Genomic DNA, 111,628 nt, shown 5'->3' on the forward strand with positions numbered 1-111,628 from the left:
CCCTTGTAGCCGTACATGTTCGCCCCGTGCGAGCCGTCGTCCGCGACGAGCGGTGCGGCGCAGTACAGGGCGCGGATCTTGTTCGCGCAGGTGCGTTCGGCGGCCCAGAACGCGGAGACGGCGGCGTTGACGTCGTGGATCAGATCGTTGTTCTCGTCGATCTTGTCCCCGTCGTCCTTCCAGTGCTTGTCTCCGCTGATCTTGTTGGAGAACGTGGTGGCTTTCGCCTGGAGTTCTTTCAGGCGTGCCACGATCGGGCGGGCTTCGGTGATGTACTCGCCGAGGGCTTTGGCGGCGGTTTCCAGCTGGTCGGCGAAGAAGTCGCTGTCGGTCTTGACGGGTTTGGTCGTCGCGAACAGTTTCTCGGCCTCGGGGGCGGAGTAGAACGCGGCCAGGCCCTGGAACTCGGAGTCCACGTTCGAACCCGCGTCACGGAACGTTCCCGCCGCCGTGTCGATCGCCGTCTTGTTCTTCTCCAGCGCGTCCAGGTCGCCCGTGAACTGCGGGATGGTGCACGGATTGATCGGAACGTGATCGGTCATGTCGTCCCCTCCCCCAGGGGTTTCGTCTGCCCGACCCAGCCTAAACGTTGGGCGGTGGGTTCCGCTGGACGCGGGTTCGAAATGAGGGTGTCAGCGGCGCCAGAAGAGGTGGTGGGTCACGCCTCCGCTCGGGCTGGGGACGACGTCCATGTGGAAGCGGTCGAGGAGTTCGTCGGGGGAGTGCCAGAGGCGGGTTCCGGAGCCGAGTTTCACAGGAGAGACGGCGACGTGGAGGGTGTCGACCAGGTCGGCGTCGAGGAACTCGCGGACTGTCGCCGCTCCGCCGCCGAGGCGGACGTCCTTGCCCTGGGCCGCCTCGCGCGCCTGGGCCAGGACGGTGGCGGGGTCGGCGGTGACGAAGTGGAAGGTGGTGTCGGAAAGGGTGAGGGAGGGGCGGGGGTGGTGGGTCATGACGAACACCGGGGTTCGGAAGGGGGGTTCGTCGCCCCACCAGCCCTGCCAGTCGGCGTGGTCCTCCCAGGGGCCCCGGTAGGGGGTGAACTTGTTGCGGCCCATGATCTCGGCGCCGATGTTGCGGCCCCAGTCGCGGGTGAAGTAGTCGTCCAGTCCGCGGCTGCCGCCGGGTTCGGTGCGGCCGGGCCAGCTCGCGGTGGCGCCGGCCCAGGAGAAGAGGACAGCGGGGTTGATGGCGCTGCCGAAGGGGTTGTCGAGGCTCTGGTCGTCGCCGGCTCCGTAGCCGTCCTGGGTGACCATGAAGTTGTGGACCCGGAGAAGCTGGGCGGGGGGCGGTGTGGGCATCGGGGCTCCTGTCGTCGGGGTTGCTGGAGGTGAGACTGCCGGGGAGGGCGGAACTCATCGGCGGGGGCGCGGGGCGTCGCGCGGAGTCGCCGCCTTCGGAGTAATGGCCGTGCCTGGTGCAGTCCCGCCGTGAGGGGTGGATGGCGGCTGGGGGCTGCTGTCAGAGGGGTCTGGCATCGTGCGGCTCATGGGCGAACCGGTGGAGCGCGTCGACGAGCGGGACCGGGTGCTGGGAGTGGTCGACCGGGACGAAGCGATCCGGCGGCGCTGGCTGCACCGCATCGCCACGGTCGTGTGCCGGGACGCGGAGGGCCGGTTCCTCGTGCATCGCCGCCCGGACGACGACTCCCGCTTCCCCGGCCAGTACAACTGGCTCCTCGGCGGGGCGGCTGATGTCGGCGAATCGTACGAGGAGGCGGCGGCGCGGGAGTTGTACGAGGAAGTGGGCGTCCGTGCCACCCCTCGGTTCGTGTTCAAGTACCTGTGCGAGGGGGTCATCAGCCCCTACTGGCTCGGACTGCACGAGGCCGTCGTGACGGATCCTGTGCGGCCGAGTGCCCGGGAAGTCGCCTGGCACGAGTGGGTCACCGGGGCGGAGCTGGAGTCCCTGGTGCGGGGGGATGGGTTCGTACCGGACGGGCGTGAGGCGTTCGCCCGGTACCGCGAGCGTGGGGCTCTCTAGCATCGCCCTATGGGTGTGGACATCACGGTTCTCGTCGTCGACTGGGTGCATTTCATGGGCATCGCTCCGGACGAGCGGTTGCGGGTGGTGCAGGAGGCGGCGTACGGGGACGACGACGCCGACGGGGACGGTGACGTCGTCGCCGGGTGGGTGTGGCCGGCGGCCTCTGAGCGGAGCTGGCTGGGCCGGTACGAGTTCCGGGGCACGCTGGGCTCGTACAAGCCGCACTTCTGGGCCGCGGAGGGCTGGGAGAGGGTCCGGGGAGCGGTGGAGGAGCCGGTGCGGGCGGCGCTGGACGAGTTCCTGGAGGGGCTGATCTGGTGGGGGCCGGTGGCCGATGTTGATGCGGAGCAGGTCGACGCCGGGGTGTTCCCGTCCCTGGACGGGCTGTGGAGGTCGGGCCCGCTGATCGTGCGGGGGCCGCAGACGGTGGCGCGGCTGCGGCGGAGGTGGGGTGAGGCCGCCGCTGGGCTGGAGGGGCTGCGTGTCCCCTACGGGGTGCTGGCGGCGCGGGAGCCGGGGCAGTGGACTGCCGGGTTCGGGGAGTTCGCCGAGCTGGTGGGCGGCTGGGCCGTGGTGGTGGGGGAGGCCGAGCGGCGGGGGTGGGGCGTGGTCGGCTTGCCGATCTGAGGGCCCCGGGTGTCAGGGGATGAGGTGGTCGAACTCGCCGGCCTTGACGCCGTGGATGAAGGCGGCGAGCTTGGCGGGGGTGGTGGTGACGATGGTGTCCGGCTCGTCGCTTTCCCGGATGAGGATGGCGCCGAGGTGTGCGGAGAGTTCTAGACAGTTGCCCTCAGCGTCTGTCGACTTCGAGGACTTCTGCCAGGCGATGGGCGTGTCCATATCGCTGTCTCCCGTCGACGGGTGGCCGGATCCGGCACGGATCCGCCCGTAAGCGTGCCACGGGTTCACCTTGGCGGCGAGGGGCTGGTCGGCCACCCCGTGGGCGGGGCGTCGCGAGGCCGTGCAGGTGCGGGTGAGGGAGAGGTAGTTCACCGGGCGGACGCGCCATTCAGGGCGGAGGCCGTTGCGCAGGACGATGCTGAAGCCGGCCGTTTCGCCGCGGTGGAGGGCGGCGAGGGCGTGGATACGGCCGCCGCCGTCGGCCCAGGCGAGGGCCCGGTCCACCTCGGTGGGGGCGAGGGCGAAGGGGTGGGCGGTTCTGATCTGGAGGCGGATGAGGCGGATGGCTGCCTCGGGGGTGTCCAGCATGGTGCGGTCGAGGAGTTCGGGGGGCTCGTCGTAGGCGTCGGGGTAGCAGAGGGCCTCGAACCAGTAGCCGGTGAGGATGGACACCGTGTGGTCCTGGGGTGTGGCCGTGGTCATCTGCCGGTCTCCTGCCGTTGCGGAGAGTCGCCCCCTCCACGGCTGTGACGAGCAGCGGGGGAGGGGGCGACCGGTGATCTCTCCCCGACTGGCGCAGGGCAGGGGAGAGTTACGCCGCCGCGGGCCGAGCCGGGCGGCGTGATGTGACGTTAGCGTCGGCCGCCGACCCGTATCAACCGTTTGACGTCTTACGGGTGATACGGCATATGCCAACCTGTGGTACCCGATGCAGTAGGACCGGCCCCTTGCCCGAGGGGGCAGGGGGCCGGGGGTGTGCCGGGGAGTCTCAGGCGAGGTCGTCAAACTCGCCTGCGGCGGCCCCGTCGATGAACGCCCTGAGCTTGGCTCGGGAGGTTCGGATGATCACGCCAGGGTCGTCGCTCTCGCGGATGAGGACCTCGCCGTCCTGCACCGCTACTTCCAAACAGTCACCCGTGTCTGCCGACCGGGAGGACTTGCGCCAGTTGATTTCCATTGTTCTCACGCTCTCATGCTCGTTGCGCCATCTCGCGGATGAAATCGCGAGATTGTTCGGGGTCCAGTGCCCGCTCCTCCGTGCGGTCCAGCACCGCACGGTAGTTGGCGAGACGCGTTTCTGCGTCGAGCAGTACGGTGCCGGTCGGGACGTCGGTATGGACGGTGTCCAGCTGTGGCACCGGGCCGTACGCGTAGAGGGTCGGCCCGCCGGCGTTGGGGAACCCGCCCGCTTCGAAGGTGATCACGCGCACTGTCACGTTGTCCCGCTCGGACTGCTTCAGCAGGTTTTCGAGCTGGTTGGCCCTGACCTTCCGGGTGCCGAACCTCATTCGCAACGCAGCCTCGTGAATCAGGAAGGTGCAGGTGAGCGTCTCTTTGCGGTCGAGGACATCCCGGCGTCGCATTCGAAGTGAGAGATAGCGTCGCTGGTCCACCGGTCGCATGGGTGGCACGGCCTCCTCGAACACGGCGCGGGCGTAGTCCTCGGTCTGGAGCAGCCCGGGCATGTGCATGATCTGCACACTGCGGAGTGCCGCGGCGTGGTGCTCCAGTTCGCACAGGTCGAGCAGGCTGGCCGGAAGCTCGTCACGGTAGTCGTCCCACCAGCCTCTTCCGCGTTCGTCGGCCATGGCCGCGAGGGCGTCGACATAGGCCGGGTCGGGGCAGCCGTAGTGACTCGCCCAGGTGCGTACGCGTTCGCTGCTGACGCCGAAGCGGCCGCTCTCGACGTTGCTCATGTTGGTTCGGTCAGTGCTCAGTTGGGCTGCGGCATCGGTCATCGAGATGCCGGCACTTTCCCGGATCTTGCGGAGCTCGCTACCCAGCCGTCGCTGCCGGGCGGTCGGAGCTTTCCTTGGCGGCATCGACGCCCCCTCCTGTCGGCTCTCATCTTGGACCGTGGTCGGTCGCAGGGTCCAGCCGTCGCTTCAGTATGACGGAAGCGTAGAAACAGTGTGACGGAGCCGCTACAGTCGGTACTCGCACCGCGTCGTAGGCGATAAGCCCGAAGTGCAGCCGCTGGCGCGCGCCTTGGCGCGCGCCACCTGGGGGCGGCCATGGCCACGGCAGCCGGCGAAGGGCGCGGCGCGTGAACTCGTACCGCGTTGGGAGATGACAGCGATGAACACGAGCGCCTTACCGCACGCCGAGCCCGTCCCCGGGCAAGGGCTCACCTACCGCATGGTGGCGCCGAGTCGGGCCGATACGCCGCGCATCGTGCGGGACTGGGTGGTGTCCGTCCTGCGTGGTGTCGGATGGCCGGAGCTGGAGGAGCGGGCGCGGTTGTGTGCGTCCGAGGTGGTGACGAACGCGTACCGGCATACGGATACGCCCGAGATCGCGGTCGAGGTCGCGCTCGCGGGCGACCGGGTGACCGTCTACGTCTCCGACTGCGCCCCCGAGCGGTGGCCGCAGGCCGACGGGGGCGGGCTCGGGGCGTACGCCACCGGCGGGCGGGGGCTCGCGCTCGTGGCGGCCTGTGCCGACGACTGGGCCGCCGTGGCGCAGGGGGAGTGCGTGAAGGTGGTGTGGTTCAGCCTGGTGGCGCCGCCGGGTCAGAGCACCGCCACCGGGGCCACGGGAGTGCCCGTACCCCCGACGAAGGGTTCCGGCATGGCGGCCAGGAGGAAGGTGTAGCGGCCCGCTTCCGCACAGGCTGTGGACAGGGCTTCGAGGTTCCAGTTCTGGCCCTGGTGCATGCCCATCTCGACCAGGTGCAGCGCGTGCACTGGCAGCCAGAGGTTGTCGATCTCGGGCGGGAAGACCTCGAAGGTGAGGGTGTCGTTCGCGACGGCCGCCACGTCGCGGGCGTGGAACCACTCCGGGGTGCGGACCGAGAGGCCCGGGGACGGATAGCCGTAGGCGTGTTTGTCGGCCGCCAGGTAGAGCTGGATCTGCCCGGTGCGGACCAGGACGACGTCACCCGCCCGGACCGCCGCCCCGGCGAACTCCTCCGCCTCCGCCAGGTCCTCCGGGGTGACCGCATGGCCGCCCGGGAGGCGGTCCACGCCCTTGGCCCGGGCCAAGTCCAGCAGGATCCCGCGCGAGACGATCGGGGTGGCCTTCTCGATGCCGCTGAACTGGGACCGGCCGTGCGCGGTGATCGTGGAGGCCGGGCGGCCGTTGTAGATGCGGCCCGAGTGCGAGACGTGGGTCAGGGCGTCCCAGTGGGTGCCCGCCTGGAGCCCCATCGTCACGGCGTCGTCGCTGCAGGCCACCGTGCCCGGGCCGAAGAGCTCCTGGTTGATCTGGACCATGGTGTGGAGCGGGTTGATCCGCCCGGGGATCAGGCCGGCCTGGACCCCGTCCTCCTTCAGCGGGAGCGCCAGGGGGATGCGTGCGCCGGTACGGACCTCGGTGGCGGCCGCCCGGACGACCTCCCCGGTGATCAGGTTCAGGGTGCCGATCTCGTCGTCGGCCCCCCAGCGTCCCCAGTTGTTGACGCGCTTGGCGATCTCGTGGAACTCGGGCGGCATGGTCATGGGTGCCATCCACTCCTTGAACGAACAGGGGGTTGTGGGAAGGGATCTGACGGGACATAGAATCTAACGGACCGTCAGAAAATGCGGGAAGGGGCCGGACGTGGGGAACTTCTTGGCAGGCAAGGCCATCGCCGTCACCGGCGCCGGCCGGGGCATCGGCCGGGCCGTGGCGCTCGCCGCCGCGGCCGAGGGCGCCAAGGTCGTCGTCAACGACTACGGGGTCGGCATCGAGGGGAACGAGCCCACCAGCGAGGTGGCCGACGAGGTGGTCAAGGAGATCCTCGCGGCAGGCGGGGAAGCCGTCGCCGTCGCCGACGACGTCTCGACCATGGCGGGCGGCCAGCGCATCGTCGACACCGCCCTCGCCCAGTACGGGCGCCTCGACGGGGTGGTGTGCGTCGCGGGGATCCTGCGGGAGCGGATGCTCTTCAACATGTCCGAGGAGGAATGGGACCCCGTCGTCGCCACCCACCTCAAGGGCACCTTCACCGTCTTCCGGGCCGCCGCCGCCGTCATGCGCCGCCAGGGCTCCGGGACCCTCATCGGCTTCACCAGCGGCAACCACCAGGGCTCCGTCGCCCAGGCCAACTACAGCGCCGCCAAGGGCGGGATCATCTCCCTCGTCCGCAGCGCGGCCCTCGGGCTCCACAAGTACGGGGTCACCGCCAACGCCGTCGCCCCCGTCGCCCGGACCCGGATGTCCGCCAACGTGCCGTTGGAGCTCAAGGAGATCGGGGAACCGGAGGACGTCGCCGCCCTCGTGACGTACCTGCTCAGCGACCGCGCCAAGGCCGAGGGAATCACCGGCCAGGTCTACACCGTCGCCGGACCGAAGATCGCCGTCTGGGCCCAGCCGCGCGAACTGCGCGCCGGATACGCCGAAGGCGGCGCCTGGACCCCCGAGAAGATCGCCGACTTCCTCCCCGGCACCGTCGGCACCGACCCGATGCCGATGCTCGCCCAGCTGGAGGCCATGGCCAAGGCCGCCGCTGCCAAGGAACGCCCGAACGCCTGAAGGGGGACAGGGGGGAGACCACCGTGGACTTCAGCTTCGGCCCCGAGGCCGACGGACTGCGCGCCCGCGCCCGCGCCTGGCTCACCGAGCACCTCACCGGCCCGTACGAGGAGGCCATCGGCCTCGGCGGCCCCGGCAGCGAGCACGAGGGCGTCGAGGCCCGCCGCGCCTGGGAGCGGGAGCTCGGCCGCGGCGGCTGGATCGGCACCGGTTGGGACGCCCCGGCCGGCGCCTACGGCCAGCAGCGGCTCTCCCTCACCGGGCAGGTGGTGTGGGCGGAGGAGTACGCCGCGCTGCGCGCCCCCGGCCGGGTCGGCCACATCGGCGAGAACCTCCTGGCGCCCACCCTGCTCGCCTACGGCACCCCCGAGCAGCAGGCCCGCTTCCTGCCCGGCATCGCCCGAGGCGAGGAGCTGTGGTGCCAGGGCTACAGCGAGCCCGACGCCGGATCCGACCTCGCCGGGCTGCGCACCGCCGCCGTACGGGACCCGGCGGACGGGCAGCTGCGCGTCACCGGCCAGAAGGTGTGGACCTCCCTGGCCCGCGAGGCCGACTGGTGCTTCGTCCTCGCCCGCACCGGCGCCGGCTCCCGCCGCCACCACGGCCTGTCCTTCGTCCTCGTGCGGATGGACCAGCCGGGGCGGGTGGAGGTCCGGCCGATCCGGCAGATGTCGGGGACGGCCGAGTTCAACGAGGTCTTCTTCGACGGGGCCCTCGCGGACGAGGTGGTCGGCGGCGAGGGCAACGGCTGGACGGTGGCCATGGGGCTGCTCGCCCTGGAGCGCGGGGTCTCCACTCTCGTCCAGCAGATCGGCTTCGCGGCCGAACTGGAACGCGTGATCCGGGCGTACGGAGCCCCGGGCGCGCCGGAGGATCCCGTCCTGCGCGAACGCCTCGTACGGCAGTGGGCCGAGCTGCGCACCATGCGGTGGAACGCCCTGCGGACCCTCGGGGAGGCCGGGGACGCCGGTGCGCCGAGCGTGGCGAAGCTGCTGTGGGGCGGCTGGCACCGGCGGCTCGGGGAGCTGGCGGTGGCCGTCCGCGGCGCGCGGGCCACGGCCGGAGCGAGGCCCTGGGCGCGCGGGACCCCGTACGAGCGCGGCCTGGACGAGGCGCAGCGCCTGTTCCTGTTCACCCGGGCCGACACGATCTACGGCGGTTCGGACGAGATCCAGCGGAACATCATCGCCGAGCGGGTGCTCGGCCTGCCTAAGGAGCCCGGATGAGGGGCGTCGTGTTCGACGGCAAGCAGGCCCAGGTGGTCGGGGACCTGGAGATACGGGATCCGGGGCCGGGGGAGGTGCTGGTCGCGATCGGGGCGGCCGGACTGTGCCACAGCGACCTCTCGGTGATCGACGGGACGATTCCGTTCCCGCCGCCGGTGGTGCTCGGGCACGAGGGGGCCGGGGTGGTCGAGGCGGTCGGGGCCGGGGTGACGCATGTGGCGCCCGGGGATCACGTCTCCCTGTCCACCCTCGCCAACTGCGGGGCCTGCGCCGACTGCGACCGCGGCCGGCCGACGATGTGCCGCCGGGCGATCGGGATGCCGGACCGGCCGTTCTCGCGGGGCGGGCAGCCGCTGTTCCAGTTCGCGTCGAACTCGGCGTTCGCGGAGCGGACCCTGGTCAAGGCGGTGCAGGCGGTGAAGATCCCCGAGGACATCCCGATGACCTCGGCGGCGCTGATCGGCTGCGGGGTGCTCACCGGGGTGGGGGCGGTGCTGAACCGGGCGAAGGTGGGGCTCGGGGAGACGGTCGTGGTCATCGGGACGGGCGGGATCGGCCTGAACGTCCTCCAGGGCGCCCGGATCGCGGGGGCCTCGGTGATCGTGGCGGTGGACGCGAACCCGGCGAAGGAGGCGGTGGCGCGGCGGTTCGGCGCGACGCACTTCGTGGACGCGTCGGCGGTGGCGGACACCTCGGCGGCGGTGCGCGAGGTCCTGCCGACGGGGGCGGACCACGCCTTCGAGTGCGTGGGCAGCGTGAAGCTGATCCGGCAGGCGGTGGACCTGCTGGACCGGCACGGCCAGGCGGTGCTGCTGGGAGTGCCGGGCTTCAAGGAGGAGGCGTCGTTCCTCGTCTCCTCGATGTACCTGGACAAGACGATCATGGGCTGCCGGTACGGGTCCTCGCGCCCCCAGCGCGACATCGCCCTGTACGCGGAGCTGTACCGGCAGGGGAAGTTGCTGCTGGACGAGCTGGTGACGGAGGTCTACCCGGTGGAGGACTTCGCGAAGGCGGCGGACGACGCGCACCACGGGCGGGTGGCGCGGGGGGTGCTCACCTTCTGAGGGGCGGGCCCGGCGGTGCGGGTGCCGCCGGGCCTTTCCGTCCGGGGGCCGTGCGGGGGCCGTCCGTGGGCCGCCCGGGGTCGGTCCGGGGTCCGGCTGTGTCAGTCCGCCAGGCGGCCGAAGCGGCCCTTGTGGAAGAGGAGGGGGTCGCCCTCGCCCTCCGCGCCCACGGCCTCGACGCGTCCGACGACGATGAGGTGGTCCCCTCCGGTGTGGACGGCGTGGATCCGGCAGTCGATCCAGGCGGGGACGCCGTCCAGCTGCGGGGATCCGGTGGCCGGGGCGGGCCGGTGGGAGACCCCGGCGAACTTGTCGGCGCCGCTGACGGCGAAGGCCCGGCAGAGCTCGGCCTGTCCGGCGCCGAGGATGTTGACGCAGAACACCCCGGCCCGGGCGATGCGCGGCCAGGTGGACGAGGTGCGGGCCACCATGAAGGTGACCAGGGGCGGGTCCAGGGAGAGCGAGGCGAAGGACTGGCAGGCGAACCCGGCCGGCCCCGCCTCGCCGTCGGCGGCCGGGGCGGTGATGACCGTGACCCCGCTGGCGAAGTTGCCCAGTACGGCCCGGAACTCGGCCGGGCTGACGGGCGCGCGCTCGTCCGCGCCGACGGCCCTGAGGTCGGGGCGGGGGAGGGCGTCGACGGGTGCGGCGCCGGCGGAGCCGGTTGACCTGAGGTATCGGATGACGGTGGCCGCCATCCCTGCGTGTCCCATCACCCTTCGATTGAACCTGACGGGGCGTCAGGTGGGAAGGGGTGCGGGGGCGCGGTTGCGGGGGGCGGGGGTGGGTGCGGGCGCGGGCGTGGGCGCGAGGGGCGGGTGCACGCCTGAACGGGTGAATCCGCCGGTCCGTGGGGGGCCGTACGCCCTGCGGGGGATGGGGGGTGGGCATGGTGGCGAGCGACTGCGTGGCGTCTACTCGTGGAGGAACTGATGCTCGGCACCGACTTCCGTACCGGATCCCCGAACTGGCTCGACCTCGGCAGCCCCGACACCGGTACGGCCGCCGCGTTCTACCGGGCGGTCTTCGGCTGGGACTTCGTCTCCGCCGGTCCCGAGGGGGGCGGGTACGGGTTCTTCCAGCTGGGCGGGAAGACCGTGGCCGCGCTCGGGCCGCTGACGGAGGAGGGCGTCGACTCGTCGTGGACGGTGTACTTCCAGAGCCCGGACATCCGGGTCACCGCCGACGCCGTGCTGCGCGCGGGCGGGGAGATCCGGGTGGCTCCGATGGACGTCATGGGCGAGGGCTGGCTGGCCCAGTTCAGCGACCCGCAGGGCGCGCGGTTCGCCTGCTGGCAGCCCGGGAAGACGGGCGGGCTGGAGCTCGCCTCGACGGAGAACAGCCTGCTGTGGGTGGAGCTGCACGCACCCGACCCGGAGGCCGCCCTGCGGTTCTACGGCGGGCTGTTCGGGTGGCGGTCGGCGGAGATGGAGGCGCCGGGGATGACGTACCGGGTGCTGAGCCTCGCCGAGGGGGACCAGCAGGCGACCAGCTTCGGCGGGGTGGCGACGCAGGGGGAGGGGGCGGGCGGGGCCTCGGCGATCCTGCCGCGGTGGGTGCCGTACTTCCATGTGGCGGACGCGGACGCGACCGTCGCGGCGGTCGAGGGGGCCGGGGGGACGGTGCTGATGCCGGCGGCGAACGTGCCGGACGTGGGGCGGATCGCCTGGGGGGCGGACCCGGCGGGGGCGGTGTTCGCGGTGCTGCGGCCGGATCCGCGGATGTAGGGGCTTCAGGGGCTTCAGCGGCCGAGGTACTTCGGGGTGCGGCGTTCGATGAAGCTGGCGACGCCTTCGGTGGCGTCGGCGGTGGTCATGTTGAGCTCCTGGGCGGTGGCCTCGGCGGCCAGCGCCGTCGCGCGGTCACTGTCCAGGGAGGCGTTGACCAGCTGCTTCGTGAGGGCGAGGGCGCGGGTGGGGCCCTGGGCGAGGCGCTCGGCCCACGCGCGGGCGGTGTCCTCCAGCTGGTCGGCGGGGACCACCTTGTTGACGAGGCCGAGGCGGGCGGCCTCCTCGGCGGGGACGGCGTCGCCGAAGAACATGAGCTCCTTGGCCTTCTGCGGGCCGAGGAGACGGGGCAGGAGGTAGGCGCCGGCGCCGTCGGGGACGAGGCCGCGGCGGACGAACACCTCGATGAAGCGGGCCGGTTCGGCGGCGATGACGAGGTCGCAGGCGAGGGCGAGGTGGGCGCCGATGCCGGCGGCCGTGCCGTTGACCGCGGCGATGACGGGTTTCTCGCAGTCGAGGACCGCGGTGATGAGGCGTTGCGCCCCTTGGCGGATCAGGCGGGCCACGTCGCCGGCGACGCGGTCGGTGGCGGCGGGGGCGCCGCGGAGGTCGGCGCCGGCGCAGAACCCCTTGCCGGTGGCGGTGAGGACGACGGCCCGCGTGGCGGGGTCGGCGGAGGCGTCACCGAGCAGGGCGATGACGCGCTCGCGCTGTTCCCAGGTGAGGGCGTTCAGGGCGTCGGGGCGGTTGAGGATGATCCAGCCGACCCCGCCCTCGAAGCGGTACCGGATCTCGTCGGAGGGGGCGTCCATGGGACTCCGTTCGGGGGCGTTGCCCTTGCGGGGCGGGGTTTCGGGGTGCGGGGTCGGGGTCTGGGCCGGTGCCCCTGTGGGGCGGGGTTTTGGGGTGCGGGGGTGGTGGCTGGGGCGTTGGCCCTGTGGGGCGGGGTGCGCGGTGCGGGGTCGGGGGTGGCCGGGGTCGGTGCCGGGGTGGGGTGCCGCCCGGGGCGGGCTTCGATGTTCGGCGCTCCGTTCCGGGTCAGAGTTGTGGGTCGGGGCATGGCGCCGAAGTCATCTCGTTTTAGCCCCGGACGACACCCCACCCCGTCCCCGCCCCCGGCCGCCGCGTTCGCAGCCGGGCTGGGCCAAAACGGCAGCCGGGCTGGGCCACATCCAGCCTCGCCGGCGTTTGAGGCGCGGGGTCTGGGGCGGAGCCCCAGGACACGGTCCGCGGGCCGGCGACCGGCTCGGGCACCCCCAGCCCCGCCGGCGTTAGAGGCGCAGGGGGGCCTAACGGCAGAGCGTAAGGGCGTCCAGGGCTACCGCCCCCTGGCCTCGGGGGAGGACCATCAGGGGGTTGATGTCCAGCTCCGAGAGGTCGTCGCTCAGTTCCAGGGCCATCCGCTGGACCCGCAGGACCACCTCCACCAGCGCGTCCACGTCCGCCGGCGGAGCCCCCCGTACGCCCTCCAGCAGCGCGTGCCCGCGCAGTTCGCGGAGCATCGTGCGGGCCTGGTCCTCCCCGAACGGGGGTACGCGGACCGCCGTGTCGTGGAGGACCTCCACCAGGACGCCGCCCAGGCCCACGGTGACGGTGGGGCCGAAGAGGGGGTCCTGGGTGACGCCGACGACCATCTCCACCCCGCGTTCGACCATCTGGCAGACCAGGATCCCGTCCAGCGGGATGTTCTCGTAACGGGCGATGTCCGTCAGCTCCCGGTACGCGTCGCGGATCTGGCTCGCCGAGGTGAGGCCGATCTTGACCAGCCCGAGTTCCGTCTTGTGGGCCAGCTGCGGGCCCGACGCCTTCATCACGACCGGGTAGCCGACGAGCCCCGCCGCGCGGACGGCGGCGGCCGCGCTGGTGACGAGCTGCTCGCGCGGGACGCGGATCCCGTAGGCGCGCAGGAGTTGCTTGGCCGCGTGTTCGCTGAGCTGCTGGCCGGGCCGCATCAGGGCCTTGGCCTTGCGGTAGGAGGGGGACGGGGTGCGGGGGGCCTCGTCGAAGGGGGAGCGGTAGGAGGCCGTGAAGCGGTGGTGGCCGAGGTAGGCGCGGACGGCGGTGATGCAGTTGCCGAAGGTGCGGAACGTGGCCACGCGGGAGGAGCCGAGGAGGGTCGAGCGGTACGCCTCCTCCGTGCCGACGGGGGAGCCCCAGATGACGCAGATCAGCTTGTCGGTGGCTTCGGCCGCGTCGACCAGGTCCTGGGCGAGCTTGTCGCTCATCGGGGGGAAGGGGCCGGTGATCGGGCAGATCAGGACGCCGACGGAGGGGTCCGCGAGGATCGCGTCGATGATTTTCCGGCCGCGCCAGTCGCCCACCGGGTGGCCGCCGTTGTCCACCGGGTTGGCCACGTTCAGGTAGGACGGGATCCACTGGTGGAGCTCGGCCTGCTTGGCGTCGGAGAGGGTGGGCAGGGTGAGGCCGGCTTCGGTGGCCAGGTCGGAGAAGTGGGCGCCGGTGCCGCCGGAGATGGAGTAGACGACGACCCCCTCCGCCTGCGGGGGCCGGGCCCGGGCGAGGAGGGCGGCGGTGTCCTGGAGCTCGTCCAGACCGTCGACGCGGATCACCCCGAACTGGCGCATGGCGGCGTCCACGACGGTGTCGGCGCCGGTCAGCTTGCCGGTGTGGGAGGCGGCCATGCGGGCGCCGGTCTCGGTGCGGCCCACCTTGACGGCGACGACGGGGACCCCGTTGCGGGCGGCCCGGTCGGCGGCGAGGAGGAAGGAGCGGCCGTCCTTGAGGCCCTCGACGTAGCAGGCGATGGCGCCGACCTCGGGCCGCTCGGCGAAGTAGGAGATGAAGTCGGAGGTCTCCAGGTCGGCCTCGTTGCCGGTGGGGGCCCAGTGGGAGAGGCGGACGCCGAGCTCCTGGAGGGTGTAGACGGGCCGTCCCTGGTGGCCGGACTGGGTGATCAGGGCGATGGCCGGGCCGTCGAGGTCCTCGCGGAACCGCTCGAAGGCGTTGAGGTTGGTGTTCGGGCCGAGCAGGCGCAGCCCCGAGCGCCGGACGGCGGCGGCCAGCCGGGCCTGGGCGGCGGCGCCGCTCTCGCCGGTCTCGGCGAAGCCGGAGGCGAAGGCGACCGCGAACGTGACCTTGGTGTCGGCGAGTTCCTCGATGACGGGGAGCGGGTCGGCGACGAGGAGGACGGCGAGGTCGACCTGTTCGGGCAGCTCGGCGACGGAGGCGTGGCAGGGCAGTCCGAAGACGGAGGTCCGGGTGGGGTGCACGGGGTGGACACGGGCTCCGACGCGTTCGGCCCAGGCGATCAGCTGCCGGGTGATCCCGGTGTTGGGCCGGCCCTCGGTGTCCGAGGCGCCGACGACGGCCACCGACTCCGGCCGGAAGAACCGGTCCAGGTCGGGGACGTCGGAGTGCAGGGGCCGGCCGCTGACGTCCCGTTCGGCCGCGTCCCTGGCGGCGGGCGCCGCCGTGGAGTGGACGGCGGTCCTCGGGGTCTCGCCGCAGGCTTCGACCCGTGCGCGGAAGTCGGTGGTGAGGGTGCCGTGAGTAGATCCAAGCATCGCTTCGCCCGCCCTGCCCTCGGTGGAGTCGTCGGTAGCTGACGTAATGTCAGATTACTGAACTGACGCGCCGTCAGGAACAGGGCTGCGCAGGAAAGGTGGTGGAGGTGGTGTGCCTGAACCGTGGCAGAGGTGTCGGGCCACCGTCCAGTCCGGATCCGGCCTAGGGCGCGACGGGTGCCGCGTAGCTGCGGAGGGTGACGGTCTGCCGCGGGGTCCAGCGCTGTTCGGTGGTGCCGAGCAGGGTCCAGCCCAGGCGCTCGTAGAGGGCGGTCGCCGCGGTGTCGGACGTGAGGACGTCGAGGACGGCGTGCAGCCCGCGGCCCTTCGCGTCCTGGACGGCCCGGGCCAGCAGCAGGGCGCCGAGCCCGTGGCCGCGTGCGGCCGGGGCGACGAAGAGCCGGCTGATCACCGCGGTCGCGGCGCGGCCGGCACCCGCGCGGGCGCTCCACAGGCCCGGTGCGATATCGCCGTCCTCGCCGCGGGACAGACGGACATGGCCGGCGACCCGGCCGCCCAGTTCCGCCACCCAGGCGGAGAGCGGCGCCGGCTGCGTCAGCCAGTCGCCGGGGCGGTCGGGCCAGTTCACCGGGTAGCCGTCGCGCTCGTGGACGGCGGCGAGCACCTGGACGCACGCGTCGAGGTCGCGCTCGGTCCTCCGCCGGACGTGAGGGGCCGGATGGTTCTCGGGTGCCATCGCGGTAGCGAAGCACGGTCCCGGGAGGGGACGCCAGCCGGTTTCCCGGTTAGCGGGAGAGGGCCTTCGCGATGCGGCGCGCGTCGCGGGCCAGTTCGCGGAACATGCCGCTGATGGGGTTCGTGTAGCCGGTGAAGTACAGGCCGGGGGCCTGCGGGCTGGTGCGGGGGCCGTGCACGCGCGGGCGGCCGCGGGCGTCCAGGACGTCGAGGTGGCCGACGAGGGACTCCAGGCCGCGGCGGTAGCCCGTCGCGGCGATCACCGCGTCCGGGGTGAGGGAGGTGCCGTCGGCGAGGTGGACGCGGTCGCCGTCGAGGGAGACCACGGCGGCCACCGGTTCGACCCGGCCCGCGCGCACGGCGTCGATCAGGCCCACGTCCTGCACCGGGACGGCCCCCTGCCGTGCCCTGCTGTACAGGTCGGGCGCGGGCCGCGGGAGCCCGTACGCCGTCAGGTCCGGTACGGACGCCTTCGCCACCAGGGCCCCGAGCCGGTCCACGAGCCGCACCGGCAGCCTGCGTACGAGGATCCCCGTGCGCTGCGCCGGCCAGCCCAGCGTCGAGCGGCGCACGATGTGCGGGGCGGTGCGCACCGCGAGCCGCACCCGGGCCGCCCCGCCCTCGGCGAGGTCCACGGCTATCTCCGCGCCGGTGTTGCCGACGCCGACCACCAGCACGTCCAGCCCCGCGTACGCCGCGGGTTCGCGGTAGCCGGAGGCGTGCAGCAGCCGCCCGGTGTAGGTGTCCGCGCCGGGCCAGTCCGGCAGGTGGGGGGTGTGGTTGAACCCGGTGGCCACGACCACCGCCCCGGCGGCGAGGAGGCGGCCGCCGGAGGCGTGCAGGGTCCAGCCCTCCCCGTCGGCGGCGCGCTCGATCCGGGTCACCTCGACGCCGGTGACCAGCTCCAGCCCGTGGTGCTCGGCGTACGTCTCCAGGTACCGGACCACGTCGGCCCGGGCCACCCAGCGGCCGAAGCGGCGCGGGATCGACAGCCCCGGCAGGGCCGACAGCCGCCGGGTGGTGTGCAGCCGCAGCCGCTCGTAGTGGGACCGCCAGGAGGCGCCGACCTCCCCCGACCGCTCGACGACCACCGCGCGCACCCCCCGGGCGCGCAGCGCGGCGGCGACGGCGAGGCCGCCGGGTCCCGCGCCGATCACGTACACGGGGCGGGGCTGGGTGCTGGTCAGGCCGGGTGAGGGTGCGGGCGCGGGCATGAGGAGTGAGCGTATCGACACACAGGGTTGATGGGTCTCGGACGAGGAGGGAATCGATTGCGGATCGGTCACGGACCCGGCGGCCGGGGGCGGCGGCCCCGGCGCGGCTCGGCCGCGCGGGTGGGCAAACCCTGACAAAGTGGTACCTCCCGGTGTGGAGAGGAGTGCGCGATGTGGCAGCCCGACGGGTGGGACGTACGCGTCCGGCTCGGTGTCCTCACCCCGCACGCCGACATCGGTCCCGAGTCGGAGCTGCGCGCCATGGCCCCCGCGGACGTCGGGCTGCACTACGCGCGGGTGCCGTTCGGTGCGATGGGGCGGGGCGGTGCGATGGACGCGACGATCCCGCTGGCCCCCGTACGGGCCTTCGCGGAGCCCCCGGGGGTGGACCAGGCCGCCGAACTGCTGGCGCAGGCGCCGGTGGCGGCGCTCGCGTACGCCTTCACCGCCTCCTCGTACGTGATCGGGGCGCGCGGCGAGGCGTACATGCTGGCCCGGCTGCGCGAGTGCGCCCAGGGGCTGCCGGTCGTCGCGACCTGCGCCGCCGCCGTCGAGGCGCTGCGGGCGCTGGGGGCCGGGCGGATCGCGCTCGTGGACCCGCCCTGGTTCGACGCGACGCTGAACGAGCTGGGCCGCGGCTACTACGAGGAGGCCGGCTTCGAGGTCCCGTACGCGGCCCCCTGCGGGCTGCCCGGCGGGCAGGCGCAGGTCACCCCGCAGGGCCTGCACGACTGGGTGGCGGGGCAGGTCGGGGACGCGGCGGAGGCGGTCGTGATCGGCGGGAACGGCTTCCGCTCGGTCGGTGCGATCGAGGCCCTGGAGGCCACCCTGGGGCGTCCGGTGCTGACCGCGAACCAGGTCCTGCTGTGGTCGGCGCTGAGGACGGCGGGGGTGGGCGCGGAGGGGATCGAGGGGTACGGGCGGCTGTTCACCGAGGTGGTCTGAGCCCTTGCGGGATCGGCGCCGATCCGCTGAACTGACGTACCGTCAGGTCGATTGGAGGGGGCGGCTGGTCCATGCAGACCATGCAGACCGTCTGGCTGAGTGGGGCCGAGTGGCTCGCCGTGCTGCGGATCGGGCTGGGCCTGTGGTGGCTGGAGAGCTGGCGGCACAAGGACAAGAAGGGCTGGTTCGAGCGCGGTACCGGTATCGCCTGGGCCGCCGAGGTCGCCGGCCGGCACCGGTGGGGCTTCGTCCGCAGCGGCTTCGCCTCCGTCGTCCAGCCACGGCCCCGGCTGATGGCGTACGTCGTCGTCTACGCGGAACTGGCCCTGGGACTGGGCCTGGTGGCCGGCTTTCTGACCCCCGTCGCCCTGGCCGGCGGGCTGCTGCTCAACCTGCTCTACCTGGTGCTGATGATCCACGACTGGGCCGAGCAGGGGCAGAACGCCATGATGGCGCTCATCTCGGGCGTCGCCCTCCTCGCCATGGCCTGGCAGACCTGGTCCCTCGACGCCGCGATCGGACTCTTCCTGTGAGCGCTGCACGGTACGACCTCCCCGAGGCCGACGAGTTCACCCGCCCCTACTGGGACGCCGCCGCCGAGGGGCGGCTGCTGCTGCGGCGCTGCGCCGACTGCGGGCGCGCCCACCACTACCCGCGCGAGTTCTGCCCCTTCTGCTGGGCCGGTGAGGACCGGGTGGCCTGGGAGACGGCGAGCGGCCGCGCGACCCTCTACACCTGGTCGGTGATCCACCGCAACGACCTGCCGCCCTTCGGTGAACGCGTCCCGTACACGGCCGCCGTGGTGGACCTGGAGGAGGGGCCCCGGATGATGACCGAGGTCGTGGACTGCCCGCCGGGGGAGCTCCGGGCCGGCATGCCGCTGCGGGTCGCCTTCCGGGAGGCGGCCGACGGGGTGTGGGTGGCCGTGTTCCGCCCCGGACGGGTGGTTCGTCCGGCCGTGGAGCTCTGAAAACCCTCAACTCTCTTGTCCTCGCGCTCGGCGGGCCGACAGGATCGAGCCAGGCAAGCGCCACCGCGCATCCCCTGACCAGGGATGTTCCACTCCGTAGTCCGAAAACGGGCGGGTGTGGTGCGGGGCGCGGGAATCGCCTTCGTGCTCAATGAGGGGAAATTCAGTGATGATGAGCATTTCGCGCAAGCTGAGGACCGGCGCCGTCGCCGCCGCCACGATGATCGCTCTCCCGGTCCTCGGCCTGGCCGCGGCCGGCCCGGCCGCCGCCGGCAGCTGCGACTTCGGCGGTGGCGCCGGTGACAGCTGCACCTCGCGGTTCGTCCCGACGGCGTCCAACTGCGCCGGCATCTTCGACTACCTGCGCTCGCACGGCGGGAACATCGGCGCGATGAGCAACACCTTCCAGAACGAGTGGCGCCAGTGCGCGGCCGGCCCCATCGCGGGTGGCTTCGGCAAGGGCTGACCAGTACCCCGGTGCTGGTGACGGCGCTCCGTGCGGGTTCCCGCGCGGGGCGCCGTCCCGCGTCCCGCCACCGGAGCGGCGCACGCGGCTGTCACGGCCCTCGGGGCTGTCACGGCCCTTGGGGCCTCACGCCCTCACGGCCCTCACGGCCCTTATGGCCCTTATAGCCTCACGGCTTCACGGCTTCACGGCCACAGCAGCTCGCGGGTCCAGCCGGACTGGGCCGTGCGGCGGTAGCGCAGGCGGACGTGTCGGCGGGCCGCGTCGCCCTGGAAGAACTCCGCCTCCGCCGGCTCCAGTACGTACCGGGTCCAGGTCGGTGCCGGGGCGTCCGGCTCCGTGCCCGCCCGCTCCCAGGCCGCCGCCGAAGCCCCGGCCAGCTCCTCCAGGGAGCCCAGCACCTCGCTCTGCCGGCCGGTCAGCGCCGCCGCCAGCGCGCCGCGCGAGCGCACCGCCAGGTCCTCCCGGCTCTCCCGCTCCCCGCAGGCGGTGACCCGTCCCCGGACGCGGACCTGCCGGCCCACCGCCGGCCAGTAGAACACCAGCGCCGCCTCCGGACGCCCGGCCAGCTGGCGTCCCTTGGCGCTGGTGGCGTGCGAGGCGAAGTGCCAGCCCCGCCCGTCCGCCTCGTGCAGCATCAGGATCCGTACGTCGGGCCGCCCGTCCGCGTCCGCGGTCGCCAGGCCCATGGTGTGCGGCTCCGGCTGCCCCGCCCGGGCGGCGTGCACGAACCACTCCCGGAACAGCTCCACGGGTTCGGCGGGCGCCGCGGCCGGATCGAAGGCGGGCAGCGCGGTGTCCCACACGCGCAGGGAGTGCAGGACCTCATGGAACTCCGAGTCACCGATCATGGCGCCCAGGCTAACGGCGGCCCCACTCGCCCCGGCGGCCTGAGCGTCCTCAGGGCTCTGGCGTCCCAGGTCGCCACGCGTAGCGGATGTCCGGCTCGCGTTCCTCGTTGCGGTGCCCGTCGGTGCGCTCGGCGGCTACGAAGCCGTGCCGCTCATAGAAGCGTCGTGCGGACTCGTTGACCTGGAACGTCCACAGCGTCAGTCCGGCCGGACGGTGCTGCTTCGCCAGGTCCACCAGGCGGCTGCCGATGCCCTGCCCCTGCCAGGCCGGATCGAGGTAGAGCTGGTCCAGCTCCTCCGCTTCCAGCACCATCATCCCGACCGCAGAGCCCGCCACCGTCGCCACCCACACCTCCCGGCCGGGCACGACCACCTCCCGGAACCAGGACCGGACCTGGTCGTCCGTATGCGCCCGGCGCACGCCCGGAAGCGCCGCCGCGAAGGAACGCAGCCAGACGTCGGCCACCGCAGCGGCGTCGGAGTCGGCCGCACGGCGTATGACGCAGCTGTTGATCTCCACAGCGACGCATGCTCGCAGACCCGCGATGCGGCCGCACCCGACTTCGCCGGTGATGCACCCGTCAAAGGCCGTATCGGCGGCGGACGTTGCCTGCCCGGGGCCGCCTCCCGCTCGCCCTCACCCCCGGCCCAGCAGGACCGTGCCCGAGGAGCAGAACCAGCCTCCCGTGCCCGAGGCCAGGGCGACCTCTGGCAGGCCGGTGCCGCCCCGGCGGGTGACCTGGCGGTCCGGGCCCGCCTCGCCGCGCAGCTGGCGGACGGCCTCCACCAGCAGGAACAGCCCGCGCATGCCCGGGTGGCAGGCCGAGAGGCCGCCGCCGTCCGTGTTGACCGGGAGTTCGCCGCCGAGCAGCAGCCGGCCCTTCTCCACGAAGGCGCCGCCCTCGCCCTTGGCGCAGAAGCCGAGGTCCTCCAGCGTCACCAGGGTCATGTACGTGAAGGCGTCGTAGATCTCCGCGAGGTCCACGTCCGCCGGGGTGAGGCCCGCGCGGGCGAAGGCGCGGCGGCCCGAGACGGCCGCGGGGGAGACGGTGAAGTCCTCCCACTCCGACATCGTCGTGTGCGAGACGGACGTACCCGTGCCCAGGACCCAGACGGGCGCCTTCGCCGTGTCCGGGACGTATTCCTCCGCCGCCAGGAGCACCGCGCAGCCGCCGTCGGAGCGGATGCAGCAGTGCAGCTTGGTGAAGGGGTCGGCGATCGGCTCCGAGGCGAGGACGTCCTCGACGGTGATCGGGTCGCGGAACATCGCCTCCGGGTTGGCCGCGGCGTTCGCCCGGGCCTGGACGGCCACCGAGGCGAGCTGTTCCAGCGTCGTCCCGTACTCGTGCATGTGCCGGCGCGCCGCCATCGCGTACTTGGCGACCAGCGTGTGCCCGTACGGCACCTCGAACTGGAGCGGTCCGCGCGAGCCGAACGACAGGTTCGACGTGCGCCGGCGGGCCTTGATGTCGGCGCGGGCCGTGGACCCGTAGACCAGCAGGACGGCGTTGGCGTGCCCGGCGGCGATGGCGTCGGCGGCGTGGGCCGCCATCACCTCCCACGTCGAGCCGCCGACGGACGTCGAGTCCACCCAGGTGGGCCGCAGTCCGAGGTACTCGGCGACCTCCACGGGGGCCAGCACACCGAGGCCGGCCGAGGCGAAGCCGTCGATGACGGAGCGGTCCAGGCCGGAGTCGGCCAGCGCCCGGCGGGCAGCCTGCGCGTGCAGGGCGTAGGGGGTCGGGCCGTCCACCCGGCCGCAGTCCGACAGGGCGACGCCGACCACCGCGACCCGGCGGCGGGGTGCGGGCAGGGACGGGGGCTCGGGCGGTGCAGACAGGGGTCCAGGCATGGGACGACGGTACATCTGACGTCGTGTCAGATGTAACCCCGCGCCGGCCCCTTCGAAGCCCGCCTCCGCACCCTGGGCTTCTCGCCCCCGCCGCCCTAACATGACGCCCCGTCAGTTACGGGAGGAGCCCCGACGATGGATGCCGCCTTCACCGCGGAACAGGACGAGATGCGCCGTACCCTGCGCGAGATCCTGGCCAGACACTGCGGCCCGGACGAGGTCAGAAGCGCCGTCCGGACCGACGCCGGCTACGACCCCGGGCTGTGGCAGCGGCTCTCCCGGCAGCTCGGCCTGCCCGGCATCGCCATCGCCGAGGAGTACGGGGGCGTCGGCTGCGCCCCCGCCGACCTGGCCCTGGCCTGCGAGGAGACCGGGCGCGTGCTGCTGCCCTCCCCGCTGCTGGCCACCGCCGCCCTCGCCGCCCCGCTGGTCGCCGCCCTCGGCACCGCCGCGCAGCGCTCGGCCCTGCTGCCCGCGCTCGCCGCCGGTGAGCTGACCGCCGCGCTGGCCGTCCCCGGCCCGGCTCTGGCCACCGCCCTGGCCCTGACCGGCGACAACGCCCCCGGCGACTGGGCCGGCGGGGGCCGCGCGGGCGGGGTGCAGGCCCGGGCCGGCGACGGCGGCTGGCGGCTCTACGGGGAGGTGGCCCAGGTACTCGACGGGCACAGCGCCGGCCTGCTCCTGGTCGCCGCGCACACCGGCGGCTTCGCCCGGGCCCGGACCCTGCTGTTCCTCGTACGGGGGGACGCGCCCGGCCTCGTACGGGCCCGGCAGGCCACCTTGGACGAGACCCGCCCGCAGGGCCGGATCCAGCTGCGGGAGGTGCCGGCCGAACCGCTGGGCCCCGCCCCGGGCGCGGCCCCCCTCGCCGCCCTCGCCGCGGCCGGCCGGTACGCCGCCGCCGTCCTCGCCGCGGAGGCGGCCGGCGCGGCCGGGCAGGCGCTGGACCGCACCGTGGACCACGTACGGCGGCGCGAGCAGTTCGGCCGGCCCATCGGCTCCTTCCAGGCGGTCAGGCACCGTCTCGCCGACCTCTACGTCCAGGTCCAGGCGGCCCGCTCCGCCGCCTACTACGCCGCCTGGGACCCCGAGCAGGGCGGCCTGGCCCTCGCCCAGGCCCTGGAAGCCCTGCGGACCACCGCCGGCGAGGCCATCCAGCTGCACGGGGGCATCGGCTTCACCTGGGAGCACGACGCCCACCTCTACTTCAAGCGGGCCGCCGCCGACGAGCTGCTCTTCGGCCCGGTCCACCGGCTCCGCGCCCACGCCGCGGACCGCGCCGGCCTCTTCGCGGCGCCCTCCGCCCCCTCGGTGACCTCGGAAAGGGCGGCCGTCTGATGGCTCCGCGCGCGAACCTCCCCGTCAAGCTCGTCCAGAAGGTCTCCTCGACCCTCCTCTTCGCGAAGGTCGCCCCGCACGTCATTCCCGCCCTGGACAAGGCGGTGCACCGCCTCACCGGAGGAAAGGTGCTGCTCAGCGCCCGGATGCTGCCGGGGGTGATCCTCACCGCCCGGGGTGCGAAGAGCGGTGAGCCGCGCACCACGCCGCTCGCCTGCATGCCGGAGGACGGAGGCACGAGCTGGCTGCTGATCGGGTCCAACTTCGGCCGCCCCGGCCACCCCGCCTGGACCGGGAACCTGCTCAGGAACCCGGACGCGGAGGTGAACTGGCAGGGGCGGGACATCGCGGTACGGGCCCGCCTGCTGGAGGGGGCCGAACGGGCACAGGCGTGGCGGGAGGTACTGAGGTTCTGGCCGCCGTACGCGACGTACCAGGCGCGCATCGAGAGGGAGATCAGGCTGTTCCGCCTGGAGCGGCGCTGACCCCGGCCGCGGGGGGAACGAGGCCGGCGAGTGAGCCGGCGGACCCCGCGAGGGGGTCCGCCGTCACCTCGTCGGCTTCTTGCCGGTCATGCCCAGGTGGACGAGGAGCGCCAGGTTCGGCTTGAGCTCGGCCTGCTTGACGCCCCAGGTCTGGAAGCCCTTCTGGTGCGAGGCGACCGCGGCCAGCATCGCCACCAGCGAACCGGCCATCGCCGCCGGGCTGAGGTCCTTGTCGACCCTGCCCTTGGCCTGGAGCTCCTTCATGGACTCCGTCAGGGAGTTGGTGACGGAGTTCAGGATCTTCATGCGGATCTTGTAGAACCGCTTGTCGCCCTCCGCCGCGCCGAGGTCGACCACGCGCAGGATCGCGTCGTTGCGCCGCCAGAAGTCCAGGAATCCCTCGACCAGTTCCTCGGCCGCGGCCCAGCCGGCCTTGCCGACCCAGTTGCGGCCTTCGACGAGGGCCGTCAACTGGGCTCCCTCCGCGGCCATGTGTTCGGCGATCTCCAGGACGGCACCTTCGACGTCCGGAAAGTACTGGTAGAAGGTGGCGGGGCTGGTACCGGCCTTGCGCGCGACGTCGATCACCTTGACGTCGCGGTACGGCGAGGAGCTGAGCATCTCGCTGAGGCAGTCGAGCAGCTTCTGCCGTGTCGCCTGGCCGCGCCGGCCGGCGACACGCCCGTCGACGGTGCGTACTTGTCCTGTCATGCCGTCAGCTTACCGAGGGGGATCGGGCGCGCTATTCGGCCGCCTGCAAATGGGGTTAAGACCCCGGCGACCAGCGCGGGAGCGGTCGTGGACCCTTCCGGGGCGACGGAATCCGGCCGAATCGGGAGGGGCTGCGTGAGGGGCCGCACCCCGTCCCGTACCGCGCGTATCCCCCGAATAGTCTTATCAACAGGGTGTGGACAACGTGCGGGGCTGACCATGTCCAACAGGGACGACCCGGAGCAAACGGAAGGAACCTCCCCATGGTGGCATTCGCGGAAGGATCCCCCTGCTGGGTCGACGCCTCGCTGCCCGACGTCGAGGCGGGCAAGCGGTTCTACGGCGAGCTCTTCGGATGGACCTTCGGCGACAGCGCCGGCCCCGAGTACGGCGGCTACACCCAGGCGTACAGCCGCGGCCGCAACGTCGCCGCCCTCGCCCCCAAGCCCGACGGCCGGATGCCCACCGTCTGGGGCGTCTACCTGTACACCGCCGACGCCTACGCCTGCGCGGCCCGTATCCGCGCCGCCGGCGGCCAGATGGTGATGGACCCCCAGCCCGTCGGCCCCTACGGCACCGCCGCCCTCGCCGCCGACCCGGGCGGGGCCGTCTTCGGGCTCTGGCAGCCCGGCACCCACCACGGCTTCGACGCCCAGGGCGAGCCGAACACCTACTGCTGGGCCGAGCTCTACACCCGCGCCCGCGACGCGGTGGACGTGTTCTACGCCACCGTCTTCGGCTACGTCCCCGAGGACCAGGACGACCCCGACGCCCCCGAGGGCTCCGGCGCCGAGTACCGCCTGTGGTCCCCGCCCGGCAGCGCGCCCGGCGCCGAGACCGCCGTCCTGGGCCGCAGCCTGATCACCGACGCCTTCCCGGAGATCATGCCGGCCCACTTCCTGGCCTACTTCGCCGTCCCCGACTGCGACAGGGCCGTGGCCACCGTGCAGCGCCTCGGCGGGCGGGTGACCGCCGATCCGTTCGACACCCCGTACGGCCGGATCGCCGTCGTCGCCGACAATCAGGGGGCCGTCTTCGCCCTCCTGTCGGAGCCGCGCGGCGACGGTGACCCGGAGCAGGGGCCGGACCAGGCGCGGGCCTGACAGAATCAGGATCGCGCGACTCCTGGCCACGGGCCCGGAGTCGGACGCCGCACGCGGCGGGACGGGGCGCCGTTCCGCCGGTGGCGCGCCGTACGGGACACCGGGCGGGCGCCCGCGTGCAGGTGCGCGCGCCGGTGGACGCGCCGGTGGGAAGAGCGGGCCCGGGCAGAGGGCCCGTACGGGGAGGTGTGGAGGCGAGTGGTGGAGCAGCTGACGCAGCACGACCCGAGACGGATCGGCCCCTTCGAGGTGCTGGGACGGCTCGGCGCCGGCGGCATGGGGCTGGTCTATCTCGCGCGGTCGGCGTCCGGTCGGCGGGTCGCGATCAAGACGGTGCGCACCGAGCTCGCCGAGGACCAGCTCTTCCGCGTGCGGTTCACGCGCGAGGTCGAGGCGGCGCGCGCGGTGTCCGGTTTCTACACCGCGGCCGTGGTCGACGCCGACCCGCGGGCGGCCGTGCCGTGGCTGGCGACCGCGTACGTGCCGGCGCCCTCGCTGGAGGAGATCGTCAACGAGTGCGGGCCGATGCCCGTCCAGGCCGTACGGTGGCTCGCGGCCGGCATCGCCGAGGCGCTCCAGTCCATCCACGGGGCGGGGCTGGTCCACCGCGACCTGAAGCCGTCGAACGTGCTGGTGGTCGAGGACGGACCGCGGGTGATCGACTTCGGTATCGCGAGCGGTGTGTCCAACACGCGGCTGACGATGACGAACGTGGCCGTCGGCACCCCCGCCTACATGTCGCCCGAGCAGGCGAAGGACTCCCGCAGCGTCAAGGGCGCCAGCGACGTGTTCTCCCTCGGCTCCACCCTCGTCTTCGCCGCGACCGGGCACCCGCCGTACCACGGGGCGAACCCGGTCGAGACGGTGTTCATGCTGCTGCGCGAGGGCCCCAACCTCGACGGGCTCCCCGACGAGCTGCGGCCGCTGATCGACTCCTGCATGCAGATGGAGGCCACCCAGCGCCCGACCCCCGCCGACCTCCAGGCGCAGCTGGCCCCGCACCTCTTCGACGGCGGTGACGACAGCGGGACCGCCTCGGCGTGGCTCCCGGCGCGGGCCGTCGCGATGATCGAGGCCCGGCGCGCGGGGCACCGTACGCCCGTCCCCGGCGTCCCGTCCCCGGCCGGCCCTTCGCGTGCGCCGCAGGGCGGCCCCGCGGGGCCGGGGCGCGCGCCCGGCCCGGATCACGGACCCGGCCCGGGGCACGCGCCCGGCTCCGGCCATGCCCCCGCCGCAGGGCACGGCCCCGCCGCAGGGCCCGTCTCCGCGCCGCCCGTCCCCGGGCCCGCGACGCACCGCCGGTCGCCGCGAGGCACCGCCGACCCGTTCACCGACCCGCGCACCGGGCAGGCCCTGCCGCCGCGTCCCGACCGGCCGCCGCTGGCGCCGGCCTCCTCGGTGCCGGGTGCGCCCGTGCGGCTCGGGGCCTCGCCGGTGTCGATCGGTCCCGGCCCGCGTGCCGCCGCCGCGGCCCCCGACGGGCTCTCCGCCGCCGACTCGGCGACCGGATGGGTGCGCCCGCCTGCCGGTGTCCCGGCGTCCGCCGCGGCGCCGGCGGCGACCCCGTCCGTCCCGGGTCCCGGGCCCTCGCCGGACAGCGGCCGCTGGCGGCCGTGGCGGTTCCGCATGTCGAACGACGTGTGGGGCACCCCGACCGTCGCGGGCGACCTGCTGTACGTGACCTCCTTCGAGGTGCACGCCCTGGACGTCGGCAGCGGCCGGCGCCAGTTCAAGACCCGCGACGTCGCCTGGTCCATGGCGGTCGCCGACGGCCGGATCCACGCCTCCGACGGCCCCTCCCTCTTCGCCCTCGACGCCACCGACGGCTCCGAGCGGTGGCGCCGGGACGCCGACGCCTGGGTGTACGCCCTGCGCGCCGAGCGGGGCACCGTCATCACCGCCACGCGCGGCGGCGGGGTCCAGGGCTGGGAGGCGTCGGGCGGCCAGAAGCTGTGGGAGCTGAGCGGCGCCCAGTGCGACTTCGAGACCCCCGAGGCGGCCCCCGTCCTCCACGACGGCACCGTCTACGTCTGGCAGGACGCCCGGCTGCGCGCCCTCGACGCCCGCTCCGGGCTGGAGGCGTGGTCCTACCCGGTCGGGGACGCGGCCTCCTGCGGCAACGTCCCGGTCCGCGTCACCCCGGCCCCCGACGGCAACGTGTACGTGGCCGCCGGCACCCGGGTGCTGTCCGTCGACCGGGCCTCGGGCCGGGTCCGCTGGCACTTCGAGGCGCCCGCCGTCTTCCTGGCCCCGCCCGCGTTCGCGCCGGGCCCGGCCGTCACGGGCGGCGGGGTCTACCTCGCCGACTACCTGGGCACCGTCTACGCCCTGGACGCCGCCACCGGCAAGGACCGCTGGCGCATCGCCACCGAACCGCGCCCGGCCGCGGACCCGGTGCTGGTGGCGGGCGGCAACGTCCACCTCGGCGCCGGCAGCGCCCTGTACACCCTCGACGCGGTCACCGGCACCCCGAAGTGGCGGTTCGCGGCGGGCGGGGAGATCACCGGCCCGCCGGTGGTCGCGGACGGCCGGGTCCACTTCGGTTCGGCCGACCACTGCCTGTACACCCTCGACGCGGCGGGCGGACAGCTGCGCTGGAAGCTGGCCACCGGCGGGGAGATCACCGGAGCGCCGGTGGCGGAGGCGGGGGTGGTGTACGCGTGCAGCAAGGACCGCTGCGTGTACGCCCTGGACGCCGCCAAGGGCACGGGCACCCGCACGGGAGGCTGACCGGCCGGGGGCCGGCGCGGGGCCGGCGCGAGGGTCGGAGCGAGGGCCGGGGCGCCAGGCGCCCCGGCCTGCCCATATCGGGACGGACCACCCCGTATGGGGGCTGTGTCACGCTGCTTCAGGGCCCCGCCGGGTCGCGTTCCGCACCGGGAGTGACAGGATGGGACCCATGAGCAACGTCTACTTCGACATCAACATCAACGGCGCCCCCGCCGGCCGCATCGTCTTCAACCTCTTCGACGACGTCGTCCCGAAGACCGCGCGCAACTTCCGCGAGCTGGCCACCGGCCAGAACGGCTTCGGCTACGCCGGCTCGGGCTTCCACCGCATCATCCCCCAGTTCATGCTCCAGGGCGGTGACTTCACCAACCACAACGGCACCGGTGGCAAGAGCATCTACGGCGAGAAGTTCGCGGACGAGAACTTCGACCTGAAGCACGACCGCAAGTACCTGCTGTCGATGGCGAACGCCGGCCGCAACACCAACGGCTCGCAGTTCTTCATCACCACCGTCGTCACCCCGTGGCTCGACGGCAAGCACGTCGTCTTCGGCGAGGTCGTCTCGGGCCAGGAGCTCGTCGACCAGATCGAGGCCCTGGGCTCGCCGTCCGGCACCCCCAAGGGCAAGGTCGAGATCGCGGCCTCCGGCGTCGTCGACGCCGCCTGATCCACCCCACGGACGCCGACGGCCCCGCCCCCTCAGGGGGAGCGGGGCCGCCGCCTTTCGCGCGGGAGCCTCGGTGTCGGCGGCCGCTGGTAGCGTGATCCGCCGTTGTCCTCGGGGGAAGGAATCGCGCCATGGTGGCCGGTCGTCATATGAAGTTCACCGCTGTACTCGTCGGTGTGGTGCTCTCGCTCACCGGCTTCTCCGCACACGGCAGGCACGGCGGCGGCAGCGGCGGCCACGGCTGCTCGTCCGGCAAGAGCAGCCACAGCAGCACCTACGACAGCAACAACAGCAGCAACAGCAGCACCGGCAGTGGCAGCGGCACCGGCAAGAGCACGAAGAGCGATCCGCCCGCGCACGCCACGGTCGTCTCCTGCGCCGCTCCGGGCCGGGCGAAGGCCGTCCTCCAGGTCACCTCCGACCTGGACACCCAGCGCACCGTCGACGTGCCGCTCACCTTCGAGGGCAATGCCGGTACCGTCGACCGGACCTCCGTCCGCGTCACGCTCAAGCCGCGCGAGACCCAGACGGTCACCGTCCCGATGCCCGACGCCGCCAAGGCCAACGCCGTCCAGCGCTGCCAGGTCGGCCGCATCAGCTGACCGGTCCGACCGCTGACCGGTCCGACCGCTGACCGGTCCGACCGCTGACCGGTCCGACCGGCTGACCGGCCGGGCCGCTGACCGGCCGGGCCGCTACGGCCGGTCAGCCGGTTCCCAGGGCTCGGGTTCCCCGGCGGGCACCCCCGGCAGCGGTTCGAGGGCCACATCCCGGCGTCGGAGCCGTCGTCGGCGCCCGCGCATCACCGCCGCCGCCAGAAGCAGCAGCGCACCCGCGCCGAAGGCACTGGCGAGCCCGTCGCCGAGGCCCTTCCCGTCGGCGCCGACCGACAGGCCGCCGCCCCCCTGCCCCTGGCGGACCAGCCACAGCACCGCCACGCCCAGCACCACCACGCCCGCCAGGGCCGTCAGCAGCCGCGAGCGCCGCAGGACCGCGGCCAGCGTGACGAGCGCGGCGAAGAGCATCGGCAGCAGCAGCGAGCCCAGCAGCGCGGGCCGGTCGGCGGTGAGGCCGGAACCGGAGAACAGTTCCTCGACGCGGTAGTCACGGCCGTGCCGGCCGTCGTACCAGACGCGGAAGGGGCTCCAGACGGCGACGGCCGCCGCGATCAGCCCCAAGAGCGAACCGATGGCGTTGCGGATCATGCCCGGTCCTCCGGGGTAGGGGTCATGATCCCGACGCTAGCCGGGGCCCCTGGGGCCCGCACCCCGGCCGTGGCGTCCGGTGCGTCAGGAGGCGGCCCGGGCCGCTTCGACGCGGGTGCGCAGGGCCTCGTTCATGGCGGCGAAGCTACGGGCCGTGCCCGGCAGCAGCCCGCCGGCGAAGGGCACCAGCAGCCCCCGGAACCGCTCGCCGTGCACCAGCCGGGTGGTGCGGCGCGGGCCTTCGGAGAGCCGGAGGAAGCGTTCGCCGTCGAAGAGGCCGCGGACCAGGAAGTGCCCGGTCCAGCGCAGCTCCGCCGCCGGTACGCAGACCCCGACCCGGGGGCGGAAGACGGTCCGCTTCCCCGACGGCGTGTACATCGTCAGCCGCAGCTGCTCGCCCGGGGCGATCACGCCCTCGGCCTGCTGGATGAACGGGTTCCAGACGCAGTAGCGGGGCAGGTCCGCCAGGACCTTCCAGACCTCTTCGGGGGTCGCGTCGATGATGATCTCGGTGGTGATGTTGCGTCGCATTTCGCCCGGTTCCTCGTGGTGACATGGTGCTCACCGAAGGGACGCGGGAGTGCGGCGGCCGCCGGGTTCGGTGCAGGGATGCAACCACGGATCCGCCGCGCGGAGGCCGGATGGGGGCCCGGCTTCGCTGGCGGCGCAGAGAGTGGAGGGATTCCTTCCGGCTGCGCGCGGCGAGGGGCCGCCGATCAGCGCAGCCGGAACTCCGTCCCCGGGCGGCGCGCGGCGAACAGGTCCGCCTGGCGGTCCGGCGGGAGGTTGCCCAGGGCGATCAGGGCCGGGGCCTGGGCGAGGGACTGGTGCAGTGCGGCCTGCTTCGCCGACCACAGCGCCCGTACGGTGCCCTGGACGGCTTCCGTCGGGAACGAGGCCAGCGTCCGCGCCGACCGCAGGGCCGCCGCGAGCAGTTCCCCGGGCTCGGCCAGCTCCGAGACCAGGCCGATCTCGTACGCCCGGCGCGCGGAGAGCCGTTCCGCCGTGCCCATCAGGGACATCCGGGCGACCTCCCCGAAGGGCATCCGCTGGGCCATGTACACCGCCTCGTACGCGCTGACCATCCCGTACGAGGTGTGCGGGTCGAAGTAGGTGGCGGTGGTGGCCGACACGATGAACTCCGCCTCGCCCAGCAGGTAGAACGCCCCGCCGCAGGCCATGCCGTTGACGGCGGCCACCACCGGTTTCCACAGGTCGTTCGCCTTGGGGCCGATGCCGGTCAGCGGGTCGTCGACGCAGTACGGGGAGGCCGGCTGCGGCACCCGCGCCGAGCGGTCGATACCGGTACAGAAGGCGGCCGTGCCCGCGCCCGTCAGCACCACCGCCCGCACCCCCTCGTCGAAGCGGAACTCCCGCCATACGGCCGCCAGTTCGGCCGCCGTGTCGAGGTCGACCGCGTTGTGCCGGTGCTCCCGGTCAAGGGTGACGACGGCGACCCCGCTCTCCTCGTCCCGCTCCACCCGCAGGGTCACGGCCGCTCCAGGATCCAGCGCGGGACGGCCATCCCGCCCGTCTCGGTGAACACCACCTGCACTCGCGCCCCGATCCGCAGCCGGGAGGGGTCGACGGAGTCGAGCCGGGCGTCGGCGGAGGCGACCAGGTTCCCGGCCAGCCGGATGTGCGGGGCGTCGGCGAGCTCGACCAGGACGACGTTGTACGGGGCCTGCGCCGCGTACGCGGGCAGCAGCGGGGGGTGCGGCAGGACGTAGGACCAGATCCGGCCCCGCCCGCTCATCAGCCGCCACTCGGAGTCGAAGGACTGGCAGTGCGGGCAGCAGGGCCGGGGCGGGAACCGGAGCCGCCCGCAGGCGGCGCAGCCCTGGACGCGGAGCTCGCCCCGGGCGGCGTACTCCCAGAACGGGGCGCCGTCCTCGTCGGGGACGGGGAGCAGGAGCTGGGGTGCGGTGGTCATCGTGAGGCTCCTCGGGGGTGCGGGGCGGGGGCTCAGGCGCGCAGCAGGATCGCGGAGGTGGGCACGCCCTCGCCCGCCGTCACCAGACAGGTGGCGGCGTCCGGGACCTGGGCGGTGGAGGTGCCGCGCAGTTGCTTGACGCCCTCGTTGATCAGGTTGAAGCCGTGCACGTACGCCTCGCTCAGCCCGCCGCCGCCGGTGTTGAGCGGGAGCCGGCCGCCGATCTCCAGCGCCCCGCCCTCGGTGAAGGCGGCGCCCTCGCCGCGCCCGCAGAAGCCGTAGCCCTCCAGGGAGAGGGGGATCAGGGGAGTGAAGGCGTCGTAGATCTGCGCGACGTCCACGTCGGCGGGCCCGAAGTCGGCGTGCTTCCACAGATGGCGGGCGGCGGTCCAGGCGGGGCCGGCCAGCGGGTCGTCGTTCCAGTAGTTGACCATCCCGTGGTGCTGGGCGGGCAGCCCCTGGGCGGCGGAGTGCACGTAGACGGGCTTGTGCCGGCAGTCGCGGGCCCGCTCGGCGGAGACGATCACGCAGGCCAGCGCCCCGTCGGTCTCCAGGCAGTTGTCGAAGAGGCAGAGCGGGTCGCTGATCATGCGGGAGGACATGTACATCTCGCGGGTCAGCGGGCGGTCGTACATCATCGCGGCGGGGTTCTCGTTGGCCCGGTTGCGGCAGGCCATCGCCACGTTGAAGAGGTGGTCGCGGGTGGCCCCGTACTCGTGCATGTAGCGACGGGCCAGCATGCCGATCTCGTCGGCGGGCCGCAGCAGCCCGAAGGGGCGGGTCCACTGGCCGGGGGTGGGCAGCTGGACGGCCGTGTTCTTCCAGGGCCGCGGTCCGGAACCGCGCTTGCGGGAGCGCCAGGCGACGCCGACGGTGGCCTGGCCGGTGGCTATGGCGGCGGCGAGGTGGCCGACGGTGGCGCAGGAACCGCCGCCGCCGTAGCCGACCTTGGAGAAGAAGGTGACGTCGCCCGCCCCGATGGCCTTGGCGACCTCGACCTCGTCGGTCTCCTCCATGGTGTAGGAGGCGAAGGCGTCGACCTCGCCGGGCGCGATCCCGGCGTCGGCGAGCGCGGCGAGGATCGCCCGGCAGGCCAGCTCCTTCTCCGGAGCGGGTAGCCGCTTGGCAAAGGGGGTCTGGCCGATACCCACAATTGCCGTAGCGTCCTTGAGCGTTGCCGCCATCGCCACCTCCGGGGTGCGCCGGTACTGCTGACAGCCGCGAAGGCTACAGCTAATCTGACGGATAGTCAGCTACCGGGTCCCTGGACACCGCCCAGCGGTAGCCGGGGGAGGGAGGACCGCACGATGAACCAAGCGAAGCCGGACCCGCGGGGGCAGGACGGTCTGGAGCCGGGTGCGGTGGAGCCGGGCTCGGCGGAGGCGGTCGAGGCGACGCCGGGCGCGCGGGGGCCGGCCGGCGCGCGGCCCGGTGCGGTGGGGCCGGAGCCGGCGGAGAGGGATGCCGTAGCTGCGCCGGCGGTGGAGCCACCCCTCGCGGTGGACGCGGCGGGGGCTGAGGCTGCGCTGGAGAAGGCGGCGGCGGGCACGGTGGAGCCGGGTGCGGTGGATTCGGGCGCCGTGGAGGCCGGGGATCCGCGGGGGGATCTGCGCTGGGGGAACGTCGCCGCGCTCGTACGGGACGCCGCCCGGCGCTGGGCCGGCCGTGAGGCCGTGGTCGACGGCCGGACCCGCCTGGACTACGCCCAGCTCGGCGACCGCGTCGAACGGGCCGCCGCGGCCTGCCTCGCCGCCGGGGTCGAACCCGGCGACCGGGTCGCCGTCTGGGCGCCCAACACCGCCGACTGGATCGTCTCCGCCCTCGGCGCCGTCACCGCCGGCGCGGTCCTCGTCCCCCTCAACACCCGCTTCAAGGGCGCCGAGGCCGCCTACGTCCTCCAGCGCAGCCGCGCCCGCCTGCTGTTCGTCACGGGCACCTTCCTGGGCACCTCGTACGTGGCCTCCCTGCGCCGAGCCACCACCGAAGCCCCCGCCCCAGGCACCCCCGGAACCGCCACCGGCCCCGGCTCTGCCCGCGCCTCCGGAACGCACTCCGGGCCCGGCACCCCCGCCACCGGCCCGGCCGGCCCGACCCGCCCCGCCGCAGGCGCTGCCACCGGAACCGGCACCGTCGGCACCCGCCCCCGCCGCGGCCCGCTGCCGGGGCTGCCGGATCTGGAGCAGGTCGTCGTGCTCGCCGACGACGCCCCCGCCGACTTCCGCACCTGGAAGGACTTCCTCGCCGGCGGAGACGCGGTTCCCGCCTCCGCCGTGCGCACCCGGGCCGACGCGATACCCCCGGACGCCCCGTCCGACATCATCTTCACCTCCGGCACCACCGGCAGCCCCAAGGGCGCCGTCATCACCCACGCCCAGACCCTCCGCTGCTACGCCGTCTGGAGCGAGCTCGCCGGGCTGCGCGAGGGCGACCGCTACCTCATCGTCAACCCCTTCTTCCACACCTTCGGCTACAAGGCCGGCATCATCGCCTGCCTGATGCGCGGGGCCACGATGGTCCCCCAGCCCGTCTTCGACGTGGACACCGTCCTCGCCAACATCGCCGCCGAGCGGATCTCCGTACTCCCCGGGCCGCCCACCCTCCACCAGTCGCTGCTCGACCACCCCCAGCGCGAGCACCACGACCTCTCCGCGCTGCGTCTGGTCGTCACCGGAGCCGCCGTCGTCCCCCTCCAGCTCGTCGAACGGCTCCGCGCCGAACTGCGGATCGCCACCGTCCTCACCGCCTACGGGCTCTCCGAGGCCGGCGGCATCGTCACCATGTGCCGCCGTGGCGACCCCGCCGAGGTCATCGCCGCCACCTCCGGCCGCGCCATCCCCGGCACGGAGCTGCGTATCACCGGCCCCGACGGATCCGCGTGCGCACCCGGCACCCCCGGCGAGGTCCGGGTCCGCGGCTACCACGTGATGCGCGGCTACTTCGAGGACCCCGAAGGCACCGCCCGCACCCTCACCCCGGACGGCTGGCTGCGCACCGGCGACGTCGGCGTCCTCGACGCCGCCGGCAACCTGCGCATCACCGACCGGATCAAGGACATGTTCATCGTCGGCGGCTTCAACGCGTACCCGGCCGAGATCGAGCAACTCCTCGGGCTGCACCCGGACGTGGCGGACGTCGCCGTCGTCGGCATCCCCGACCCCCGCCTCGGCGAGGTCGGCAAGGCGTACGCCGTCCGCCGCCCCGGCTCCACCCTCACCGCCGACGACCTGATCGCCTGGTCCCGCCGCGAGATGGCCAACTACAAGGTCCCGCGCGAGGTGGAGTTCGTCCCGTCCCTCCCGCGCAACGCGAGCGGCAAGATCCTGAAGACCCGGCTCCGCGAAAGCCGCCACTGACCCCCGCGCGGCCCCGGCGCACCGGGCTCAGGCCGGCTTGCGCCACACGGAGACGTGCTTCGCGGAGTCCTGGGTGAACGGAGAGCCGTCCCAGTCCCCGACGCGGCGTTCCAGCTCCAGCCCGGCGATCCGCGCCATCAGGTCCAGCTCCGCCGGCCAGGCGTACCGGTGCCGGGAGTTCTCGCGGCGGTAGCGGCCGTCGTCGCCGTCGCGGGTGAAGTGGTGCGAGACGAGGATCTGCTCGACCAGGTCGAAGGTGTCGAAGCCGAGATGCCGCGGCGAGACGTCGAACGGCACCGCGACCTGGCCGGGCGGCAGGAACCGCAGCGGCGGCACGCCCAGCTCGATGACGAACCGGCCGCCGGGCTCCAGGTGCCGTGCGGCGTTGCGGAAGCACTCGACCTGTTCGTCCTGGGTGAGCAGGTTCGAGATGGTGTTGTAGACGAGGTAGACCAGGGTGAAGCGGCCCGGAACCACGGTGGTGGCCATGTCCCCGATGACCACCGGGAGGGTGTCCTCGTCGGTCTTGCGCCGCAGCACCGCCGCCATGTGCTCGGACAGTTCGATGCCCACCACCGGCACGCCGCGTTCCCGGAGCGGGACCCCCACCCGTCCGGTTCCGATGGCGAACTCCAGCGCCCGGCCGTCTCCGGCGAGCTCGGCGAGGAAGGTGAGGGCCGGTCCGAGAACGGCAGCCGAGGAGGCTTCGGCTTCCTCGGCGTCGTAGCGGTCGGCGGTCGCGCGGGTCCACAGTTCACTGCTCGTCACGGGCGGCCACTGTGCCCGGTGCCGGGGGCGCTGTCGACGCATTAAATCCTCCGCGCCGCGGCGTGCACCCCGTCTGCAACCGGCCGCCGGCCTGGTCCAGGGCTGTGCCCGTCACGCACCGACCGCCGCCCGGGCCCCCGCGTTGCCGGGCGTCCTGGGCCGCGCGGCCGTCAGGCCCCCGCGTACGCCAGGTCCGCGCGGGCCGCGCACTCGCGGGCGGCCAGGTCGCGGCCCAGCGGGGACAGGGCCGCGTAGAAGAGGAGCGCGCCGAGCGGGATCAGGTCGAGGCTGGCGGCCATCACGCCCGTGCCGGCCGGCACCGCCGCCGCCCGCCACACCGCGATCCGGCGCCGCACCGCCAGCTGTCCCACGATCCACAGCAGGCCCACGTAGAAGAGCATCGGACCGACCGAGTACACGACGGGCTCCACCCCGGGCCGGCTCTGGATCCGCTCGAAGAGCCGGTTCATCCCCGCCCGGTCGGCGGACGCGAACCCCACCGCCAGGTCGATGCCCGCCTGGACGACGACCGCGGCCGCCCCGGCCAGCCCCAGCCCGGTCGCCGCCCCGGCGCTCCACCGGCCCGCGCGCCCGGCGGGTTCCGTCAGCCGACGCAGGCCGGGGAACACCGCGCCGAACAGCGCCACCCCGAGGGCGAGCGCCAGATGGCCGGCCGTCCAGGCGACCCCGGGCCCGTGGCCCGGGTCGGAGAGCCGCACCAGCCCGTACGCCAGCAGACACAGCGGCGCCCCCGCGAACGCCCCCCGCACGAACCCGGCCCTCCGCGGCCCCCACGGCCGCGCCCCCACGCCACCCCCCGGCACCCTCCGCAACCCTCCAGCCTCCGGCCCCCCGCCCGCCGAACCCGAAATCCCCCGCACAAGCGCCTCGTTGCTCATGGCCCCGATCCTGCGTCCGCCGCCCCCCGCCCCGGATCCGGCATCACCCCGACGCCTACCCCCACCCCACCCCGAGCCGCCCCCGAGACTCCCCACGGCCCCCCGCCGTCCCCCGCGTTAGCCTGCACCGGTGAGCGCGTATCAGACAGTCGTCCGAATCTGGCGGTCCGCCCGGGGACGGGCCTGGGCCGTCGGCGGGGCCGTGGCCGTGCTGGCCGTCGTCGGGAGCGGGCTGCTGCCCGGCCCGGACGGGCCCTCCGACGGCGACGAGGACTCCCCGGCCGGAGCGGGCCAGAGGAAGCCCGGGCTCACCGCGGCCGTGTCCGCGCCCTTCAGCGCCTTCACCGAGGGCTACGACTGCTACCGCATCCCCACCCTCACCACCACCCAGGACGGCACCCTCCTCGCCATCGCCGAAGCCCGTACCTCCGGTTGCGACGACATCGGCGACATCGACCTCGTCCTGAAGCGGTCCACCGACGAAGGCCGCACCTGGGGCCCCCTCCAGGTCATCCGCGGCGCCGGTGACCCCGGCGCCTACGGCAACCCCGCGCCCGTCGTGGACTCCGCCTCCGGCCGCATCACCCTCCTCCACGCCTACAGCACCTGGACCCCGGCCCCCGACGGCAGCCGCGTCCGGGGCCCCCGCGAACTGCGCGTGGCGCACAGCACCGACGACGGCGCCAGCTGGACCACCGACCCCGCACCGCAGCCCCAGCTCAAGGGCGCCGACTGGGCCTGGGTCTCCGTCGGTCCCGGCCACGGCGTCCAGCTCACCCCCACCCGCCCCGACCGCCCCGGCCGCCTCGTCGTCAGCGCCGACTACCGCACCGAGTCCGGCGAGTCCGGCGCCCAGCTCCTCTACAGCGACGACGGCGGCCTCACCTGGAAGCCCGGCGCCCGCTGGGGCGCCCCCGAAGGCACCCCCGCCCCCAACGAACCCGCCCTCACCCAGCTCCCCGACGGCCGGATCTACGTCAACGCCCGCTCCACCGCCACCTGCGGCACCTCCGACCACCGCGTCTCGGCGATCATCGACGACGCCGCCGTGCCCGAGGTCCCCGCCCCCGGCTTCGTCCCCGTCAGCGGCCTGCCCGCCCCGCCCGCCTCCGGATCCGTACTCCAGCTCCCCGGCGGCCCCCTGCTGCTGTCCGCGCCCAGCCGCCCCGGCGCCGAGTTCTCCGACCGCTGGACCCTGGCCGTACGCACCTCACAGGACGAGGGCCGCACCTGGTCCAAGGACGGCGCCGTCGTGCTGCGCGAACGCGCCGGCTACTCCGACATGGCGGCCCTCCCCGGCGGCCGCGTCGGCCTGCTCTACGAGACCGCCAACGGCACCCCCCACGGCTACATCAGGTTCACCGCCTTCGGCCCCCACGAACTGCGCGCCGCCGCCGAGGACCTCACCCCGCGCCGCACCGATGACGCCACCGGCCACCACAACGACGCCGTCGTCCACGGCTCCCCCCGCCTGGGCAACCGCCCCGGCGGCGGCAGGGCCCTGCGCTTCGACGGCAAGGACGACTTCCTCCGCCTCATCGACTGCCCCGACGAACTCCGCGTCGGGGAAAGGGACTTCGCGCTCGCCGTCTGGGTGCAGTACAAGACCCGCGGGCAGGACCGGGACAGCGGCCGGCGCCAGCCCCTCGTCTGGGCCTACGGGCAGGGCCCCACCGCCCGGCAGATCCGCATCGAGGCCGACCCCGCCACCGGCCGCCTCGAAGCCACCGTCAACGCCGGAACGGGGCCCGTCTCGGTGACGGCCCGCACCCGCACCGACGACGACACCTGGCACCACGTCGTCCTCCAGCGCATCGGCGGCCGCCTCGAACTCTCCGTGGACGGCGCCTCGCCGGCCACCGCCACCGGGGCGGCCGGCGACCTGCGTCCCGCCGGCGCCTTCACCATCCACCTCGGCACCCAGCCCGACTACCGGGCCTACTACGCGGGCGCCCTGGACGACGTACGCCTCTACGGCCGCTCCCTGTCCCGCAACGACATGGCCCGCCTGCGCGACGGCCACGACGTCACCGACCAGGAACGCGTCCACCTCCCCTTCGACGGCATCCGCTGAGCCGGCACTTCGAAAGGCCCCGAAGAACCCTAGAGCCCCGGCTTGCGGGCCAGCAGCAGCCGCCAGTGCGGGGTGCCGTCCTCGCGCAGGCCGAAGGGGGCCAGCGGGACCGTCTCCACGGTGAAGCCCGCCGCCCTCAGGTCCGCCCGGACCGGGCCGAAGGGGAAGGTGCGGTAGTACATGACGAAGGGCGGCCGCCACACCGCGTTGCGCACCCGCATCGCCGCGTCGAAGCCCGCCGCCGCCCACCACACGGGCGAGGTCGGCGCCACCGGGGCGCCGACCGGGAAGGCGAACACCCCGCCGGGGCGCAGCGCACGGTAGACCCCGCCGAAGAGGGCGGGCCGCTCGGCGGGGAGGAAGTGGCCGAAGGCGCCGAAGCTGACCGCGAGGTCGTACGCGTTCCAGAGCCGCTCGGGCAGCGCCAGCGCGTCGGCCCGCACGAGGTCCACGCCCTCGGGGTGCGCCCGCGCGGCCTCCGCGAGCATCCCGGCGCTGACGTCGACCCCGGTGACCCGGTCCCGGCACAGGCGGCGCAGCATCCCCAGACCGGCGCCGGTACCGCAGCAGACGTCCAGGCCGCTGCCGAAGGAGCCCTCCCCCTGGGCGAGGGCCTCCTCGACGGCGTCGAGCATGCGGTCCGGGGTGCGGAAGGGCGTCCGGTCGAACTTGGGGGCGAGCAGGTCGTAGCCCCGCTCGACCGAGGAGAGGGCCTGGACGGCCAGTTCGCGCAGGCTCGGGCCCTGGGAGGTGAACACGGCCTCAGCCTAGCCACCGGGTGGCGCCGCCGGGGCGGGTCCGGCGCACCCGTCCGGGCGGTGACCGGGCGGGGGAGCGCCTGCGGACGTACGGGTGCGCGGCGGCCGCGGTGGTCCCCCTCCGGCCACCGCGACCGCCGCTCCCGGGGCGTACGTTCCCCCGTACCTTCCCCCGTACGTTCCCCGTGCGGGCGCACCCGGATTCCCCCGAATCCCCCGTGAGCCCACCCGCACGTCCCCCGTACTTCCCCTGTTCCCCCCCGTTGCCCCCGTTGCCCCCGTGCTCCCCCGTACGTCCTCGGGCGGTCCCCCGTACGTCCCCCGTACGACCGCTCAAGGCCCCCCGTACGTCTCCCCCGTGGGCCCCCGTGGGTCCTGCCGTCCGCCTCCGCGTCAGCGGTCGCCCCCGCGACCGCTGACGCGGCAGCGCCCGTTACGGGAGCGGGCCGGACGCGTGGTTGTCCATCGCCACGATGTCGAGGTCCGAGGCGTGGTTGTCCAGCGGCTTGTCACCGGGCGCGGCCTGGGCCGGCGGCTGGGCCGGCGGGTCGTCCAGCGGGTTCAGACCGGCACCGGAAGCATGGTTGTCGAGCGGTCTGATGTCGCCGTCGAGCGGCAGGATGTTCTCGTTCGTCGCCATCGACTCTCCTCATCTCGTACTCGTATGTGACCTGGTGGTGGGCGGTGACCCGTTCGGCGATTCCCCCGTGGACCGCCGAACGGGTGGTCCACCAGCCGGCCCGGGTGCCCCCCGACGCCCCGGGTCGATGCACTCATCCTGCCGTTCGGCGATAAACGAACGATGAACGCGTCCGTCCATCGTCCGTCCACCGGACCTCCGCCGACCGCCCACCGGCCAGGACCCCGGGTCAGAAGGGTCAGAGAGGGCCGGAGAGGGTCAGGCGGCCAGTTCCGACGCCAGCAGGGCCCGCACCTCGGCCAGCTCCGCCGAGCCCAGCTGGAGGAACACGGCCTCGGCGTCCCGCCAGCACGCCCGCGCCCGGTCCGCCTGGCCGAGCTGGCGCAGCGCCTTGCCCAGGACGGTCAGCACCGTCGCCCGGCGCCACTCCCCGCCGATCCCGCGCAGGGCGATGGCCTGCTCGGCGTGCTTGGCGGCCAGGGCGGGACGCAGGGCCGCCAGGTGCGCCTCGGCGAGCCGGAAGTGCGTCACGCCCTCCCACAGGGGCTGCCGGTTGTCGTGGAACAGCGACAGCGCCTCGCCGAGCTGCTCCAGCGCCTCCGTGAGCCGTCCGGCCTGGGTGAGGGCGATGCCCAGCGCGTAGCGGCCGTTGGCCAGGCGCAGGGTCAGGCCCATCCGGTCGTATATGGCGATGCCCTGCTGCGCGAGGTCGATGGCGCTGGAGAGCCGGCCCAGGACGACGTGGATCCGGGAGAGGTTGCACAGGGCGCTGGCCTCGCCGATGAAGTTGCCGTCGGCGCGGAAGTTCTCGATGGCCTCCAGTAGGAAGCGCTCCCCGTCGGTGTGCCGCTTCTGGTAGAGGGCGATGATCCCGCGGTCGTTGGGCGCCCAGCAGCTGGGCAGCGGGTCACCGGCCAGCCGGGCCAGCTCCATCGCCTGACGGGCCTGGTCGTCGGCCTCGTCGAAGCGGCCGACGAAGAGGTGGACCATGGTCAGGGTGGTCCGCGCCCGGCCCTCGGTGCGCGGGTCCCCGGCGGCGCGCGCGGCCTCGCACACGGTCAGCGCGGCCGACTCGTACTGCTTGGAGTTGGCCCCCGACTCGGAGAGGTCCTTGGCGGCCCACAGCAGGTCCACGGCCCGGCGCAGCGCCTCCGGCCGCCCCGCGGACTGCCGTACGCAGGCCAGCAGCGGGTCTGCCTCGGCGAACAGCCAGTCCAGGGCGGCGCGGGGTTCGGTGAGGACGAGTCCGGGGTGGCGGGTGGCGGACAGGTGGGCGGGCAGCCGGTCGCCGGGCCGCTCCAGGGCGTACACGCGCGAGGCGGTGGCGAGGTAGAAGTCGAGGAGCCGGTCGAGGGCGGCCTCGCGCCCGCAGGGGGGCTGCTCGTCGCGTTCGGCGCACGCACGCGCGTAGAGGCGTACGAGGTCGTGGAAGCGGTAGCGGCCGGGGGCGGCCGATTCCAGGAGGGAGCAGTCGACCAGGGCTTCGAGGAGGTCCTCGGTGTCGTGCTCGGGCAGGTCGAGGACGGCGGCCGCGGCGGCCAGGGAGATGTCGGGGCCGTCGGCGAGGCCGAGCAGGCGGAAGGCGCGCTGCTGGGCGGGCTCCAGCTGGCCGTAGCCGAGCTCGAAGGTGGCCTTGACGGCGAGGTCGCCGGACTGGAGCTCGTCCAGGCGGCGGCGCTCGTCGGCGAGTTTGGCGGCGAGGACGGAGACGGTCCAGGTGCGGCGGGCGGCGAGCCGGGAGGCGGCGATGCGGATGGCCAGCGGCAGGAACCCGCAGGCGCCGACGACGTCGAGGGCGGCCTGGCGTTCGGCGCCGACGCGTTCGGCGCCGACGATACGGGTGAACAGCTGCAGGGCCTCCTCGGGGCTCATCACGTCGAGGTCGACGAGATGGGCGCCGGCGAGGCCCGACATCCGGACCCTGCTGGTGACGAGGGCCGCGCAGCCCGCGGTGCCGGGGAGCAGCGGGCGGACCTGGGCGGCGTCGCGGGCGTTGTCGAGGAGGACCAGGACGCGGCGGCCGTCGAGGGTGGAGCGGTAGAGGGCGGCCCGGTCGGCGGGGGAGTCGGGGATGGCGCTGTCGGGGGTGCCGAGGGCCCGCAGGAAGGAGCCGAGGACGGCTTCGGGGAGGGCGGGGCGGGGGTCGGTGCCCTGGAGGTCGACGTAGAGCTGGCCGTCGGGGAAGTGCGGGCGTGCGGCGTGGGCGACGTGGACGGCGAGGGTGGTCTTGCCGACGCCGCCGATGCCGGCGAGCGCGGAGACGGCCATGACCTGCCCGTCGGAGCCCGAGAGGATCGCGCCGAGTTCGCTGACGAAGGGGCTGCGGCCGGTGAAGTCCGGAATGGTGGCCGGGAGCTGGGCGGGGAGGACCGCCGCGGGGGCGGCGGCCGGGGCGGGGTCCTCGGCGCGGGCCAGTTCGGCGTCGGCGTTGAGGATGCGCTGCTGGAGGGCGGAGAGCTCGGGCCGCGGGTCGACGCCGAGTTCGTCGGCGAGGAGCCGGCGGGTGTCCGCGTAGACGGCGAGGGCCTCGGCCTGGCGGCCGCTGCGGTAGAGGGCGAGCATCAGCAGCTCGCGCAGCCGTTCGCGCAGCGGGTGGGCGGCGGTGAGGGCGGTCAGCTCGGAGACGGCCTCGGCGTGCTGGCCGGTCTCCAGGTCCAGGTCGAGGCGGGTCTCCAGCAGCTGGAGCCGCCATTCGCCGAGCCGGGTGCGCTCGGTCTCGGCGTGCGGGCCGGGGACCCCGGCGAGGGGTTCGCCGTCCCACAGGTCCAGGGCGCGGGCCAGCAGCGTGCGGGCCAGGGCGCGGTCCCCCGAGGTGCGGGCCTTCTCGGCGTCGGCGGCGAGGGAGCGGGCGATGCCGAGGTCGAGGGCCTCCTGCTGGGGCAGCCGGATGGCGTAGCCGCCGGCGTCGCTGACGAGCAGCTCGGGGTCGAGGACCTTGCGGAGCCGGGAGGCGTAGGTGCGGATGGTGGCGAGAGCCTGCTGCGGCGGGTCCTCGCCCCAGATGGCGTCGATGAGCTCGGGCGCGGTGGCGGTGCGGCCGTCGCGCAGCAGGAGCGTGGCGAGCAGGGCGCGCTGCTGGGGGCTGCCGGAGGGCAGCGGATCGCTGCCGCGCCACGCCCGGATGGGTCCGAGCACGGCGAACCGGTGGTGTCCGCGGGCCGGCGTCCCGGGGGCCCCGGGCGCGTGGGCGGGCGTGCCGGGACCGTCGGAGTCGCTCGGCTGGTGCGGGATGGTCGGGTCGCCGTCCATCTGTCCTCCCCCTGCCTTCCGTCGGTTCAAGGGCCAGTCTGCCCTGTGTTGTGCGTACGCGTCAGCCCGTGGCGGAGCCATCCGCTCCCGGCCGGGGAACGGCCGGGCGACGACTGGCGCCCGAAGAGCTGACGATCCGTCAGTTCACCGCTACCGTGGAAGCCATGGAGACCTTCCCCAAGATCATCTCGGTGGACGACCACACGGTGGAGCCCCCTCACGTCTGGCGGGACCGGCTCCCGTCCCGGTACCGCGACACCGGCCCCCGGGTCGTCCGCGCCCCCCTGAAGGAAATGACCTTCCTCGGCGGCAAGTTCGCGCCCGTCATGGGCGCGAAGGGCGACGACGGCCCCGTCGGCGACTGGTGGGTGTACGAGGATCTGCACCGGCCGCTCACCCGCCTGGACACCGCCGTCGGGTACGACCGTGACGAGATCAAACTGGAAGTCATCACCTACGAGCAGATGCGCCCCGGCTCCTTCTCGGTTCCCGAGCGCCTCGCCGACATGGACGTCAACCACGTCCAGTCCGCCCTCTGCTTCCCCACCTTCCCGCGCTTCTGCGGCCAGACCTTCACCGAGTCCAAGGACCGCGAGCTCGGGCTGCTCGGCGTACGCGCCTACAACGACTGGATGGTGGAGGAGTGGTGCGGCCCCCTCGCGGCGGGCCGCCTGATCCCCCTGACCCTCGTCCCGCTGTGGGACGCCCGCCTGGCCGCCGAGGAGGTCCGCCGCAACGCCGCGCGGGGCGTGCGCGCCGTCGCCTTCTCCGAGATACCGCCGCACCTGGGGCTCCCGTCCATCCACACGGACGAGTGGGACCCCTTCCTGCGCGCCTGCGACGAGACGGGCACGGTCATCGCGATGCACATCGGCTCCTCCTCGCGGATGCCCTCCACCTCGGCGGACGCCCCGCCGGCCGTCGGCTCCACCATCACCTTCGCCAACTGCTGCTTCTCGATGGTCGACTGGCTGATGAGCGGCAAGTTCGAACGCTTCCCCCACCTGAAGATCATGTACGCGGAGGGGCAGATCGGCTGGATCCCCTACATCCTGGAGCGCGCGGACGTGGTCTGGGAGGAGAACCGGGGCTGGGGCGGGGTCGCCGACAAGGTCCACCGCCCGCCGTCCGAGCTCTTCGCCGAGCACGTCTTCGGCTGCTTCTTCGACGACCCCTTCGGCCTGCGGAACCTCGGCTCCATCGGCGTGGGCAACGTCCTCTACGAGACGGACTACCCGCACTCGGACTCCACCTGGCCCAAGTCCCGCGAGGTCGGCGAGGCCCAGATGGGCCACCTGGACCGCGAGGTCGTCGAGCGCATCGTGCGCGGCAACGCCATCGACCTCCTCGGCCTCACCCCGGACGGGCTGTGGGCGGGGGCGTGAAACGGCCGTAGGGGGGCAGGGGCATCGGGCCGTGCCCCACCGCCGGAATCCCGCCATACCAGCGGCGCGCGAGGCCCTGACCTTGCACCCCGGCGCGTCCCCGGGGCATGCTTCGCCAGGGCAAAGCGGGAGGGATCATGGCGGTGGACAAGCGGTCCGTGGTGACGGCGGTGCTGTGCGCCGTGGCGGCGCTGGGCGCCTCGGCGGCGGTGGCCGAGCTGGTTCCGCCTCCCGAGACGACCGCCCCCGTGCACGCCAAGTCGGCCGTACCCTCCGGCTCGGCCAGCGCGCCTTCGCGTTCGCAAGCGTCGAAGCCGCAGCTGACCAAGCCCCAGCCGGCCAAGCCGCAGTCGTCCGCCGCCGCCCCCAGGCCGGGCAACGCCACCGCCTTCACCGGCGCCCTGTTCACCGGGGGCCTGGACGGCGACCACTTCTGCACCGCGACGGTCGTCCGCAGCCCCGGCAAGAACCTGCTGATCACCGCCGGGCACTGCCTGCTGGAGGGCGAGCAGACCCGCGACGGCGGCGCCGTCTTCGCACCCGCGTACGCGAACGGTGTCGCCCCGTACGGTGTCTGGAAGATAGAGCGCGTCTACGAGGACAAGCGCTGGGCCGACGACACGGACGACGACTACGACCTCGCCTTCGCCCGCGTCGCCCCCGACGACAAGGGGCGCAACATCGAGGACCTCACCGGCGGCGCCCCCCTGGACGCCAGCGGGCGCGCGGGCGAGGAGGTCACGGTGACGGGCTACCCCGCCGACCGGAAGGTCCCCCGCACCTGCACGGCGGTCGCCGTACGCACCAGCGAGCGCGAGCAGCGCTTCGACTGCGCCGACTTCCCCGGCGGGACCAGCGGCAGCGCCTGGCTGGGCCGGGACGGCAAGATCATCGGCATCCTGACCGGCGGCGACACCGACGACGTCTCCACCAGCACCGTCCTCGGCGACTACGCCGCCCAGCTCTACGCGCAGGCCACCAAGCGCTGACCCGCCCTCCCCCGCACGGGGGAGACGGCTCCCCCATGAGCGGGATGCCCGGGCGGACCTCCTGCGGCCAGGATCGGAAGCGACGACCCGACCGCCGCTGACGGAGGAGACCACCGCCATGCACCGCACGATCCTGCGCCTCACCGTCCCCCTGGCCTTCGCCGCGGCCCTTGCCGCCACGGCCTGCCTCCCTGCCTCGGCCGCAACCGCCGGCCCGGCGGTCCGCCCGTCGGCGGCGTCCGTCAGCGGGTGGGCCCGCATGGCCTACGGCGACCCCCGCGACGACGTCCAGGTCTCGGTCGACGCCCGGGGCCTGTTCCGCCCGCGGGACGCGGCCCCCGCGTCCGACCGGACCACGGCGCTCCGCTCCTGGGGCACCTTCCGCATCCAGCACTACTCACCTGCCATGGACGGCCGCCCGGCCTCCTTCAACTGGGGCGACTTCGCCGTCGACTGCCTGCGGATCGACGGTACGGAGGTGTCCGTGACCGGCCGGCTCGTCGACGCCGGCCCGGCGTGGAAGGAGTTCCTGGACCGAAGGCCCCTCCCGGCCCGCATGGGCCTCAGCCTCCACCTCCCCGCCCCGGGGGATGCGGACGCCGCGCGCATCGGTCTCATACCCCCGGCCCCGGAAGGCTCCCCGGACATCCCGAAGTGCCGCACGGCCCTTGCCGACGCGGGACTGTCGGCCGGCGGCTACGCCGTCACCGTCGGCGGGAACGTGGCCGCCACCCCTGCCGACGGGAGGGCTGCGACCAGGTGACGAGGCCGAAATGGACCGGCTCGGCCGGGGTTCCGGCGAGGAGGTCGGGCAGGCGCGGGGGCCAGAGGGGCTCCCCGAGGGCGGCGAGACGCTCCGGGGTGACCCACTGCCAGTGGATGCCCGGAGATTCCAGGACGGGTTCCCGGCGGGGGCCGGTGGTGACGTAGATGTGCTCGTGCTGCCGGACGGGTATGCCCTGGTGCGTGAAGTCGTGCTCCCAGGTGCACAGCAGCCGCTGCGGCTCCAGGTCGGTCCACCCGGTCTCCTCCCGCAACTCCCGCCGCACGCACTCCTCGGGGGTCTCCCCGGGATCGATCCCGCCGCCCGGCGGCAACCAGTGGATCCCGACTTCGACGTTGTTCTCCCGGAACAGGAACACCGATCCACTCGGGGAGAGGATGACAATGCGAGCTGCCTGACGAGGAGTTCTCATCACCGCAGCGTAAATCGGCCCACCCCGGGACGGGAGGGGTCGGGGAGCGTCCCTGTGTCGGGGCGGGGCCGGCGGAGGCCGCCCGGCGGGGTTCCACTTGCGGCGGCCGGCCGGTGCTGTCCGCACCGGGTGACGACGACGGCGACTCCAGCGCCGGTCGATGGTCATTCCCTTCCACTTCTCGGCGGGTGGGGCTGGTCTCGCGCTGATCTTCCCTGTAGAGTTCATTTCGAGCTCGCGGCCGGGAAACAGGCGGTGGGACTGGCGTTGGTGGTCCAAGGAAAGGCACCCCACTTCCTGTGGGGGGATGCAGGTGCAAGGCCTGCCCAGCGCTCGATCAAGGCCCCGGCCTCCTCACGGAGACCGGGGCCTTCTGCGTGTCCGTCCCGCAGCCGGCGCGCTCGTCGGCCCCGGACGGTGGACGGGGGCAGGGCGTCACCCCTGTAGCGGAAGGGGAGCGGCCGGTACCGGTGATCAGCTGAGGTACCGTCAAGGAGTGAGTAAGCATCGTCGGGCCGGGTCCGGGCGCAGCCCGCGCGGCCGTGCGCGTACCCGGCAGCACGGGCGGCCCTCGCGGGCCGTGGTGCTGCTCGCCACCGCCGGGCTGGTGCTCTTCGGAGCCGGATGGGTGCACGCCCTCTACGAGCCGCCGGGCGCGCCCGCGGCGCCGGGGGCGCGGACCGACAGCCGTCCCGGGGCCCATGCCGCGGACCCCGGGCACGCCGCGCGCGGGGGCAGGCGGCCCGACGCCCTCCATGGGCTTCCGGCCGGCGCCCTCAGCGAGACCACCCGGGCCCGTATCCCGGCCGAGGCGCGCCAGCTGGTCCTCGTCACCGGCCGGGCGAAGGACTCCTCGGAGTCCACCGCCGGCCTCTACACCCGCCCCGCCCCCGGCGCCGACTGGGTCCGCGCCGCGCAGTGGCCCGCCCGCAACGGGGCCAAGGGCTGGTCCGCCGACCGCGCGTACGGGGACCTGACCTCCCCGCAGGGCGTCTTCTCCCTCAGCGACGCCGGCGGCCGGCTGTCCGCCCCGTCCGGTACGAGGCTCCCGTACGACCAGGACCCCGCCTTCGTCGCCACCGGCCTCGGGGTGAACGGGGAGTCGCTGGCCGGCTCCTTCGACTACGTCGTCGCGATCGACTACAACCGCCGCCAGGGCGTGTCCCCGCTGGACCCGGTCATGCCGGACGGCGAGGGCCGGGGCGGCAACATCTGGCTGCACGTGGACCACGACGGCCCCTCCCACGGCTGCGTCGGCCTGCCGAAGGCGGCGATGAAGCAGCTCCTGGAGACCCTGGACCCGTCGGCCCACCCGGTCATCGCGATGGGTCCGGCCGGCTTCTGACACCCTCCCCGCCCTCGGCCCCGGCCCTTCGCCGCCCCGTCGCCAGGACCCCGATGTACGCCAGGTCGAAGACCGAGCACAGCGCGCCCAGGCCCAGGATGAAGCCCGAGCCCTCCATCGCGCCGAACAGGACCGTCGGGGCGAGGGTGCCCAGCCACTTGGCGGTGGCGATCAGGAGGGACTGGCCGCGGGGGCCGCGCCGGGCGGTGTACAGGGCCAGGAACAGGCCGGACATCAGCAAATTCTGCAGGAACGCGGCGTAGCGCGAGGCGTCGTGGGCTCCGAAGTGGGCGAGGAACAGCCACTGCACGGCGAAGCCCGTCGCGAAGACCAGGGCGCTCCACGCGGCGAACACCCCCCGGGTGACGAAGGCGGGAAGCTCGGCGCGCCCGTAGCGCAGGTACGTGGAGACGATCACCAGGTCGGCCGCGCACCACACCAGGTCGACCACCCCCTGCGCGGACAGCCCGCCGCGGAGGTCGACGACGGCGTACGTGGCCTCCCAGGCGAGGTTCAGCGCGAGGGCGGCCACGGGCATGGCGTACGTGCGGTCCCGCAGCCCCACCCGGATGGCCTCGGCGTACACCAGGGTCCAGGCCACCCCGCTGACGAGCGTGAGTATGAGTTCCACGGCCCGCACCCTAGCCGGACGCCCTCCGACCGAGCGCGAGTTCGCGCCGCCGGAGCGAGGTGAGCCCCGTCCCACCCCTTGCCTGACGGCCCGTCAGCTACGACGATGGCCCGGCGGCGGCCCGGGTATGCCGATCCGGCGGTCACCCCGTACCGGCACGCGGGCCGCGGTCACGACCACCACCACGACCACCACCACGACCACCACACCCACCCAGGGGCGGCCATGGCACGCGTGTTTCCGGAGGGCCGGCTGGCGTACGGGATGCAGCTCCCGGTCCAGTCGCAGAGCACCATCTACGCCGAGCCCTGGGAGGCGTCCGCCGGTGCGGCCGACCTCGCCGAGGTGGCGCGGGCCGCCGACCGGGCCGGCTTCGGGTACCTGGCCACCTGCGACCACGTCGCCGTCCCGCGCCGGCTCGCCGGCCCCATGGGCACCGTCTGGTACGACCCGGTGGCCACTCTCGCCTTCCTGGCGGGGATCACCGCACGCGTACGCCTGCTGAGCCACGTGGCGGTCGTCGGCCTGCGCCATCCGCTGGCCACCGCCAAGCAGTACGCGACCCTCGACCACCTCTCCGGGGGCCGGCTGGTCCTCGGGGTCGGGGCCGGGCACGTGCGGGAGGAGTTCGAGGCCCTGGGGGCGGACTTCGAGGGCCGTGGGCCGGTGCTGGACGAGACCCTGGACGCGCTGCGCGCCGCCCTGGGCCCCGAGGAGTTCCCGGAGTTCGAGGGGGAACGGTTCTCCTTCCGCGACCTCGGCCAGCTCCCCCGCCCCGCCCAGCAGCGGATCCCCGTCTGGGTCGGCGGTTCCTCGCCCGCCGCCGTCCGCCGGGCCGCCCTGCGCGGTGACGGCTGGCTCCCCCAGGGCGACCCGCGCGACCGGATCCCGGCGCAGGTGGCCCGGATCCGGGAGCTGCGGGAGGCGGCCGGGGTGGAGGGGCCCTTCGAGGTGGGGGCGATCACCGAGCCCCTCTACGTCGGCGAGCCCGGCTGGGACACCGGCCGGCGCACCCTCACGGGCAAGGCGGAGGTGCTCGCGGAGTCCCTGCGGGAGTACCGGGCGCTGGGCGTGGACCAGATCCAGGTCCGCTTCCGCAGCCGCGACCGGGCCGAACTGGTCGACCAGATCACCGCCTTCGGTGCGGAGGCGGCCCCTCTGCTCAACGACTGAGACGACACCGACATCCGACGAGTGAGGGAGTAGCCGTGGGCAAGCTGGAGGGCCGCGTCGTCATCATCACCGGTGCGGCACGCGGCCAGGGCGAGCAGGAGGCGCGGCTCTTCGCCGCCGAGGGCGCGCGGGTGGTGCTCGGCGACGTGCTCGACGCGCAGGGGGCCGCCGTCGCCAAGGAGATCACCGAGGAGCACGGCGAGGACCGGGCCCGGTACGTACGGATGGACGTGAGCCGGGAGGAGGACTGGGCGGCCGCCGTGGCCGTGGCCAAGGACGCCTTCGGCCGGGTCGACGGGCTGGTCAACAACGCGGGCATCCTCCGCTTCAACGAGCTGACCGCCACCCCGCTGGAGGAGTTCCGGCAGGTGGTGGAGGTCAACCAGACCGGCGCCTTCCTCGGGATCAAGGCGGTGGCCCCGGAGATCGGGGCGGCGGGCGGCGGCACGATCGTCAACACCTCCTCGTACACGGGCCTGACGGGCATGGCGTACGTGGGCGCCTACGCGGCGACCAAGGCGGCGATCCTCGGGCTGACGCGGGTGGCGGCGCTGGAGCTGGCCGCACGGGGCATCCGGGTCAACGCGATGTGTCCGGGCGCGGTGGACACCCCCATGGCCAACCCGGGCCTGCTGGATCCGGCCGGGATGACGGACGAGGCCCGGGAGGCGATGGCGGAGCTCTACCGGCGGGTGGTGCCGCTGGGGCGGGTGGGGCGGCCGGAGGAGGTGGCGAGGCTGGCGCTGTTCCTGACCTCCGAGGACTCCTCGTACATCACCGGCCAGCCGTTCGTGATCGACGGGGGCTGGACGGCGGGGGTCAGCCTGCTCTGAGCAAAGCCCTATCTGACGCCTCGTCAGGCGGTGCCGCGCCCGCTCTTGACGCTCCCACCTCCCGGTGGAACAGTCGGACCCATCAAATCTGACGCTACGTCAGAAACCTAAGGACGGTGACCCCCTTGGAATTCGGGCTCTTCGTGCAGGGATACGTGCCCCAGGCGCGGTCCAAGGTCGACCCCGAGGCGGAGCACAAGGCGCTGCTGGAGGAGACCCAGTACGTCATCCAGGCCGACCAGTCCGGCTTCAAGTACGCCTGGGCCTCCGAGCACCACTTCCTGGAGGAGTACTCCCACCTCTCCGCGAACGAGGTCTTCCTCGGCTACCTCGCCGCCGCCACCGAGCGCATCCACCTCGGCTCCGGCATCTTCAACCCCCTCGCCCCGGTGAACCACCCGGTGAAGGTGGCCGAGAAGGTCACCATGCTCGACCACCTCTCCAAGGGCCGCTTCGAGTTCGGCACCGGCCGTGGCGCCGGCAGCCACGAGATCCTCGGCTTCCTGCCCGGCATCACGGACATGAACGCCACCAAGGAGATCTGGGAGGAGACCATCGCGGAGTTCCCCAAGATGTTCCTCCAGGAGGAGTACGAGGGGTTCCAGGGCAAGCACTGGTCGCTGCCGCCGCGCAAGATCTTCCCCAAGCCGTACGGCAAGGCCCACCCGGCCATGTGGTACGCCGCCGGCTCCCCCTCCTCGTACGCGATGGCGGCGAAGAAGGGCCTGGGAGTGCTGGGCTTCAGCGTCCAGAAGGTCTCCGACATGGAGTGGGTCCTGGAGCAGTACAAGACGGCGATCCAGGACGCGAAGGCCATCGGGGCCTTCGTGAACGACAACGTGATGGTCACCTCGACGGCGATCTGCGCCGAGACGCACGAGAAGGCGGTCGAGATCGCGGTCAACGCGAACATGAACCGCTTCCAGTCGCTGGTGTTCCGCTACCACGACACCTTCCCGCGGCCCGAGGCGATCCCGCAGTGGCCGGAGACGCTGCCGGAGTACAACGCGGAGATCATCGAGCTGCTCATCGCGGAGGAGCTGCTGATTTGCGGCGACCCGGCGGAGGTGCGGGCCCAGTGCAAGCGCTGGGAGCAGGCGGGGGCGGACCAGCTGTCGTTCGGCCTGCCGACGGGGGTGTCGTACGAGGACACCATGACGACGATCAAGCTCATCGGCGAGCACGTCATCCCGCACATCGACACCGACCCCGTCCACCGGACCACCCGCTTCCGCCAGTCCGCGTAACGGCCGCCCGGCAGACCAGCCCCCGCCGGCCCGGTACCCCAGCACGGGAAGGGAACCCATGCTCGACCACCTCATCCGCGGAGCGACCGTCGTCGACGGCACCGGTGCCCCCGCCCGCGCCCTGGACGTCGGGATACGCGACGGCCGCATCGCGGTCGTCGCCCCTCCCGGCGCCGTCGGCGAGGAGGCCCGTACCAGCGAGGACGCCACCGGGCTGGTCCTCACCCCGGGGTTCATCGACCCCCACACCCACTACGACGCCCAGCTGTTCTGGGACCCGTACGCCACCCCCTCCATGAACCACGGGGTCACCACCGTCGCCGGCGGCAACTGCGGGTTCACCCTGGCCCCCCTCAACCCCGGCCGCCCCGGGGACGCCGACTACACCCGCCGCATGATGAGCAAGGTCGAGGGCATGGCCCTCGCCGCGCTCGAAGAGGGCGTCGACTGGTCCTGGTCCGGCTTCGGCGAGTACCTCGACGCCCTCGAAGGGCGGATCGCCGTCAACGCGGGGTTCATGGTCGGGCACTGCGCCCTGCGCCGCCACGTCATGGGCGAGGCGGCCACCGGCGGCACGCCCACCCCCGCCGAGCTGGACGCGATGCTCGCCCTGCTCCACGAGGCCATGGACGCCGGCGCCTGGGGCCTGTCCACCACCCAGTCCTCCACCCACTCCGACGGCGACGGCGCCCCCGTCGCCTCCCGGCACGCCGCACCCGCCGAGCTGCTCGCGCTCTGCCGGGCCGTCGGCGACCACGAGGGGACCCAGCTGGAGGCGATCGTCGCCGGCTGCCTCGACCAGTTCGCCGACGAGGAGATCGACCTCCTCGTCGACATGAGCGCGGCCGCCGGCCGCCCCCTCAACTGGAACGTGCTCACCATCGACGCCGCCGTCCCCGAACGGGTCCCGCGCCAGCTGGTGCCCAGCGAGCGCGCCCGCAAGGCCGGCGGCCGGATCGTGGCGCTGACCATGCCGATCCTCACCCCCATGAACATGTCGCTGGGCACCTTCTGCGCCCTGAACCTGATCCCCGGCTGGGGCGAGGTCCTCGCGCTCCCCGTCCCCGAGCGGATCGCGAAGCTGCGTGACCCGGAGGTCCGCGCCGGGATGCTGCGCCGCGCCGACAGCAAGGAGGCCGGGGTGTTCCGGCGCCTGGCGGACTTCGGGCGCTACGTCATCGGGGACACCTACAGCGAGGAGAACAAGGGGCTCAGCGGCCGGGTCGTCGGGGACATCGCCGCCGAGCGCGGGCAGGACCCCTTCCAGTGCCTGGTCGAGATCTGCTCCCACGACGGGCTGCGGACCGTCCTGTGGCCGATGCCCCCCGACAACGACCCGGCGTCCTGGGCGCTGCGCGCCGAGACCTGGCAGCACGAGGACGTCCTGCTCGGCGGCTCCGACGCGGGCGCGCACCTGGACCGGATGTGCGGGGCCCCGTACACGACGCGCTTCCTCGGCGACTGCCTGCGCGGCCGCCGGCTGGTGCCGCTGGAGCAGGCGGTGAAGATGCTGACGGACGACCCGGCGCAGCTGTTCGGGCTGCGCGAGCGCGGCCGCATCGCCGAGGGCCACCACGCCGACCTGGTCCTCTTCGACCCGGAGCGCATCGAGGCGGGCCCGGCCACCCTCGTCCACGACCTGCCCGGGAACAGCCCGCGCCTGGACTCGCGGGCGATCGGGATCGTGTCGGTCCGGGTCAACGGCGTCGAGACCATCCGCGACGACCAGGTGACGGGGGCGGTCCCGGGACGGGTGCTCCGCTCGGGCCGCGACACGAGGACGGTGAGCACCCGATGAGCCGCGGGGGCGGGGACGGGCAGAGGCTGTTCATCGGCGGCGAGTGGGTCGCCCCCGACGGCGGCTCCTACGAGGTGGTGAACCCGGCGGACGAGTCCGTGGTGGGCCTGGCCCCCGAGGCGTCGGGGGCGCAGGTCGAGGAGGCCGCCCGGGCCGCCGCGGAGGCGTTCGGCCCGTGGTCCCGTACGGCGCCCCAGGAGCGGGCGGCGATCCTGGACCGGGCCGCGGACGTCATCCAGCGGGAGTTCGAGCCCTGGGCGGAGCTGGCCCGGGCGGAGACCGGCGCCCCGACCGGGATCGCGCGCGGGATGCAGGTCGGGGTGGGGGTGGCCCGGTTCCGGCGGTACGCGCGGGGCGCGCTGGAGCCGGTGGAGCGCGGGCTGCCCCCGCAGGTGACCGAGGCGGGGCCGATGGGCCGGGCGAGCGTGCTGGGCGCGCTGGAGGTGCGCCAGCCGGTCGGGGTGGTCACCTGCATCACCTCCTACAACAACCCGTGGGCGAACCCGGCGGGCAAGGTGGCCCCGGCGCTGGCGATGGGGAACACGGTGGTGGTCAAGCCGGCGCCGCAGGACCCGCTGTCGGTGTTCCGGATGGCCGAGGCGCTGGCGGAGGCCGGGATCCCGCCGGGGGTGGTGAACGTGGTCTCGGGCCGGGCGGTGGAGGTCGGCGAGGCGGCGGTGGACTCCCCGCACGTGGACATGGTCTCCTTCACCGGCTCGACGGCGGTGGGCCGGCGCATCGCGGAGGTGTGCGGGCGCTCCATGAAGCGGCAGCTGATGGAGCTGGGCGGCAAGGGCGCGGCGGTGGTCTTCGAGGACGCCGACCTGGACGCGGCCGTGACGGGGATCGGCACCACCTTCTCCTTCTACAGCGGGCAGATCTGCACGGCCCCCACCCGGGTGATCGTCCACCGGTCGGTGTACGCGGAGCTGGTGGAGCGGCTGACGGGGTACCTGGCGTTCATGAAGGTCGGGGACCCGGCGGTGAAGGGGACCGTGGTGGGCCCGGTGATCTCGGCCGCGCACCGGGACCGGGTCGAGTCGTACGTGGAGCTGGGCCGCAAGGAGGGGGCGCGGGTCGCCTTCGGCGGGGAGCGGCCGGTGGTGGGGGAGGGGCGCGGCTTCTACGTGGCCCCGACACTGCTGGTCGACTGCGCCCCCGGGATGCGGGTGGTGCGGGAGGAGATCTTCGGGCCGGTGGTCGTGGTCGTCCCCTTCGACGGGGGCGAGGACGAGGCGGTGGCGCTGGCCGACGACAGCGACTACGGCCTGATCAGCTACGTGTGGTCCGGGGACGCGGCGCGGGCCTTCCGGGTGGCGCGGCGGCTGCGCTCGGGCGGGGTCGGGGTCAACACCGTCGGGCGGAACATGGAGGCGCCGTTCGGGGGGTTCAAGCAGTCGGGGGTGGGGCGGGACGTGGGCTCGTACGCGCTGCACGCCTACAGCGAGGTCCAGTCGATCGTGTGGGCGGGGTAGGGCGGCCCCCGGGCGGTCCGGGGCGGAAAAAAATTGCCCCGGGAAATTTTCTAAACGGACATTCCGGTCAGGGCTGCGGTTTCCGCATTCCGGAAGGCGATCTTGGGCCTGTGAATCGCAATGCTCGTCCATGAATCGATCTTGCAATCCAGCGTTGTAGGCTGCCTGTCGGGTGAATTTCCAAGGTTATTCATGAAGTTCACATCTGGACTTAACGCTTCCAGATGTGGAAATCGCACCCTCTACCGTCCTTTCTCATGACACAGCTGGACGAGCGGCCTCGGGTCGGAGACACGGTGGGCGGCGTCGCCGGGGGCGACGCCGAGGTGCGCGGCAAGGGCCTGGGCAAGGGTTCCGTCGGCCTGGTGGGCAGCGCCGTCATCGGCATCTCCACCGTCGCCCCCGTCTACTGCCTGACCTCCACCCTCGGCTCCACCGCCGGGCAGGTCGGCCTCCAGATGCCCGCCGTCTTCCTGGCCGGCTTCCTGCCGATGCTGCTCGTCGCCTTCGCCTACCGCGAGCTCAACAAGGACATGCCGGACTGCGGTACGTCCTTCACCTGGACCGTCAAGGCGTTCGGCCCCCGGATCGGCTGGATGTGCGGCTGGGGCCTGGTCATCGCGACGATCATCGTCCTGTCCAACCTGGCCGGCGTCGCCACGTCCTACTTCTGGCTGCTGGCCGGGGAGATCACCTCGGATCCCTCGATCGCGGCACTGGACCACAACAAGTTCGTCCACATCGCCACCTGTCTGACGCTGATCGCCACCGCGACCGCCATCAGCTACCGCGGTATGACCGCCACCAAGGGCGTCCAGTACACCCTCGTCGGGCTCCAGCTGCTCGTCCTCGCCGTGTTCGTGGCCATGGCCCTCCAGAAGGGGGCCGCCGGCACCTTCGACACCGGCGTGGACTTCTCCTGGCAGTGGATGAACCCCTTCGCGGTCGAGTCCATGGGCGCCTTCACCGCCGGACTCTCGCTCTCGATCTTCATGTACTGGGGCTGGGACACCTGCCTGACCGCGAACGAGGAGACCATCGGCTCCGCCAAGACCCCGGGCCGCGCCTCGCTCATCGCGATGATCGTCCTCGTCGGCTCCTACCTGGCCACCGGCATCGCCGCCCAGATGGCCGTCGGCTCGGGCGCCGAGGGCCTGGGCCTGGGCAACCCGGAGACCTCCGGCAACGTCTTCGCCGCCCTCGCCGGCCCCGTCATGGGCCCGGTCCTCGGCATCCTGCTGTTCGTGGCGGTCCTCGCCTCGGCCGCCGCCTCCCTCCAGACCACCTTCATCCCGGTCGCCCGCACGGTCCTGGCCATGTCCACGTACGAGGCCCTGCCCGCCTCCTACGCCAAGGTCCACCCGCACTTCAAGACCCCGGGCCGCGCCACCGTCATGGCGGGCGTCGCGACCGGCGCGTTCTACACGGTCATGACCCTGGTCAGCGAGAACGTCCTCACCGACACGATCTTCGCGCTCGGCCTGATGATCTGCTTCTACTACTCCCTGACGGCCTTCGCCTGCGCCTGGTACTTCCGCGGCGACCTGCGCCGCTCCGCCCGCGACCTGTTCTTCAAGGGCGTCTTCCCGGTCCTGGGCGGCCTGCTCCTCGCGGCGGTGTTCGTCAAGACCCTGACGGACGCCTGGGACCCCTCGTACGGCTCGGGCTCCACCATCCCGGGCCTGGGCGTCGGCAGCGTCTTCGTCATCGGGGTCGGCCTGCTGGCCCTGGGCGTGGTCATCATGCTGGCCACCGAGCGCCGCAGCCCGGCCTTCTTCCGCGGCGAGGTGCTGACTAAGTCGACGCCGTCCCTGGTCGTCGAGGACTGAGCGTCCGCGTCACACCTACGAGGGGCCGGGCGGTGACCCCGGGAGCGGCGGGGTCGTTGGGCGGGGCATGACTGCCATGAAGCGCACCCTGTCCGCCCTGGTCCTCACCGGCGGCGCCGCCCTCGCCCTCACCCCCGTCGCCCACGCCGCCGACGGCCCCAGCATGGAGAACCAGCCCGTCGTGGAGCGGGTCGTCGACATCGCCGGCCACCCGGGCGAGGCGGTGCAGGACGCCAAGACGGCCCTCGCCGTCACCGGCGCCGCCGCCAACAGCGCGACGAAGTCCACCCAGGGTTCCCTCGCGGGCGCCGACACCGCCCTCAACACCGGCCTGCCGCACGCCCCGTCGGTGGGCTGAGAACCCCCGGCCAAGGCCCCGGCCTCCGCACGGAGGGCCGGGGCCTCGGTGTGTGCTACTTCCGCTCGGCGGCGCTGCGTTCCACGCAGAACTCGTTGCCCTCGGGGTCGGCCAGGGTCGCCCAGCCGGTGCCGTCGGGCTTGCGGTGGTCGCCGACGAGCGTGGCGCCGAGACCGAGGAGGCGTTCCACCTCCTCGTCGCGCGACCGGTCCTGCGGCTGGACGTCCAGGTGCACCCGGTTCTTCGCGGACTTGGCGTCGGGCACCTGGATGAACAGCAGGGTCCCGCCCTCGGTCGTGAGCAATGCCTCCGGGTTACCCGGGGAATCGTCCTCGTGGAGGGTGCCGTCGAGGACCTGAGCCCAGAACTGGCCCAGGGCGTAGGCGTCGTGGCAGTCAATGGTGATGTGACGTATGAGGGAAGCCATGGACGCACACTAGCCGTCCTCTTGTGCGGTGGCATAGCGTTTACCCGCAGTCCATTGCAATGTGCGAGGGTCGGGACGTTGCGTTGACATCAGAACCGTTGCAACGATTTAGCGGGTCTGACCTGCATATGTGTTCATCAGTCGCAACGAAGTCATTGTCAGGACCTGTAAAGCAACGTAGCGTTTCTCATGTCAGAAACGAGATGCCGATGAAGGAGAACACCATGCCGACCTTCGCCACCGCCGCCCCGGTTTCCGCCGTCCTCGACATCCCGGCGGGTCACATCCGCCTCGTCGCCGGTGACCGCGCCGACACCACCGTCGAAGTCCGCCCGGCGGACCCCTCCAAGGGCCGCGACGTGAAGGCGGCCGAACTGATCGAGGTCTCGTTCGCCGAGGGTGTCCTGCGGGTCGTGGCCGCCGAGGCGAAGAACCGGCTCACCGGCAACTCCGGGTTCGTGGAGGTCACCGTCCAGCTCCCCGCCGGCTCGCACGTCGAGGCCAAGCTGGCCGCCGGCGAGGTGCGGGGCAAGGGCCGCCTGGGCGACGTCGTCCTCGAAGCCGCGCAGGCGCAGGTCGCGCTGGACGAGACCGCCACCGCCCGGGTCACCGTCCAGTCCGGCGACGTCACGCTCGGCCGGCTGGGCGGCACCGCGGAGATCACCACCCAGAAGGGTGAGATCGCGATCAGCGAGGCCACGGCCGGGGTCGTCACCCTCACCACCCAGCACGGCAACATCACGGTCGGCGCCGCCCGCGGCGTGGCCGCCTCCCTGGACGCGGGCACCGGCTTCGGCCGCATCGACAACGCCCTCCAGAGCACCGGGGGCGCGGCCCCCCTGACCATCCACGCCACCACCGCCTACGGCGACATCAGCGCCCGCACCCTCTGACGGGCCCGCTGGAAAAGGAGGTGCGGGGGCCCACGGCCCCCGCCTAGCGTGAAGCGGTGAGCAGCGACTATCCCTTCGCCGACGGCTACAACCTCGACTGGGAGCTGACCGGCTTCAGTGACGCGGACGAGGAGATAGTCGAGTCCGTGTCACTGTCCCGCGAGCAGTTCCTGAAGATCAGGCACCTGTTCGTCCTCGGTGACGACCCCTGGATGGTGGCGGGCGAGTACCGCGTCGCGCCGAGCATCTGGGCGCACATCCGCAGCGCCGTGCCGGGGGTCCGGTTCCAGCGCGATGCCGAATACTTCCTCGGCGCCCGTCAGGCCCTGCCTGACGGGCGCTTCTGGCGTCCGGCCCCGGGTGTGGCGGCTCCGGGACCGATCCCGCCGTTCTAGCCGGCGACCCCGCCGGCTCGCCGCCCAGCCGCCCGCCTACCAGGCGGAATCCGGCTACGGCCTCCCCGTCGTGGACGCCCTCACCACCGACTGGGGCGTCATGGACCGCATCATCGGCAAAACGGCCTGGGCGGAGCTGACTTCGCCACCGGCACGCTGATGGGCCCTCCCGTTCTGCGGTGTCAGTGGCGGTCCCTACCGTGGAGTCGAGCGTACGACCGGGACGGGAGGGGAAGCCGGTGACTGGGGCATCAGGAAGGGCGGGCGATCCGCTGGCCGGGCTGTTGAGAGCGGCCCGGGGCGCCCCGGGCGGGTACCGGGCGGCCGTGCGCCGGGTGCTGGAGTGGCTGGGCGGGGTCGTCGGGGGGACGGCGGTGCTCGGGGGCGGGGCCGAGGCGGGGCTGCTCAAGGCGGTGGCCGGGGGGAATCCCCGGTCGGCCGTGGTGGCCGAGCCGGGGCGGCACGTGCGGTTGCTGGCCCTCGGGTTCGAGCGTCCGCATCCGGTGCTCGTCGTCACCCGGCCGGAGCCGTTCGACGAGACGGCCGCCGCCTTCACCGCGCACGCCGCCACCGTCCTGGAGCTGCTGGTGCGCAGCGGTGAGGCCGAGGCGCAGCGGCAGCGCATGACCGAGGCGGGGGCCGGGGTGCGGCTGTCGGTGCTCCAGCTGCTCATGGGCGGCGAGGTGGCCCTCGCCCAGCGGACGATGGCCGGGCTGCGGCCCGGGCTGCTGGACGCGGACCGCGCGGTGGTGCTCGTACTGGAGACCTCCCGGGCGGAGCGGCAGGAGGTGGCGGGGGCCTGTGAGGGGCTGCTGGCCGGGCGGGCGCTGGTCGTGCGGTGTCCGGCGGAGGACGGGCACGTCATCGTCGTCGCCCCCCACACCGGCGACGGCGGCGCGGAGGCCGCCCTGCGCGCCTTCGTCGCCGGGCGGGACGGGGTCTTCCTCGGGGTCAGCGGCCGGCAGCCGCTGTCCCGGGTCGCTGCGGGCTACGACGACGCCGTGCGGAGCCTGGCCGCCGCCCGGCTGATGCCCGGGCGGGTGGCCGGGCCTGCCACCCGGGTCCGGCTGCCGGACGTGCTGGACGCGGGGGCCGCTTCCGCCTGGGCGGCGGGGTTCCTGCGGCCGCTGGGGGCCGTCCCGGCGCACGACCGCTACCAGCTGACGGCCACCGTACGGCTCGGGCTGGAGTACACGGCGGTGAGCGCGGCCTCGCTGCTCGGGATCAGCCGCAACACGGTGCGGGCGCGGATGGACCGGGCGGCCGGGCTGCTCGGGGTCGACCTGGGCGACGTACGGGACCGGGCGGCGCTCGACCTCGCCCTGGGGTGGCAGGAGGAGGCGGGGGATCCGGGCGGGGCCGCCCCGGACCTGGCCGCGCTGCTGGCCGCCGGCCCGGTGCGGGCCTGGGCGCGGGAGCTGCTCGCGCCCCTGGGCGCCGACGAGCGGGGCCTGTTGCGGACCCTGCGCGCCTGGGTGGGGGAGAACTGCGCGGTGGAGCCCGCCGCCCGGCGCCGGGGGGTGCATCCGCGAACCGTGCGCGAGCATCTGCGCGCGGCGGAGGGGCTGTTGCGGCGACAGCTCGTCGCCGGCGGGGGCGGGCTGTACGAGGTCGTGCTCGCGCTCGCCGCGGATCCGTCCGAGGGGCGTTCGGGCCGGTCAGCGCGGGTGCACCGTGCACGGGTGAGAGGCTCCTGCCCCGCGACCGTGCATCCGTGACATTGGCGGCCGGTCCGCGGGGCCCTAGTTTCTCCCTCAGCGGTGCCCCCGCCCCTAGGGAGGCGCCGTCAACGGGGGGATCGGAATCGAAGGTTCCGGTCCAGCACGCGGGAGCGTGACGCCGAACCGGGCCCGGAGCCGCTGCTGCGCTCCGGGCCCGGTTCGTCATGCGCGGGGGCCCGCCGGGCCCGACCCGCTACTTCTTCGTCGGCAGGGCCGGGAGCGAGGGCAGCTTGCCCGGCTCGCTCTTCTGGTAGGTCTCCTGGCCGGCGCCCTCCCAGGTGACCTTCAGGGTGGTGGCGTCCACCGAGTCCACCTTGCCCTTGGAATGGGTCGCGCCCGCCGGGCACTTCAGGTCCAGCGCGGCGCCGGCTGCGGTGCCCTCGCAGCTCAGGCCGGTGGCGGCCTCGACCACGAACGCCTTCTGGCCCTTGACCGTGAGCACCATGGGCTTGCCCTGGGCCATCGAGATCCAGCCGCCCTCCAGCGTGCCCGCGCCGGTGCCCGAGGCCGAGCCGGTGCTCGCGGCGGCCGTCGGGGCCGCGGTGGGGGTGATCGGGGCGGAGCTGGGCTTGGCGTCCGCCTTGGGGGAGGAGTCGCTGCCGCAGGCGGTCAGGGTCAGGGCGGCGGCCAGGGTGGCGGTGGCGAAGGCGGTGAGGCGCAGGGTGCGGTGCACGGGAAGGTCCCCCAGGAAAGCGAGTTGATCGGTCGGTACGACGGAACGCGCCAAAGTACCAGCCGGCCGGTCCGGCGGCCCCGGCACCCGTGGACACGCCCCGCCGGGCCGGGACGGTTCCCCGGCCCCGCCCCCGGCGCGCCCCGGGACGTGGCTCAGAGGTACTGGGCGTAGTCGTCCAGGGCGCGCAGGACCTCGGCCTCGCGGGCGGAGGGGAGTTGCAGCACGACCTCCTCGATGCCCAGCCCCGCGTAGTGCGCGAGCTTGCCGGGGCTCGGCTGGACGGCGTACGGGACCACCTGGAGGGCCTTGGGATCGCGCCCGGCGTCCTCCCAGACCCGGCGCAGCACCGGCAGGCTCTCGGTCAGCCCGCCGCCCCCGATGGGGAGCCAGCCGTCGGCATTCCGCGCGACGGCGGCGAACAGCTTGGGGCCGGCCGCCCCACCGAAGAGCGTGCGCGGCCCGTGCAGCCGCTCCCCGGCCGCCAGTTCGCGCGGGGGCGTGGCGGGCTTGGGGTGGGCGAGGCTGGCCTGGACGGAGCCGTACGGGCCCTCGTAGGCGGTCGGCTCCGGGGACCACAGGGCGCGCATGAGGGCCAGGTGCGCGTGGACCCGTTCGCGCCGGGTGGGCCAGTCGACGCCGTGGTCGGCGGCCTCCTCCACGTTCCAGCCGTAGCCGACGCCGAGGGTCAGGCGGCCGCCGCTGAGGTGGTCGAGGGTGGCGGTCTGCTTGGCCAGGCCGATGGGGTCGTGCTGGGCGACGAGGGTGATGCCCGTGCCGAGGGTCAGGCGGCGGGTGACGGCGGCGGCCTGGGCCAGGGCCACGAAGGGGTCCAGGGTGCGGCCGTACTCCTCGGGGAGTTCCCCGCCCATGGGGGCGGGCGTGGCGCGGTTGGCCGGGATATGGGTGTGCTCGGGGAGGTAGAGGCCGGCGAAGCCGCGCTCTTCGAGGGCGTGGGCGAGGCGGGTGGGGGAGACGGTGCGGTCGGTGAGGAAGATGGTCGTGGCGATCCGCATGAGGCACCTCCGAGTCGTCGGGAGGGCCAAGGTACGGCGTTCCGGGTGCGGGGGGCAGGGCGCTCGGGGGGTACGGGCCGGCGGGTCGGCCGTGCGGGCCGGGGCCGGCCCGCACGGCGGCGGGATCACCGGCGCCGCCCGCCGGCCCGCGCGACGACGGGTTGCCCCGGGTGGCACGGGACGCCCGGGAGCCGGGGCGGGACCTGGCGGCCTACTCCAGGACCGGCAGCAGGTCCGGCAGGTGCCCGTCCGAGGCCCGCGCCGCGTCCTGCCGCTCCTGCGGCACCTGCCCGTACAGCGTCGTCCGGGGACGGGCGGGCCGCCCCGCAGCCTCCGCGACCGCGACCAGGTCCCGCACCGACTTGTACGAGCCGTACGAGGAGCCCGCCATCCGGGAGATGGTCTCCTCCATCAGCGTCCCGCCCAGGTCGTTGGCCCCGGAGCGGAGCATCTGCGCCGCGCCCTCCGTGCCGAGCTTGACCCAGCTCGTCTGGATGTTGGGGATGTGCGGGTGCAGCAGCAGCCGGGCCATCGCCGTCACCGCCCGGTTGTCGCGGACCGTCGGGCCCGGCCGGGCGATGCCCGCCAGGTAGACGGGGGCGTTGGTGTGGATGAAGGGGAGCGTCACGAACTCCGTGAACCCCTCCACCCCCTTGGCGAGGGCGCTCTCCTGGATGCGGGCCAGGGTGCGGAAGTGGCCGAGCCAGTGCCGGGGCTGGTCCACGTGCCCGTACATCATCGTGGAGGAGGAGCGGATGCCCAGCTCGTGGGCGGTGGTGATGACCTCCGTCCAGTCCGCCGTGGGCAGCTTGCCCTTGGTGAGCACCCAGCGGACCTCGTCGTCCAGGATCTCCGCCGCCGTGCCCGGGATCGAGTCCAGCCCGGCCTCCTTGGCGGCCGTCAGCCAGTCCCGTACGGACATCCCGGTGCGGGTGGCGCCGTTGACGACCTCCATCGGGGAGAAGGCGTGCACGTGCATGCCCGGCACCCGCTGCTTGACCGCCCGCGCGATGTCGAAGTACGCCGTCCCCGGCAGGTCCGGGTGGATGCCGCCCTGCATGCACACCTCGACGGCGCCCACCTCCCACGCCTGGGCGGCCCGGTCGGCGACCTGCTCCAGGGAGAGGGTGTAGGCGTCGGCGTCGGTGCGGCGCTGCGCGAAGGCGCAGAAACGGCAGCCGGTGTAGCAGACATTGGTGAAGTTGATGTTCCGCGTGACGATGTACGTGACGTCCTCGCCCACCACCGACCTGCGCAGGTCGTCCGCGATCCGGCACAGGGCGTCCAGTGCCGGGCCGTCCGCGTGCAGCAGGGCCAGGGCCTGCTCGTCGGTGAGCGACTCCGGGTCGTCGGCGGCCCGCGCCAGTGCGGCCCGTACGTCGGTGTCGATCCGCTCGGGCACCATGCCGGGCGCCGCCGCCTCGCGCAGGGCCTCCCAGTCGCCGTAGACCTCGTCGAAGTCCGCGCGGCGGTCGCCGGTACGGCCCTCGGTGTCGATGGCGGTGTGCAGGTCGGTGCGCCCGGCGGCGGTGAAGACCTCCTCGGGCTCCTGCCAGGGCCGCCCCTCGACGGTGGCGTCCGGGAGGGCCAGACCGGTCTCGGGGTCGGCGAGCGCCCGGACGTGGGGCAGCAGCCGGGGGTCCAGCCAGGGCTCGCCCCGGCGCACGAACTCCGGGTACACGCAGAGCCGTTCGCGCAGCTCGAACCCGGCCGCCGCCGACTGCTCGGCCAGCAGGTCGATCTGGGGCCAGGGCCGCTCGGGGTTGACGTGGTCCGGGGTGAGCGGGGAGACCCCGCCCCAGTCGTCGATCCCGGCGCCGATCAGGCGGGCGTACTCCCCGTCCACCAGGTTGGGCGGGGCCTGGAGGCAGGCGGAGGGGCCCATGATGTGCCGGGCCACGGCGACCGTGGCGACCAGGTCGTCCAGTTCGGCGTCCGGCATCCCGCGCATCGCCGTGTCCGGCTTGGCGCGGAAGTTCTGGATGATCAGCTCCTGGATGCCGTGGTAGGCACGGGAGATCCGGCGCAGCGCGAACAGCGACTCGGCGCGCTCCTCGTAGGTCTCGCTGATGCCGATGAGCAGCCCGGAGGTGAAGGGGACCGAGGAGCGGCCGGCGTCCTCCAGGACGCGCAGGCGGACGGCCGGTTCCTTGTCGGGGGAGCCGTGGTGCGGGCCGCCGGGCTCGGACCACAGCCGGGTGGCGGTGGTCTCCAGCATCATGCCCATGGACGGGGCCACCGGCTTCAGCCGCTGGAAGTCCGCCCAGGACAGCACGCCCGGGTTGAGGTGGGGCAGCAGCCCGGTCTCCTCCAGGATGCGCACGGAGATGGCGCGGACGTAGGAGACGGTGTCGTCGTAGCCCTCCGCCTCCAGCCACTCCCGTGCTTCCGGCCAGCGGTCCTCGGGCTTGTCCCCGAGGGTGATCAGGGCTTCCTTGCAGCCGAGCGCGGCGCCCCGGCGGGCGATGTCGAGGACCTCGTCCGGGGACATGAACATCCCGTGGCCCGCGCGCCGCAGCTTCCCGGGGACGGTGGCGAAGGTGCAGTAGTGGCACTTGTCGCGGCAGAGCCGGGTGAGGGGGATGAACACGCTCTTCGAGTACGTGATCACGCCCGCGCGGCCGGCGGCCTCCAGGCCCGCGTCGCGCACCCGGGCGGCGGAGGCGGCCAGGTCCTCCAGGGCCGCACCGCGGGCCTGGAGCAGCACGGCCGCCTCGGCCGCGTCGAGCGCGACACCGTCACGGGCCCGCCGGAGCGCACGGCGCATCGCGTTGTCGGTCGGGGCGTCACTCGGAGTGGTCATACGGCGAGCATACGATCAGCGGTTCGGCGTCCGGCGAGGGTCACCGCATCAGCTCACCGGCGTTGACCAGCAGGGACTGGCCGGTTATCGCCCGTGCCCGGTCGGAGGCGAGGAAGACGGCGGCGTCCGCGACGTCCCCGTCGGTGGCGAGGTCGGGCAGGGCCATCCGGTCCGTGAGCCGGGCGAGCACCTCGGCCTCGGGGACGTTCTCGGTGTGGGCGGTGAAGGTGACGAACGCCTGCACGGGCGGCCCCCACATCCAGCCGGGGAGCACGGTGTTGACGCGGATCCGGTGCGGGCCGAGCTCGCGGGCCAGGGAGTACATGGCGGAGGTCAGGGCGCCCTTGGAGGCGGCGTAGGCGGTCTGGCGGACCTCGCTGGGCGCGGCGACGGCGGACTGGGTGCCGATGAGGACCACGGAGCCGCCGCCCGCGTCCTTGAGGGCGGGCAGGCAGGAGCGGGTCATGCGCAGGGTGCCCAGGAGGTTGACGTCGAGGATCTGCTGCCAGGTCCCGAAGTCGGCGTCCTGAAGACCGCCGAAGGTGGAGTCCCAGGCGGCCACGTGCACGACGGCGTCGATCCCGCCGAAGCGCTCGGCGGCCAGCGCGGCGAGGGCCTCGCACTGCCGCTCGTCGGTGATGTCGGTGGGGAGGTGGGCGGTGTGCCCGCCGTCGGGGTCGATCTCGGCGGCGGTCTTGGCCAGGTTGGCGGCGGTGCGCGCGCCGAGGACGGCGTTCCCGCCGTCGCGGACCACGGCGGCGGCCACCTGGTGGCCGAGCCCGGCCCCCACCCCGGAGACGACGACGGTCTTCCCTCGCAGCAGCATGGCGCGCTCCCCGCGTGACGTGACGGCGTACGGTATCTGACGGAGCGTCAGAGTAGGCCGGGGCGGCCGCGGGGGGAAGGGGCGCGCGGGCCTCGTCCCGCGCTCCGCCGTGCGCCATGAAAACCCTGCCATATCCCCATGCGCCTTGATAGAACGGTCCTTTGGGACCTTTCCGGACTCGCGGACGTCCGGGGTCACAGGCGGGTGAAGCCGAGACGAATGGCGCGTCATATCTGCGGGGGCGACGGCGAGTCGCGTCCGAATACCTGATAGACAGAACAATCACGGCCCGACCGGCCGTGCACCTGACTTCGCCGGCCGCCTTGGGGGGATCGCCGCACCGTGAAGCCGCTTCACCGTCACGTAGTCAACACCTCGCGGAAAGTACTGTGCACGGCCGCCCTCGCGGCCAGCCTGACCACCGCCGCCGTGGTGACCAACACCCCGGTCGCCGGCGCGGGCGAGGCGGAACCCACCCCGGACAGTCCGCAGGCCGCCGAGCGCGGTGACGCCCGCCTCGACCTGCCGGGCCAGCTCGCCGACCCCGTCGTCCCGCCCGCCGCGGGCGGGGGCACGGCGGCCGAAGGCGCCGCCGGCATCCCCGCGACCGCCCTCGACGCCTACAAGCGCGCCGAGGTCGCCGTCGCCGCCGCGCTCCCGAAGTGCAAGCTGCCCTGGCAGCTGGTCGCGGGCATAGGCCGCGTCGAGTCCGTGCACGCCTCCGGCTACGGGCTCAAGGACGACGGCACCACCGAGAGGCCGATCCGCGGCCCCCGCCTCGACGGCAACGGTTTCGCGAAGATCCTCGACACCGACAAGGGCGAGTTCGACGGCGACACCGAGTTCGACCGCGCCTTCGGCCCGCTCCAGTTCATCCCCTCCACCTGGGCCACCTGGAAGGCCGACGGCAACGGGGACGGCAAGCGCGACGCCAACAACATCTACGACGCGGCGCTGGGCGCGGGCCTCTACCTCTGCTCGGGCGGCAGGGACCTGTCGAACCCGGCCGACCTCGACCAGGCCATCCTCAGCTACAACAGCTCGCGCGAGTACGTGAACAGCGTGCTCGGCTACATGCACCAGTACCAGCAGGACGGCACCGCGGGGGTCCCCAACCCGCCCGTCGGCACCTACCCGACGCCGCCGACCCCGCACATCCCGACCCCTTCTCCGAAGCCCTCGACGAAGCCGGCGCCCACGCCGAAGCCGACGCCCAAGCCGGACCCGAAGCCCACCCCGGACCCGACCAAGCCCACCCCGACGCCGGACCCGTCGAAGCCGACCCCGGCGCCGGCCACCCTGGCCAAGCTGGAGCGGCTCGGCGACACCGCGCTGACGGCGGAGGCCGGCAGCACGTTCGCGGACGGGGTCCGCTTCAAGGCGGTCCTCAGCGACGGCAAGCCCGCCGCCGGCCAGGCCGTGGTGGTCGCGGTCGAGCAGGACACCACCGGCGGCACGGGCTTCGTCTTCGGTGACGAGCCGAGCGTGGTCGTCCGTACCGACGCCCAGGGCATCGCCACCGCCCCGCGCCTGAAGGCCGGCCCGAAGGCGGGCACCTTCACCCTGCGGGCCACGGCCTACGACGCCAGGAGCCAGTTCACCGTGGCCGTGGACGGCAAGGTCACCGAGAAGCCGGCCGAGAAGCCGGTGGTGCTCACCCGTACGGACGGCTCCCAGCCGGTGCGGGTCGCGGCCGGCACCCCGGTGAAGGGGCTGGAGTTCCTGGCGGCCCGCGGCGACGCGCCGCAGGCCGGCGTCCAGCTCACCGCCGAGCTGGTCACGGGCACGCCCGGGGCCTGGGTCCCGGTCGACCCGGAGACGGCCAAGGGCCCCTTCTTCAAGGGCGCGGCCGAGGGCCAGAAGCTGTTCACGGTGCAGCCGGCCAAGACCAGGGCCGACGGCACGACCGTGCTGCCCGACCTGCTGACCACGGACGCGCCCGCGGGCACGTACCACCTGCGGCTCACCACGGCCGACGGGGCGCAGCTGGTCCTGGAGGTCAAGGTCGTCTGACCCGCCCGTAGGGACACGACGGCACGGCCGGTCGCGAGGAGCGACCGGCCGTGCCGTCATCTGCGCGGGTCCCTTGCGCGGGTCCCTCGCGCGGGTCCCTTATACGGGGGTGTCCTGCACGGGGGTGAAACCGGTGCCGCAGACGCCGGGCAGGTTCGCCGGGGTGAACGGCACGACCGAGGTGACGCAGGTGGCCTGGTGGAGCACGCCGTCCCGGGCCAGCAGGCTGATGTAGAGGTGGCCGGGGAGGGTCTCGGTGACCGAGGCGGCGGTGTCCGTGACGCACGTCGGGGCGTGCGCCAGGATGCCCAGGTTGACCCAGACGCCGGGGTTGCGGCTGTCGTTGAGGAAGGCGTGGCCGTGGCGGTCGGTCGTCACCCGGAAGATCGGCCCGTCGGGGAGGGTGTCGATCGCGGCGGTGGCGAGGTCACGGGAGGTCGAGCACTTCTTGTGGTAGTCGTCCCGGTCGTCGTCCTCGTTGCGGACCGGCGTGGCCATCCCGGCCTGCTGCACGGGCTTGGCCGGCTTGGCCTTCGCGGGGTGGGACGCCTTCTTCTTGGGCTGCGGGTGGGGGTCCATGCCGCCGCTGGCGGCCGCGGACGGCACCAGGAGCGCGCCGAGGAGCACCGCTCCCGACACCGCCGAGAGCCCCCGTGCGGCCCAAGCGAGCTTCGTCATCTGTTTCCTCCGTGGAGTGCAGGCCGGATGTCCGCGACCGAACATCCCCGAGCCACGTCACGGGCACACGGAAAGTCACGGGTCGTCACCCTGCGGCACCACAGCTGCCCCCCGAACGGCGGCGGCGCTTGGACCGGAAGGAAAAAGGCAGGAGCCCCGCCCCCACCGTTCGCACGGGTGGGGCAGGGCTCCTTGGGTACTGCGAAATCCGACCGCGATCCGGCCGGCCTGGCGACTAGGCCGGGGTGACGTTCTCCGCCTGCGGGCCCTTCGGACCCTGCGTGACGTCGAAGTTCACCTGCTGGTTCTCCTCCAGGGAGCGGAAGCCAGAGGCGTTGATCGCGGAGTAGTGGACGAAGACATCCGGGCCGCCGCCGTCCTGGGCGATGAAGCCGAAGCCCTTTTCAGCGTTGAACCACTTCACGGTTCCGGTAGCCATGAGCCCTCCTATGGGCCAAAGGGTCGCCCTGCTCCAGAACCTGCTAAGAAGTCTGAAAACTACAAAAGCCTGCGGGTTACATGCTCCGCAGGCTCCGTACTGCAAGGGAAACCAAAACTGCAACTTGCGTCGAGCCTAGCACGCACCCTCGCCGCGAGACCAGAGGGAAAGATCACGTCACCCGGACGTTTGAGACCCGCTCGATCGCTGACGGAGAAGCGGGGCTAGTCTCGCGATGTGGACGTCTATCGCAGCCGGCCCAGGGTCGGCCACATCCAGTTCCTGAACTGCCTGCCCCTCTACTGGGGGCTCGCGCGCACCGGCACCCTGCTGGACATGGAGCTGACCAAGGACACCCCCGAGAAGCTGAGCGAGCGGCTCGTCCGGGGTGAGCTGGACATCGCCCCGATCACCCTCGTGGAGTTCCTCCGCAACGCCGACCAGCTCGTCGCCCTCCAGGACATCGCGGTCGGCTGCGACGGCCCCGTCATGTCCTGCGTGATCGTCTCGCAGGTCCCGCTGGAGCAGCTCGACGGCGCCCGGGTGGCCCTCGGCTCGACCTCGCGGACCTCCGTACGCCTGGCCCAGCTGCTACTGGCCGAGCAGTACGGGGTGCGGCCCGACTACTACACCTGCCCCCCTGACCTGGGGCTGATGATGCAGGAGGCCGAAGCGGCGGTCCTGATCGGTGACGCCGCGCTGCGCGCCTCGCTGCACGACGCACCCCGGCTGGGACTGACCGTGCACGACCTGGGGCTGATGTGGAAGGAGTGGACGGGGCTGCCCTTCGTCTTCGCCGTGTGGGCCGCCCGCAAGGACTACCTGGCCCGCGAGCCCGAGATCGTCCGCGAGGCGCACGACGCCTTCCTCGCCTCACGGGACCTCTCCCTGGAGGAGGTCGTGAAGGTGTCCGAGCACGCGGCGCGCTGGGAGTCCTTCGACGCCGCACTGCTCCAGCGCTACTTCACCACCCTCGACTTCCGCTTCGGGCCGGAGCAGCTCGCCGGGGTGCGCGAATTCGCACGTCGTACGGCCGCGGACACCGGCTATGCGCCGGATGTGACCGTGGAGCTGCTGAAGGCGGGCGCGCCGCAGCGCTGATCATCACCAATAGCCCCAGGAGACCCGGGAGATCCCGGAGATCCCGGCGATAATGTTCCGTTTGCCGGAAATTCGTTCCCCTTTCGTATTCCCGTCGGACCGGGCGGAACAACACACCGGAACGCCGCCCGGAACGCCGCCCCGAACGCCCCGGCGGGAATTGCGCATTCGCCCCGGCGGCCGGGCCCCCGTACGGCCCGTCCCACCGCCTAAGGTGCTGCAGTCCGGGTGACAGCGCGCCCGGGGGACAAGGGGGGACGGGATGCAGCCGCTCGAAGCAGGTGAGCCGCGGACCATCGGGGAGTACCGGCTGCTCGGCCGGCTCGGCGCGGGCGGCATGGGCCGGGTCTACCTGGGGCGCAACGCCGGCGGGCGGACCGTCGCCGTGAAGGTGGTGCACCCCCACTTCGCCTCCGACACCGAGTTCCGCGCCCGCTTCCGCCGCGAGGTGGAGGCCGCGCGGCGGGTGGGCGGGGAGTGGACCGCGCCCGTCCTGGACGCCGACCCGGACGCGGCCGTGCCGTGGGTGGCGACCGGGTACGTCGCGGGACCCTCGCTGGACCGGGCCGTCGCCGGGCACGGCCCCCTGCCCGAGCCCTCGGTGCGGGCCGTGGGCGCGGGGCTGGCCCGGGCCCTGGTGGCGGTGCACGGGCTGGGCCTCGTCCACCGGGACGTGAAGCCGTCGAACGTGATGCTGACCCTGGACGGGCCCCGGCTGATCGACTTCGGGATCGCCCGGGCCACGGACGGCACCGCCTCGCTGACCTCCACCGGCGTCTCCATCGGCTCGCCCGGTTACATGTCCCCGGAGCAGATCCTCGGCAAGGGGGTCACGGGCGCCTCGGACGTGTTCTCGCTGGGTGCGGTCCTGGCCTTCGCCGCGACCGGCCGGCCGCCCTTCAGCGGGGACAACTCCGCCACCCTCCTCTACAAGGTGGTGCACGAGGAGCCCGAGCTGGACGCCGTCCCGGCCGGGCAGCTGCGCGAGCTGATCGCCGCCTGCCTGGCGAAGACGGCCGCCGAGCGGCCCGCCCCGCACGCCCTGGCCGCCGCGCTGGGCGGGGCGCTCGGCGCGCCCGGGTGGCTTCCGGCGCCGCTGGTGGAGGAGGCGAGCCGCGCGGCGGTGGCCCTGCTGAACCTGGACGCCGCCGAGCCCTCCGACGCCTCCCCTTCCGGGCCGGTGCCGTTCACCGGGGGGTCCTTCGGCGGGCCCGTCGGCGGTTCCGTCGGCGGCGGGTTCGGGACGCCGGACCCCTCGTACGGGTACCCCGGCGGCTACGCGAGCGCTGCCGGCCCCTACGGCCCCGGCAGCGGCCCGTACGGGCCGGGACCCGGCGGCTCCATGGGCGGCGGGGTGTACGGGATGCCCACCGAGACGGCCGGGCCCCCCGGGGTGCCGGGGCAGCGCGACGCTCCGCCGGGCGAGCGGCGCCGGATGACCGTCCGGGCCACCGGCCGCCGGTTCAGCTGCACCGTGGTGCTCGGCGCGGCCGCCGCCCTGGTGGCCCTGGGCGGCGGCCTGTACGGCACGGGGCTGCTGCCCGGCCGGTCCGACTCCCACGACAAGGTGGTGGGCCAGCCCCCGGCCACCTCCAAGGCCCCGGATCCCGCCGGCTCCGCCCCGTCCTCGCCGGCCCCGTCGAAGGGCACCCGGAACGACGTCCCCAAGGAGCTCGTCGGCACCTGGAAGGGCACCGTCACCACCAACCTCGGGGCCACCAGCCAGTTCGAGATCACCATCAAGGGCGGCAAGGTCGGCGAGGTCGTCGCCCGGGACAAGTCCGTCCTGCCGCTCCTCGGCACCGACTGCAGCGGTGACTGGAAGCTCAGCTCCGCCACCGACCGCTCCCTGGTCCTGGACACCGCGGGCGGCCCCAACCCGGCCCCCGGCATCTGCGCCGGAGGCTCCGCCGACGAACGGTTCACCCTGAACCAGGGCGGCTCGCTGCACTACAAGTCGGGGGACAGGGCGGCCGGCAACCCCGAGGGCGACCTCACCCGCAGCCCCTGACGGAGCGGGCGGGGGCCCTGGCGTAGGCTGGATCGGTCCGGATCCTTGACACACCGCCGAAAGGTGACCCACCGGTGACCGACCTGGCCGCACTCCAGTCCGTCCTCGACCGCGCCGCCGCCGGGGGCCGGATCACCAAGGAAGAGGCGCTCGACCTCTACCGGCACGCCCCGCTGCACGCGCTCGGCCAGGCCGCCGACGCGGTGCGCCGCCGCCGCTACGCCGGTACCGAGCACATCGCGACGTACATCATCGAGCGCAACATCAACTACACCAACGTGTGTGTCACGGCCTGCAAGTTCTGCGCCTTCTACGCGGCCCCGAAGGACACGAAGAAGGGCTGGAGCCGCGGCCTCGACGACATCCTGCGCCGCTGCGCGGAGACCGTCGAACTCGGCGGCACGCAGATCATGTTCCAGGGCGGCCACCACCCGGACTACGGCGTGGAGTACTACGAGGAGCACTTCTCCGCCATCAAGCAGGCGTTCCCGCAGCTGGTCATCCACTCCCTCGGCGCGTCCGAGGTCGATCACATGGCCCGGATCTCGGGGGTCTCGGCGGAGGAGGCCATCCGGCGCATCCACGCCGCGGGCCTCGACTCCTTCGCGGGCGCCGGCGCGGAACTCCTGCCGGAGCGGCCGCGCAAGGCGATCGCCCCGCTGAAGGAGTCCGGCGAGCGCTGGCTGGAGATCATGGAGATCGCCCACAAGCTGGGCGTGGAGTCCACCTCCACCATGCTGATGGGCACCGGCGAGACCAACGCCGAGCGCATCGAGCACATCGCGATGATCCGCGACACGCAGGACCGCACCGGCGGCTTCCGCGCGTTCATCCCGTACACGTACCAGCCCGAGAACAACCACCTCAAGGGCCGGACCCAGGCGACCGTCTTCGAGTACCTGCGCATGATCGCCGTCGCGCGGCTCTTCCTGGACAACATCGCGCACATCCAGGGCTCCTGGCTGACCGTCGGCAAGGAGGCGGGCCAGCTCTCCCTGCACTACGGCGCCGACGACCTCGGTTCGATCATGCTGGAGGAGAACGTCGTCTCCTCGGCCGGTGCCAAGCACCGCTCGAACCGCCAGGAGATCATCGACCTGATCCGGAAGGCGGGCCGCGTCCCCGCGCAGCGCGCGACCACCTACGAGCACCTCGTGGTGCACGAGGACCCGGCGAACGACCCGGTCGACGACCGCGTCGTCTCGCACATCTCCTCGACCGCGATCGAGGGCGGCACGGCGCACCCCGAGCTGAAGCTCATCTCCTCCCGCTGACCGCCCCATGCTGACGCTGCACACCGCCGGGCTCCTCGTCACCGGGCCGGACGCCGTACCGCTGGAGGGCGGCGCCGTCCTGGTGGAGGGCGACCGGATCGTCCGGACGGGCCCGTACGAGGAGCTCGCCGCGGCCGCTCCGCACGCCCGGGTGCGGCGCTGGCCCGGGGTGCTCACCCCGGGGCTGCTGGCGCGCGGGGCGGACGTGCTGCTGGAGGGGACGTACTACCCCGACGACCCCTACGAGATCACCGAGCTCGGCGCCGCCCCGATCACCGGCGCCGAGGCGCTCGACGCCCTGAAGCTGACCGACGCCCGCCGGGGCAACAGCGCCCGGCGCGGCACGCAGAAGCTGCTGGCGCGCGGGGTGGTGGCGGTGGCCGGGCGGTTCACCGTCCCGGCGGTGCGCACCGCGGTGGTCCGCTCGGGCCTGGCCGTCGTCCCGCCCGCCCCCTGCGAGGGGGTGCCCGCGCTGGATCCGCTCACCGGCCGCGACAGCGCCGGGCCGGCCTTCCACGGGGTGCTGGAGGCGGGGGCCCCGGCCCGGTTCGCGGTGTTCGCGGTGGCGGACGAGGCCGAGCTGCTGGAACGCGGGGCCACCACCTGCGTGGCGACCGTCATCGGCGGGCGGCTGCTGCACCGGCGGCGCTAGACCGCCGCCTGTACGGGTGAGGGCACCGCTCCGCTCCGGGCGGGGGCCTGAGAGGATGACCCCGTACGAGCCGACCGACCGGCAGCCACACCGAGCACCGAGGGGCCACCGCCAGTGACAAGGGCTTCCCTGGACAAGCAGCCGCACGAAGTCGCCTCCATGTTCGACGGCGTGGCGGCGAAGTACGACCTCACCAACGACGTGCTCTCCCTCGGGCAGGCACGCCTGTGGCGCAAGGAGGCCGCCAAGGCGGTCGCCGCCCGCCCCGGCCAGAAGGTGCTCGACCTGGCCGCCGGTACCGCGACCTCCTCCCTGCCGTACGCCGCCACCGGCGCGTACGTCGTCCCCTGCGACTTCTCCCTCGGGATGCTGCGGGAGGGCAAGAAGCGCAACCCCTGGCTGCCGCTGACGGCGGGCGACGCGACGCGGCTGCCGTTCAAGGACGACGTCTTCGACACCGTGACGATCTCCTTCGGGCTGCGCAACGTCCACGACACCGACGCCGCGCTGCGCGAGCTGTACCGGGTGACCAAGCCCGGCGGGCAGATCGTCATCAGCGAGTTCTCGCAGCCGGTCTGGGCGCCCTTCCGCACGCTCTACACCGAGTACCTGATGCGCGCCCTGCCGCCGGTGGCCCGCGCGGTGTCCTCCAACCCCGACGCGTACGTGTACCTCGCCGAGTCCATCCGGGAGTGGCCGGACCAGCCGGCGCTGGCCGGGCTGCTGGCCAAGGCGGGCTGGGGCAAGGTCGCCTGGCGCGACCTGAGCGGCGGCATCGTGGCCCTGCACCGCGGCTTCAAGGTCCAGTAGCGTCCGTTGGCACCCGTGGACTACCAGCACCTCCTGGAACAGATCGCGGCGGACGTCGCCCCGCTGATCGGCAGCGGCACCCCCGCCGAGTACATCCCGGCGCTCGCGGGCGTCGAGCCCCGGCGGTTCGGGATGGCCCTCGCCGACCTGGACGGCAACGTCTTCGGCACCGGCGACTGGCGGGTGCCGTTCTCCACCCAGTCGATCACCAAGGTCTTCGCGCTGGCCCTCGCCCTCGCGGAGGGCGGGGACAGCCTGTGGGAGCGGGTGGGCCGGGAGCCGTCCGGCAACCCGTTCAACTCGCTGGTGCAGCTGGAGTACGAGAACGGGATCCCGCGCAACCCGTTCATCAACGCGGGCGCGCTCGTCGTCACCGACCGGCTCCAGACCCTCACGGGTGACGCGAGCAGCGAACTGCTGGACTTCCTGCGGCAGGAGAGCGGCAACCCGGAGGTCTCCTTCGACCCGGAGGTGGCCGCGTCCGAGCACGAACACGGCGACCGCAACGCCGCCGTGGCGCACTTCATGGCCTCGTACGGCAACATCGACAACCCCGTTCCGGCGCTGCTGGACCACTACTTCTGGCAGTGCTCGATCGAGATGACCTGCGCCGACCTGGCCCTGGCCGGACGCTTCCTGGCCCGGCACGGGCTGCGGGCGGACGGTTCGCGGCTGCTGACCCGCAGCGAGGCCAAGCAGATCAACGCGGTGATGATGACGTGCGGGACGTACGACGCCGCCGGGGAGTTCGCCTACCGGGTGGGCCTGCCGGGCAAGAGCGGCGTCGGCGGCGGCATCATCGCGGTCGTCCCGGGCCGCTGCACCCTCGCGGTCTGGAGCCCGGGCCTGGACCGGCAGGGCAACTCGGTGGCCGGCGTGGCCGCCCTGGACCGCTTCACGACGCTCACGGGCCTCAGCGTCTTCTGATCCGGCCGGGCGTCGGGTCGCAAGGGCGGCCGCGCTCCGTTCCGGCCTGCATAGACTGCCTCATGTCCTGTGCCGTCGCGCACCCCTTGTCGAGCCTTCGGGAGACCCCGCAGTGACCGAGTCCACCGAGCCCCTCTCCGAACACCGCGCGGACGTGATCGTCGTCGGGGCCGGGCCCGCCGGCTCGACCACCGCCTACTACCTCGCCAAGGCCGGCCTCGACGTCCTGCTCCTGGAGAAGACGGCGTTCCCGCGCGAGAAGGTCTGCGGTGACGGGCTGACGCCCCGCGCCACGAAGCAGCTCGTGGCGATGGGCATCGACATCTCCGAAGAGGCCGGCTGGCTGCGCAACAAGGGCCTGCGCATCATCGGCGGCGGCCAGCGGCTCCAGCTCGACTGGCCGGAACTCGCCTCCTTCCCCGACTACGGACTCGTCCGCAAGCGCGACGACTTCGACGAGACCCTGGCCCGCCAGGCGCAGAAGGCCGGCGCCCGCCTCTACGAGCGCTGCAACGTCGGCGAGCCCGTCCGCGACCCGCGCACCGGCCACATCACCGGCGTGCAGGCGAAGCTCGGCGAGGAGAAGACCCCGGTCACCTTCCACGCCCCGCTCGTGGTCGCCGCCGACGGCAACTCCTCGCGGCTGTCCCTCGCGATGGGCCTGCACCGGCGCGAGGACCGCCCGATGGGCGTGGCGGTGCGCACGTACTTCACCTCGCCCCGGCACGACGACGACTACCTGGAGTCCTGGCTGGAGCTGTGGGACCGGCGCGGCCCGCAGGACCGGCTGCTGCCCGGCTACGGCTGGATCTTCGGCATGGGCGACGGCACCTCCAACGTCGGCCTCGGCATCCTCAACTCCTCCTCCGCGTTCAAGGAGCTGGACTGGCGCGAGGTCCTCAAGGCGTGGTGCGCGTCCATGCCGGAGGACTGGGGCTACACCCCCGAGAACATGACGCAGCCGATCCGCGGCGCGGCCCTGCCGATGGCCTTCAACCGGCAGCCGCACTACACCAAGGGCCTGCTGCTGGTCGGGGACGCGGGCGGGCTCGTCAACCCGTTCAACGGCGAGGGCATCGCCTACGCGATGGAGTCCGGGCAGCTCGCGGCGGACGTCATCGTCCAGGCCCACGCCCGTGCCACCCCCGCCCAGCGGGAGCTGGCGCTGCACAACTACCCGAAGGTGCTGAAGGAGACCTACGGCGGCTACTACACGCTGGGCCGCGCCTTCGTGAAGCTGATCGGCAACCCGGCGGTCATGAAGATCGCCGCTCAGCGGGGGCTGACGCACCCCGTGCTGATGCGCTTCACCCTGAAGATGCTGGCGAACCTGACCGACCCGACGGGCGGCGACGCCATGGACCGCATCATCAACGGCCTCTCGAAGGTGGCCCCGAGGGCCTGAGCCGGGCCCCGACGCCCCGGAGCCGCCCCCGGGCCTCCCGGCGGGCGTCAGGGCCGTCCCAGGGGCGTCAGGGCCGTTTCCGGGGCGCCTCAGGTCGTTCCCAAGGCAGGCCCGGCCGTCCGGGGGCTTCGGGGGCCCGCTCAGCCGTCCGCGGGCTCCTGGCCCGTCTCGGGCGCCGCGTGGACGGTACGCACGCACCGGGCCAGCAGGCCGAGGCCGGCGACCAGGAGGGCGCCGGAGACGGTCCAGCCGAGGCCCAGGGTCAGCGGGGTGCCCGGCTTCTGCCAGGGCCGGGCGGTGGTCAGCAGCCAGCCGCCTACCGCCAGCATGCCGAGGCCGAGGGCGGCGGGCAGGGCGGTGCCGTCACCGTCGCCGTGGTCCTCGTACGGGGTTCCGTTCACGGGCTGACCACCTCCGGGGATCGCTACGGGCGCACGGGTACGCCGCCCATCTTCGCAGGGCCGCGGAGGATTCCGCACCGACCGTGCGCCGGGCGGGACTTCGGCCGCGGCGGCGGGCGGTGTCCGGGCATGCCGGAGGTCCGGTACTCCGTCCCCGGGCGGGGGAGGGGGAGTACCGGACCTCGCGGAGACCGGGTGGGTCAGAGGACGCGGACGGCGCCCGTCGGCATGTCGTAGCTCAGCGGGCGCTCGACGATGCCCGTGCTGGGGTTCTGCGCGCCGACGAACTTGCCGCCGCCGACGTAGATGGCGACGTGGTAGGCGCTGCCCTTGGGGCCCCAGTACAGGATGTCGCCCGGCTGGAGGTTGCTCAGGGACACCGAGGTACCGGCCAGGGACTGGTCCTGGGAGGTGCGGTCCAGGGTGATGCCGGCCTGGCGGTAGGCGGCCTGCACCAGACCCGAGCAGTCGTACGCGGAGGGGCCGGTGGCACCCATCACGTACGCCTTGCCGACCTGGTTGTAGGCGAAGTTGACGATGGCCGCGGCGGAGCCGGTGGCGGAGGAGCGGCCGCTGCTGGAGCCGCCCTTGACGACGGCACCGCTGCCGTCGTCGGAAGCGGAGGCGTTCGTCAGGGAGGTGCGGCCGGAGCTGCGGCCCGCGCGCTCGGCCTCCGCCTTGCGGTCGGCCTCCTGCTTCGCCTTCTGCTCGGCGGCCTTCTGGGCCTCTTCCTTCGCCTGCTTCGCCTCGGCGGCGGCACCCGTACGGGCGCTCTCCTCCTGGGCGTTCAGCTCGCCGGTGACGGCGGCCTCGACGGCGGCGACGCGGGTGTTCTCAGCGGCGGTGTTGACCGCGTTGGAGACCTCGGTACCGAGGTCCAGGCTGAGGACCGGCATCTCCAGCGTCGTCTCGGCCACGGGCTCGGGAGACGGGGACGCGCTCGCGGTGCCGGCCATCGCCAGGGTGCTGAGGACGCCACCGGCAACTCCGGCGCGGACCGCGAGCTTCGAGGCGCTGCGGCGGGGCTTCCGGTGGCTGGGTATGTGAGCGGTGTGGGACATGGGACAACCGCTATCAGGGGTGCAGGGTCACCTTCAAGAAACGTGGTCTGCGCCACAGTTGCGGAAAATGCCCGGCAACCGGGCGCGCCGCGCGGCATATTGACGCCGTAACGGACGAAACGGACAGCTGCTCACAGGGCTGTGATCATGGGCTTTCATCAATAAGTCCGAATTGATCCACCGCCTACCATCCAGTCGCACAGATGGCCAAGCCTCCTTTTTGCGGCCCATGATCCATGTGTCGCAGGTCACAGTGACCCGCTGTCGTGAGGGCGCCGTGGCCGGTCCGTGACCGGACCGTGAGCTTGCCGTGCGGTTCGTGAACGGACGCACATCCGCCGGGCGCGCGCGGCCGGCCGTCCACTTCCGTACCCCCGGACCCCCCGGGCGAGGGAGGCCGGTTCCTTTATCACCCCGGCCACCTCGGGGCCAATTTGCCTGTAGCGCTCACTCTTTGATAGTGCAAGCCCGCCCCGACCTGCGGTGACGAGGCCGGATGTCACCTTTGGTGATCATGTGGATGCCTTGCGTACGAAGATCGCCACTCAAGGGCCTTCATGATCGTTCGTCTGGTGGTGGAGATCACAAACTCGGTGTCGTTACCCGTGTCGCAGATCACAGACCGGCAGGCATAAGATGCGCACCAGTCTGGCTTGTGAACTGCCTCACATGCGACCAACGGTCAAGGACGACTGGAAGGAGCGAGGAGCGTGAATGCCTACGCACCCATCCTCGTGCTCGGCGCCATCGGCGCAGGGTTTGCGATCTTCTCCGTGGTCATGGCCACGCTGATCGGCCCAAAACGGTACAACCGGGCGAAGCTTGAAGCATACGAGTGCGGCATCGAGCCGACTCCGGTGCCCGCCGGCGGCGGCCGCTTCCCCATCAAGTACTACCTCACGGCGATGCTCTTCATCGTCTTCGACATCGAGATCGTCTTCCTCTACCCCTGGGCCGTCACCTTCGACTCCCTGGGGATCTTCGGGCTCGTCGAGATGCTGCTCTTCGTGCTCACCGTCTTCGTCGCCTACGCATACGTCTGGCGCCGCGGCGGCCTGGAATGGGACTGAGGGGCTGAATTTTCCATGGGACTGGAAGAGAAGCTGCCGAGCGGCTTCCTGCTGACCACCGTCGAACAGGCCGCGGGCTGGGTGCGCAAGGCATCCGTCTTCCCGGCCACCTTCGGCCTCGCGTGCTGCGCCATCGAGATGATGACCACCGGCGCCGGCCGCTACGACCTCGCCCGCTTCGGCATGGAGGTCTTCCGCGGCTCCCCCCGCCAGGCGGACCTGATGATCGTCGCCGGCCGGGTCAGCCAGAAGATGGCGCCGGTGCTGCGGCAGGTCTACGACCAGATGCCCGCCCCGAAGTGGGTGATCTCCATGGGGGTCTGCGCCTCCTCGGGCGGCATGTTCAACAACTACGCGATCGTCCAGGGCGTCGACCACATCGTCCCGGTGGACATCTACCTGCCCGGCTGCCCGCCCCGCCCCGAGATGCTCATCGACGCGATCCTCAAGCTCCACCAGAAGATCCAGGGCTCCAAGCTCGGCGTGAACCGGGAAGAGGCGGCGCGCGAGGCGGAGGAGGCGGCCCTGAAGGCCCTCCCCACCATCGAGATGAAGGGGCTCCTGCGGTGAGCGACGAACCCGCCGCGGACAGCGGCAACAACGTCCCGGCACCCCGTGCGGGCAGGCCCGGACCCGAGGTGATCGGCGTCCGCAAGGGCATGTTCGGAGCGGGCGGCGGCGGCGACACCAGCGGCTACGGCGGCCTCGTGCGCCCCGTGGCCCTGCCCGGCGCCAGCTCCCGCCCGTACGGCTCCTACTTCGACGAGGTCGCCGACGAGCTGGAGGGCGCCCTGGAGGAGCAGGACCTGCTCCCGGAGAACGCCATCGAGAAGGTCGTCGTCGACCGGGGCGAGATGACCCTGCACATCGCCCGCGAGCACCTGGTGCGGGTGGCCTCCACCCTGCGCGACGACCCGGCGCTGCGCTTCGAGCTGTGCACCGGCGTCTCCGGCGTGCACTTCCCGGGCGACAAGGGCCGCGAGCTGCACGCCGTCTACCACCTGCGCTCCCTCACCCACGGCCGGATCATCCGGCTGGAGGTGTCGGTGCCCGACGCCGACCCGCACCTGCCCTCGCTCACCGGCGTGTACCCGACCAACGACTGGCACGAGCGCGAGGCGTACGACTTCTTCGGCCTGGTCTTCGACGGCCATCCGGCCCTCACGCGGATCATGATGCCGGACGACTGGCAGGGCTTCCCGCAGCGCAAGGACTACCCGCTCGGCGGCATCCCCATCGAGTACAAGGGCGCCCAGATCCCGGCTCCCGACCAGCGGAGGTCGTACAGCTGATGTCCCCCACCCCGAACGCCGCCGACCCCGCGGCCTCCCGCGAGACCACCGAAGGCACCGTCTACACCGTCACCGGCGGCGACTGGGACGAGCTCGTCCAGTCCGTCGCCCGGGCGGACGACGAGCGCATCGTCCTGAACATGGGCCCCCAGCACCCCTCCACCCACGGGGTGCTCCGCCTGATCCTGGAGATCGACGGAGAGACGGTCACCGAGGCCCGCTGCGGCATCGGCTACCTCCACACCGGCATCGAGAAGAACCTCGAATTCCGCAACTGGACGCAGGGCACCACCTTCGTCACGCGCATGGACTACCTGACGCCGTTCTTCAACGAGACCGCGTACTGCCTCGGCGTCGAGAAGCTCCTCGGGATCACCGGGCAGATCCCCGACCGGGCCACCGTCATCCGCGTCCTGCTGATGGAGCTCAACCGGCTCTCGTCCCACCTGGTGTGCATCGCCACCGGCGGCATGGAGCTCGGCGCCACCACGATCATGATCTACGGCTTCCGGGACCGCGAGCTGATCCTCGACGTCTTCGAGCTGATCACCGGCCTGCGCATGAACCACGCCTTCATCCGCCCCGGCGGCCTCGCCCAGGACCTGCCCCCCGGCGCGGTCGACCAGCTGCGCGAGTTCGTCAAGACGATGAAGAAGAACCTGCCGGAGTACGACAAGCTCGCCACCGGCAACCCCATCTTCAAGGCCCGTATGCAGGACGTCGGCTACCTCGACCTCGCCGGCTGCATGGCCCTGGGCGCCACCGGCCCGATCCTGCGTTCCGCCGGCCTGCCGCACGACCTGCGCAAGGCCGACCCGTACTGCGGATACGACACCTACGAGTTCGACGTCCCCACCACCGAGAGCTGCGACTCCTACGGGCGGTTCCTGGTCCGCCTGGAGGAGATGCGCCAGTCGCTGCGGATCGTCGAGCAGTGCCTGGACCGGCTGGAGCCGGGCCCGGTGATGGTCGAGGACAAGAAGATCGCCTGGCCGGCGCAGCTCGCGCTGGGCCCCGACGGCCTCGGCAACTCCCTCGACCACATCAAGCAGATCATGGGCACCTCCATGGAGGCCCTCATCCACCACTTCAAGCTGGTGACCGAGGGCTTCCGGGTCCCCACCGGACAGGCGTACGCGGCCGTCGAGTCCCCCAAGGGCGAGCTCGGCGCCCACGTGGTCTCCGACGGCGGCACCCGCCCCTACCGGGTCCACTTCCGCGACCCGTCCTTCACCAACCTCCAGGCCATGGCGGCGATGTGCGAGGGCGGCCAGGTCGCCGACGTCATCGTCGCCGTCGCCTCCATCGACCCCGTGATGGGAGGCGTCGACCGATGACGGCCGATGCAGTGAATACGGGCGTCAGCCTCGGGATGCCCCAGCTGCCCGCCCCCGACTTCCCCGCCGAGGTGCGCGCCCGGCTCGAAGCGGACGCGCGGGAGGTCATCGCCCGCTACCCCGACAGCCGCTCCGCGCTGCTGCCGCTGCTGCACCTGACACAGTCCGAGGAGGGCTACGTCTCCCGCACCGGCATCCGCTTCTGCGCCGAGGTGCTGGGCCTGACCACCGCCGAGGTCACCGCCGTCGCCACCTTCTACACGATGTACCGGCGCAGGCCCTCCGGGGACTACCAGGTCGGCGTCTGTACCAACACCCTGTGCGCGGTGATGGGCGGCGACGCCATCTTCGACGAGCTCAAGCAGCACCTGGGCGTCGGCAACAACGAGACCACCCCCGACGGCAAGGTCACGCTGGAGCACATCGAGTGCAACGCGGCCTGCGACTACGCCCCCGTGGTGATGGTCAACTGGGAGTTCTTCGACAACCAGACCCCCGAGTCCGCCAAGGCCCTCGTGGACGACCTGCGCGCCGGACGCCCCGTCGAGCCGACCCGGGGCGCGCCGATGTGCACGTACAAGGAGACCGCCCGGATCCTGGCGGGCTTCCCCGACGAGCGCGAGGGCGCGGTGGAGGCGAGCGGCGGGGCGGGCCCCGCCTCCCTGATCGGACTGCGCATCGCGCGCGGCGAGTCCCCGCACACCCCGATCGTCCACCCGCGCGGCGAGACGGCCACCGAGGGAGGGGAGTGATGTCGTTGTCGACCGAACTCAGCAAGAACGGGAGCCCGGAGAAGCTCCTGGCGCCCGTCCTCTCGGCGTTCTGGGACGAGCCCGAGTCATGGACGCTGGAGACCTACCGGCGCCACGAGGGCTACGAGGGCCTGCGCAAGGCCCTCGCGATGACCCCGGACGAGGTGATCGCCTACGTCAAGGACTCCGGTCTGCGCGGACGCGGCGGCGCTGGCTTCCCCACCGGAATGAAGTGGCAGTTCATCCCGCAGGGCGACGGCAAGCCGCACTACCTCGTCGTGAACGCGGACGAGTCGGAACCGGGTACCTGCAAGGACATCCCCCTCCTCTTCGCCAACCCGCACTCCCTCATCGAGGGAATGATCATCGCCTGCTACGCGATCCGTTCGGAGCACGCCTTCATCTACCTGCGCGGTGAGGCCGTACCGGTCCTGCGCCGTCTGCACGAGGCGGTGCGCGAGGCGTACGCGGCCGGATACCTCGGCAAGGACATCGGGGCCAGCGGACGCAACCTCGACATCACCGTGCACGCGGGGGCGGGCGCGTACATCTGCGGCGAGGAGACGGCACTGCTCGACTCCCTCGAAGGCCGGCGCGGTCAGCCCCGGCTGCGTCCCCCCTTCCCCGCTGTCGAGGGGCTCTACGCGTGCCCCACTGTCGTCAACAACGTGGAGTCCATCGCCTCGGTTCCCGCGATCCTCAACAGGGGCAAGGACTGGTTCAAGGCGATGGGGACGGAGAAGTCCCCCGGCTTCACCCTCTACTCCCTCTCCGGGCACGTCGCCGGCCCCGGCCAGTACGAGGCCCCGCTCGGCATCACCCTGCGCCAGCTCCTCGACATGAGCGGCGGGATGCGCCCCGGGCACCGGCTGAAGTTCTGGACCCCCGGCGGCTCGTCCACCCCCATGTTCACCGAGGAGCACCTCGACGTCCCCCTCGACTACGAGGGCGTCGGCGCGGCCGGCTCGATGCTCGGCACCAAGGCCCTCCAGTGCTTCGACGAGACCACCTGCGTGGTGCGCGCCGTCACCCGCTGGACCGAGTTCTACGCCCACGAGTCCTGCGGCAAGTGCACCCCCTGCCGCGAGGGCACGTACTGGCTGGTCCAGCTGCTGCGGGACATCGAGGCGGGCAAGGGCGTCATGGCCGACCTCGACAAGCTGAACGACATCGCCGACAACATCAACGGCAAGTCCTTCTGCGCCCTCGGCGACGGCGCGGCCAGCCCGATCTTCTCCTCGCTGAAGTACTTCCGCGCGGAGTACGAACAGCACATCACCGGGAAGGGCTGCCCCTTCGACCACCGGAAGTCGACCCTCTGGGCTGACGGGCCCATCGAGAACTCCGAGGTGAACGCATGACCGTCAGCACCAACGCCCCGGCGGGCGGCGGCGAGGCGGCGAAGCCGGCGCAGGCGGACCTGGTCACGCTGACCATCGACGGCGCCGAACTGTCCGTGCCCAAGGGGACCCTCGTCATCCGGGCCGCCGAACTGCTCGGCATCGAGATCCCCCGCTTCTGCGACCACCCCCTCCTCGACCCCGCCGGCGCCTGCCGCCAGTGCATCGTCGAGGTCGAGGGCCAGCGCAAGCCGATGGCCTCCTGCACCATCACCTGCACCGACGGCATGGTCGTCCGCACCCAGCTGACCTCCGAGGCCGCCGACAAGGCCCAGCGCGGGGTGATGGAGCTGCTGCTGATCAACCACCCGCTGGACTGCCCCGTCTGCGACAAGGGCGGCGAATGCCCCCTGCAGAACCAGGCGATGTCCCACGGCAACGCCGAATCCCGGTTCGAGGGCCGCAAGCGGACCTACGAGAAGCCCGTCGCGATCTCCCCGCAGGTGCTGCTCGACCGCGAGCGGTGCGTGCTGTGCGCGCGCTGCACCCGCTTCTCCAACCAGGTCGCCGGAGACCCGATGATCGAGCTGCTGGAACGCGGCGCGCTCCAGCAGGTCGGCACCGGCGAGGGCGACCCGTTCGAGTCCTACTTCTCCGGCAACACCATCCAGATCTGCCCCGTCGGCGCCCTCACCTCGGCCGCCTACCGGTTCCGTTCCCGCCCCTTCGACCTCGTCTCCTCCCCGAGCGTGTGCGAGCACTGCGCGGGCGGCTGCGCGACGCGGACCGACCACCGGCGCGGCAAGGTGATGCGCCGCCTGGCCGCCGAGGACCCCGAGGTCAACGAGGAGTGGATCTGCGACAAGGGCCGCTTCGCGTTCCGCTACGCCCAGCGCCCCGACCGGCTGACCACCCCGCTGGTGCGCGGGGCGGACGGGGTCCTCGCCCCGGCGAGCTGGCCCGAGGCGCTGGAGGCCGCCGCCGCCGGGCTCACCGCCGCGCGCGGCCGGGCCGGGGTGCTGACCGGCGGCCGGCTGACCGTCGAGGACGCCTACGCGTACGCCAAGTTCGCGCGGGTGGTGCTCGACACCAACGACATCGACTTCCGGGCCCGCGTGCACAGCGCGGAGGAGACCGACTTCCTGGCCGCCTCCGTCGCCGGCACGGGCAAGGACCTCGACGGCACGGGCGTCACCTACGCCTCGCTGGAGGCCGCCCCGGCCGTGCTGCTGGTGGGCATCGAGGCCGAGGAGGAGGCCCCCGGGGTCTTCCTGCGGCTGCGCAAGGCCCACCGCAAACGGGGCCAGAAGACGTACGCCCTCGCCCCCTTCGCCACCCGCGGCCTGACCAAGGCGGGCGGCACCCTGCTGGCCGCCGCCCCCGGCACCGAGCCGGACTGGCTGGACGCGCTGGCCTCCCGCACCGGGCTGGAGGCGGGCGGCGCCGAGGCCGCCGAGGCGCTGCGCAGGCCCGGCGCCGTCCTCGTCGTCGGGGAGCGGCTCGCCGGGGTGCCCGGCGCGCTGACCGCCGCCGTACGGGCGGCCACCGCGACCGGGGCCCGGCTGGTGTGGATCCCGCGCCGGGCCGGGGAGCGGGGCGCGGTCGAGGCGGGCGCGCTGCCGTCGCTGCTGCCGGGCGGGCGTCCCGCCACCGACCCGCGGGCCCGCGAGGAGGTCGCCGCCGCCTGGGGGCTCCAGGCGCTGCCGCACCGCTACGGCCGTGACACCGGGCAGATCGTCGAGGCCGCCGCGACCAGCGAACTGGCCGCGCTGCTGGTCGCGGGCGTCGAGGTCGGGGACCTGCCCGACCCGCGGCGGGCCCGGACCGCGCTGGAGGAGACCTTCGTGGTCTCCCTGGAGCTGCGGCCCGGCGAGGTCACCGACCACGCGGACGTGGTCCTGCCGGTCGCCGCCGTCGCGGAGAAGGCGGGCACCTTCATCAACTGGGAGGGCCGGGTCCGTCCCTTCGAGGCCGCCCTCAAGCCCGACCAGATGACCCGCCGCCTCGCCCCGGCCGACGCCCGCGTGCTGCACATGCTGGCCGACGCCGCCGGCCGGCCGATCGCCCTGCCCGACGTGCACGCCGTACGCCGGGAGCTGGAGCGGCTCGGCCCCTGGGAGGGCGACCTGGCGCCCGAGCGCCACACCGCGTCGGCGCCGCTGCCCCGGCCCGGCGCGGGTGAGGCCGTACTCGCCGGGCACCGCCTGCTGCTGGACCTGGGCCGGCTCCAGGAGGGCGACGAGGCCCTGGCCGGGACCCGGCACGAAGCGGCGGCCCGCCTCTCGGCCGCCACGGCCGCCGAGACCGGCGTCAAGGACGGCGACGTCCTCGCCGTCACCGGCCCGGCCGGCGCGGTGGAACTCCCGCTGCGGATCACCGAGATGCCCGACCGCGTCGTATGGCTCCCCCTGAACTCCGCCGGCTCCGGCGTCCTCGCCGGCTCCGGCGTCCTCGCCGGCACCGGCGCCCTGCCCGGCACCCTCGTCCGCATCGGACCGGCGCCGGCCCCGGCCGCCCCCGCCAAGGAGGTGCGAGCGTGACCAGCCTCGCCCCACACGTCCTCGCCGCCGAGGACCTCTCCCTGTTCGGCAGGGACGTCTGGTGGCTCGTCCTGATCAAGGCGGTGTTCTGCTTCGCCTTCCTGATGGTGACCGTGCTGTTCTCCATCGTGTGGGAGCGCAAGGTCGTCGCCTGGATGCAGCTGCGCATCGGCCCCAACCGGCACGGGCCCTGGGGCATGCTCCAGTCGCTCGCCGACGGCGTGAAGCTGATGCTCAAGGAAGACGTCGTCGTCAAGCGGGCCGACAAGGTGGTGTACGTCCTCGCCCCGATCATCGCGGCGATCCCGGCGTTCATGGCCATCGCGGTGATCCCGTTCGGGCCGTCCGGCAACGAGGTCTCGATCTTCGGCCAGCGCACCACGATGCAGCTGACCGACCTGCCCATCGCGATGCTGTACGTCCTCGCGGTGGCCTCGGTCGGCATCTACGGGATCGTCCTGGCGGGCTGGTCCTCCGGCTCCACCTACCCGCTCCTCGGCGGCCTGCGCTCCTGCGCGCAGATGATCTCGTACGAGATCGCGATGGGCGCGGCCTTCGCCTCGGTCTTCCTCTACTCCGGGTCGATGTCCACCTCGAAGATCGTGGAGGCGCAGGCCGACCGCTGGTACATCGTGCTGCTGCCGGTGTCGTTCATCATCTACGTGATCACGATGGTCGGCGAGACCAACCGCGCCCCCTTCGACATGCCGGAGTCCGAGGGCGACCTGGTCGGCGGCTTCAACACCGAGTACTCCTCCATCAAGTTCGCCCTGTTCATGCTGGCCGAGTACGTCAACATGGTCACCGTCTCGGCGGTCTCCGTCACCCTCTTCCTGGGCGGCTGGCGGGCCCCCGCGCCGATCTCCACGTACTGGGAGGGCGCGAACCACGGCTGGTGGCCGATGCTCTGGTTCGTCATCAAGGTGCAGCTGCTGCTGTTCTTCTTCATCTGGCTGCGCGGCACGCTGCCGCGCGTGCGCTACGACCAGCTGATGAAGCTCGGCTGGAAGGTGCTGATCCCGGTCTCGGTGGTCTGGCTGATGCTGGTCGCCACCGTCCGGGCGCTGCGCAACGAGCGCTACGACTTCTCCGAGATCGTGCTCTACGTCGGCGGGGCCGTCGTGGCGATCCTGCTGCTGACCTCCCTCGCGGACCACTTCCGCGAAAAGCGGGACAAGGGCGCCGCGGCGCAGGCCGGCAAGGCCGGGGCCGAGCCCTTCGACCCGATGGCGGGCGGATTCCCCGTACCGCCCAAGCCCGGCCAGCACCTGGCACCCGTACCGCGCAGGCGGCCCCGCGGCGAGCGGGAGCTGATTGTCAGTGGCGGGACGAATACCGACAGTGACCGAGAGGAGGGTTGAGACGTGTCTGACGAGAAGCACGAGAAGCACGCGAAGCAAGAGAAGAACGAGCAGTGGCAGAACCCGGTGGCCGGCTTCGGCGTGACCTTCAAGGCCATGTTCAAGAAGCGCCTCACCGAGCAGTACCCGGAGCAGGAGAAGACCACCGCTCCGCGCTTCCACGGAAGGCACCAGCTCAACCGGCACCCCGACGGTCTGGAGAAGTGCATCGGCTGCGAGCTGTGCGCCTGGGCCTGTCCCGCCGACGCCATCTACGTGGAGGGCGCGGACAACACCGAGGAGGAGCGCTACTCCCCGGGCGAGCGGTACGGGCGGGTCTACCAGATCAACTACGCCCGCTGCATCCTGTGCGGGCTCTGCATCGAGGCGTGCCCGACGCGGGCGCTGACGATGACGAACGAGTTCGAACTGGCCGACGCCAGCCGCGAGTCGCTGATCTACACCAAGGAACAGCTCCTCGCCGGCCTGACCGATTCCATGGTCGACAGCCCGCACGCGATGTACCCGGGCACGGACGAGCAGGACTACTACCGGGGTCTGGTCACGGGCGCCGCGCCCGGGACCGAGCGGCAGGCGGCGGTTTCCAAGGGCGAGGGCCCGCAGGAGGCCGCGTCCACCTTCGGGCCCACCGAGCCCGCCGCGCCGAAGGCGGGCGGCCGATGAGCGCCCTGCTGACCACCGCGGCCGCCGCCACCACGACGTCCACCGGTGAAGCCGTCCAGTTCTGGGTGCTGGGCACCGTCGCCGTCATCGGCGCGCTGTGCACCATCCTGATGAAGAAGGCCGTGCACAGCGCCCTGTGCCTGGCGGGGACGATGATCGTCCTCGCGGTGTTCTACCTCGCCAACGGGGCGTACTTCCTGGGCGTGGTCCAGGTCGTCGTCTACACCGGCGCCATCATGATGCTGTTCCTCTTCGTGGTCATGCTCGTCGGCGTCACGGCGGCGGACTCGCTGAAGGAGACCATCAAGGGACAGCGCTGGCTGGCCGTCCTGTGCGGGCTCGGCTTCGGCATCCTGCTGATCGCGGGCCTCGCCAACGCGAAGCTGACCCACTTCAACGGCCTCGGCCAGGTCAACTCCGCGGGCCACGTCGAGGGACTGGCCCGGCTGATCTTCACCCGCTACATCTTCGCCTTCGAGATCACCGGCGCCCTGCTGATCACGGCGGCCGTCGGTGCGATGGTGCTCACCCACCGCGAGCGCACCGAGCGGGCCGCCACCCAGCGCGAGCTCGCCGAGAAGCGCGTCCGCGAGGGCGTCCAGCTCCCGCCGCTCCCGGCCCCCGGCGTCTACGCCCGGCACAACGCGGTGGACATCGCCGGCCTGCTGCCCGACGGCACCCCGTCGGAGCTGACCGTCAACAAGACGCTCCGTGCCCGCGGCCAGATCCGCGACGTGTCCAGCGAGGCGCTGGACGACCTCAAGGCGCTGGAGCAGCGCTCCTCGGAGCGTCTGGGCCGCGACTCCCGAGAGGAGGCATCGAAGTGAACCCGGTCAACTACCTGTACCTGGCCGCCCTGCTGTTCACGATCGGCGCGACGGGCGTCCTCATCCGGCGCAACGCGATCGTGCTGTTCATGTGCGTCGAGCTGATGCTCAACGCCTGCAACCTCGCGTTCGTCGCCTTCTCCCGGATGCACGGCAACCTCGACGGCCAGATCATCGCCTTCTTCACGATGGTCGTCGCCGCCGCGGAGGTCGTGGTGGGCCTCGCGATCATCGTGTCGCTGTTCCGTACCCGCCACTCGGCCTCGGTCGACGACGCCAGCCTGATGAAGCTGTAAGGGGCCTTCACCGTGGAGAATCTGATTGCGCTGCTGGTGGGCGTGCCCCTGCTCGGGGCGGCGGTGCTGCTGTGCGGCGGCCGGCGCCTCGACAAGGCCGGCCACTGGCTCGGGACCGTGCTCGCCGCGGTCTCCTTCGGCATCGGCGTGGTCCTCTTCGCCGGCATGCTGGGGCGCGGAGCCGAGGACCGCACCCTGCATCAGTACCTGTTCAGCTGGGTGCCCGTGGAGGGCTTCCAGGCGGACTTCGCCTTCCAGCTCGACCAGCTGTCGATGACCTTCGTCCTGCTGATCTCCGGGGTGGGCACGCTCATCCACGTGTACTCCATCGGGTACATGGAGCACGACGAGCGCCGCCGCCGTTTCTTCGGCTACCTCAACCTGTTCGTCGCGGCGATGCTGCTGCTCGTCCTCGCCGACAACTACCTGCTGCTGTACTTCGGCTGGGAGGGCGTCGGCCTCGCCTCGTACCTCCTGATCGGCTTCTGGCAGCACAAGCCCAGCGCGGCCACCGCCGCGAAGAAGGCGTTCCTGGTCAACCGGGTCGGCGACATGGGCCTGTCCATCGCCATCATGATCATGTTCACCACCTTCGGGACCTTCACCTTCGGCCCGGTCCTGGCCAGTGTCGGGAAGACCTCGGAGGGCACGCTGACGGCGATCGGCCTGATGCTGCTGCTGGCCGCCTGCGGCAAGTCGGCCCAGGTGCCGCTCCAGTCCTGGCTCGGTGACGCGATGGAGGGCCCGACCCCGGTCTCGGCCCTGATCCACGCGGCGACCATGGTCACCGCGGGCGTGTACCTGATCGTCCGCTCGGGCGCGATCTTCAACGGCGCGCCGGACGCCCAGCTGGTGGTCACCGTCGTCGGCGCGGTCACGCTGCTCTTCGGTGCGATCGTCGGTTGCGCCAAGGACGACATCAAGAAGGCCCTCGCCGGTTCGACCATGTCGCAGATCGGCTACATGGTCCTCGCCGCGGGCCTCGGCCCCATCGGCTACGTCTTCGCGATCATGCACCTGGTGACGCACGGCTTCTTCAAGGCCGGCCTCTTCCTCGGCGCGGGTTCCGTCATGCACGGGATGAACGACGAGGTGGACATGCGCAAGTACGGCGGCCTGCGCAAGTACATGCCGATCACCTTCGTCACCTTCGGGCTCGGCTACCTCGCCATCATCGGCTTCCCGGGCCTGTCGGGCTTCTTCTCCAAGGACAAGATCATCGAGGCGGCCTTCGCGAAGGGCGGCACCGAGGGCTGGATCCTCGGCGGCGCGGCCCTGCTGGGCGCGGGCATCACCGCCTTCTACATGACCCGCGTCATGCTCCTCACCTTCTTCGGCGAGAAGCGCTGGCAGCCCGCCCCGGACGCCGACCGGGCGCCCAGCGCCGAGCCGGCCGCCGAGCACGAGGCCGGTTCGATGCCGCACCCGCACGAGTCCCCGAAGTCCATGACCCTCCCGATGATCGTGCTGGCCTTCGGCTCGGTCTTCGCGGGCGGCTTCTTCGCGATCGGCGACCGCTTCCTGAAGTGGCTGGAGCCGGTCACCGGGTACGAACACGGAAACCCGCCGGTCGGCGCCCTGACGGTGACCCTGTCCACGATGGCCGTCCTCGCCGTCGGCGTCGCCCTCGCCTGGTCGGTGTACGGGCGCAAGCCCGTCCCCGTCACCGCCCCGCGCGGCTCGTTCCTCACCCGGGCGGCCCGCCGCGACCTGTACCAGGACGACTTCAACCACGTCGTCCTCGTGCGCGGCGGGGAGCACCTGACCCGCTCGCTCGTGTACGTCGACCACAGCCTGGTCGACGGAGTGGTCAACGGGACGGCCGCCTCGGTCGGCGGGCTCTCGGGCCGGCTGCGCAAGCTGCAGAACGGCTACGCCCGCAGCTACGCGGTCTCCATGTTCGGGGGCACGGCGATCCTCGTCGCCGCGACCCTGCTGATGAGGGCGGTGTGACATGACCTTCCCGCTTCTGACGGTGACGGCCGCGCTCCCCGCGGCCGGCGCGGTCCTCACCGCCGCCGTCCCGGCCAAGCAGCGGACCGCCGCCAAGTGGCTCGCGCTGCTGTTCTCCCTGGCGACCCTGGCCCTGGCCGTACTCGTCGCCGTCCGCTTCGACCCCCGCGGCGAGCGCTTCCAGCTCACCGAATCGCACGCCTGGATCCCCGACTTCGGCGTCCGCTACGAACTGGGCGTGGACGGCATCGGGGTGGTGCTCATCGCGCTCACCGCGCTGCTGATCCCCTTCGTCATCGGGGCCGGCTGGCACGACGCCGACCCCCTGGAGACCTCGTCCTCGCGCTGGCGTCCCACCCAGGGCTTCTTCGCCCTGATCCTGATGGTCGAGGCCATGGTGGTGATCTCCTTCGAGGCCACCGACGTCTTCGTCTTCTACATCTTCTTCGAAGCCATGCTCATCCCGATGTACTTCCTCATCGGCGGCTTCGGGGACCGCGCCCACGCCGGCAGCGACGAGAACGCCGCCGCCCAGCGCTCGTACGCGGCCGTCAAGTTCCTCCTGTACAACCTGGTCGGCGGCCTGATCATGCTGGCCGCCGTCATCGGGCTGTACGTGGTCGCCGGGACCTTCTCCCTCCAGGAGATCACCACCGCCCGCGCCGCCGGCACCCTGTCCATGGCGACCGGCACCGAGCGCCTGCTCTTCCTCGGCTTCTTCTTCGCCTTCGCGGTGAAGGCCCCGCTGTGGCCGCTGCACACCTGGCTGCCGAACGCGATGGGCGAGGCCACGGCACCGGTGGCCGTCCTGATCACCGCGGTCGTCGACAAGGTCGGCACCTTCGCGATGCTCCGCTTCTGCCTCGGGCTCTTCCCCGAGGCCAGCAAGTGGGCCACCCCCGTGATCCTCGTCCTGGCCCTGATCAGCATCGTCTACGGCGCGCTGCTCGCGGTCGGCCAGCGGGACATCAAGCGGCTGGTGGCGTACGCGTCGATCTCCCACTTCGGCTTCATCATCCTGGGCATCTTCGCGATGACCTCCCAGGGCCAGTCGGGCGCGACGCTGTACATGGTCAACCACGGGCTCTCCACGGCGGCGCTGATGCTGGTCGCCGGCTTCCTGATCTCCCGGCGCGGCTCCCGGCTCATCGCCGACTACGGCGGCGTGCAGAAGGTGGCCCCGGTCCTCGCCGGCACCTTCCTCATCGGCGGCCTCGCCACCCTGTCCCTGCCGGGACTGGCGCCCTTCGTCAGCGAGTTCCTGGTCCTCGTCGGCACCTTCGCCCGGTACCCGGTCGTCGGCGTCATCGCCACCGTCGGCATCGTGCTGGCCGCCCTGTACACCCTGGTCCTCTACCAGCGGACCATGACCGGCCCCGTCAAGGAGGAGGTCCGCACCCTGCCGGACCTGCGCCCGCGGGAGCTGCTGGTGGTCGTCCCGCTGATCGCGCTGCTGATCGGGCTGGGCGTCTACCCCAAGGTGCTGACGGACATCGTCAACCCGTCGGTGCAGCACACGCTGTCGGACGTGAAGAAGACGGACCCCAAGCCTGAGGTCGCCGTCGAAGCGAAGAACGGGGAGGCGGTCAAGTGAGCGCCGCGACTGCTGCCCAGAGCCTGCTGACGCTGGCGGCCAACGGACCGGCCGAGAGGATCCCGGCCCCGCACATCGAGTACGCGCAGCTCGCGCCGACGCTGATCGTGGTGGGCGCGGCCGTCCTGGGCGTCCTCGTCGAGGCGTTCGTCCCGCGCAGGTCCCGTTACTACGTCCAGGTGTTCCTCGCCGTCGCCGCGCTGGCCTCGGCCTTCGCGGCGGTCGTCGCCCTCGCGGCCGGCGGCTACGCCGGCACCAAGGCGCACATCGCGGCCATGGGCGCCCTCGCCGTCGACGGCCCGGCGCTGTTCCTCCAGGGCACCATCCTGCTGTCCTCCCTCGTGGCCGTCTTCACCTTCGCCGAGCGCCGCCTCGACCCCAGGGCGCACGGCGAGCGGGTGGACTCCTTCGCCGCCCAGGCCGCGTCCGTACCGGGCAGCGACAGCGAGAAGGCCGCCGTCAAGGCCGGGTTCACCACCACCGAGGTGTTCCCGCTGGCCCTGTTCGCCGTCTCGGGGATGCTGATCTTCCCGGCGGCCGACGACCTGCTGACCCTGTTCATCGCGCTGGAGGTCTTCTCCCTCCCGCTCTACCTGCTCTGCGCCCTCGCCCGCCGCCAGCGGCTGATGTCGCAGGAGGCGGCCGTCAAGTACTTCCTGCTCGGCGCCTTCTCCTCGGCGTTCCTGCTCTTCGGCATCGCCCTGCTCTACGGCTACGCGGGCTCCGTCTCGTACGCCGTGATCGCGGACGTGGTGGACGGCACGGTCGCCACCGTCGACCCGGCGCTCGCCTCCACCATGGGCAACGACGCGCTGCTGCTGATCGGCGGTGCGCTGATCCTGATGGGCCTGCTGTTCAAGGTCGGCGCGGTCCCCTTCCACATGTGGACCCCGGACGTCTACCAGGGCGCCCCCACCCCCGTGACCGGCTTCATGGCCGCCGCCACCAAGGTGGCCGCCTTCGGCGCCCTGCTGCGCCTGCTCTACGTGGTCCTGCCCGGGCTGCGCTGGGACTGGCGGCCGGTGATGTGGGGCGTCGCGATCGTCACCATGCTGGCGGGCGCGGTGATCGCCGTGACCCAGACCGACGTGAAGCGGCTGCTGGCGTACTCCTCGATCGCGCACGCCGGGTTCATCCTGGCCGGTGTGATCGCCACGTCGGCGGAGGGCGTGCAGTCCGTCCTCTTCTACCTGGGCGCCTACTCCTTCGTCACCATCGGCGCCTTCGCGGTGGTGACGCTGGTGCGCGACGCGGGCGGCGAGGCCACGCACCTGTCGAAGTGGGCCGGGCTCGGGCGGCGTTCGCCGCTCACCGCGGCCGTGTTCGCGGTGTTCCTGCTGGCCTTCGCCGGCATCCCGCTGACCTCGGGCTTCTCCGGGAAGTTCGCCGTGTTCAAGGCGGCCGCGGAGGGCGGGGCCGGGGCGCTGGTCGTGGTCGGTGTGATCTCGTCGGCGATTGCCGCGTTCTTCTACATCCGGGTGATCGTGCTGATGTTCTTCAGCGAGCCGAAGGCCGACGGGCCGACGGTGGCGGTGCCCTCGCCGCTGACCATGACCACGATCGCGGTCGGTGTCGCCGTCACCCTGGTGCTGGGGCTCGCGCCGCAGTACTTCCTGGACCTGGCGGGACAGGCGAGCACCTTCGTGCGCTGAGCCGGCCCGGCGCGGACGGCCGTGGGCCCGGCTTCCCCTCGGGGGAGCCGGGCCCTGTCGCGTCGGGGGGCGCCCTATCCGTGGTCGGCGTGCATCGGGTTGGGCGCGGTCTTGCCGGGGCACTTCAGGGCGGTGTTCCAGTTGTGGAAACGGCCCGCCGGGTTGTCCTTGTACGCCCACATGTGCAGGTCGTAGTGCTTGGGCATGCCGGCCCAGTGGCCGGGCATCGGCCCGTCGAAGGGCAGGCCGAACATGGTCGGCCGGTCGTCGGTGGTCTTCAGGTCCTGGTCCCGGTCGGCCGACATCCACTCCACAGTCTGGAGCCGGCGGCGGCCGTTGCGGTCCTTCTCCGTGCTGTAGAGGAGAGCGGTCGGCCTGGCGGGGTCCTTCGAACCCCAGTTGGCCTCCTTGACGTAGTGGTAGCCCATGGCGCCGGCCCCGAAGGGGTTGGTCATGCACTCCTGGCCGTGCGGGACGTATCCGTCCTTGATCGCCTCCCGCTCGTCCACGTACTTGGCGGTCACCGCCATGGCCGTGGCCATGTCGCGCATCGCCTGCGCGTTGTGCGGGTCGGGGGCCGGGCCGTCCACGGCGTGCGCCGAGGGGAGGGTCGCCAGGGCGACGGACGCGCCGACGAGGGCACAGGCGGACAGGGCCTTGAGGGCGCGGGCTACGGGCATGGAAGCTCCTGCTGTTCGGCGGTCCCCGGGGGGCTGTCGTTCCACCATCCCGGCGGGGTGCGGGCCGTGCACGCGGCGGGCCGCCGAACGGGCGCCGCCGAACGGGGAGGGCTACGGGGAGGTGGCCGCCGGTGCGGGGGCGGGCGCGGCCACAGCGGCAGGCGCGGTTGCGGCGGCGGGGGCCGCGGGGGCGACGGGGCGGGGGCGGGTGGTGCCGGGACGGCAGGCGACCTTGGGGTTGAACGGCTCGAAGCGGCCGGACGGGTTGTCCTTCCACAGCCACAGGTGCAGCGAGTAGTGCACCTTCTGTCCCTTGTAGCGGGCGGGCAGCGGCCCCTTGAAGGGCTGGCCGAAGAGGCTGGGCCGGTCGTCGTCGGTGTCGGTGCGGCCGTCCTTGTCGACGACCATCCATTCGAGGCCCGCCAGGCTCCAGTGGCCCTTGCCGTCACCCTCGTAGAGCAGGGCGGTGGGCTTCGCCGGGTCCAGGGAGCCGTCGTAGGCGTGGTTGAAGTGCGGGTAACCGAGCGCGCCGGGACCGCCGTTCGGGTCCACGACGCAGTACTGGTCGGGCACGTACCCGGCGGCGACGCCGGCGCTGTGCCGGTGGTACCTGGCGGTCGCCCGGTAGGCCAGGGCCAGTTGGGCGGAGGGCGTCGTCCGGGACGAGGGGGCGGCGGCCGCCGGAGCGGACGGCGCGGCCGCCAGCGTCACGGCGGCCGCGAGGGCGAGGGGGGCGAGTCTGCCCGCGGGAGAGACCATGCAGGCAGCGTCACCGCCCCGCCCGCCGCCCGCCACCCGGCCGACCCGGACGGGGTGCGGCCGTCCAGGTGCCGGCTAGCGGGTGCCCGTGATGCGGCCGGTGACCTCGCCGAGGCCGACCCGCGTGCCGTCCGGGCCCGGGGCCCAGGCGGTGAGGGTGACGGTGTCCCCGTCCTCCAGGAAGGTCCGCTTGCCGTCCGCGAGCTCGATCGCGTCGCGGCCGTTCCAGGTGAGCTCCAGCAGCGAGCCGCGCTGGTCCACCTCGGGGCCGCTGACGGTGCCGGAGCCGAAGACGTCGCCGGTGCGCAGGGAGGCACCGTTGACGGTCATGTGCGCCAGCTGCTGGGCGGCGGTCCAGTACATGGTGGCGAACGGCGGCCGGGCCACCTCCTGGCCGTTGATGGAGACGGTGATGCGCAGGTCGAAGCCGCCGGGGCGGTCGGTGGCGGAGTCGTCCAGGTAGGGCAGGAGCGGGAAGTCCCGGGCGGGCGGGGCCACCCGGGCCGCGTCCAGGGCCTCCAGGGGGGTCACCCAGGCGGAGACGGAGGTGGCGAAGGACTTGCCGAGGAAGGGGCCGAGCGGCACGTACTCCCACGCCTGGATGTCGCGCGCCGACCAGTCGTTGAGGAGGAAGAGCCCGAAGACGTGCTCCTCGAAGTCCCCGAGGGCCACGGGACGGCCCAGCTCCGAGGGGGTGCCGACGACGAAGCCCACCTCGGCCTCGATGTCCAGCTTGACGGACGGGCCGAAGACCGGCGCCGGGTCGGCCGGGGCCTTGCGCTGCCCGGAGGGGCGGACCACGTCCGTGCCGGAGACCACGATCGTGCCGGAGCGGCCGTGGTAACCGATCGGCAGGTGCTTCCAGTTGGGGGTGAGCGCGTCACCGTCCGGGCGGAAGATGCGGCCCACGTTGGTGGCGTGGTGCTCGCTGGCGTAGAAGTCGACGTAGTCGGCGACCTCGTACGGAAGGTGCAGCTCGACGCCGTCCAGCGGCAGCAGGTGCGGCTCGACCGTCCCGCGGTGGCCCGGGTCGGTGACCCAGGCGGTCAGCGCGCGGCGCACGTCGCGCCAGGCGGTGCGGCCGGCGGCCAGCAGCGGGTTGAGCGAACCCTGGGCGAGCAGCCCGGCGTACGGGGACCCGAGGGCGAGGGCCACGGCCCCCGCGTCGAGCACGTGCCCGCCGATCCGCACACCGACCCGGCGGCGCTGCGGCTCGTCCGGGGTGGAGAAGACGCCGTACGGGAGGTTGTGCGGCCCGAACGGGTCGCCCTCGGGGACATCGAGGGGGCTCTGCTGCGGCATGGGGTACTGCCTCGCTTTCGACACGGCCGGGGGTGTCCCGGGGGTGGCCTGAGGGACCGGGGAGCTCGTTGACACGTTACGTGGCAGGTGGGGTCTGTGGGAGGCCGGATTCGGGCGCTATTTGTAGGACTTGTCCAAAGGGGTCCGTATCCTTGGCGCCGTGACTTCCGCCCTCCCCTATGCCTTGATCGCCACCGACCTGGACGGGACTCTGCTGCGCGCCGGTGACACCGTCTCCGCCCGCTCCTGCACGGCCCTCGCGACGGCGCGCGCGGCCGGCGCCCGCCACATCGTCGTCACCGGCCGCCCGGTCCCGCAGATCCTGCACGTCCTCGACGACCTGGGGTACACAGGGCTCGCGGTGTGCGGGCAGGGCGCGCAGGTGTACGACGCGGCGCGCGGACTGCTGCTGCACTCCGTCTCCATGGACCGGGGGCTGGCCGAGGTGGCCCTCGGCAAGATCGAGGCGGAGATCGGCGAGGTGTACACGGCCGTCAACCAGGAGGGCCTGGCCGCGGAGATGCTGATAGGGCCCGGCTACCGCATGTGGCACCCGCACCTGCCGACGGTCCGCGTACCGAAGCGGGGGGACCTGTGGTCCGCCCCGATCACGAAGGTGCTGCTCCAGCATCCGCGGCTGGACGACGACGAGCTGACGCGGGTGGCGCGGGCGGTGGTGGGCGACCTGGTGAACGTCACGATGGCCGGCGAGCACACGGTGGAACTCCAGCCGCCGGGCATCGACAAGGCGAGCGGCCTGGCGCGGGCGGCCGAAGCGCTGGGGGTGGCCGCGTCGGCGACGATCGCCTTCGGCGACATGCCGAACGACGTCCCGATGTTCGCCTGGGCGGGCTACGGCGTGGCCATGGCCAACGCCCACCGGGAACTCGTCGCGGTGGCGGACGAGGTGACCCTGTCGAACGAGGCGGACGGCATCGCGGTGGTCCTGGAGCGGCTCTACGGGTGACCGGGGCCCCGTTTCACCCCGCCGCGCGCGGGAGGCGGCGCTGCCAGGTGCGGTGGTAGACGATCTCGTCCGCCTCGCGGCACACCACCTCGTCCGACGTGAGGAAGCCGCCCTCGTCGCAGGTGATCTCCGAGTGGGTCTCGACGCTGACGTCCCAGCCCCGTTCCGGCCGGTGGACCCGGATCCGCCAGTCGGAACGGGTGCGGGCGGAGAGGGGGTCCGACTGCTGGATCCCGTACGTCTCGGCCGCCTCCCGCGTGTACTCCAGCCCGTCCGGGTACACCCGCGTGCCCCCGTAGCGGGGGTTCACCTCCAGGCGCCAGGTGCCCCGCGCGACGTCCCGTACGACGAGCCGCTCCGGGGGCGGCTCGTCCAGGGTGGCGGGGGAGGAGACCAGCAGCGGCCGCGCCTGCTCCGGGGCCTCGAAGACGATCCCGTCGGCGGCATCGGAAGTGGCGCGGACCGGGAGTTCGAGGGTGCTGCCCGCCGGGTCGAGGATCCAGCCCGCCTCCGACCCGGCCCGCGGCCAGATCCACGGCCAGTACGCCGACGAGAGGGACAGGCGGATGCGGTGGCCGGGCGGGAAGCGGTGGCCGGTGCCGCTCAGCTCGAAGGTGACGTCCTCCCAGGCGCCGGCGGGCCACGGCACCGCCCGCGACCGCCCCCGGCGCGCGGAGAGGTTCAGCGCGCCCCGGGTCACCAGGGTGGAGGACCCGTCGGGGGCCACGTCGCACAGCCGGGCCACGGCCTGCCCGTACGGGACGTCCATCCGCAGCCGCAGGGTGACCGAGGGCCGGCCCAGGACCTCCACCGGCTCGGCCGCCACCGGGAACTCGAAGCAGGCCGACTTCGCGTCCTCCTCCCGCTGGTCCGGCGGCAGGTCGGCGTCACCGCCGCAGGGCAGGAGGCGGCCGGCGTCCAGCCCGGTGTGCTGCGGTGAGGCCACGGTCACCGGGGCGCCCTGGAGCCCGTACGAGACGGGGACGACCGAGGGGGAGGGCCAGGTCCACTCGGCGGTCCAGCGGCCCGGGACCTCCTCGCAGGTGGTGGCCGGCGGGTGCGCGTCGCTGATCCAGACGCGCAGGAGCGGTTCGTCCATGACCCCCGTGTCGTCGCCTTTCAGCCAGTGGTCCCACCAGCGCAGGGTCTCCTGGAGGAAGCCGATCGCCGGGCCGGGCGAAAGGGCGCGGTCCGGGTACTGGTGCGACCAGGGGCCGATCAGGCCCCGGACCCGGCCGGCGGGCAGGGCCGAGACCAGGCGCAGCACGCTGTCCCGGTAGGGGTCGTGCCAGCCGCCCACCGCGAGGACCGCCGCGCGGAGCGCCCCGTGGTCCACGCTGCCCCGGCTCCAGTGGTCGTCGCGGGTCTGGTGCGCGAGCCAGGTGTGCGCCGGCGGTGCCAGGCCCTCCAGCCGGTCCAGCCACTGGGCCCGCCAGCCGTCCCCGGCGTACAGCGGGTCCGGGGGCAGGGCGGCGAGGGCGAGCAGGGCGGCCGACCGGGCGTGCGTGCCCTCGGCCTGGACCGAGCCGCCCAGGGAGTGGACGCCGTGGTCGAAGCGGTCGTCGGGGGCGCAGACGGTGACCACCGCCTTGAGGGCCTCCGGGGCGAGGGCGGCGATCCGGAGGCTGTCGTAGCCGCCCCAGGAGAGGCCGGACATGCCGACCGCGCCGGTGCACCACGGCTGCGCCGCCAGCCATGCGACGACCGCGACCCCGTCGGCGGGCTCCCGCACGCCGTACGCGTCAGCGGGGCGCCCTCCGCTGCACCCGTGGCCGCGCACGTCCACCCGAACGGAGGCGTAACCGTGCCCGGCGTACCAGGGGTGGCGCTGCGCGTCGCGGGGGGCGGTCCAGTCGGTCAGCCGGCCGGGGAGGTACTCCAGCAGGGCGGGGACGGGCTCGTCCGTCACCGGGCGCCAGACGCGGGCGTGGAGCTCCACCCCGTCGGACATCGGGATCCGGACATCCTCGCGGGTGGTGGCGTACGGGAACTCGGTGCGGATGATCATGGGGTCCAGGTGGTCCGTCTCCGTCGATCAGCATTTTCGTACCGTCACCGAACATACCGGGGCACATCGGGCAGGGCGCGCGGATCCGCCGGAGGCCCGCCGGACGACCGCCGGGCAGGTGCTCTGCGTGATCGAAAACAGACCCGATACGCTGGCTTGAGTGATGGCAGCGACACATTGACAATCCATGTGATCGTCATCGGATCGTCAGCAGACAGGAGTACCCCTCGTGACCGTCGTCGGGCCGTTCGGACTGAGCGTGCGGGACCAGGCTCTTGAGGCCGATGTCCAGGCCGGACTGGCCGCTGTCGAAGCGGGTCTGCTGGAGGCCACCAAGAGCGAAGTCCCCTTCATCACCGAGGCCGCCCAGCACCTGGTGCGCGCCGGGGGCAAGCGGTTCCGGCCACTGCTGGTGATGCTCGCGGCGCAGTTCGGTGACCCGTACGCGCCCGGGATCGTGCCCTCCGCGGTGGTCGTGGAGCTCACGCACCTGGCCACGCTCTACCACGACGACGTCATGGACGAGGCGGACGTCCGCCGCGGGGTGGAGAGCGCGAACACCCGCTGGGGCAACTCGGTGGCGGTCCTGACGGGTGACTTCCTGTTCGCCCGTGCGTCGCACATCCTCGCGGACCTCGGTCCGGAAGCCGTACGCGTCCAGGCCGAGGCGTTCGAGCGGCTGGTGACGGGCCAGATCCTGGAGACGGCCGGTCCGCGCGACGGCCGTGACCCGGTCGCCCACTACCTGGACGTCATCGCCGGCAAGACCGGCTCCCTCATCGCCGTCTCGGGCCGCTTCGGCGCGATGATGTCGGGGGCCGACGAGTCGGTCGTGGACATCCTGACCCAGTACGGCGAGCGCCTGGGCACCGCCTTCCAGCTGGCCGACGACGTCCTCGACATCGCCTCCGACTCGCACGAGTCGGGCAAGACCCCGGGCACCGACCTGCGCGAGGGCATCCCGACGCTGCCCGTGCTGCGGCTGCGGGAGACGGCCGAGCGCGAGGGGCGCGAGGAGGACCTGGAGCTCGTCCGCCTGCTGGACGGCGACCTCACGGACGACGCCCGGCACGCCGAGGTGCTCTCCCGGCTGCGGGTGCACCCTGCGCTGGAGCAGGCCCGCCGCGACACCATCGAGTACGCGCAGGCCGCCCGCGCCATGCTCGCCCCGCTGCCGGACTGCTTCGCCAAGGCCGCCCTGGAGGAGCTGTGCGACGCGGTGGTCCACCGCGCCGGCTGAGCCGCCGCCCCTGACACCGCCCGACGGGCCCCTCGCCCTCCGCGACCCCTACGGGTCGGGAGGGGAGGGGCCCGTCCCGTGTCATCCCACGGTCGTACGCGGAGTTGATCCCGGGGACTGACGCCTGCCGCCCGCCGTTTTGGTCAGATGGATCCATCGAAACCCCACCGGATCGGGTGAGTGCGGCGACAACGGTCGCCGCCCAGACAAGAGGGCAGGGCTCTGAGATGGCAGCGAACACGAAGACCGCGCGCAAGGCCGCGCGCTACGCCGTACCGGTCGCGGTGGCCGCGGTGGCCGCGGCGACCGCCGCGATGGTCCCGGCCTTCGCCACCGCGGGCAGTCCGGACCTGCCCAAGGTGACGGCGCAGCAGCTGATCGAGAAGATCGCGGCCTCCGATGTGCAGCAGCTGTCCGGCAGCGCCAAGATCACCACGGATCTGGGCCTGCCCACCCTGGCCACCGGACTGCTGGGCGGCCGCGGGGTGACGGGCGGCTCCGCGAACCCCGAGGACAAGATCGCGCAGCTGGCGAACGGCACGCACACCGTGCGCGTCGCGGCGGACGGCCCGGACCGCCAGAAGCTCACCTTCCTCGACGGCAAGGACGAGTACACCCTCGTCCACAACGGTGCCGACGTCTGGGGCTACGACAGCAAGTCCAAGGAGGCGTTCCACGACAAGGCCGGCAGCCCCGGCCAGGACGGCGGGCCCGCCGGCAAGCTCGCGGCGTCCCCGCAGCAGATCGCGCAGGACATCCTCAAGGAGGCCGGTCCGACCACCGACGTCAGCGTGGGCGACACCGCCCAGATCGCCGGCCGCGACGCCTACCAGCTGGTGCTGAAGCCCAAGCAGAGCGGCTCCACCGTCGGTTCCGTCCAGATCGCGGTCGACGCCGGGAACGGCGTACCGCTGCGGGTCCAGCTGCTGTCCAGCCAGGGCGGCAAGCCGATCGCCGAAGCCGGCTTCACCCAGGTGGACTTCGGCAAGCCGGCCGCCGGCACCTTCGCCTTCACCCCGCCCAAGGGCGCCAAGGTCACCGAGGGCTCGCACCCCGGCCTGGAGGGCAAGGGCGCCAAGGGCGGCGCGGACGACGAGCGGTTCAAGGCGCTGCGGTCCCTGCCCGGCTTCGGCGGTCTGACCGGGGGGCAGCACGGCAAGGGCGACGTCAAGGTGCTCGGCGAGGGCTGGGCGACGGTCGCGCGGATCGACTCCGGCGCGGGCCGGAGCCTCAAGGACGTCGAGAACGACAAGAACGCCCCGAAGGAGGCCAAGCAGTTCCTGAACTCCCTCGGGGACAAGGTCCACGGGAAGTTCGGCGAGGGCCGCATCCTGTCGACCCGTCTGGTCAACGCGCTCATCACGGACGACGGCAAGGTCTACGTCGGCGCGGTCACCAAGGACCAGCTGGTGAAGACGGCCGACTCGGCGCGGTAGCCGCGGGGAGCACACGACAGGGTGGCCCGGGACATGTGTCCCGGGCCACCCTTGTCCCGTTCCCCTGCTGCGTACAGCGCGCCCGCTGTACCGTGAAGGGCATGTCGAGACACGTCACCATCCGCCTGGACGAAGAGTTCCACGACCGCCTCAAGGCGCGCGCGGCGGCGTTGGGGACGACGGTCACCGCGCTGATCACCGAGGTCACCGAACGCGAACTCGACGAGGACCGGAGCAACTTCCTCTCCGGCATAGAGGAGTTCGCGGACCACTGGGGCTACTTCCAGGAGCGGTTCGGCCATTGAAGATCACCATGGAGTGGGCCTGGACCGCGCTGGCCCACCATCTGCCGTCGGATCCCGCCGTGTGGGACCCCTCCGGGGTGGCCGCCGCCGTCGCCCGGCACCAGAACGACCTGGTGCTGGTGCCCGAGCAGCCCGCCCCCGACACCGCCTGGCGGGCCGCCGCCTTCCTGCACACCCTCGCCGTGTGCCCGGCGCTGGAATCCCCGATGAACGAGTTCTACGCGGCCGCCGCCACCCGCTCGTACCTGCGGGTGGCCGGGGCCAAGCAGCTGCCCTCGCCCGAGGAGCTCGGCGACCTGGTGGAGGACGCGAAGCTGGGCCGGGCGGATGTCTCCGCCGTCGCGCAGCAGCTCCGCGTCCTCATCCAGGAACCCGTCAGAAGGTGATCTTCCAGCTGTTGATGTAGCCGGTGTCCTGCGCCGCCACGTCCTTGACCTGGAGCTTCCAGACCCCGTTGGCCACCTCGCTGGACGCGTTCACCGTGTAGCTCGCCACCACGTTGTCGGCGGAGTCCGAGCTGGAGGAGTTCTTCAGCCGGTACGCCGTGCCGTCGGGGGCGATCAGGTCGATGACCAGGTCACCGCGGTAGGTGTGGACGATGTTCACGTCCACCTTGGTGGTGGCCGGGGCGTTGCCCGCCACACCCGAGACGGTGACCGGCGAGGTCGCCGCGGCGCCGGGGGAGTCGGGGATGTTCACGTCCGCGGTGTTCTCGAAGGAAGCGCCGGGCGGGACCGGGGTCCCCGCGCCGAGGTTCCAGATCGCGTAGGCGATGGCGTCCGCGTTGTGGTCCAGGGCGATGTCGTCGATGTTCGCCGAGGTGTCGCAGGAGGAGTGGTAGCAGGCGTCGAAGGGCCGGCCGGCGGTGCCGCCCCACTTCTGCGCCTGGGCGGAGGTCTTGGTGTAGTCGGCGCCGGAGAACAGGCCGCCGACCGGGATGCCCGCGTTCTTGAACGGGGCGTGGTCGGAGCGGCCGTCACCCTCGGTCTCGATCTCCGTGGGTATGTTCAGGCCCGCGAAGTACGTCTTGAACGTCTGCTCCAGGGTCGGGTCGTCGTCGTAGACGAAGTAGCCCGGGTTCGGCGAGCCGATCATGTCGAAGTTCAGGTAGCCGGAGATCTTCGACTTCTCCGCCGCCGGCAGGCTGTTGACGTAGTACTTCGAGCCGACCATGCCGAGTTCCTCGGCGCCCCACCAGCCGAAGCGCAGGTGCTTCGTGGGCTGGAGCTGCGCACGCGAGACGGCCAGCGCCGCCTCCAGCACGCCGGCGGAGCCCGAACCGTTGTCGTTGACGCCGGGGCCCGCGGTCACCGAGTCCAGGTGCGCGCCGGTCATCAGGACCGAGTTCGGGTCGCCGCCCGGCCAGTCGGCTATCAGGTTGTAGCCGGTGGCGCCGCTGGAGGTGAAGGTCTGGACGGTGGTGGTGAAACCGGCGGCGTCCAGCTTGGCCTTCACGTAGTCGATCGACGCCTTGTAGCCGGCGCGGCCGTGGGCGCGGTTGCCGCCGTTGGCCGTGGCGATGGACTGCAGCTGCGACAGGTGCGCCTTGACGTTGGCCAGCGGGATGTCGGGCGGCGTCGGCGCGGCGAGGGCGGGGGCCGCGGCGGGCGCTGCGGGGGGCGCGGTGGTGGCGGTGGAGGCGGTGGCGGTGGTGGTGGCGGTGGTGGCGAACAGACCGGCGACCGCGATCGCGGTCACGGCGGTCAGGCGCCGGGAGACGGACAGGCTCATGTGGGGGCTCCGGGATTCCGTGGGGATGATCCGTTGGGGATGGGACGGAACGTGCGGGAATCGTGCAGCTGAGCGTTCGTTCGGCAGTACGAGCGCCAGTGGGAGCCGATGTTCAGCGAGAAGGTGACTGACCGTCAAGAGCGCGATCCGGTCAAAGGGGTTCGGAATGCGGACGATCCCCGGTGCGGAAGTCCGTACCGGGGATCGTGGGGTGTAAGGGGGCAGTGGGGCCGTGCCCGGGGGAGTCGTTACGCGGGCTCGCGGCTCGGCGCCGGCGCGGAAGCGGCAGCCGTGGTTCCGGCCAGCGCCCCGGCCTCGGCCGCCGCCGCGGCGAGCCGGGCCCGGGAGCGGTGTGAGGTCCGCAGCGCGTCCCAGGTCAGCACGGTCAGCGCCACCCAGACCAGCCCGAAGCCGGCCCAGCGCTCGGGCGGCATCGCCTCATGGAAGTAGACGACGCCCAGCCCGAACTGGAACACCGGGGCGAGGTACTGGAGCAGCCCCAGCGTGGACAGCGGGACCCGGATCGCGGCGGCCCCGAAGCAGATCAGCGGCACCGCCGTGACCAGCCCCGTCGAGGCCAGCAGCGCGGAGTGCCCGAGCCCCTGTGAGGTGAAGGTGGAGCGGCCCTCCACTCCCAGCCACAGCAGATAGCCGAGCGCGGGCAGGAAGAGCAGAGCCGTCTCGGCGGTCAGCGACTCCAGGCCGCCCATGGCCAGCTTCTTCTTGATCAGCCCGTAGACGGCGAAGGAGCAGGCCAGCGCCAGCGAGATCCACGGCGGCCGCCCGTACCCGACGGCCAGTACCACCACCGCCGCGACGCCCACGCCGACGGCCGCCCACTGGGCGCGCCGCAGCCGCTCCCCGAGGACGAGCACGCCCAGCGCGATGGTGACCAGCGGGTTGATGAAGTAGCCCAGGCTGGCCTCGACGACATGCCCGTTGTTGACCGACCAGATGTACAGACCCCAGTTCACGCTGATCACGGACGCGGCGATCGCGGTGAGCCCCAGCTTGCGGGGCTGGCGCACCAGCTCGCCGATCCAGCGCCAGCGGCGGAGCGCGAGGAGCCCGATCGCGACCACGACCAGCGACCAGACCATGCGGTGGGCCAGGATCTCGATCGCCCCGGACGGCATGAGCAGGGGCCAGAACAGGGGGACCAGCCCCCACATCCCGTACGCGCCGAATCCGTAGAGCAGACCCGTGCGCTGCTCGTTCTCCGCCTTCACGGGGCCTCCAGTGCGACTTCCGGCCAATCTGACAACCCCATGACGGTATCGCCGCACCGGCGCGCTGTCATGCCCGTTCGACGGAGATACTCATGACACCGCCGGACATGGCCCGTGAACACCTCGCGCCCGGACCCCGGGGAACGGGATCCGGGCGCGTATGCCGTCGCCGAGCCGCCCCGGCTCAGCCGACCACGGTCCAGGTGTCGTTTCCGGCGAGCAGCGTCGCCAGGTCCCCCTTGCCCCGCTGGTCGACCGCCGTCTCCAGCTGCTCGGCCATGAGCGTGTCGTAGACGGGGCGGTCGGTGTCGCGGAAGACGCCGATGGGGGTGTGGTGGAGGGTGTCGGGGTCGGCGAGGCGGGAGAGGGCGAAGGCGGTGGTGGGGCTGGTCGCGTGCGCGTCGTGGACCAGGATCCGTCCCTCGTTCTCCGGGGTGACGGCGACGACCTCCAGGTCGCCGGTGCTCTGGTTGCGGATCACGCCCTTGTGGCCCTCGGCGCCGAAGCGGATCGGCTTGCCGTGTTCGAGGCGGATCACCGCCTCCTGGGCCTGTTCGTTGTCCTTGAGGACCTCGAAGGCGCCGTCGTTGAAGATGTTGCAGTTCTGGTAGATCTCGATGAGGGCGGTGCCCTGGTGGTCGGCCGCCTGGCGCAGGACCTCGGTGAGGTGCTTGCGGTCGGAGTCGATGGTGCGGGCCACGAAGCCGGCCTCGGCGCCGAGGGCGAGGGAGACCGGGTTGAAGGGCGCGTCGAGGGAGCCCATCGGCGTGGACTTGGTGATCTTGCCCAGCTCGGAGGTGGGCGAGTACTGGCCCTTGGTCAGCCCGTAGATCCGGTTGTTGAACAGGAGGATCTTGAGGTTGACGTTGCGGCGCAGGGCGTGGATGAGGTGGTTGCCGCCGATGGACAGCGCGTCGCCGTCGCCGGTGACGACCCATACCGACAGGTCGCGGCGGGAGGTGGCCAGGCCGGTGGCGATGGCGGGGGCGCGGCCGTGGATGGAGTGCATCCCGTAGGTGTTCATGTAGTACGGGAAGCGGGAGGAGCAGCCGATGCCGGAGACGAAGACGATGTTCTCGCGGGCCAGGCCCAGCTCGGGCATGAAGCCCTGGACGGCGGCGAGGACGGCGTAGTCCCCGCAGCCAGGACACCAGCGGACCTCCTGGTCCGACTTGAAGTCCTTCATCGACTGCTTGGCGCCGGCCTTCGGCACCAGGGACAACAGGCTGGGGGCGTCGGTCACCTCAGTCATTGATGGCCTCCTTGAGAACCGTCGCGAGCTGCTCCGCCTTGAAGGGCATTCCGTTGACCTGGTTGTACGACTGGGCGTCGACCAAGTACTTCGCCCGGATCAGGGTGGCCAGCTGCCCGAGGTTCATCTCAGGCACCACTACCTTGTCGTAACGCTTCAGGACCTCACCGAGATTCCTCGGGAAGGGGTTGAGGTGGCGCAGGTGGGCCTGGGCGATGGGGAGGCCCTCGGCGCGCAGGCGGCGGACGGCGGCGGTGACCGGCCCGTACGTGGAGCCCCAGCCGAGCACGAGGGTGCGGGCGCCGTGGCCGGGGTCGTCGACGTCGAGGTCGGGGACGTCGATGCCGTCGATCTTGGCCTGGCGGGTGCGGACCATGTGTTCGTGGTTGGCCGGGTCGTAGGAGATGTTGCCCGTGCCGTCCTGCTTCTCGATGCCGCCGATGCGGTGTTCCAGGCCCGCGGTGCCGGGGACGGCCCAGGGGCGGGCCAGGGTCTGCGGGTCGCGCTTGTAGGGCCAGAAGACCTCCGTGCCGTCCGCGAGCTGGTGGTTCGGGGCGGTGGCGAACTGCACGCTCAGGTCGGGGAGGTCGGCCACGTCCGGGATCCGCCAGGGCTCGGAGCCGTTGGCGAGGTAGCCGTCGGAGAGCAGGAAGACCGGGGTGCGGTACGTCAGGGCGATCCGGGCGGCCTCCAGGGCCGCGTCGAAGCAGTCGGCGGCCGTTCTGGGGGCGATGACCGGGACGGGCGCCTCGCCGTTGCGGCCGTACATGGCCTGGAGGAGGTCGGCCTGCTCGGTCTTGGTCGGCAGGCCGGTCGAGGGGCCGCCGCGCTGGATGTCCACGATCAGCAGCGGCAGCTCCAGGGAGACGGCCAGGCCGATGGTCTCCGACTTCAGCGCCACGCCGGGCCCGGAGGTGGTGGTGACGGCGAGCGATCCGCCGAAGGCGGCCCCGAGGGCGGCGCCGATGCCGGCGATCTCGTCCTCGGCCTGGAAGGTGCGCACGCCGAAGTTCTTGTGCTTCGACAGCTCGTGCAGGATGTCCGAGGCCGGGGTGATGGGGTAGGAGCCCAGGTAGAGCGGCAGGCCGGCCTGCTGGGCTGCGGCGATCAGGCCGTAGGACAGGGCCAGGTTGCCGGAGATGTTGCGGTAGGTGCCGGTGGGGAAGGCGGCGGTCGCGGGGGCGACCTCGTAGGAGACGGCGAAGTCCTCCGTGGTCTCGCCGAAGTTCCAGCCCGCCCGGAACGCCGCCACGTTCGCCTCGGCGATCTCCGGCTTCTTCGCGAACTTCTGCCGCAGGAAGCTCTCCGTGCCCTCCGTGGGACGGTGGTACATCCACGAGAGCAGCCCGAGGGCGAACATGTTCTTGCTGCGCTCGGCCTCCTTGCGGCTGAGGCCGAAGTCCTTGAGCGCCTCCACCGTCAGCGTCGTCAGCGGCACCTGGTGGATGCTGTAGGCGTCGAGGGAGCCGTCCTCCAGCGGGGAGGTGTCGTAGCCGACCTTGGCCATGGGGCGCTTGGTGAACTCGTCGGTGTTGATGATGATCTCCGCGCCGCGCGGGACGTCCGCGAGGTTGGCCTTCAGGGCGGCCGGGTTCATCGCGACCAGCACGTTCGGCGCGTCGCCGGGGGTGAGGATGTCGTGGTCGGCGAAGTGGAGCTGGAACGAGGACACCCCGGGCAGGGTTCCGGCAGGGGCGCGGATCTCGGCGGGGAAGTTCGGCAGCGTCGAGAGGTCGTTGCCGAAGGACGCCGTCTCCGAGGTGAAACGGTCACCCGTCAGCTGCATACCGTCACCCGAGTCACCCGCGAAACGGATGATCACCCGGTCCACACGGCGGATCTCTTTGCCGGCGCCATCCGGGTGAGGCGCGCCGCGCTGCTCACCGATGGCCCCACCGGCCCCGTCGGCCTGCTCGGCCGGGCTACTGACCTGGCTGGTCACTGAACTGGACCTCCTTCGAGGCACGGGCGTTCACTCCCAAGGTCCACCCTACGTCCGCGACGTGATCCGTCCCTGGGGCGCCCGCATGATGGACCGCCCCTGGCGGGGCGATCTCTCCGACAGACGTCGTGCTCTATGTGAATATTCCAAATCACCCGGCCGTCGTGCGGCGGCGCCGCCGCGTGCCTTCACTGACAGACTGTCAGCCGATCAGGACCTGAGGTAGGTCAGAACCGCCAGAACGCGCCGGTGATCCCCGTCGCTCGGAGACAGGCCCAGCTTCATGAAGATATTGCTGACGTGCTTCTCCACGGCCCCGTCACTCACCACGAGCTGCTTGGCTACAGCGGAATTCGTCCGTCCCTCCGCCATGAGCCCGAGCACCTCCCGCTCGCGCGGGGTCAGCGCCGCCAGGACGTCCTGCTTGCGGCTGCGGCCCAGCAGCTGCGCGACGACCTCGGGATCCAGGGCCGTACCGCCCCCCGCGACCCGGACGACGGCGTCGAGGAACTCGCGCACGTCGGCGACACGGTCCTTGAGCAGGTAGCCCACCCCGGTGGTGGATCCGGCCAGCAGTTCGGTGGCG

General features: G+C 72.8%; 104 protein-coding genes and 1 pseudogene (1 of these 105 cut by a window edge). 60 read left to right on the forward strand and 45 right to left on the reverse strand.

Annotation, left to right across the window (positions count from 1 at the left end; translation table 11 throughout):
* A pseudogene (locus ABZ716_RS09365) lies at nt 1-542 on the reverse strand (protein phosphatase); the annotation flags it as partial.
* Between the two features lie 90 nt (nt 543-632).
* On the reverse strand, nt 633-1,301 hold the full coding sequence (locus ABZ716_RS09370; RefSeq protein ID WP_358957813.1) for a dihydrofolate reductase family protein: 669 nt from the start codon (nt 1,299-1,301) through the stop codon (nt 633-635).
* A 187-nt stretch (nt 1,302-1,488) separates the two neighbouring features.
* Between ABZ716_RS09370 and ABZ716_RS09375 the strand changes: the two genes are divergently transcribed.
* Together ABZ716_RS09375 and ABZ716_RS09380 are read left to right on the forward strand one after the other, a co-directional pair.
* Nucleotides 1,489-1,983 carry an NUDIX domain-containing protein gene (locus ABZ716_RS09375; protein WP_358957815.1) on the forward strand — a complete coding sequence of 165 codons (495 nt, stop codon included), beginning with the start codon at nt 1,489-1,491 and terminating at the stop codon, nt 1,981-1,983.
* Between the two features lie 9 nt (nt 1,984-1,992).
* Nucleotides 1,993-2,613: a hypothetical protein gene (locus ABZ716_RS09380; RefSeq protein WP_358957818.1), complete on the forward strand. Its 621-nt coding sequence runs from the start codon at nt 1,993-1,995 to the stop codon at nt 2,611-2,613.
* 12 nt (nt 2,614-2,625) lie between these two features.
* Here the strand turns inward: ABZ716_RS09380 and ABZ716_RS09385 are convergent, their stop codons facing one another.
* From ABZ716_RS09385 to ABZ716_RS09395, 3 genes are all read right to left on the reverse strand, one after another.
* Nucleotides 2,626-3,309: a DUF397 domain-containing protein gene (locus ABZ716_RS09385; protein ID WP_358957820.1), complete on the reverse strand. Its 684-nt coding sequence runs from the start codon at nt 3,307-3,309 to the stop codon at nt 2,626-2,628.
* A 286-nt stretch (nt 3,310-3,595) separates the two neighbouring features.
* Nucleotides 3,596-3,784: a DUF397 domain-containing protein gene (locus ABZ716_RS09390; RefSeq protein ID WP_355971291.1), complete on the reverse strand. Its 189-nt coding sequence runs from the start codon at nt 3,782-3,784 to the stop codon at nt 3,596-3,598.
* A 13-nt stretch (nt 3,785-3,797) separates the two neighbouring features.
* On the reverse strand, nt 3,798-4,649 hold the full coding sequence (locus ABZ716_RS09395; RefSeq protein ID WP_358957823.1) for a Scr1 family TA system antitoxin-like transcriptional regulator: 852 nt from the start codon (nt 4,647-4,649) through the stop codon (nt 3,798-3,800).
* Nucleotides 4,650-4,905: 256 nt separating this feature from the next.
* Here ABZ716_RS09395 and ABZ716_RS09400 point away from each other — a divergent pair, with 256 nt between their 5' ends.
* A complete protein-coding gene (locus tag ABZ716_RS09400) occupies nt 4,906-5,421 on the forward strand; it encodes an ATP-binding protein (RefSeq protein ID WP_358957825.1) in 516 nt (171 codons plus the stop codon).
* Here ABZ716_RS09400 and ABZ716_RS09405 read toward each other — a convergent pair.
* Entirely contained in the window at nt 5,340-6,266 is a 927-nt protein-coding gene (locus tag ABZ716_RS09405) for a cyclase family protein (RefSeq protein ID WP_358958117.1), read from the reverse strand. The genes ABZ716_RS09400 and ABZ716_RS09405 overlap by 82 nt on opposite strands.
* Before the next feature lie 100 nt (nt 6,267-6,366).
* On the opposite strand from ABZ716_RS09405, the gene ABZ716_RS09410 reads away from it, so the two are divergent.
* The 3 genes from ABZ716_RS09410 to ABZ716_RS09420 are packed head-to-tail and all read left to right on the forward strand — an operon-like array spanning nt 6,367 to nt 9,571.
* The gene (locus ABZ716_RS09410; protein WP_358957827.1) at nt 6,367-7,281 is read left to right on the forward strand and encodes an SDR family oxidoreductase; all 915 of its coding nucleotides are present in this window, start codon (nt 6,367-6,369) and stop codon (nt 7,279-7,281) included.
* A 23-nt stretch (nt 7,282-7,304) separates the two neighbouring features.
* The gene (locus ABZ716_RS09415; protein ID WP_358957830.1) at nt 7,305-8,507 is read left to right on the forward strand and encodes an acyl-CoA dehydrogenase family protein; all 1,203 of its coding nucleotides are present in this window, start codon (nt 7,305-7,307) and stop codon (nt 8,505-8,507) included.
* On the forward strand, nt 8,504-9,571 hold the full coding sequence (locus ABZ716_RS09420) for a Zn-dependent alcohol dehydrogenase (RefSeq protein WP_358957832.1): 1,068 nt from the start codon (nt 8,504-8,506) through the stop codon (nt 9,569-9,571). Before ABZ716_RS09415 ends, ABZ716_RS09420 begins: the two co-directional genes overlap by 4 nt.
* A 101-nt stretch (nt 9,572-9,672) precedes the next feature.
* On the opposite strand, the gene ABZ716_RS09425 is transcribed toward ABZ716_RS09420, so the two are convergent.
* Nucleotides 9,673-10,269, reverse strand: a complete 597-nt coding sequence (locus ABZ716_RS09425) for a flavin reductase family protein (RefSeq protein WP_358958119.1) — start codon at nt 10,267-10,269, stop codon at nt 9,673-9,675.
* Nucleotides 10,270-10,503: 234 nt separating this feature from the next.
* Between ABZ716_RS09425 and ABZ716_RS09430 the strand changes: the two genes are divergently transcribed.
* Nucleotides 10,504-11,298 carry a VOC family protein gene (locus tag ABZ716_RS09430; protein WP_358957834.1) on the forward strand — a complete coding sequence of 265 codons (795 nt, stop codon included), beginning with the start codon at nt 10,504-10,506 and terminating at the stop codon, nt 11,296-11,298.
* A 14-nt stretch (nt 11,299-11,312) separates the two neighbouring features.
* On the opposite strand, the gene ABZ716_RS09435 is transcribed toward ABZ716_RS09430, so the two are convergent.
* The 4 genes from ABZ716_RS09435 to ABZ716_RS09450 all read right to left on the reverse strand — a co-directional run bounded on the left by ABZ716_RS09435 (nt 11,313) and on the right by ABZ716_RS09450 (nt 16,732).
* Entirely contained in the window at nt 11,313-12,110 is a 798-nt protein-coding gene (locus tag ABZ716_RS09435) for an enoyl-CoA hydratase-related protein (protein WP_358814001.1), read from the reverse strand.
* A 477-nt stretch (nt 12,111-12,587) separates the two neighbouring features.
* A complete protein-coding gene (locus tag ABZ716_RS09440) occupies nt 12,588-14,822 on the reverse strand; it encodes an acetate--CoA ligase family protein (RefSeq protein ID WP_358957836.1) in 2,235 nt (744 codons plus the stop codon).
* A gap of 163 nt (nt 14,823-14,985) precedes the next feature.
* Complete coding sequence (locus ABZ716_RS09445) at nt 14,986-15,519, reverse strand: GNAT family N-acetyltransferase (RefSeq protein ID WP_358957839.1); 534 nt, start codon at nt 15,517-15,519, stop codon at nt 14,986-14,988.
* A gap of 49 nt (nt 15,520-15,568) precedes the next feature.
* A complete protein-coding gene (locus ABZ716_RS09450; protein WP_358957842.1) occupies nt 15,569-16,732 on the reverse strand; it encodes an NAD(P)/FAD-dependent oxidoreductase in 1,164 nt (387 codons plus the stop codon).
* Between the two features lie 171 nt (nt 16,733-16,903).
* Between ABZ716_RS09450 and ABZ716_RS09455 the strand changes: the two genes are divergently transcribed.
* From ABZ716_RS09455 to ABZ716_RS09470, 4 genes are all read left to right on the forward strand, one after another.
* Complete coding sequence (locus tag ABZ716_RS09455; RefSeq protein WP_358957844.1) at nt 16,904-17,677, forward strand: maleate cis-trans isomerase; 774 nt, start codon at nt 16,904-16,906, stop codon at nt 17,675-17,677.
* Nucleotides 17,678-17,757: 80 nt separating this feature from the next.
* A complete protein-coding gene (locus tag ABZ716_RS09460) occupies nt 17,758-18,210 on the forward strand; it encodes a DoxX family protein (protein ID WP_358814058.1) in 453 nt (150 codons plus the stop codon).
* A complete protein-coding gene (locus ABZ716_RS09465) occupies nt 18,207-18,647 on the forward strand; it encodes a Zn-ribbon domain-containing OB-fold protein (protein ID WP_358957846.1) in 441 nt (146 codons plus the stop codon). Before ABZ716_RS09460 ends, ABZ716_RS09465 begins: the two co-directional genes overlap by 4 nt.
* A gap of 172 nt (nt 18,648-18,819) precedes the next feature.
* Nucleotides 18,820-19,113: a hypothetical protein gene (locus tag ABZ716_RS09470; RefSeq protein ID WP_358957848.1), complete on the forward strand. Its 294-nt coding sequence runs from the start codon at nt 18,820-18,822 to the stop codon at nt 19,111-19,113.
* A 185-nt stretch (nt 19,114-19,298) separates the two neighbouring features.
* Here the strand turns inward: ABZ716_RS09470 and ABZ716_RS09475 are convergent, their stop codons facing one another.
* The 3 genes from ABZ716_RS09475 to ABZ716_RS09485 all read right to left on the reverse strand — a co-directional run bounded on the left by ABZ716_RS09475 (nt 19,299) and on the right by ABZ716_RS09485 (nt 21,816).
* A complete protein-coding gene (locus ABZ716_RS09475; RefSeq protein WP_358811984.1) occupies nt 19,299-19,964 on the reverse strand; it encodes a pyridoxal 5'-phosphate synthase in 666 nt (221 codons plus the stop codon).
* A 49-nt stretch (nt 19,965-20,013) separates the two neighbouring features.
* Nucleotides 20,014-20,484, reverse strand: coding sequence for a GNAT family N-acetyltransferase (locus ABZ716_RS09480; protein ID WP_358957850.1), 471 nt, complete (start codon nt 20,482-20,484; stop codon nt 20,014-20,016).
* 117 nt (nt 20,485-20,601) lie between these two features.
* Nucleotides 20,602-21,816: an acetyl-CoA acetyltransferase gene (locus ABZ716_RS09485; protein WP_358957852.1), complete on the reverse strand. Its 1,215-nt coding sequence runs from the start codon at nt 21,814-21,816 to the stop codon at nt 20,602-20,604.
* 135 nt (nt 21,817-21,951) lie between these two features.
* Here ABZ716_RS09485 and ABZ716_RS09490 point away from each other — a divergent pair, with 135 nt between their 5' ends.
* Nucleotides 21,952-23,154 (forward strand): acyl-CoA dehydrogenase family protein, encoded by a 1,203-nt coding sequence (locus tag ABZ716_RS09490; protein WP_358957854.1) that lies wholly within the window; start codon nt 21,952-21,954, stop codon nt 23,152-23,154.
* On the forward strand, nt 23,154-23,639 hold the full coding sequence (locus ABZ716_RS09495) for a nitroreductase family deazaflavin-dependent oxidoreductase (protein WP_358811988.1): 486 nt from the start codon (nt 23,154-23,156) through the stop codon (nt 23,637-23,639). Before ABZ716_RS09490 ends, ABZ716_RS09495 begins: the two co-directional genes overlap by 1 nt.
* A gap of 63 nt (nt 23,640-23,702) precedes the next feature.
* Here ABZ716_RS09495 and ABZ716_RS09500 read toward each other — a convergent pair whose 3' ends face one another.
* Nucleotides 23,703-24,350, reverse strand: a complete 648-nt coding sequence (locus tag ABZ716_RS09500) for a TetR family transcriptional regulator (protein ID WP_358811989.1) — start codon at nt 24,348-24,350, stop codon at nt 23,703-23,705.
* A 263-nt stretch (nt 24,351-24,613) separates the two neighbouring features.
* Here ABZ716_RS09500 and ABZ716_RS09505 point away from each other — a divergent pair, with 263 nt between their 5' ends.
* The 4 genes from ABZ716_RS09505 to ABZ716_RS09520 all read left to right on the forward strand — a co-directional run bounded on the left by ABZ716_RS09505 (nt 24,614) and on the right by ABZ716_RS09520 (nt 29,452).
* The gene (locus tag ABZ716_RS09505; protein ID WP_358957857.1) at nt 24,614-25,453 is read left to right on the forward strand and encodes a VOC family protein; all 840 of its coding nucleotides are present in this window, start codon (nt 24,614-24,616) and stop codon (nt 25,451-25,453) included.
* Nucleotides 25,454-25,651: 198 nt separating this feature from the next.
* Nucleotides 25,652-28,183 (forward strand): PQQ-binding-like beta-propeller repeat protein, encoded by a 2,532-nt coding sequence (locus ABZ716_RS09510; RefSeq protein ID WP_358957859.1) that lies wholly within the window; start codon nt 25,652-25,654, stop codon nt 28,181-28,183.
* A 169-nt stretch (nt 28,184-28,352) separates the two neighbouring features.
* Nucleotides 28,353-28,850, forward strand: coding sequence for a peptidylprolyl isomerase (locus ABZ716_RS09515; RefSeq protein ID WP_358957861.1), 498 nt, complete (start codon nt 28,353-28,355; stop codon nt 28,848-28,850).
* Nucleotides 28,851-28,981: 131 nt separating this feature from the next.
* The gene (locus ABZ716_RS09520; protein ID WP_358957863.1) at nt 28,982-29,452 is read left to right on the forward strand and encodes a hypothetical protein; all 471 of its coding nucleotides are present in this window, start codon (nt 28,982-28,984) and stop codon (nt 29,450-29,452) included.
* Between the two features lie 93 nt (nt 29,453-29,545).
* Here ABZ716_RS09520 and ABZ716_RS09525 read toward each other — a convergent pair whose 3' ends face one another.
* The 5 genes from ABZ716_RS09525 to ABZ716_RS09545 form a co-directional block, all read right to left on the reverse strand.
* Nucleotides 29,546-30,055, reverse strand: coding sequence for a hypothetical protein (locus ABZ716_RS09525; protein ID WP_358811994.1), 510 nt, complete (start codon nt 30,053-30,055; stop codon nt 29,546-29,548).
* Nucleotides 30,056-30,139: 84 nt separating this feature from the next.
* Nucleotides 30,140-30,586 (reverse strand): SRPBCC domain-containing protein, encoded by a 447-nt coding sequence (locus ABZ716_RS09530; protein WP_358957866.1) that lies wholly within the window; start codon nt 30,584-30,586, stop codon nt 30,140-30,142.
* Between the two features lie 185 nt (nt 30,587-30,771).
* On the reverse strand, nt 30,772-31,548 hold the full coding sequence (locus tag ABZ716_RS09535) for an enoyl-CoA hydratase/isomerase family protein (RefSeq protein WP_358811996.1): 777 nt from the start codon (nt 31,546-31,548) through the stop codon (nt 30,772-30,774).
* Nucleotides 31,545-31,988 (reverse strand): OB-fold domain-containing protein, encoded by a 444-nt coding sequence (locus ABZ716_RS09540; protein WP_351878703.1) that lies wholly within the window; start codon nt 31,986-31,988, stop codon nt 31,545-31,547. The genes ABZ716_RS09535 and ABZ716_RS09540 overlap by 4 nt, the downstream gene beginning before the upstream one ends.
* Nucleotides 31,989-32,020: 32 nt before the next feature.
* Nucleotides 32,021-33,172, reverse strand: a complete 1,152-nt coding sequence (locus tag ABZ716_RS09545) for a lipid-transfer protein (RefSeq protein ID WP_358811998.1) — start codon at nt 33,170-33,172, stop codon at nt 32,021-32,023.
* Between the two features lie 123 nt (nt 33,173-33,295).
* Here ABZ716_RS09545 and ABZ716_RS09550 point away from each other — a divergent pair, with 123 nt between their 5' ends.
* Nucleotides 33,296-35,341: a fatty acid--CoA ligase family protein gene (locus ABZ716_RS09550; RefSeq protein ID WP_358957869.1), complete on the forward strand. Its 2,046-nt coding sequence runs from the start codon at nt 33,296-33,298 to the stop codon at nt 35,339-35,341.
* A gap of 27 nt (nt 35,342-35,368) precedes the next feature.
* Here the strand turns inward: ABZ716_RS09550 and ABZ716_RS09555 are convergent, their stop codons facing one another.
* Nucleotides 35,369-36,109, reverse strand: coding sequence for a class I SAM-dependent methyltransferase (locus ABZ716_RS09555; protein WP_358957871.1), 741 nt, complete (start codon nt 36,107-36,109; stop codon nt 35,369-35,371).
* A gap of 170 nt (nt 36,110-36,279) precedes the next feature.
* Nucleotides 36,280-36,879 carry a hypothetical protein gene (locus tag ABZ716_RS09560; RefSeq protein WP_358957874.1) on the reverse strand — a complete coding sequence of 200 codons (600 nt, stop codon included), beginning with the start codon at nt 36,877-36,879 and terminating at the stop codon, nt 36,280-36,282.
* 259 nt (nt 36,880-37,138) lie between these two features.
* Between ABZ716_RS09560 and ABZ716_RS09565 the strand changes: the two genes are divergently transcribed.
* Nucleotides 37,139-39,082 (forward strand): sialidase family protein, encoded by a 1,944-nt coding sequence (locus tag ABZ716_RS09565; protein WP_358957876.1) that lies wholly within the window; start codon nt 37,139-37,141, stop codon nt 39,080-39,082.
* Between the two features lie 29 nt (nt 39,083-39,111).
* Here ABZ716_RS09565 and ABZ716_RS09570 read toward each other — a convergent pair whose 3' ends face one another.
* The 3 genes from ABZ716_RS09570 to ABZ716_RS09580 form a co-directional block, all read right to left on the reverse strand.
* The gene (locus tag ABZ716_RS09570; RefSeq protein ID WP_358812003.1) at nt 39,112-39,840 is read right to left on the reverse strand and encodes a class I SAM-dependent methyltransferase; all 729 of its coding nucleotides are present in this window, start codon (nt 39,838-39,840) and stop codon (nt 39,112-39,114) included.
* A 433-nt stretch (nt 39,841-40,273) separates the two neighbouring features.
* Entirely contained in the window at nt 40,274-40,480 is a 207-nt protein-coding gene (locus ABZ716_RS09575) for a hypothetical protein (protein ID WP_358957878.1), read from the reverse strand.
* A 258-nt stretch (nt 40,481-40,738) separates the two neighbouring features.
* Nucleotides 40,739-43,729, reverse strand: a complete 2,991-nt coding sequence (locus ABZ716_RS09580) for a BTAD domain-containing putative transcriptional regulator (RefSeq protein WP_358957880.1) — start codon at nt 43,727-43,729, stop codon at nt 40,739-40,741.
* A gap of 164 nt (nt 43,730-43,893) precedes the next feature.
* Here ABZ716_RS09580 and ABZ716_RS09585 point away from each other — a divergent pair, with 164 nt between their 5' ends.
* From ABZ716_RS09585 to ABZ716_RS09595, 3 genes are all read left to right on the forward strand, one after another.
* Nucleotides 43,894-45,114: an amidohydrolase family protein gene (locus tag ABZ716_RS09585; protein ID WP_358957882.1), complete on the forward strand. Its 1,221-nt coding sequence runs from the start codon at nt 43,894-43,896 to the stop codon at nt 45,112-45,114.
* A 137-nt stretch (nt 45,115-45,251) separates the two neighbouring features.
* Entirely contained in the window at nt 45,252-46,103 is an 852-nt protein-coding gene (locus tag ABZ716_RS09590) for a trypsin-like peptidase domain-containing protein (RefSeq protein ID WP_358957884.1), read from the forward strand.
* A gap of 118 nt (nt 46,104-46,221) precedes the next feature.
* Nucleotides 46,222-46,866 (forward strand): hypothetical protein, encoded by a 645-nt coding sequence (locus tag ABZ716_RS09595; protein WP_358957887.1) that lies wholly within the window; start codon nt 46,222-46,224, stop codon nt 46,864-46,866.
* On the opposite strand, the gene ABZ716_RS09600 is transcribed toward ABZ716_RS09595, so the two are convergent.
* Nucleotides 46,808-47,299, reverse strand: coding sequence for an NUDIX domain-containing protein (locus ABZ716_RS09600; RefSeq protein ID WP_358812009.1), 492 nt, complete (start codon nt 47,297-47,299; stop codon nt 46,808-46,810). The genes ABZ716_RS09595 and ABZ716_RS09600 overlap by 59 nt on opposite strands.
* A gap of 496 nt (nt 47,300-47,795) precedes the next feature.
* Here ABZ716_RS09600 and ABZ716_RS09605 point away from each other — a divergent pair, with 496 nt between their 5' ends.
* Nucleotides 47,796-48,644: a L,D-transpeptidase family protein gene (locus ABZ716_RS09605; protein ID WP_358957889.1), complete on the forward strand. Its 849-nt coding sequence runs from the start codon at nt 47,796-47,798 to the stop codon at nt 48,642-48,644.
* Here ABZ716_RS09605 and ABZ716_RS09610 read toward each other — a convergent pair.
* On the reverse strand, nt 48,616-49,275 hold the full coding sequence (locus ABZ716_RS09610) for a hypothetical protein (RefSeq protein ID WP_358957891.1): 660 nt from the start codon (nt 49,273-49,275) through the stop codon (nt 48,616-48,618). The two genes, ABZ716_RS09605 and ABZ716_RS09610, sit on opposite strands and share 29 nt — an antisense overlap.
* A 225-nt stretch (nt 49,276-49,500) precedes the next feature.
* Here ABZ716_RS09610 and ABZ716_RS09615 point away from each other — a divergent pair, with 225 nt between their 5' ends.
* The 7 genes from ABZ716_RS09615 (at nt 49,501) to ABZ716_RS09645 (ending at nt 57,988) form a co-directional block, all read left to right on the forward strand.
* Nucleotides 49,501-50,448 carry a TIGR03619 family F420-dependent LLM class oxidoreductase gene (locus ABZ716_RS09615; RefSeq protein ID WP_358957895.1) on the forward strand — a complete coding sequence of 316 codons (948 nt, stop codon included), beginning with the start codon at nt 49,501-49,503 and terminating at the stop codon, nt 50,446-50,448.
* A 35-nt stretch (nt 50,449-50,483) separates the two neighbouring features.
* Nucleotides 50,484-51,281 carry an SDR family NAD(P)-dependent oxidoreductase gene (locus tag ABZ716_RS09620; protein WP_358957897.1) on the forward strand — a complete coding sequence of 266 codons (798 nt, stop codon included), beginning with the start codon at nt 50,484-50,486 and terminating at the stop codon, nt 51,279-51,281.
* A gap of 125 nt (nt 51,282-51,406) precedes the next feature.
* Entirely contained in the window at nt 51,407-52,528 is a 1,122-nt protein-coding gene (locus ABZ716_RS09625; protein WP_358812096.1) for an LLM class flavin-dependent oxidoreductase, read from the forward strand.
* 58 nt (nt 52,529-52,586) lie between these two features.
* Nucleotides 52,587-54,326 (forward strand): D-aminoacylase, encoded by a 1,740-nt coding sequence (locus ABZ716_RS09630; RefSeq protein ID WP_358812014.1) that lies wholly within the window; start codon nt 52,587-52,589, stop codon nt 54,324-54,326.
* The gene (locus tag ABZ716_RS09635; protein ID WP_358957900.1) at nt 54,323-55,801 is read left to right on the forward strand and encodes an aldehyde dehydrogenase family protein; all 1,479 of its coding nucleotides are present in this window, start codon (nt 54,323-54,325) and stop codon (nt 55,799-55,801) included. The genes ABZ716_RS09630 and ABZ716_RS09635 overlap by 4 nt, the downstream gene beginning before the upstream one ends.
* 257 nt (nt 55,802-56,058) lie before the next feature.
* Nucleotides 56,059-57,630 (forward strand): APC family permease, encoded by a 1,572-nt coding sequence (locus ABZ716_RS09640; protein ID WP_358957903.1) that lies wholly within the window; start codon nt 56,059-56,061, stop codon nt 57,628-57,630.
* Between the two features lie 67 nt (nt 57,631-57,697).
* On the forward strand, nt 57,698-57,988 hold the full coding sequence (locus ABZ716_RS09645) for a hypothetical protein (protein WP_358812017.1): 291 nt from the start codon (nt 57,698-57,700) through the stop codon (nt 57,986-57,988).
* 55 nt (nt 57,989-58,043) lie between these two features.
* On the opposite strand, the gene ABZ716_RS09650 is transcribed toward ABZ716_RS09645, so the two are convergent.
* Complete coding sequence (locus tag ABZ716_RS09650; RefSeq protein WP_358957906.1) at nt 58,044-58,415, reverse strand: VOC family protein; 372 nt, start codon at nt 58,413-58,415, stop codon at nt 58,044-58,046.
* A gap of 224 nt (nt 58,416-58,639) precedes the next feature.
* On the opposite strand from ABZ716_RS09650, the gene ABZ716_RS09655 reads away from it, so the two are divergent.
* From ABZ716_RS09655 to ABZ716_RS09665, 3 genes are all read left to right on the forward strand, one after another.
* A complete protein-coding gene (locus ABZ716_RS09655) occupies nt 58,640-59,308 on the forward strand; it encodes a DUF4097 family beta strand repeat-containing protein (protein WP_358958122.1) in 669 nt (222 codons plus the stop codon).
* A gap of 56 nt (nt 59,309-59,364) precedes the next feature.
* A complete protein-coding gene (locus tag ABZ716_RS09660; RefSeq protein ID WP_358812018.1) occupies nt 59,365-59,703 on the forward strand; it encodes a hypothetical protein in 339 nt (112 codons plus the stop codon).
* 239 nt (nt 59,704-59,942) lie between these two features.
* Nucleotides 59,943-61,421, forward strand: coding sequence for a helix-turn-helix domain-containing protein (locus ABZ716_RS09665; protein WP_358957908.1), 1,479 nt, complete (start codon nt 59,943-59,945; stop codon nt 61,419-61,421).
* 196 nt (nt 61,422-61,617) lie between these two features.
* On the opposite strand, the gene ABZ716_RS09670 is transcribed toward ABZ716_RS09665, so the two are convergent.
* From ABZ716_RS09670 to ABZ716_RS09685, 4 genes are all read right to left on the reverse strand, one after another.
* Nucleotides 61,618-62,097: a hypothetical protein gene (locus tag ABZ716_RS09670; RefSeq protein ID WP_355971260.1), complete on the reverse strand. Its 480-nt coding sequence runs from the start codon at nt 62,095-62,097 to the stop codon at nt 61,618-61,620.
* 155 nt (nt 62,098-62,252) lie between these two features.
* Entirely contained in the window at nt 62,253-63,113 is an 861-nt protein-coding gene (locus ABZ716_RS09675) for a TIGR03619 family F420-dependent LLM class oxidoreductase (RefSeq protein ID WP_358957910.1), read from the reverse strand.
* Between the two features lie 211 nt (nt 63,114-63,324).
* Entirely contained in the window at nt 63,325-65,916 is a 2,592-nt protein-coding gene (locus tag ABZ716_RS09680; protein ID WP_358957912.1) for a bifunctional FO biosynthesis protein CofGH, read from the reverse strand.
* A gap of 40 nt (nt 65,917-65,956) precedes the next feature.
* On the reverse strand, nt 65,957-66,742 hold the full coding sequence (locus ABZ716_RS09685; protein ID WP_358957914.1) for an SDR family oxidoreductase: 786 nt from the start codon (nt 66,740-66,742) through the stop codon (nt 65,957-65,959).
* 342 nt (nt 66,743-67,084) lie between these two features.
* On the opposite strand from ABZ716_RS09685, the gene ABZ716_RS09690 reads away from it, so the two are divergent.
* Nucleotides 67,085-68,755: a lytic transglycosylase domain-containing protein gene (locus ABZ716_RS09690; protein ID WP_358957916.1), complete on the forward strand. Its 1,671-nt coding sequence runs from the start codon at nt 67,085-67,087 to the stop codon at nt 68,753-68,755.
* A gap of 99 nt (nt 68,756-68,854) precedes the next feature.
* On the opposite strand, the gene ABZ716_RS09695 is transcribed toward ABZ716_RS09690, so the two are convergent.
* Nucleotides 68,855-69,433, reverse strand: a complete 579-nt coding sequence (locus ABZ716_RS09695; protein ID WP_358812024.1) for a hypothetical protein — start codon at nt 69,431-69,433, stop codon at nt 68,855-68,857.
* A 235-nt stretch (nt 69,434-69,668) separates the two neighbouring features.
* Nucleotides 69,669-69,872 carry a cold-shock protein gene (locus tag ABZ716_RS09700; protein ID WP_007265804.1) on the reverse strand — a complete coding sequence of 68 codons (204 nt, stop codon included), beginning with the start codon at nt 69,870-69,872 and terminating at the stop codon, nt 69,669-69,671.
* Between the two features lie 237 nt (nt 69,873-70,109).
* On the opposite strand from ABZ716_RS09700, the gene ABZ716_RS09705 reads away from it, so the two are divergent.
* The 7 genes from ABZ716_RS09705 to ABZ716_RS09735 all read left to right on the forward strand — a co-directional run bounded on the left by ABZ716_RS09705 (nt 70,110) and on the right by ABZ716_RS09735 (nt 78,052).
* Nucleotides 70,110-70,973 (forward strand): menaquinone biosynthesis protein, encoded by an 864-nt coding sequence (locus ABZ716_RS09705; RefSeq protein ID WP_358812025.1) that lies wholly within the window; start codon nt 70,110-70,112, stop codon nt 70,971-70,973.
* Between the two features lie 262 nt (nt 70,974-71,235).
* Entirely contained in the window at nt 71,236-72,984 is a 1,749-nt protein-coding gene (locus tag ABZ716_RS09710; protein WP_358957918.1) for a serine/threonine-protein kinase, read from the forward strand.
* A 74-nt stretch (nt 72,985-73,058) separates the two neighbouring features.
* Entirely contained in the window at nt 73,059-74,258 is a 1,200-nt protein-coding gene (gene mqnC, locus ABZ716_RS09715; RefSeq protein WP_358812026.1) for a cyclic dehypoxanthinyl futalosine synthase, read from the forward strand.
* A gap of 7 nt (nt 74,259-74,265) precedes the next feature.
* A complete protein-coding gene (locus tag ABZ716_RS09720; protein ID WP_358812027.1) occupies nt 74,266-74,910 on the forward strand; it encodes a hypothetical protein in 645 nt (214 codons plus the stop codon).
* A 114-nt stretch (nt 74,911-75,024) separates the two neighbouring features.
* Nucleotides 75,025-75,720: a demethylmenaquinone methyltransferase gene (locus ABZ716_RS09725; protein ID WP_358812028.1), complete on the forward strand. Its 696-nt coding sequence runs from the start codon at nt 75,025-75,027 to the stop codon at nt 75,718-75,720.
* Between the two features lie 15 nt (nt 75,721-75,735).
* Nucleotides 75,736-76,647, forward strand: coding sequence for a glutaminase (locus ABZ716_RS09730; RefSeq protein ID WP_358812029.1), 912 nt, complete (start codon nt 75,736-75,738; stop codon nt 76,645-76,647).
* Nucleotides 76,648-76,759: 112 nt separating this feature from the next.
* Entirely contained in the window at nt 76,760-78,052 is a 1,293-nt protein-coding gene (locus ABZ716_RS09735) for a geranylgeranyl reductase family protein (protein WP_351878596.1), read from the forward strand.
* Nucleotides 78,053-78,192: 140 nt separating this feature from the next.
* On the opposite strand, the gene ABZ716_RS09740 is transcribed toward ABZ716_RS09735, so the two are convergent.
* Together ABZ716_RS09740 and ABZ716_RS09745 are read right to left on the reverse strand one after the other, a co-directional pair.
* Nucleotides 78,193-78,453: a hypothetical protein gene (locus ABZ716_RS09740; protein ID WP_358812030.1), complete on the reverse strand. Its 261-nt coding sequence runs from the start codon at nt 78,451-78,453 to the stop codon at nt 78,193-78,195.
* Nucleotides 78,454-78,653: 200 nt separating this feature from the next.
* Entirely contained in the window at nt 78,654-79,514 is an 861-nt protein-coding gene (locus tag ABZ716_RS09745) for a C40 family peptidase (RefSeq protein ID WP_351878590.1), read from the reverse strand.
* 710 nt (nt 79,515-80,224) lie between these two features.
* Here ABZ716_RS09745 and ABZ716_RS09750 point away from each other — a divergent pair.
* The 14 genes from ABZ716_RS09750 to nuoN are packed head-to-tail and all read left to right on the forward strand — an operon-like array spanning nt 80,225 to nt 96,191.
* Nucleotides 80,225-80,584, forward strand: coding sequence for an NADH-quinone oxidoreductase subunit A (locus ABZ716_RS09750; protein WP_351878587.1), 360 nt, complete (start codon nt 80,225-80,227; stop codon nt 80,582-80,584).
* Between the two features lie 15 nt (nt 80,585-80,599).
* A complete protein-coding gene (locus ABZ716_RS09755; RefSeq protein WP_079429234.1) occupies nt 80,600-81,154 on the forward strand; it encodes an NADH-quinone oxidoreductase subunit B in 555 nt (184 codons plus the stop codon).
* The gene (locus ABZ716_RS09760) at nt 81,151-81,876 is read left to right on the forward strand and encodes an NADH-quinone oxidoreductase subunit C (RefSeq protein ID WP_358957921.1); all 726 of its coding nucleotides are present in this window, start codon (nt 81,151-81,153) and stop codon (nt 81,874-81,876) included. The genes ABZ716_RS09755 and ABZ716_RS09760 overlap by 4 nt, the downstream gene beginning before the upstream one ends.
* The gene (locus tag ABZ716_RS09765; RefSeq protein ID WP_358812032.1) at nt 81,876-83,213 is read left to right on the forward strand and encodes an NADH-quinone oxidoreductase subunit D; all 1,338 of its coding nucleotides are present in this window, start codon (nt 81,876-81,878) and stop codon (nt 83,211-83,213) included. Before ABZ716_RS09760 ends, ABZ716_RS09765 begins: the two co-directional genes overlap by 1 nt.
* Nucleotides 83,210-83,965, forward strand: coding sequence for an NADH-quinone oxidoreductase subunit NuoE (nuoE, locus tag ABZ716_RS09770; RefSeq protein WP_351878578.1), 756 nt, complete (start codon nt 83,210-83,212; stop codon nt 83,963-83,965). The genes ABZ716_RS09765 and nuoE overlap by 4 nt, the downstream gene beginning before the upstream one ends.
* On the forward strand, nt 83,965-85,326 hold the full coding sequence (gene nuoF, locus ABZ716_RS09775) for an NADH-quinone oxidoreductase subunit NuoF (RefSeq protein ID WP_358957924.1): 1,362 nt from the start codon (nt 83,965-83,967) through the stop codon (nt 85,324-85,326). Before nuoE ends, nuoF begins: the two co-directional genes overlap by 1 nt.
* The gene (locus ABZ716_RS09780; RefSeq protein ID WP_358957927.1) at nt 85,323-87,845 is read left to right on the forward strand and encodes an NADH-quinone oxidoreductase subunit G; all 2,523 of its coding nucleotides are present in this window, start codon (nt 85,323-85,325) and stop codon (nt 87,843-87,845) included. Before nuoF ends, ABZ716_RS09780 begins: the two co-directional genes overlap by 4 nt.
* Entirely contained in the window at nt 87,842-89,206 is a 1,365-nt protein-coding gene (nuoH, locus tag ABZ716_RS09785) for an NADH-quinone oxidoreductase subunit NuoH (protein WP_358957930.1), read from the forward strand. Before ABZ716_RS09780 ends, nuoH begins: the two co-directional genes overlap by 4 nt.
* A gap of 3 nt (nt 89,207-89,209) precedes the next feature.
* A complete protein-coding gene (nuoI, locus tag ABZ716_RS09790; protein ID WP_358957932.1) occupies nt 89,210-89,869 on the forward strand; it encodes an NADH-quinone oxidoreductase subunit NuoI in 660 nt (219 codons plus the stop codon).
* Complete coding sequence (locus tag ABZ716_RS09795) at nt 89,866-90,696, forward strand: NADH-quinone oxidoreductase subunit J (RefSeq protein WP_351878565.1); 831 nt, start codon at nt 89,866-89,868, stop codon at nt 90,694-90,696. The genes nuoI and ABZ716_RS09795 overlap by 4 nt, the downstream gene beginning before the upstream one ends.
* Nucleotides 90,693-90,992 carry an NADH-quinone oxidoreductase subunit NuoK gene (gene nuoK / locus ABZ716_RS09800; RefSeq protein ID WP_030027720.1) on the forward strand — a complete coding sequence of 100 codons (300 nt, stop codon included), beginning with the start codon at nt 90,693-90,695 and terminating at the stop codon, nt 90,990-90,992. The genes ABZ716_RS09795 and nuoK overlap by 4 nt, the downstream gene beginning before the upstream one ends.
* A gap of 12 nt (nt 90,993-91,004) precedes the next feature.
* Nucleotides 91,005-92,945, forward strand: a complete 1,941-nt coding sequence (gene nuoL, locus ABZ716_RS09805; protein ID WP_358957935.1) for an NADH-quinone oxidoreductase subunit L — start codon at nt 91,005-91,007, stop codon at nt 92,943-92,945.
* A gap of 1 nt (nt 92,946) precedes the next feature.
* Nucleotides 92,947-94,539, forward strand: coding sequence for an NADH-quinone oxidoreductase subunit M (locus ABZ716_RS09810; RefSeq protein WP_358812038.1), 1,593 nt, complete (start codon nt 92,947-92,949; stop codon nt 94,537-94,539).
* Nucleotides 94,536-96,191, forward strand: coding sequence for an NADH-quinone oxidoreductase subunit NuoN (nuoN, locus tag ABZ716_RS09815; protein WP_358812039.1), 1,656 nt, complete (start codon nt 94,536-94,538; stop codon nt 96,189-96,191). The genes ABZ716_RS09810 and nuoN overlap by 4 nt, the downstream gene beginning before the upstream one ends.
* A 74-nt stretch (nt 96,192-96,265) precedes the next feature.
* Here nuoN and ABZ716_RS09820 read toward each other — a convergent pair whose 3' ends face one another.
* From ABZ716_RS09820 to fahA, 3 genes are all read right to left on the reverse strand, one after another.
* Nucleotides 96,266-96,871, reverse strand: a complete 606-nt coding sequence (locus ABZ716_RS09820) for a hypothetical protein (protein ID WP_358957938.1) — start codon at nt 96,869-96,871, stop codon at nt 96,266-96,268.
* Between the two features lie 111 nt (nt 96,872-96,982).
* Nucleotides 96,983-97,630: a hypothetical protein gene (locus tag ABZ716_RS09825; RefSeq protein ID WP_358957940.1), complete on the reverse strand. Its 648-nt coding sequence runs from the start codon at nt 97,628-97,630 to the stop codon at nt 96,983-96,985.
* A 75-nt stretch (nt 97,631-97,705) separates the two neighbouring features.
* Nucleotides 97,706-98,932 (reverse strand): fumarylacetoacetase, encoded by a 1,227-nt coding sequence (gene fahA, locus ABZ716_RS09830; protein WP_358957942.1) that lies wholly within the window; start codon nt 98,930-98,932, stop codon nt 97,706-97,708.
* Between the two features lie 160 nt (nt 98,933-99,092).
* Here fahA and ABZ716_RS09835 point away from each other — a divergent pair, with 160 nt between their 5' ends.
* Complete coding sequence (locus ABZ716_RS09835) at nt 99,093-99,899, forward strand: HAD family hydrolase (RefSeq protein ID WP_358812042.1); 807 nt, start codon at nt 99,093-99,095, stop codon at nt 99,897-99,899.
* 13 nt (nt 99,900-99,912) lie between these two features.
* Here the strand turns inward: ABZ716_RS09835 and ABZ716_RS09840 are convergent, their stop codons facing one another.
* Nucleotides 99,913-101,907, reverse strand: coding sequence for a CocE/NonD family hydrolase (locus tag ABZ716_RS09840; protein WP_358957945.1), 1,995 nt, complete (start codon nt 101,905-101,907; stop codon nt 99,913-99,915).
* Nucleotides 101,908-102,136: 229 nt separating this feature from the next.
* Between ABZ716_RS09840 and ABZ716_RS09845 the strand changes: the two genes are divergently transcribed.
* The 4 genes from ABZ716_RS09845 to ABZ716_RS09860 all read left to right on the forward strand — a co-directional run bounded on the left by ABZ716_RS09845 (nt 102,137) and on the right by ABZ716_RS09860 (nt 105,274).
* A complete protein-coding gene (locus ABZ716_RS09845) occupies nt 102,137-103,147 on the forward strand; it encodes a polyprenyl synthetase family protein (protein WP_358812044.1) in 1,011 nt (336 codons plus the stop codon).
* A 227-nt stretch (nt 103,148-103,374) separates the two neighbouring features.
* Nucleotides 103,375-104,583: a DUF2092 domain-containing protein gene (locus ABZ716_RS09850; protein ID WP_358957948.1), complete on the forward strand. Its 1,209-nt coding sequence runs from the start codon at nt 103,375-103,377 to the stop codon at nt 104,581-104,583.
* A gap of 101 nt (nt 104,584-104,684) precedes the next feature.
* Complete coding sequence (locus ABZ716_RS09855) at nt 104,685-104,888, forward strand: ribbon-helix-helix domain-containing protein (RefSeq protein WP_351878531.1); 204 nt, start codon at nt 104,685-104,687, stop codon at nt 104,886-104,888.
* Nucleotides 104,885-105,274, forward strand: a complete 390-nt coding sequence (locus ABZ716_RS09860) for a hypothetical protein (RefSeq protein WP_351878528.1) — start codon at nt 104,885-104,887, stop codon at nt 105,272-105,274. Before ABZ716_RS09855 ends, ABZ716_RS09860 begins: the two co-directional genes overlap by 4 nt.
* Here the strand turns inward: ABZ716_RS09860 and ABZ716_RS09865 are convergent.
* The 5 genes from ABZ716_RS09865 to ABZ716_RS09885 form a co-directional block, all read right to left on the reverse strand.
* Nucleotides 105,264-106,619 carry a M28 family metallopeptidase gene (locus ABZ716_RS09865; protein ID WP_358957950.1) on the reverse strand — a complete coding sequence of 452 codons (1,356 nt, stop codon included), beginning with the start codon at nt 106,617-106,619 and terminating at the stop codon, nt 105,264-105,266. The genes ABZ716_RS09860 and ABZ716_RS09865 overlap by 11 nt on opposite strands.
* 248 nt (nt 106,620-106,867) lie before the next feature.
* Complete coding sequence (gene rarD / locus ABZ716_RS09870) at nt 106,868-107,848, reverse strand: EamA family transporter RarD (RefSeq protein ID WP_358957953.1); 981 nt, start codon at nt 107,846-107,848, stop codon at nt 106,868-106,870.
* A 184-nt stretch (nt 107,849-108,032) separates the two neighbouring features.
* Nucleotides 108,033-109,091, reverse strand: coding sequence for a 2-oxoacid:ferredoxin oxidoreductase subunit beta (locus tag ABZ716_RS09875; protein ID WP_358958125.1), 1,059 nt, complete (start codon nt 109,089-109,091; stop codon nt 108,033-108,035).
* Nucleotide 109,092: 1 nt separating this feature from the next.
* A complete protein-coding gene (locus ABZ716_RS09880; protein WP_358812049.1) occupies nt 109,093-111,042 on the reverse strand; it encodes a 2-oxoacid:acceptor oxidoreductase subunit alpha in 1,950 nt (649 codons plus the stop codon).
* 210 nt (nt 111,043-111,252) lie between these two features.
* A protein-coding gene (locus ABZ716_RS09885; protein ID WP_358958127.1) for a response regulator transcription factor crosses the window boundary here: on the reverse strand, nt 111,253-111,628 show its 3' portion. The gene runs 284 nt beyond the window's last position; 376 of the gene's 660 nt are visible here — the last part of the coding sequence; its start codon lies beyond the right edge, outside the window — the gene reads right to left on this strand; it ends in the stop codon at nt 111,253-111,255.

It is taken from the genome of Streptomyces sp. NPDC006687 (genome assembly GCF_040636215.1).
Lineage (GTDB): Bacteria > Actinomycetota > Actinomycetes > Streptomycetales > Streptomycetaceae > Streptomyces.

Excerpts from the sequence above, each read along its gene's own strand:
- ABZ716_RS09370 (WP_358957813.1), bottom strand. The coding sequence starts at position 1,301 with ATGCCCACACCGCCCCCCGCCCAGCTTCTCCGGGTCCACAACTTCATG.
- ABZ716_RS09375 (WP_358957815.1), top strand. The coding sequence starts at position 1,489 with ATGGGCGAACCGGTGGAGCGCGTCGACGAGCGGGACCGGGTGCTGGGA.
- ABZ716_RS09380 (WP_358957818.1), top strand. The coding sequence starts at position 1,993 with ATGGGTGTGGACATCACGGTTCTCGTCGTCGACTGGGTGCATTTCATG.
- ABZ716_RS09385 (WP_358957820.1), bottom strand. The coding sequence starts at position 3,309 with ATGACCACGGCCACACCCCAGGACCACACGGTGTCCATCCTCACCGGC.
- ABZ716_RS09390 (WP_355971291.1), bottom strand. The coding sequence starts at position 3,784 with ATGGAAATCAACTGGCGCAAGTCCTCCCGGTCGGCAGACACGGGTGAC.
- ABZ716_RS09395 (WP_358957823.1), bottom strand. The coding sequence starts at position 4,649 with ATGCCGCCAAGGAAAGCTCCGACCGCCCGGCAGCGACGGCTGGGTAGC.
- ABZ716_RS09400 (WP_358957825.1), top strand. The coding sequence starts at position 4,906 with ATGAACACGAGCGCCTTACCGCACGCCGAGCCCGTCCCCGGGCAAGGG.
- ABZ716_RS09405 (WP_358958117.1), bottom strand. The coding sequence starts at position 6,266 with ATGACCATGCCGCCCGAGTTCCACGAGATCGCCAAGCGCGTCAACAAC.
- ABZ716_RS09420 (WP_358957832.1), top strand. The coding sequence starts at position 8,504 with ATGAGGGGCGTCGTGTTCGACGGCAAGCAGGCCCAGGTGGTCGGGGAC.
- ABZ716_RS09425 (WP_358958119.1), bottom strand. The coding sequence starts at position 10,269 with ATGGCGGCCACCGTCATCCGATACCTCAGGTCAACCGGCTCCGCCGGC.
- ABZ716_RS09430 (WP_358957834.1), top strand. The coding sequence starts at position 10,504 with ATGCTCGGCACCGACTTCCGTACCGGATCCCCGAACTGGCTCGACCTC.
- ABZ716_RS09435 (WP_358814001.1), bottom strand. The coding sequence starts at position 12,110 with ATGGACGCCCCCTCCGACGAGATCCGGTACCGCTTCGAGGGCGGGGTC.
- ABZ716_RS09440 (WP_358957836.1), bottom strand. The coding sequence starts at position 14,822 with ATGCTTGGATCTACTCACGGCACCCTCACCACCGACTTCCGCGCACGG.
- ABZ716_RS09445 (WP_358957839.1), bottom strand. The coding sequence starts at position 15,519 with ATGGCACCCGAGAACCATCCGGCCCCTCACGTCCGGCGGAGGACCGAG.
- ABZ716_RS09450 (WP_358957842.1), bottom strand. The coding sequence starts at position 16,732 with ATGCCCGCGCCCGCACCCTCACCCGGCCTGACCAGCACCCAGCCCCGC.
- ABZ716_RS09455 (WP_358957844.1), top strand. The coding sequence starts at position 16,904 with ATGTGGCAGCCCGACGGGTGGGACGTACGCGTCCGGCTCGGTGTCCTC.
- ABZ716_RS09460 (WP_358814058.1), top strand. The coding sequence starts at position 17,758 with ATGCAGACCGTCTGGCTGAGTGGGGCCGAGTGGCTCGCCGTGCTGCGG.
- ABZ716_RS09470 (WP_358957848.1), top strand. The coding sequence starts at position 18,820 with ATGAGCATTTCGCGCAAGCTGAGGACCGGCGCCGTCGCCGCCGCCACG.
- ABZ716_RS09475 (WP_358811984.1), bottom strand. The coding sequence starts at position 19,964 with ATGATCGGTGACTCGGAGTTCCATGAGGTCCTGCACTCCCTGCGCGTG.
- ABZ716_RS09485 (WP_358957852.1), bottom strand. The coding sequence starts at position 21,816 with ATGCCTGGACCCCTGTCTGCACCGCCCGAGCCCCCGTCCCTGCCCGCA.
- ABZ716_RS09490 (WP_358957854.1), top strand. The coding sequence starts at position 21,952 with ATGGATGCCGCCTTCACCGCGGAACAGGACGAGATGCGCCGTACCCTG.
- ABZ716_RS09495 (WP_358811988.1), top strand. The coding sequence starts at position 23,154 with ATGGCTCCGCGCGCGAACCTCCCCGTCAAGCTCGTCCAGAAGGTCTCC.
- ABZ716_RS09500 (WP_358811989.1), bottom strand. The coding sequence starts at position 24,350 with ATGACAGGACAAGTACGCACCGTCGACGGGCGTGTCGCCGGCCGGCGC.
- ABZ716_RS09505 (WP_358957857.1), top strand. The coding sequence starts at position 24,614 with ATGGTGGCATTCGCGGAAGGATCCCCCTGCTGGGTCGACGCCTCGCTG.
- ABZ716_RS09515 (WP_358957861.1), top strand. The coding sequence starts at position 28,353 with ATGAGCAACGTCTACTTCGACATCAACATCAACGGCGCCCCCGCCGGC.
- ABZ716_RS09520 (WP_358957863.1), top strand. The coding sequence starts at position 28,982 with ATGGTGGCCGGTCGTCATATGAAGTTCACCGCTGTACTCGTCGGTGTG.
- ABZ716_RS09525 (WP_358811994.1), bottom strand. The coding sequence starts at position 30,055 with ATGATCCGCAACGCCATCGGTTCGCTCTTGGGGCTGATCGCGGCGGCC.
- ABZ716_RS09530 (WP_358957866.1), bottom strand. The coding sequence starts at position 30,586 with ATGCGACGCAACATCACCACCGAGATCATCATCGACGCGACCCCCGAA.
- ABZ716_RS09540 (WP_351878703.1), bottom strand. The coding sequence starts at position 31,988 with ATGACCACCGCACCCCAGCTCCTGCTCCCCGTCCCCGACGAGGACGGC.
- ABZ716_RS09545 (WP_358811998.1), bottom strand. The coding sequence starts at position 33,172 with ATGGCGGCAACGCTCAAGGACGCTACGGCAATTGTGGGTATCGGCCAG.
- ABZ716_RS09550 (WP_358957869.1), top strand. The coding sequence starts at position 33,296 with ATGAACCAAGCGAAGCCGGACCCGCGGGGGCAGGACGGTCTGGAGCCG.
- ABZ716_RS09575 (WP_358957878.1), bottom strand. The coding sequence starts at position 40,480 with ATGGCGACGAACGAGAACATCCTGCCGCTCGACGGCGACATCAGACCG.
- ABZ716_RS09580 (WP_358957880.1), bottom strand. The coding sequence starts at position 43,729 with ATGGACGGCGACCCGACCATCCCGCACCAGCCGAGCGACTCCGACGGT.
- ABZ716_RS09585 (WP_358957882.1), top strand. The coding sequence starts at position 43,894 with ATGGAGACCTTCCCCAAGATCATCTCGGTGGACGACCACACGGTGGAG.
- ABZ716_RS09590 (WP_358957884.1), top strand. The coding sequence starts at position 45,252 with ATGGCGGTGGACAAGCGGTCCGTGGTGACGGCGGTGCTGTGCGCCGTG.
- ABZ716_RS09595 (WP_358957887.1), top strand. The coding sequence starts at position 46,222 with ATGCACCGCACGATCCTGCGCCTCACCGTCCCCCTGGCCTTCGCCGCG.
- ABZ716_RS09600 (WP_358812009.1), bottom strand. The coding sequence starts at position 47,299 with ATGAGAACTCCTCGTCAGGCAGCTCGCATTGTCATCCTCTCCCCGAGT.
- ABZ716_RS09615 (WP_358957895.1), top strand. The coding sequence starts at position 49,501 with ATGGCACGCGTGTTTCCGGAGGGCCGGCTGGCGTACGGGATGCAGCTC.
- ABZ716_RS09630 (WP_358812014.1), top strand. The coding sequence starts at position 52,587 with ATGCTCGACCACCTCATCCGCGGAGCGACCGTCGTCGACGGCACCGGT.
- ABZ716_RS09635 (WP_358957900.1), top strand. The coding sequence starts at position 54,323 with ATGAGCCGCGGGGGCGGGGACGGGCAGAGGCTGTTCATCGGCGGCGAG.
- ABZ716_RS09640 (WP_358957903.1), top strand. The coding sequence starts at position 56,059 with ATGACACAGCTGGACGAGCGGCCTCGGGTCGGAGACACGGTGGGCGGC.
- ABZ716_RS09645 (WP_358812017.1), top strand. The coding sequence starts at position 57,698 with ATGACTGCCATGAAGCGCACCCTGTCCGCCCTGGTCCTCACCGGCGGC.
- ABZ716_RS09650 (WP_358957906.1), bottom strand. The coding sequence starts at position 58,415 with ATGGCTTCCCTCATACGTCACATCACCATTGACTGCCACGACGCCTAC.
- ABZ716_RS09655 (WP_358958122.1), top strand. The coding sequence starts at position 58,640 with ATGCCGACCTTCGCCACCGCCGCCCCGGTTTCCGCCGTCCTCGACATC.
- ABZ716_RS09675 (WP_358957910.1), bottom strand. The coding sequence starts at position 63,113 with ATGCGGATCGCCACGACCATCTTCCTCACCGACCGCACCGTCTCCCCC.
- ABZ716_RS09680 (WP_358957912.1), bottom strand. The coding sequence starts at position 65,916 with ATGACCACTCCGAGTGACGCCCCGACCGACAACGCGATGCGCCGTGCG.
- ABZ716_RS09685 (WP_358957914.1), bottom strand. The coding sequence starts at position 66,742 with ATGCTGCTGCGAGGGAAGACCGTCGTCGTCTCCGGGGTGGGGGCCGGG.
- ABZ716_RS09695 (WP_358812024.1), bottom strand. The coding sequence starts at position 69,433 with ATGACGAAGCTCGCTTGGGCCGCACGGGGGCTCTCGGCGGTGTCGGGA.
- ABZ716_RS09700 (WP_007265804.1), bottom strand. The coding sequence starts at position 69,872 with ATGGCTACCGGAACCGTGAAGTGGTTCAACGCTGAAAAGGGCTTCGGC.
- ABZ716_RS09710 (WP_358957918.1), top strand. The coding sequence starts at position 71,236 with ATGCAGCCGCTCGAAGCAGGTGAGCCGCGGACCATCGGGGAGTACCGG.
- ABZ716_RS09720 (WP_358812027.1), top strand. The coding sequence starts at position 74,266 with ATGCTGACGCTGCACACCGCCGGGCTCCTCGTCACCGGGCCGGACGCC.
- ABZ716_RS09745 (WP_351878590.1), bottom strand. The coding sequence starts at position 79,514 with ATGTCCCACACCGCTCACATACCCAGCCACCGGAAGCCCCGCCGCAGC.
- ABZ716_RS09755 (WP_079429234.1), top strand. The coding sequence starts at position 80,600 with ATGGGACTGGAAGAGAAGCTGCCGAGCGGCTTCCTGCTGACCACCGTC.
- ABZ716_RS09765 (WP_358812032.1), top strand. The coding sequence starts at position 81,876 with ATGTCCCCCACCCCGAACGCCGCCGACCCCGCGGCCTCCCGCGAGACC.
- nuoE (WP_351878578.1), top strand. The coding sequence starts at position 83,210 with ATGACGGCCGATGCAGTGAATACGGGCGTCAGCCTCGGGATGCCCCAG.
- nuoF (WP_358957924.1), top strand. The coding sequence starts at position 83,965 with ATGTCGTTGTCGACCGAACTCAGCAAGAACGGGAGCCCGGAGAAGCTC.
- ABZ716_RS09780 (WP_358957927.1), top strand. The coding sequence starts at position 85,323 with ATGACCGTCAGCACCAACGCCCCGGCGGGCGGCGGCGAGGCGGCGAAG.
- ABZ716_RS09795 (WP_351878565.1), top strand. The coding sequence starts at position 89,866 with ATGAGCGCCCTGCTGACCACCGCGGCCGCCGCCACCACGACGTCCACC.
- ABZ716_RS09810 (WP_358812038.1), top strand. The coding sequence starts at position 92,947 with ATGACCTTCCCGCTTCTGACGGTGACGGCCGCGCTCCCCGCGGCCGGC.
- ABZ716_RS09820 (WP_358957938.1), bottom strand. The coding sequence starts at position 96,871 with ATGCCCGTAGCCCGCGCCCTCAAGGCCCTGTCCGCCTGTGCCCTCGTC.
- ABZ716_RS09825 (WP_358957940.1), bottom strand. The coding sequence starts at position 97,630 with ATGGTCTCTCCCGCGGGCAGACTCGCCCCCCTCGCCCTCGCGGCCGCC.
- fahA (WP_358957942.1), bottom strand. The coding sequence starts at position 98,932 with ATGCCGCAGCAGAGCCCCCTCGATGTCCCCGAGGGCGACCCGTTCGGG.
- ABZ716_RS09840 (WP_358957945.1), bottom strand. The coding sequence starts at position 101,907 with ATGATCATCCGCACCGAGTTCCCGTACGCCACCACCCGCGAGGATGTC.
- ABZ716_RS09850 (WP_358957948.1), top strand. The coding sequence starts at position 103,375 with ATGGCAGCGAACACGAAGACCGCGCGCAAGGCCGCGCGCTACGCCGTA.
- ABZ716_RS09855 (WP_351878531.1), top strand. The coding sequence starts at position 104,685 with ATGTCGAGACACGTCACCATCCGCCTGGACGAAGAGTTCCACGACCGC.
- ABZ716_RS09865 (WP_358957950.1), bottom strand. The coding sequence starts at position 106,619 with ATGAGCCTGTCCGTCTCCCGGCGCCTGACCGCCGTGACCGCGATCGCG.